Raw genomic sequence first — 115343 nt, 5'->3', positions numbered from 1 at the left:
CCCCCTGTGCAAGGACAAGCGGCATGGAATCAAACCCGCCCGCATTGATACCTGAATTGATGAATACTTGCACAAGTGGTACCGAAACGATCAGTGCCGCCATCGCAGCGATAATGGTTTTTCCTGAAACCTTGAAGGCATTGGCCATGCCTCTACCATCGAGGCCGTGCAAAACACCTGTCAGGAGAGCGACCACAATGAATACAACCCCAGGAATCATAAATGGTGTCAAACTATGGTTGATGCCTGTGCCCAGTATATTCTCAAAAGAGACAACCCAGCTTGAAACCAGCGCACGCACTCCTAAAGCTTCAATCCGAGTAACAACAAGCAGCAGTGCGACAAGCACATACGGCATCCATGCTTTGATCATGGAAATGTTTCTAGCCGGCTTCACTTCGGTAGCAATATCACTGAACCATGATTTCCGCCACGTCTCACGTGGTTCGAAATCGAAGATGTTCTTAGGCATGAGGAATCCTTTCCTTGCCAGTGGAATGACGATTGCCATGCCGATGAGACCGCCGAGGAGTGACGGGAATTCCGGACCAAGGAAGTTGGCCACCAGCGAAAATGGAATGACAAAAGCAAGTCCGGCGAATATCGCGAACGGCCATATCGCGAAACCTTCCCTGAAACTTCTATTCTTCCCGAAGAACTTCGTCAACATGGCCGACATGAGTAATGGTACAAACAGCCCAACGATGGCGTGGAAGATAGACACTTGAGCACCGACATCAAAAACGAAACTAGACATCGCCTGGCCATTGGCACCTATGTAGCTATCGACGACTGGCTGGTTCTCAAGGCTCGTATTGACCCCGACTAAAATTGGGGTCCCGACCGCACCATAAGAAACAGGTGTCGACTGCAGCATCAATGCGATCATCACTGCTGCTAGGGCAGGAAAGCCGAGGGCAATCAGTAGGGGTCCGACAATTGTCGCCGGTGCGCCCCATCCTGCAGCGCCCTCAAGAAAAGTACCGAACAGCCATGCGACAATGATTGCTTGAACTCTTCTGTCTGGCGAAATACTGGTAAATGATGCGCGGATCGTATCTACCGCACCACTCTCTTTCAGTACATTCAGCAAAAGAACCGCGCCGAATACGATGACACCGACCTCAAGCGCAGTCATCACACCTTTCAGTGATGCTGCTGTAATACTGACAACCCCCATCTGCCAGCCAAAGTAAGCAATGAGTACTGTGATGATGAAACTGAAGAACATTCCTTTCCGAGCAGACCATCTTAAAATGACGAGAAAGAAGAAAATTGACAAAATCGGCAAGATGCTCAGTAGAACTAGCATGAATACCCCCCTATATCCCATAGTAGGTTATAGTCAGTCAGTCATCTGATGACTATATCTCTTTGTCTATTCTATGAAAGCGATTTCCTTTTGTCAAACTATTTCAAAAAAAAGAGACCCGTCAGGTCTCTTTCATCCGCCGTGCCGTGTCAGTAGAACCGATGCCACTTCCTCAAGATGGCCAAGCATCGCAGATCTCGCCTCTGCTACATCACGATGCATTATTGCCTCATGAATCGCCTGATGGTCGTCAAATATCTTCTGAATGGACTTCTTTTCTTCATAAAGCCATATCCTTCTCGTTTCCTTCATTGTCTCGATCATTTTCTCTGAGACATTACCGAGCAGATCGATGAGCATCTGATTACCTGTTGATTTTGCAATCGCCATATGAAACTCATAATCTGCCTGCTCCCCAAGTTCATTGTTCATCACAGCTGTGCGCATCTTATCGAGCGCATCCTGCATTTTTTCAAAATCGACCTCTTCTGCCTGACTGCATGCCAGTTCAACACAGCCGACTTCGATGATCCTTCGGAGTTCCAGCAAGTTCTCGATATCTTTTCTCGTAATGATTTCAAATGCATGCTCAAAACCGAGCGGCATGCGTGCTTTTATATAAGACCCCTGACCGTGTTTGACTTCTATGACATCCATCACACTGAGAGTATTCAACGCTTCTCTGATGGAAGCCGAAGACACTTGATATTGGTCTGCCATCTTAGCTATCGACGGCAGCTTGTCTCCTGGATTCAATATACCCTCCTTGACGTCCTTCATGATAAGGTCTGCAATCTCTTCATATATTTTCCTTCTTGATATGCTCATTGAATCGACCTCTTTTGGATTCTTTATGTGCGTTTATGATAGCACACATCGAATATTTACAGTAACTTATCAGTATATTGGTAATTTGTAATGAAAATGAAATCGAAATTATCAGAAAACAGGTTGCTTTATGTCTCTTATCTTGTTAAGATGTATACAATTTTCAAATATAGGGAGGCATTAGATATGTTGACACTCACTTTTTCCATTTTACTACTCATTCTCGGCTATGTGGTATATGGAAAGATGATTGAGAAAATTTTTGTCATCGACGACAAAAATGAGACACCCGCATATAAAAGCGGTGACGGTGTCGACTACATCCCAATGCACCCGATAAAAGGTTGGCTAGTACAACTTCTCAATATCGCAGGGCTTGGCCCCGTATTCGGCGCAGTTGCCGGTGCACTGTATGGACCTGTCGCACTCATCTGGATCGTTGTCGGTTGTATTTTCGCTGGTGCGGTACACGATTACTTCTCGGGAATGCTCAGTATCCGCAACAATGGCGCACAGTTCCCCGCACTGGTAGAGAAATATCTCGGAAAGAGTGTGAAACTCTTCATCTATGTCGTTTCACTGGCACTTATGATTCTTGTTGCCGCCGCTTTCACTGCAGGACCTGCAGAGCTCATATCAATGAAAACAGGTGGTGCCATTCCGTTCTTCGTTGCATTGGTCGTCATTTTTGCATATTTCCTCATCGCAACAGTGCTGCCGATTAATAAGATCATTGGCAGAATATATCCGATATTCGGTGCCATCCTGATCATCATGGCAGTGTCGGTGTTCATCGGTCTCCTCTTTTCAGGCGCAACAGTACCGAATCTAACACTTTCTACTGCACATCCTGAGGGGTTGCCCGTATGGCCGCTCTTGATGGTTACCATCTCGTGTGGTGCCATTTCAGGTTTCCACTCGACACAGAGTCCGATCATCGCCCGCACCATCCGCAAGGAATCTGATGCCCGGCGCGTTTTCTTCGGGGCCATGATCGCAGAAGGCGTCATCGCACTGATCTGGGCTACTGCCGGCATGACGTTTTTCGGCGGAACGAACGGTCTAGGTGCCGCATTGGCCAATGGAGGTCCTGCAGGTGTCATCGACACGATCTCCATCGAATATCTCGGTGCTGCCGGTGCATTTCTAGCATTCATGGGCGCTGTCGTTCTCCCAATAACAACAGGAGATACGGCCCTCCGTTCCTCCCGGATGATCCTGACCGAAGCAGTTGGGAAGTTCGTCAAAGTTGCCAACAGGAAAAAGATGCTTATCATGACTGTATGTGTGGCAGTACCAGCCTTTCTGCTCGCCACAATCGACTATTCCTTCCTCTGGAGGTACCTCGGCTTTACTAACCAGACCGTCTCGGCGACAATGCTCTGGGTGGCCACGGCCTACCTTATCAAAGAAGGTAAGTTACACTTTATTGCAGGCATTCCAGCCTTGTTCATGACGGGCGTTGTCGGCACCTATTTCTTCTACGCACCTGAAACGCTGAATATGAAATATGAAATTTCACTGGCACTTGGAATGATTCCAGTGCTCGCTACAGCCGGACTTTACATTAGAGCAGTCTACAAATATAGAGGCAGAACATCGCAAAACTTACGCACATCGGCTAACAATTAAGGAGGAATTTATATGGCACAAACACTACAGATAGAACGGGCAAATCAATTGAAGAATAAGCCGGACGTTTCGACAATCAAGTTCGGTACAGTATTTACAGACTATATGTTCACCAGCAGGTATACATCGGAATACGGCTGGTCGGAGTCTTCCATCATCCCTTATCAGAACCTGCAAATTTCACCAAGCTGTCAAGCAATCCATTATGGTCAATCCGTGTTTGAAGGGCTTAAAGCTTATAAAAATGGTGACGATGTATTGGTTTTCAGACCTGATCAAAACTTCAAGCGGATGAATCAGTCACTTTCCCGCCTCTCCATGCCCGAAATAGACGAGGAGAACGCGCTCAATGCTCTCCTAGAACTCCTTAGGGTCGAACGAGATTGGGTGCCGAATGGCGATGGCCAGTCGCTCTATATCAGACCTTTCGTCTTTGCAGATGAACCGTTCCTCGGTGTACGGCCTTCTGAGTCCTACCAGTTCAACATCATCCTTTCACCTGTCGCGAGCTACTACGGTGCGCAACTGAATCCATCGAGCCTTTATGTGGAAGATGACTTTGTTCGTTCTGTGCGCGGGGGTGTCGGATTTGCGAAAGCAAGCGGCAACTACGCTGCAAGCTTGCTTGCCCAAAAGAAGGCAAACGAGCTCGGTTATGAACAGGTACTATGGCTCGATGGTGTTGAACAGAAATATGTCGAAGAAGTCGGAAGTATGAACATCTTTTTCGTCCGGGATGGCGAACTTGTCACGCCGAAACTGAACGGCTCCATCCTACCTGGTATTACACGCAAATCGCTCATTGAACTTGCCGAGTATAAAGGCTACACCGTGAAAGAGGAGTCGATCCATATCGACGATCTTGCCAACGATCTGCATAATGGCAGAATTACGGAAGTCTTTGGTGCCGGTACAGCTGCAGTCATCTCTCCGGTCGGCCGACTGAACATTCATGGCGTCGATCACATCGTCAATGACAACCAGATCGGTCCAGTGTCGGAGGATCTCTACAATCATTTCACCGACATCCAGTATGGGCGTCAGGAAGATCCATTTGGCTGGGTTGTAAAACTTTAATACGTGATTAAGAAAGCCCTTCGGAGTGCACTTTAGAAGTGTCCTCCGAAGGGCTTTTCCTATACTTTGACTTCAAACACAACTGTTCCCACATTCTCATAGACGATTTCATAGGTTCCAAGTTCAAGTACAACCGGCAAATTGAAAGTACCCGAGGAAACGAACAGGCCGGATTTCAGCACCTTCCCTTCTTCTGCAAGTGCTCCAGCCAGCCACTTCACCGCTTTTGCAGGATGTCCCAGTACTTCTGTTGAATGTCCCTCTTTTACGACGTTGCCATTATGCAAAAGCGTGCCTTTGATTCCGTTGATCCCATCGTAATCATGATGCGCGGCACTACCATATATGACTGCCCCATTTACTGCACCATCTGCGATGATTTCGTTCAATGTCGTATTCGGAAACCAGTCCTTATAGCGGGCATCGGGTACTTCTGCCCCAGGCGCTACTCGGCACTTTTTCATGATCTCAACTTCCGTATCTTCTGCATTGATATCTTCATCTATCAAAAAGATAAGCTCCATTTCGAGGAGCGGTTGGTTGTAGTCCGTCAGATGAATCTCCTTTTTCACTGTACGGTCTGTCATCCTGCCATAGAGTGGTGACTCACTATTAAATAAGTTCTGTGTCTCTAGACTCGTCAGACTGATTTTATACCCCATCAGCACCTCACTGTTCTCTTTCTTCAAGTCAATTACTGCATTCTGAATACTATATGCCTCCTTGGCAGAAGCAATATCTAATGCACCGAGTGCAAGTGGTTCGTTTGTTGAGTAGGCGGTATACAACTGTTCTGCAACTGACATGGTCATCCTCCTTTACTTTATAACAATATAACATATCTGAAAATAAATATTTATCACCATTTTCGCATCATTATGAATAAAAGATTGTGGCAGCAATCCAATATTGATATCATATCCCTATCTATTCATAATGAATTCTATACTAACATTGCCACAAGGAGGCACAACATGCTCGATATCAACCCAATCGCAAAGACCATCCAAGTTCCTGGAATACGCGTTTTCTCAAACAAGGTCGCAGAATATCAGGACGGCATCAACCTGACCATTGGACAGCCTGACTTCCCGACTCCTGCGAATGTAAAAGAAGCAGCAATCACTGCCATCCGTGAGAGTAGAACGGGCTATTCCCACAACGCCGGTCTCCTTGAACTGAGAGAGAGTGTCGCTGATTTCTTCCAGGATACTTACAATTTCTCGTATGCACCGGAGACAGAAATCATCGTCACAAATGGCGCAAGCGAAGGACTCGATTCGGTTTTACGAACGATTATCGAACCAGGTGACGAAGTCATCCTACCTGCTCCAACGTATTCTGGATACGATTCACTTGTCCGGTTGAACGGTGGGACCCCTGTTCATATGGACATATCCACATCAAGCTTCAAACCTGAAGCAGAAGCAATCAAACGTACTGTTACAAATAAGACGAAAGCAATCATATTCAACCATCCTTCGAACCCGACAGGGGTCTCACTATCGTATGACGAAATGGCTGTATTGGCAGACACATTGAAGTCACTTGACGTGTTTGTTATATCGGATGAAATATACAGCGAGAACACCTTTGCCGGAAAACATACTTCTTTCGGATCGTTCGCTTCACTTCGAGATAAACTAATCATCATCCATGGACTCTCAAAATCCCATGCTATGACGGGGTGGCGTCTCGGCTTTGTATTGGGACCGGCTGATACCATGAAATATGTACTCAGGATACACTTGAACAATTCCATCTGCGCCTCATTACCAAGCCAGTATGCAGCCATCGAGGCACTTAAAAACACACGGAATTTCCCTCTGGAGATGAATGAAAAGTATATAGAACGCAGAGATTTCCTTCATGAGAAACTGACTGGAATGGGACTCGACTGTGAAATTCCAACAGGCGCGTTCTATATCTTCCCAAATATAACAGCGACCGGCTTTGACGACGTCACTTTTGCAGAACGACTACTTGAAGAAGAGCACGTCGCAGTCGTCCCGGGCTCCACTTTCTCTAAAGAAGGCAGAAACCATATCAGGATTTCGTACGCCAGTGCCATGGCCCATCTTGAAGCAGGTATGCACCGGATGGAACGTTTTGTCAGAAAATATCAGAATCAAAATAAAGAGTAAGATTGCATAGGGAGGACGCATAATGTTTTGGGAATCGCAAAAGCAGCTTGAAGAACTGGTCTGCCGGCTTGTTTCTTGGGAAAGTCGGACGGCCACGGAGGGGGAGATTCTGTTTCCTTTCAAACTAAAGGACGAACTGGCGAAACTGGAATACTTCCAGCAGCGACCGGAATACCTTAAGCATCATGATGCAGGAAGGAAAAGAAATAGTTTGTCTGCACTTTACAGGCACGAGACAGCCAGCAAAACGATTATTCTGATGAGTCATTTCGACACAGTGCATACGAAGGAATTTGGTTCAAGCAGCCGTCTTGCATTTTCACCCTACGAACTCGGCCGTCGTTTCAAAGAAATTGCGGACGATTTTCCCGAATCCGTCAGAGCGGATATTCTCTCTGACGAATATCTTTTCGGCAGAGGTACCATGGATATGAAGATGGGCATTGCGCTCCACATGCATCTGCTCGAGAAGGCCATTGCGAATAACTGGCCGATCAATCTGGTCCTCCTCACTGTTCCGGACGAAGAAGTGGACTCTGCCGGAATGCGTACAGCGGTTACTCATCTCAAAGACCTAGCCGATCGGCATACGCTCGACTATGCCCTTTTCATAAACAGTGAGCCGAGCTTTACCCAATACCCTGGCGACCCGAACTACTATTTCTATTCCGGGACGATCGGAAAGATCATGCCTTCTGTACTCTTTCATGGCGTCGAGACCCACGTCGGAGAACCACTCAGCGGCCTCAATGCGCACTTCATGGCATCATTTCTTAACCAGCAGATGGAGTTCAGCAACGTCTTTTCTGAAACAGTCTACGGGGAACGGACACCTCTGCCTGTAACATTGAAATATTATGATATGAAAACGGACTACTCGACTCAGACGTCCAATCATGTTGCGGCATTCTACAACGTCTTTGCGATGGAACAGAATGCAGAAGAGGTTTTCACCAAGTTCAATCAGCTGGTCGAAGAGACGATGACCCAGTGCCAGAACAGCTATGAGACAATATGCCAGAGAGAGGGAGTACATCCTGTCGGCCAGATACGTACCCTGTCCTATCAGGCACTATATGACTATATGCTACGAAAGCATGGTCAGATGAAGATTGACGAGATCGTCACTCAATACATCGCCCGTGATGATTTGGATGACAGGGAAAAATCCATGCATATTGCAAACCGCATGATTACCTACTGCAAAGAACTTGTCCCCCTTGCAGTGACGTTGTTCGTCCCTCCCTACTATCCTGCTGTCAATACCTCTGAAGCTCCACTGGTCAGAGGCGTTTCCCGCGTTGTACAGGAATTTCTCGATACCAATTATGGCATCATACCTAAAGAAATCCACTATTTTAACGGCATCTCCGATGCCAGCTACACAGCCTACGACAGTCACGATGCCAGCTGGCAAACATATAAGATCAATACGCCTGTCTGGGGAGAAACTTACACCATTCCTTTTGAGTCTATGCAGAATCTGCAAGTGCCACACGTAAACATCGGACCATTCGGCAAAGACCCACACAAGTTAACCGAGCGGTTGCACAAGCAGAGCGGATATGAAATCACCCCTAAACTACTCGAGGCAGTAGTGAAGTATTGCATGAATGCACCCTAAATTCCAAGAAGATATAGACAGATCGGTATCGTAATCAAACTGAACAGTGTAGTGACGAGGGTCGAGAAGGAAACAAGATTCGGTTTTACATTGAACTGGACAGCCAGCATGGTGGAATTGGCGGCAACCGGCATCGCATTCAGTATGACGAAGACAGCCTTCATCGTATCGTCGATCGGCATGAAGAGTACAAGTACCATTGCGACGATCGGAGATATGAGCATTCTGACAGCAACAACTGTCGTAATATTATTTAGTTTGAACTTTTCTCTGGTAATCTGTGCCAGCTGCATGCCAAGAATGAGCATAACAACCGGAATAGAGGTATTGCCGGTCATCTCGATAATTTCCATCAGCTTATCATCAATTGTGAGGTTTAAAAGCTGGAGAATAATACCGGCAAGTGCGCCGTAGATGACGGGGATTCGGAAGATGCTGATTACCGCCTCCCTGACAGAGATTGTTGCGCCATTACCGAACGAAGCGATGAAGATGCCGATTGTACTGATAATAAAGCCATGCAGCACCATCAGTACAACTGCATAGTCAAACGCCGTAGCACCAATCGCAAAAAGTACGACAGGGGATCCATAATTTCCACTGTTCGGAAACAAAGTGCCGAGTAGCATAGCTGAAATATCTTCTTTAGTCGATTTCATGAAAAAACCAATACCAACCGTGATTCCTGCAAGAATGGCTGTGATGATCAACGAGTAGAGGAATAGATAGAAATAATCAACCGTAATTTCATTGCGGTAGAAAGTGTTGAAGGTGAGTAGAGGCAATAGTATGTATAGTGCCAGCGCAGAAACAGATTTGATATCCATCTTTAGCAGTTTCTGTGCGGCATACCCTGCTCCGAATATGAGAAAAACAGGAAGTATAATCATTAAAAGTTGCATCTGTTCCCATCCTTTTTACTTATTTTACATGATTCCATCATAGGGCATAGTGAAATAAAAAAGAAGCTGGATTTGATCCAGCTCCTGTGGTTTGATTACCTTCTTCTAAGCAAAACGACTGTAGCGATAGCAGCAAGGACGAAAAGGACGATGCCACCAATAATCAGCAAAGTGTTAGAAGACTCGGCTGTCGCCTGTCCACTCTCTTGTGCCGTATCTATTTCCGCTTCAGTTTCTGCTTCGTCCGCATCTTCTGGACTCTCTTCTGTACTTTCAACAGTCGATGCTTCTTCAGTAGCGGGTTCAACCGTTGTTTCTTCTGAACGTTCTTCGGTCATCTCCGCTTCAGAAGAGGACTCTATCGGCTCTTCTGTCGAGGCTTCGGTACTTTCCTCACCATTCGTTTCCTCGGCAACATCTTCTTCAGCGACTTTTGCCTCGTCGTTATTTGAAAGGGCATCTGATAATGTCGTTACAGATTCATCAACCTGGTCTTGTCCTACGCTGTCGTCTTCAATCAGCGCATATGCATTTTCAAGTGCAGATTGCAGTTCAGGTGCTCTGGATTCTGCCGGCACCGCTTCTACTTCATCGATTATCTGTTCAAGTTCCGTGGTTTCGACTACTGGTGCATCACTGACATCTGTCGTTGTTGCGGTTCTAAAATAGGAAGTCAGCAGCGGATTATTATTTTGATCCATTGCACGCACATGATAATTATAAGTGGTAGATGTCTCAATTCCAGTGTCCTGATAATAGCTTTCCTGTGTCGTATCTACAAGCGTATCATCCCGGTATACTTCGTAATAAGCGGCACCCTCAAGTGGATCCCATGAAAATTCAGCTGTGTTGCCTGTCGTTCCTTTAATAGTGACGAGTCTATTGTGGAAAGAAGCCATGAACTGGTACGTCATCGGTGCGCGTTCAGCCAGACGGGCACTCGCGCTCCCCCCAAGGTAGTACATTGCGAAAGTCTCTGCAAAGTACTCTCCAGGCACATCAAAGTAGCTCGGCACTTCGTGATCGTAAAAAAGGTTATCCTTCTCCTGAGCCATTATATCCATGAATTCCTGCGAGCCACTTACTGTGAAACCTGCAGCATAACTGTCGACAGCATGACCATATTCGTGCAATTCAAGATTTATGGTTGAGTGACCATTACCGGGGTTACTGTAGCCGATTCTGGCAGCAGTCGTGTAGCCACCAGCACCCGGTACGTCATCCCATGTCTGACCGGTGTTCTCCCAGCCTCTAGGGGTAACTCCGGAAAGGTATGCGAATTCCGGCAGTTCAGTCAACGGCTGGTCCATCAATATGATTCGGACACCCGCGCGGTCCGTATGCGCCAGTATCCTTTCATCCACCCAACTGAGGCGGTTGATCATCGCCTGGGCCTCGTTCGCGTCATAATTGCCATCCGGATCTCTGATTTCAATCATGTTCTGGAGGCTCGGACTCGCTGCTGATGCCTGGATTGGAAAGAATGCTGTGATCATCAGCATTAAGCCAAGCACCGTAGCAACGCCCGAGAGGGTCTTCTGTTTCATATATTTCCCTACCTTCATTCAAGTTTCCTTATTATCGTATTCCCCATAATACGCCCTTTAGTCATTTTGGTCATGCAATATGGTAGTGAGTTCACTGAATTCTCACAAAGATAAAAACCAGGAAGCGCTCTTGTTCCTGGTTTTCTCTATTAGATTTGATTCAAATTAATTCAGACTCTCTCTAACGACACGCTTATAATAGAGTAGCGATAGAACTGCAAATATAGAGTAGAGTACCGTGTAGACACCCATTACGATCAACATCGGTGTCCACATTTCTGTTCCAAACAAGAACCACCCGGCATTGACTGCAAAATATGCGTGCAAGAGACCAATCAACAGTGGAATACCAAAAGTGATAACCATCCGAGTTGAAAGACCTTTGATGATTTCGCGTTCGGAAAACCCGAGTTTTCTAAGGACAGTATAACTCCCTTTTTCATCTTCACTCTCACCAACTTGTTTGAAGTAGAGAATACATCCCGAAGTCAAAAGGAAAGAAAATCCAACGAAGGCAATGATGAACATCGCTAGTCCATTCGCTTGCATCTGCGTCGTATATTGCTGAATTTTAGACGCAAATGCCGGACGATCTTCTCTGTCCATCAGGTTGAATATTTCCATGCTGTCTCCTTCAGTAATATCGATGGCGTACATTGTTCTTTCTAGGTCGCCTTGAATTTCCTGTGGGCGGTTTTCCATCAATTCCTTATACACTGTCCCGTCAACAATCGCAACGGGACTGCCGTATGAAACCATATTGGATAAGACAGACTGATCTTCCACATCTATCAGTTCTAGAGTACGCTCGTAGTCGTCCCCAACAAATGTGACACCTTCATTGACGGTGTAGTCGATAAACGAACCGACGAGTGTGGAGGTACCGGTGATGACTGTTTGGTTCGGTTGCAGTGATATCCCATCAAAATCCGCATCACTTACTACCGCCATGTTTAACTCCGGTTCATCGAACCCCAGACTTTCGAGATCTCCTTGTATTGCCCCCTCTTCCTTAACAACTGCATCCGTCGTTTTAACTGTAAAGAACTGGTGATCAACACCTGCTTCATTGAGCAGTGTTGCGTAGTAGTCGAGCCCCTCCTCGTCGTAGAACGTGTAATCGCGTGGCATTGTATTTTCTACCGTCTGCTCGACGGAGTAATAGGTGATATAGGCAAGTGACATCAAACCGATGCTGAGTGCACTGATGATACTGATTATCGTCAAAAGAAATGCATTGGATTTTATATTGAACATAATACGTGTCAGAGACAAGACGTCTGTTACGTTGACATGTCCTCGCTTTGACTTTCTGATGATATTCAGTAGAAATGACACGGAAAACTTGAATGTAATGTACGTGCCGACGATTGTTAAACCCAAGACTGCGAATGTGAGCGGAATGATGATAGCTATAGAGTCGACCAGTTCAGTCGAGAGATAGTAACCAAGTGCAATCATTCCGATACCTAACACACCCATGATTAAGGTACCAGTACCGAGGCGTCTATTATCAGATTCATTGGTCCTATCAAGTGTAATCATATCGATCAGTTTTGTCCGTTTCAAAAAGAGGAAGTTTTGGGCGAGCAGTAAAATGAAAATGGCAATGAACAGTACAGCCGTTTGTATAACTGCTTCCATTGAAAAATTTAGCCCGATGGACAACTCAATCTGCATGATGCTAAGCAAAACCATCAGTAATACTCTCGATAGTAGGAAGCCAAAAAGGATGCCCATAATTAAGCTACCGAAGTAGATGATGGCATTTTCGAGCAGCAGTATTCTAAAGACTTTGCTGATATTTAATCCAATGAGTTGGAAAAGGGCAAGTTCTGTATTCCTGCGTTTTAAAAATATCGAATTCGCAAACATGACAAAGGTGACGATGATGATGATAAGCAATACGGAACCCACTAGAAAGCCAGTGGACATCATTGTTCCGGAAGCCAATTCGTCGGCTGCGCTATCATCTTTAGACATGAGTACAAAAGAAAAGTAAAGCGACACACTAAATACAAGGGCAAATACATATAATCCGTAATTCTTTAAGTTTCTAAAGAAATTTTTAAAGATTAGTCGATTAAGACTCAACGCTGACACCCCCCAGTACACTTTGTGTGTTCATAATTTCTTTAAAGAAATCTTCTTGGGAACGTTCCCCTTTTCTAAGTGTGGAATAGACAATGCCGTCTTTGAGAAATACGACGCGACTGGAATAGCTTGCAGCAGTAGCATCATGTGTCACCATCATGATTGTGGAATGACTATTTGTATTGATCTGCTTTAATTTCATCAAAAGGCTACTTGCAGATTTTGAGTCGAGTGCCCCAGTCGGCTCATCTGCAAAAATTATCTTTGGCTGATGGATGAATGCACGGGCCGCACTTGTTCGCTGCTGCTGGCCCCCTGAAATTTCGTTCGGATACTTATCACTCAAGTCGAAGATACCGAGTTCCGTGGCGACGATTTCAAACTGCCTCTCTACTTCACTCTTCTTCATATCTCTAATAGATAATGGAAGTAAAATATTCTCTTTCACTGTCAATGTATCAAGCAGATTGTACTGTTGGAAGATAAACCCGAGATCGTTTTTCCTGAAATCCGCCAGCCTCTTATCCTTCATTGTAGTGATATCTTCCCCTTCAATGAAAATATGACCGCTACTCACCCGGTCGATTGAACTGAGTACATTAAGGAGTGTTGTTTTACCTGAGCCCGACGCACCCATGATTGATACAAACTCACCCTTCTCGATGTCCAAATCAATACCTTTCAACACCTCAGTGCGATTGAGCCGGTTGCCATAGGACTTTTTGATTTCTTTCGTTTCAAGCATCATAATGACGCCTCCCCTGTTTTAATATACTTATATTCTATATGTATCTGAGCCATCGGTCGTTTGATTTAGGTGACAGAAGTGAAAAGCCATGTGACATTATTGTCACATGGCCTTCAATTTATGATATCTATTCTGTTTTGCGAATGTCAGCGCCATCTCTGTCCCTTTGCCGTACTCCGATGTTGCATTGATTGTAATGTTCATCGCTTCAGCAGCTTGGTGTGCCAAGTATAGACCCATACCTGTCGATTGGATATCATCATGATTGCTGGTGGAGGTAAAACCCGCTTCGAATATTCGCGGCAGGTCCTCAGGACGGATGCCCCTACCGTGATCTTTTACTGTTAGAAGCATCGCATCATCTGCTATACGACTTTCTACCCTTATTTCATCATTGACAGTATATTTTACGCTATTGCTGATGATTTGATCGATGATGAATGCAAGCCATTTTACATCTGTTTCGACTGTCGCTTCCGTTATCTCCACGTCAAACCCGATGTCTTTTTCCATGCAGAGGGGCCTAAGCTTATTGATGCTGCGACTTATAATGGGACCGAGCTCGACTGTCTCGAAGTAGAGGTCGTTCTGGATGTTCGGCAACCGCTTCATATAGAGCATCTCGTTTAACATCCCGTCCAAGCGTTGCCATTCATTCAACAATTTCACTCGTTCAGTTCCCTGCGTATCATCGAGTAGTAGCTTCAGCATCGTCATCGGCATTTTCATATCGTGGATCCAACGGGTCGTTTCATCTATATTTTCTTTCGTCTTGACTGATTCGGCATCCATGCGGGTGTTATGGGACTTTTTCACTTCCATCAGGCGCTCATGAAGGGCACGGTTGAAAACGAGTCGTGGGACAGGCAAACCTTCGATGTCTTCAACATCTTCCATCTTCATCAACTCTTTAACATAGTTTCTGTCTTTGAAGTAATGATAGATAGCAAACAGAAGGAAAATCACCGTATTGATAATGACAATATAGACAATCGACAAGTTGTTAACTGCGATATCCAACAGACCGATTCCAAGTGTGACACAATTAATCAGGATGAATAAGAGCCACCAGCGCAGATGATTCGTAAAGTACATGATGTTCACTCCTTCAGCATATAGCCAAGCCCCGTTTTAGTGACAATGGCTTCATGAAGCCCCATCTCTTCCAATTTTTTGCGTATACGGTTAACGTTGACGGTCAATGTATTATCACTGATGAATTTTGCATCGTCCCATAACTGTGCGATCAGATCATCCCTTGAGACGACCTGATCCTTGTTTGCAGCCAATACGGACAGGATGAAAGATTCATTTTTGGTCAACTCTATCACTTGACCGGATCGCGCTCCAGTCAACCGTTTGAAATCAAAAACAGCATCTCTGAAATGGACGACATCAAGGGCCTGATTCTGATACTGGTAGGTCCGCCTCAGTAGTGCATCGATTTTAGCCACCAAGACATCGAAGTTGAAAGGTTTCTGGATGTAGTCGTCACTGCCCATCTGCATGCTCATCACCATATCAGATGGATGGTCACGTGAGGATAAAAAGATGATCGGCAGGCTCGAGACGTCCCGTATCCTTCTACACCAGTAGAAACCATCGTACTTCGGCAGAGTGATGTCGATTAGGACAAGCTCAGGTTCAAAACCGATGAAATCGTTCAAAACATTCGAAAAGTCCGATACACCAGAAACCGTATGGTCCCATTCCTCGAGCCGCGCTTTCAATTCTTCGTAAAGTGCCAGATCGTCTTCGATAATGAATATTCTAGACACCATGATAGCCCCGCTTTCATTATTAAAAAAATAAATATCCAGTTCCCATTATAAAGGAAACTGGATATTTTGCATCGTTCCAATGATTCGATTATATCTGTTTGGCTTTCATCAATAGCCAAAGGAAGTACGGCCCACCAATCAGGGCAACAACGATACCTGTCGGTACAATGACTGGTGCGAGTACCAGCTTGCCCAGGAGGTCGGCTGATGTCAGTAGGACACTGCCAATCAGTAGTGAAGAAATAAAAAGCACCTTCATATTTTGACCGAAAAGCATTCTTGAAATGTGCGGCGCAATCAAACCGATGAAACTGATGGCACCGCATACGCTTACCGCAAGGCTTGATAGCATCGCTGAAAGGATAATCAAAATGATCTTCTCTTTGTTCACGTTCATTCCAAGACCCGTGAGCATCTCGTCATCGAGGTTCAGCATCCCCATTTCTCTGATTCTAAAAAACACTAAGAGCGATACCAGCAGAATATAAGGCACCGAGATGTAGACAAACGGCCATGTGTCTCCCCAGATGTTGCCCGCAAAGTAGCGATTGAGCGTTTCCATCTGGGACTCGTCGAACATGGATGTAAATACATAGACAAAGCCTGTAACCCCCATCGCAGTCGCAATCCCGATCAGAATGAAGATGTTACTCTTGAAAGTCCCGCCCATGAAAGACAGGAAGAAGATGATGAGGACTGTCAGCAGCCCGCCTATAAAGCTCATCAATGGTAAAGCGTAGAGATGCTGGCTCATCGATCCGCTGATGAAAGTAATGAAAAGGACTACACCGAACCCACTACCTGCATTGACACCGATAATACCGGGATCCGCAAGTGGATTCTTAGAAATGACCTGCAGAATCAAGCCGCTGAGTGCGAGTGCTGCACCGCATACCATGACGACAATGATTCTTGGCATTCTGAACTCAAATAGGACCAGTCTGACATTGTCACTTGCCTGATTGGTTACGACATCCATAAGATCGGTGAAAGTCAGACTGAACGTACCGGTGAACAGATGAATGAGCACAACCGCCATCAGTAGCACCGAAATGATGATAAATTTGATGGAATTACGCATATTTGTCCCCCCTCTTCTTAATGATGTAGATGAAGAAAGGCAGTCCAATTACTGCAATGATGGCGTTCACTGGTGTTTCATTGAATACTCTTGCGAACATATCAGAGAGGACAAAGATCATTGCGCCTGTAAAGCCTGTATAGATGATGGTAAATCGGTGCATGTTGCCAAACAGCATTTTGACTGTGTGCGGCACAAGCAGACCGAGAAAGACAACATTTCCTACCATGGCCACTGCCATGCTCGCAAGCATGATGGCAACTGTCAGTGTCACTCTGCGATAAACGGTCTGGTTTTGGCCGAGCGAGACTGCCATCTCGTCGCCAAATAGGAGTACGTCGAGTTCTTTTGAGAGAAAAAGCAGAACGATGACGAGGACGACAGCCATCGGAAAGACAATTGTGATATTCGATATGGACTGTCCAGCGGCGCCACCTGCTGTGAAGAACGCGATGTATTGCCCGAGGTTAAATGTAATAACCAGGAAGTCTGTTACAGCATAGAGCAGCAGACTAATCCCAGCCCCGGCCAAAATCAGATGCATCGGTGAACGGTAGCGGGTCATCGAAAGGATCACAAGTCCAATCAGCATCCCGCCGATGAACCCGCTCCCTACGACACCGATAAATGGCAGCGTTGGTACAAGAAGTGCTGCCAGGATGATAGCCAGATTGGCACCTGCGTTGATGCCGAGAATACTTGGTTCACTCAAGTCATTATGAGTAACCGATTGAAGCACAAGCCCAGAAATACTGATCATAAAACCAGCAAGGAGCGCAGTGAGCACACGCGGCAGCCTTATTTCACGCAGAATCTGATGGCTCTGGCTCGTCATATCCAGATTGAAGATCACGTCGAATACTTCTCTCACCGAGTATGTATTAGTTCCGTACATCATTGCTAGCACAAAAGACAAAAGAATGCCCATCACAAAGATGGGCAGAAAATACCATTTACGATCCATACTGGACCTCTTTGACTGTTTGGCAGAACAAGTCGTAATCTGCAAGGATCGGTTTTCCGGTAATCGGATCAATCGTAATCTTGCCATTTATGTTGAACACGTTGTTCAGGATATCATTGGTCAGTACGTCCGTTGGATGTCCACTTTCAATGATCTCGCCCTTATTCATGATGACAAGGTGATCGGAATATTTAATGGCATGGTTGATGTCATGCAAAACCATAACGACCGTCTGTTTGGTCTGCTCATTCAGTCGTCTGACAATGTTCAATGTCTCAAGCTGGTGGTGGATATCGAGATACGTCGTCGGTTCGTCAAGCAGCAGTACATCTGCACCTTGTGCCAGTAGCAGGCTAATCCATACACGCTGGGCTTGCCCCCCCGAAAGCTCACTCATCATCCGTTCGCTGAATTCGTCAGCGCCCGTTTCCTTGAGCGCCCAGTCGATGATTTTATAGTCGTCCGGCTTCAGACTCTGGAAACGTTTCAAATGTGGATAACGGCTGAAACCGACCAGGTCGCGTACTTTCACATCGTACTGCAGACGGTTCTTTTGGGAAAGTATACTGATTTTCTTGGCTACGTCTTTAGATTTCATCTGTCGGATGTCCATATCATTGATATAGACACCCCCCTCCTTCGCGGAGATGATTCTTGAGATTGTCTTCAGCATAGTCGACTTGCCACAGCCATTGGGACCGATGATTGTTGTTACTTTCCCTTCCATCAGCTCCATGTTCGTGTGTTTCAATATGGTACGTTCGTTCAGTTCCACTTTGACATCTTTCAACATTACACTCGTCATGCATGACACCTGCCCAATATTATTTCGTCAACGCTTCTACAATGATTCCTTTTTGGTGCTCCAGTGAATATGGATCGTTGTAGTAGAAAGTTTCAGAATCGAATTCGGTGACCCGACCGTTTTTGACTGGTTCAAGATTGTTCCAGACTTCAGTGTCCTTGTATGCATTGTCAGCCCCTGAGTTGCCACTGCCGACAAACATATAGTCACCCGTATACTTCTCTATTTCTTCAGCTGAAATCTTCTTCCAGCCTGTTTCCACGACTTCATCTTGGACAGCTTCTGGTACTTCCACTCCGAGACCTTGGTAGATGATTTCCGTACCGCGTCCCCAGTTTGTTCCGTATACGTAGATATCCTTGGAGAACTCTTCAAGGACGGTTGCCGTAGCATCTTCACCGATGGCGTCCTGTACCGCTTCTCTGTCTGTCTCAAGTTCAGATTCCCAACCAGCAATCCATTCTTCAGCTGCCTCTTCATTGCCTGTAATCTTGCCAAGTTCCCTATGGATATCCAAATAGTTCCACTTGACGTAGTCTATAGGCACTGTTGGTGCGACTGCCTTCAGTTTATCTAAATTCTCGTCAGAATTAAAGGTGATAATCAAATCTGGATCAAGATTCATAACTTGTTCAATGTTTCCGTCTTCTACCAGTTCGAGATCTTCTGTATAAGGCCTTAGAACATCACTCTCTGTTACTCTTGCATGGACACCGACAACATTGGCATCGAGTTGCATCAAATTCCCAAAATAGCTCATTCCCAAAATAACGATACGCTGTGGATCTTCGGGAATCTCTATCTCCTCACCATCGTCCGTCGTATACATCACCATGCCATCTGACGCCTCCGATGATTCTTCGGAAGTTTCAGCGGTATCATCTGATCCTTCGACAGATTCTTCTGCCTCCTCGGAGTTACCGCACGCAGCAAGTAGCAATACCATTACAAAAGCAAATATACCAAACAACCTTCTCATTTCCTCAACCTACCCTCTTACCATTTATAGTTTTGAATACTCAGATATTGATAATCATTCTCATTGACTATATAATATAGTACAATGAAAGAGATTTCAACAGAAAAGAGGAATGATTATGAATATTTCAGATACCCTCATCATCGGTGGCGGACCTGCCGGACTCTATGCGAGTTTTTATGCTGGCCTACGTGGATTGAGCGTCCAGCTGATCGATCATCACTCGGAACTTGGTGGAAAACTGAATATATACCCTGAAAAGATTGTCTGGGATATCGGCGGCATCGCACCGGCGCCGGCAGAAGACATCAAACAGCAGATGATCCAACAGGCACAGACGTTTAATCCTGATGTTCACTTATCGACGACATGCGAATCAATCATCCAGCATGACGACCATTTCGAAACTGTCACGGACAGAGGCTCATTCCACAGTCGGACGATCATCATCGCGTCCGGCCGTGGCATCTTCACGCCCAACCGTTTGAAGATAGAAGGTGCGGATGCGTTCGAAATGACAAATCTCCACTACACAGTCAAGCGCATCAGCCGTTTCAAAGATCAGCATGTCCTCATTTCAGGCGCTGGCAACACAGCCATCGACTGGGCAGATGCACTCAGTGATATTGCCGCATCCGTCACAATGGTCTATCGAAGCGAAGAAATGAAGGGCCACGAAGCAATGATCGCAGCCCTTCATAGAAAAGAGAACATATACATGTGTGGCCAGTGCGAGATTGATGCACTGTTGCCGAACGAAGATGGTGACGAAATCGCATCTGTCAACTTGAGTGATGGTCGCCGGATCAAAGTCGATGATGTCCTGATTAGCCACGGCTATGAATCCAACTGCAAGTTCCTTGATACACTGGAAGGCAATTTCAATTACAACGAATACTATATGATCGAAACGACTGAGACAGCGAAGACGCCGGTTCCAGGCATTTTCGCCTGTGGCGATCAGACGACCCACGAAGGAAAAATTCATCTGATTGCGGGATGTTTCCCAGAAGCTGCCCAGGCTGCGAACCATGTTAAAACTCACCTGCAATCCGATGCACCCGCAGAAGGAATGGTTTCTTCACACAATGATGTCTTTAAGGAGAAGAACAAAGCACTCATGAAGGAGATGCATTAGGGACTACATCTCCTTCATGGTTGCCATGAACTGCATGATGGCGGGACTCAGAAGGATGATGAAGAGTGTCGGAAAAATGAAGAATACCATCGGAAACAGTATTTTGATCGGTGCCTTCATCGCCTTCTCCTCAGCACGTTGCTTTCTCAGTTCACGGATCTCCCCTGTCTGTACACGGAGCACCGTCACCATACCAATGCCGAGCTTCTCAGCCTGTATGATACTGAATACCAGGCTCTTAAGTTCCTCGATAGGCAGGCGCTCGACCATTGCGGTCAGCGCCTCTTTTCGTGTTCTACCGAGACGCACCTCTTCGACCACCGACTTGAATTCGTCCGAGAGTTCACCTGGCTTCTTTGAAATCACCTTGCTGAGAGCGGCATCGAATCCAAGCCCTGCCTCAAGGCTAATAGTCAATAGATCAAGGAAATCTGGCATCTCCTTCAGTGCTTGCGCCTGGCGCTTTTTCACCTTCATATTCATGTACAGTCGAGGCAGAGTGATGCCCGTCCCAAGAGCAGTTATGAAAAGCAGAAGGCCGTGCAGAACGGAAAGATGCATGAAATACAGCGATAGGGTGGCGATTACCATCAGAAACCCCGCTAACATCCACTGGATCATTTTGAATTCGATGGGGCTAAGCGACATGCCTGCCTGCAGGAGGCGGTTCTCAATCTTGTCGACCTTCTCTTTATCCAGTCGACGCTGGGATTTCTTTTTTAGCCGCTTCCAAAACGGCTTAATCATACGCTCCTTAAAAGACCCTGCTTCATCCGTCTCTATCTCGATCGTCTGTTGGCCGTTTGGGAAATAGAGTCCAATCCGCGCCGGTATTGACCGGTTCCTATAAGCAGGAATAGCAAGCGTAGCATAGATGAAAAGCGTCATGGATAAAAAAAAGCTGAATGTAAGAAACAGCATAGCTACACCTCAATTATTGTCATTTTACGGATAAATATAAAGCCGATGACTTGGGAGACTGCTGCTCCAATCAAAAGCATGCGCCCTATTGATTCTGTAAACAGCAAACCCATGTACTCAGGATTGATGACGTAGATCAATGTTCCTACACCGATGGGCAGGAGTCCGATAATCAAACCGGAGAGCTTGCCTTGGGCAGTCAGTGTACGGATCTGGTTTTTCAGCCGTGTCCGCTCCCGTATTGTTTCAAGGATCTTATCCAGAAGATATACCAGATTGCCCCCGACTTCCCGTTGGATCAGTATGGATTCTACAAGCATATCGAGCTCGGGGCTCGGCATACGTTTTTTCCAATCGATCAACGCATCCTCAAGGCGTGTACCATACTGCAGCGCCTTCAGCACATCCTGTACTTCCTCTTTCATAGGGGAATAGGATTCCTCCTCTACCATCTGAAGCGATTGGAGTAGACTGAAGCCCGCACGGAGCGATCCACTGATGGAGGTGATCATTCCCGGCAGTGCCTCGTTAAATGCTTTTATACGCCTACTTTTCTTACGTTTTACTAGAATGGAAGGTAGGATATAGCCAAAAATGGCGCTGAGGAGCGAAAGAACAAAGTTGTTGATCAAAATATGTACTATCCCCCCGGCGATAATAAATGCCATCAAACGAAAAGCGACGAACTCCTCCGCTTTCATCATGAGACCTGCAGCTGCCAGTTCGCTCTCGAGCATCTCACGTTTCCTGCTCTTCTTGCTCCTCCTGACAAGCAGATGCTTAAGGGCAGCGTTGGTGTTCTTCAGACTTCCTTTTATGGAAAAAGATGCTTTTGGATGCTCGGTTTGAGTACTTCGTGCAGACGAAATGAATAGGAGCAGCAGGAAAATCGTAATAAAACTACCGGTAATCACAAGAACCTTCATCTGATCACTCCTTTTCTACAAACAGAGAGGCTGGCAGATCGATGCCTTCCCGCTCCATGATTTCGTAGAATTGCGGACGGATGCCTGTCGGTACCAACTTGCCAATGATTTTGCCATTTTCATCCACGCCGTTCTGTTTGAACACGAAAATGTCCTGAAGGACGATAATATCGCCTTCCATACCCTGGACTTCCGTAATATTGGTGATTCTCCGTGTTCCATCACTGAGTCTTGTCTGTTGGATGATAAGATGTAGTGCACCAGCAACTTGCTCACGGATCGCTTTGATGGGCAGATCCATCCCTGCCATCAGTACCATGGTTTCAAGACGGGATACCATGTCACGCGGGCTGTTCGAGTGGCCGGTAGCAAGCGAACCGTCGTGACCGGTGTTCATCGCCTGAAGCATATCCAGGGCTTCGCCGCTGCGCACCTCACCGATAACAATGCGGTCAGGACGCATGCGCAGTGAGTTCTTTACAAGATCCCTGATGGTTACAGCACCTTTACCTTCGATGTTTGCTGGTCGCGTTTCCAAGGACACGACATGCTCCTGGCCGAGTTGCAGTTCCGCTGCGTCTTCAATGGTGACAATCCGATCCTTGTTTGAAATGAACGAAGACAGCACGTTCAATGTCGTGGTCTTCCCTGAGCCTGTGCCACCACTGACGAAAATGTTCAGTTTCGCCTCAACGCATGCCTTGATGAATGCAGCCATCTCTTCGGTCAATGTCCCAAATCGTATCAGGTCGTGTATCGTGAACGGATCTTTTGAGAACTTACGGATTGTGATTGTTGGACCCGCAAGCGCAAGTGGTGGAATGATGGCGTTGACACGGGAGCCATCCTTGAGACGTGCATCCACCATCGGACTGCTTTCATCCACCCTTCTGCCAAGTGGTGACAGAATTTTTTCGAGTACAGCCATGACGTGGTCATCATCTCTGAAAGTAACATTTGTCAAAGAGAGTTTCCCATTACGCTCTGCATAGACCATTTTCGGACCATTGACCATCACCTCGGACACCTCATCATCGAGGAGCAATGGATTGATCGGCCCATAGCCTGTCAAATCATTCTTCAATTCCACTTTCAACTTCTCTATATTGCCGATATCCTGGATGTGATCATTTTCCTGAAGAATATCCTGGATGATATCGTCCATATCAACGACAATATTTTCGATGTCCTCATTTTTACGTTCCTTAAGGATATGTTTAAGCGTCAGATTCTTCAGTTCAATGTATTCACTATCCGGTGCTTCGATGGGTTTTGGGGGTGATTTTTCCGGTGTACCTTGCTTTAAGGGCGTTCCAATCTTATCCACTATAGACGCTACTTCAGGTACTATGACAGCATCTGCTTTTTCACCTTTCGTCTGCAACCTTGCCAAAAGACTCATGCTTCGATCACCTGCCTATTGCTCTGGTTCAGAATTTGCTGCGCCATTTTCTTCAATTTCTTTGAAAACTTGTGTTTCGGGCTACCGGTGACTACAGGTATACCGCGGTCGAGTGAATAGGAAATGTCCTTCAATGCATATGGCAACAGATAGAGGTTCTCCTGAGCGATATTCAGAAGATCATGCACTTTTTTTGTTTCCATCAGCGTAGGGACTGAATGCTTGTTGACAATCAACTTCGTCTTATTTTCATGTCCAAGCGCTGCGAGCGTCTCTATCATGAGTCGCGTATTTTTCAGCGCAGCCATGCCCGGTGTCGTAACAACGATAATTTGATCTGCCAGATCCATCAGAACCATATTCTGTTCGGTCAGACCATGATGCGTTTCGACAATGATGACCTCAGCCTGCGCCTTCAGGTTAGTGACGGCAGAAGCCAGATCTTCCGCGTCGACCAGATCTGCAAACTCAGGACGCGTTGGCGCAGGGAGCAGGCGGAGGCCGGAGGAATGCCTCGTACAGAATGCGTGGATGTTCGCAAAATCATTGCGTTCAACCACTTCCTTGATGCTGAGACCAGGTGTCAGATCGAGAGCAAGGGCCATATCTCCAAACTGCAAATCACCATCGACCAGTATGGTACGCCTCCCCTCTGTCTGAAATGCCATACCCAAGTTTGTTGCTACGACTGTTTTACCGGCACCACCTACGGCGCTTGTTACCAGTATGATTTCAGCGGCCATTGCCACCACACCTTTCTTCCATCATTCGTTATCCAGTTTAATGATTCGGCTGCTGATCCAACCCTGTTGACCGGATTTCATTTCAACATGCATCCAAATTCGACCATCTTCATCCGCCCGTTCTTCATTCTTCGCGACCAGCTTATCCCCGACTTCAGCGACCGTCAGAACATGTGCTTCAAGAGAGGGACCATTTCTGACAAGCGCACGTTCAGGTAAAACAATGATATCCGAGGATGTGCTATCTTCTGATTCTTCACCGGTTTCTTCTCTTGATTGCTCAGAATCTTCGGCTGCATTTTCGGAAACCGTCTTGTTTCCTGCACCGTCTGTTTTCAACCGACTTGTTACAATCAACTGCAGACTACCACGGTTACTCGCGTCTATTACTTCTACTGCCGACTCCTGATCCATTTCAAGCGTCACAGCCACATACTCGCTTGCCGCTTCTCCCTCTACCTTTTCCTCCATACGTTGACCGACTGCCAGCACTTTAATGTCTTCAAACAATACTTCAGTGGGTTCTGCTTCTTCTCCTTCAGAAACCGGCATTAGTATAATGTCGACCTTGTCTTCTGGTTCAACCATGTTGGAGACGGATTTGACGTAATCTACGCTGATTGATACCGCCCTCTTGCCGTCCGACACTTTCTTAGAAATGATATCCGCTTTTTCACTCTGCTCGATATGGTGACCGAGCAACACTTCCCCTGTAACAAGCTCAGTTGAAGTATACTCTCCGATCACATCATCTTTATCCTTTAATGCTGCCGGATGTACTTCAGACTCGCGCATCTCGATCATTTGTAGATTCTCCTCAGTGAGCTGCACATTTTCTCCAATGTCCACCGCTGCAGACACAACTTGCACCATCACCGGCTGCTCCACTTCCGCTGCAGTATTTTGCTGCATGAATACATAGAATACACCTGTTGTCAGCAGACCTGATAAAATCGCCAGCAACAGTATCTTTTTCGGTCTCATCTATTCCACCTACCGTGTCAGTTTAATCGTATACGCACCGCGATCAAGCGGAGCATCTCCATCGGATTCTCCAGAACCAGCTCTTTTGATGAAAATACCTTTAATTGAATCATCCTTGCTACTCATCGGATCAGCCAAATAGAAGTATGCAAATCCAGTGATCTCTACGCTTTCTAGTTTACTGCCGACGTTATGCGGCTTATAGACGGGAATCAGCATTATTCTTGCACAGTCTCTCGCCTGAGCATTCCCCTCGGGACAAGCAGAAATCCTGTAGTTGATTCCTTCGCGAGTTGCACCTGCAATATTCCCCGTCTGGGTATTAACGATGTCGCCAACTTTCAACTCTTCATCAAATCCATATTTTAAAGATTCTCTGTAAGATCTCGCCCCTGGACCATCTAAGGCCAAGATGCCAAAGTTTCCATTTTCTGAATCGCCAGCATCCACTTTCAATGTGTACGTTTGACCATATACAAGATCCATCGATTCATCCATCCCCAGAGGAACAGTACCTATTCCTGAAGTCATGGAAAACAACGAAACTTTCGCATCGGCACTGAGCATGACACTCTCTATGCCGAATAATGAGGAAAAGAACAAAGGCACTTCTCTGCCAACACCGACATGGAGGAGCTTGTCAGATTCTGCATTAGAGAAAAGTAAGCTGCTCGATTCATTATGATGATTAAGGATCTGCCCAACCACTTCATCCACCTTCTCCTTGGAGTTCGGTAATTCCTGCGCTCCTGATAGCGCTGCTGCATTTGCTGTTTTCTGAAGATGACTTTTAGTCATATAGAGCTGTCCGCCATCAATGACCAATCCAAGAATGCCGATTGCCAAAAACATGGCCACAGCCATAAGCAGGTACATGTTGCCCGACTCGTTATGTAATAATTTGCGCATCGGATCACTCCACCCTCGTTGTCGAGCTCGTCTTCACTGTAAACGGAATTGAATAGTTACCAAACATATTGAATATACTTTCCGGGTAGGTCATTTCCACCGTAACGTATGTGCCGGAATTCTTTTCACCACTTGGGGAAACATTGACACTAAGCTGTGAAGCATCACCAGTGACGAAATTATCGATGGCATAGGACTTCACCATCTCATCAGATTCTCCTAGACCCGCCATACGTGCAGCATCCTGTGTTACAAGCTCAAGTTGGAGTTGGGAGTGAATGACACGCCCGAAGTCTACTATCCCGATCATCAGAGCGAAAATCAGAGGCACAAGTATCGCGAATTCCACAAGTGACTGTCCATCTTCCCTTCTAATCATAGGAATGTCACATCCATCACTAATGCCATAACAGCACCACCGGCGATCGCCACACCATAGGGCATACCGACACCAAGAGATCTTTTGAAGCCACCACGCACAATAATGACCCCCACTGCCAACAGACCTCCAATCAAGGCTGTATATATAAAGGATTCAATCACAAATTCATAGCCTTTCAATGCGCCAATCAAAGCCATGAGCTTCACGTCCCCTGCCCCCATTCCGCCAAAGATATACGGAATAAGTAACAACAAAAAACCAACGAGAAAGCCAACCGTAGAGGCACCAAAACCACTCAATCCATCGGAGATGATACCGACAGCAAATGCTACAGCAAGTGATGGAAAGACTACCTTGTTGTAGATTTTTCGTTTGCGGATATCCGTTATTGTACAGACAAGAAGTATGATTAGTAAAATAACATTGGTTAGCATCAACCTTCTCCTTTCACTACTATTTATATAAAAAAGACCCAAACTTTGAGAATGGGTCTGTGGGTGTATCAATCAAAACTATAATTATTATAACTAAATACGTTCAGCTTTTTACTCTGTACTTCCGCCAACAGCGCTTGAAATCGCATTGCCAAGGCTAGTCATAATACCGTCGAATTGATCTGTCAGCAGACCGAAAGCAATAACTACCGCAGCAACGAGCAATCCCAGAATCAGACCATATTCCGTCATGCCCTGTCCTTCTTCTTCCATTACCAAACCTTTAAAAAATTCCATCATGTGTATTTACCTCCATTTATGTAGTAGTTGGCGCTAAGTTATAGTGCAAGGGGTCATTCAACAAATGCCAGAGTATCACCTGTGGAAATGTCGTAGATTTTGCCTGACGGTAACTCTACGACTGAACGGGCTTCTTTGTATCTCCATCCAATTTTCCCCGGAACCAGATTCGTCTCAATACCGACCACTTTATTTTCTTCATTGAGGTAAATGACATCGATGTCGAAATTCATGAAGAATGTGTGAATCGACCGGCACGGATATATGTGCAAAGCACTGTCACTCGGCATCGAGCGCTGGAACATGAGTCCTTTGAATCTTGACCAGAAGCTATGGGCTTGTCTGAGATCTTGGACCAGTACTTTATCCGTTGTCATATTGATCAGTTTCAATCGAGTGGTTCCTCCCTGTGAACTTTGGATTTGCTGTGTGATTACACCATGAATTATGCACTCGGAAATCATTTCGAGCCATCCCCCACGACTCCCATTGTGTTGAAAAACGCTTTAATGGGACGCTGTTCTTATATGATTGGGAACGGCATCCTACCCTGCTCCTAGTGCCCACAAAAAAATGGAGAATGATTCCCCATTCTCCATCAGTCCCACAAACATATTCCATTATGGACGCATTTCAAATCCCGAAGCGGTTTCAGGTTCGTGGTATCTGTATCTTTTTTCTCCTGATAACTGAACCTGTTCGATGATGCCTTGCTTCATTAGAAGTTCCGTAACGATCCGAAGATCTTCGACTGTCCTATCCAGTCTATTTGAGAGCTCTTCCAACGAATGGGACGATTGCGGGTCGGATTGAAACAGGATGATGCATTCCATCTGCAACGGCAGGCAAGTCCTATTACTCATTCCTTCCTCTCCTTACCTTACTTCGGCAATCCACCTTAAAAATCCAGTCGGCTGCCATCTTTTTTGACGCTAGCAACTTCTACTACCTTTCCATCATAGCGCGGCCGGTAAAATAAATAAATCCGCTTTCATTCCCATTTACGGTATACCGACAGTAGCATAGGGAATGATAATCGGCTGAAATTAGCCGCATCTTCCTATACCCTTTCCGGTACTATTTATGGAGTTGACTATAAACTTTTGAAATAGCACTTACTCTATCTGACACGTCTAGCTTATGGAAGATCTTAGTCACATGGTTCTTTACCGTGTGCGTACTGATATAGAGTGTCTCGGCAATCTCTTGGTTATTCTTGCCTTTTGATAGAAGGGTCAATACTTCCTGCTCTCTTGGCGACAGATGATCGAGTCCACTGACGACGTCCGCAATCGCCACTCCCTCATCTACCTTATTCTTCTTTGGTATGTCGAAGGTAATCTCACTGACATAAACGCTTCGGGTCAGTGATAGGAACACCTGGAGTACCTGTTCATCTACACATTCCAGATGCTCCATATTATCAGTGCTATCTGCGGTACAAAGCGCATATATATAGCCTGCAACACCATGTTGATGTTCTTTGCCGAGAGATTCTCTTTTGGCACACAGGTTTCCAGCTTCCATTATTCCAGCAATATCCTGCTCAGGAAACATTCTGCTGATAAACGCATGGGAATAGTAAGATAGCTGGCAGGCCCAAACAATGGAACGCGCAGTGTTTTGAGGGACTTCAAGTCGGGTCGTAATAATTGCTGCCAATTCTGCTGCCTCTTTGGATTTGTCGTACGAATTCTGATCCAATTCCGCAACCGCCAGATGCAGGGCCTCAGTCTTCTCCTCGACTATCGAAGCCTCCTTGTGTCCGGCAAGCTGCAAGGAGACACCACCGATGATCGAGAGTGTCTGTAAAAAGGCGATGTGTTCCCTGAGTTCGGCTTCCCTTACGTTACTGATGCCGACTGAAAGGATTCCCATCAGCTCGATCCCGTATAACAGCGGGCATTCTATCACTCTTTCACCGCTGGGCAGTACTTCTATGTGAGGCTCATTCCTGCTTTCAGACATACGCGAGAGCCGGTCCGTCCGTTCCATGATGGATCCGACATATGCATCGACATCTCCAACATAGTTGCCGCGAGTGAAAAGCCTTCCTTTACCATCTTTCTCATCCTTGATCAGAACGAGTGAAAATGGTCCTTCTACAAGATTGATGCTGATATCAAGAAGAATGAGCACCATTCTTCTTGAATCCGGCGTCGAGGCCATCAGGCTACTCAGTTCTACAAGTGAGGTCAGACGAGAAAGCTGCTGTTTATTTTCCTGACGCAACCCCTCAACGAGTAGGCTCGATTCGACAAGAGTCGCAACCATCTGCATGAGGATTTTAGTAGCGTGACTGGCTTTCTTTTTCGTCAAACTGCCTCCAAATATGACAGATACAGACCCGTCACCCATCTTCACTACATCTATGAACAGGAATTGGGGCGGTCTTTCCATTGAAGAAAAGAACCTTGCACGTCTGTCTTCACCGATGTCCTCCCAATAGGAGCGCTCCTCCATCAATGCCGCCCTGCCAAGAAACCCTTCACCAATTAGAAAGCACTGGTCCTTAAGCACTTCTGCGCCTTCGCCGATTACTTTCGATACTGTATAGGTATCCTCAGCAGTCTGCTCAGCAATTCCCATAAAGTCAATTTCTCCATCTTTCCCAGTCATCTGAGAAAACATTTCTACACTGGCATCTTTATTTTCGTGTATGTATTTTCTGAATCTCTCTATACAGAAACCGGATAGAGGATCCTCCACTTCATGGCGCAGGCAAAGCGAAGCCAGCTCCGCCATCCTATCGACAAGATCAAGCCACTCCTCGCGATCTGCCTCATGCAGAACAGGCACCGTATCGCTTTCCTCCGGCTGACACTGATGCTCCATGCCCGCTTCCACAAGCACCCCTGCCCACAGATAGTACTGGACGCCGTCTCCTTCAGCAACAGGGGATACCATGATGTGTATACCCGAACCCACCTCACAGATGAGTGGTCTATTTATTCTTTCATCGTTCTTTAATATATTTGAAATCTCTATTAAAAGTTCTTCTCGATCCAGCATCGCTCGGCACAGACTGTTGTCCCCTTCGATAGAGGTAACAATTTCTCCCCTGCCATCAGTGAGGAAGAACGTCAACCCGTACTGGGTCGCAAAAGTCTGCTGGAATTTTTCTATCATTTCAATCGCTGTAGCCATCATCCAACATCTCCTCTGTAGGTTTCTTCTGTATGTACCGGTAGAACGGTAGATTCTTATAGGAATTTACCCGAAGATGCTAGAAATATGTACTCCGTATGTAAATGAATTGAATTTCAGTCAATTGCTTTATCCAACGCTTCTGCGATATCGTGAACTGGAGCCTGGCTCTCAAAGCTGAACTTTTCACCGTTGATGAAAACGGTGGGAACCACTGTGACAGAACGCTCCAATGCTTCCTTTGTGATGTCCAAACTCAGGTTCATTGTGCTGCGCTGCTCACTGCACCCGTACTCCTGCTCCATCATCTTTTCAATTTCACTGCTACTCAATGTACGCCATTCTTGTTGCGTTTTGAAAAGGGTATGCAGAAGCATATATGCCTGTTCCGGCTGGTTGTAGTCGATATAGAGATTTGCGATTGTGCCATGAAGCAGTCTGACTTTAGGCTTATCGTAGTGTTTGATGGTGTATCTGATGTCCCCCGCTTCGACTCGCGGCATAAGTGTTTCATGGGCTGCCAGAAAGAAATTGACACAGTATGGGCATGCTGTGTTTAAAAATACTTCGACATGCTTATGAGCGTCGCTTGGACCCAGATTCAGCTGTGGTGCATATTCCATGATAATGCTCCCTTCCATCGTTCTATTTTGCTTTTCAATTATATAGGAAGATTGCATGTTTTAAAAGATTGAATAATTACACAATTTTAATATTATGAAGGCTCTTTATTTCTCATTGACATAAGCGCATAAAGGCGGTAAAGTTTGTTTTAAATTTAAATTGAATGATTCTTATCCAGAGAGGTGGAGGGACTGGCCCTTCGAAGCCTCGGCAGCAGCTCTATGAGCCCCGTGCCAATTCCAGAAGCCTAGTGCTTGAAAGATAAGAAGAGATGGATTGCTGCCCTCTTCTTTATGAAGTGGGCTTTTTTATTTCTCTGGATACATTCGTTGGAGGCATAACTCATGAAAAACATCAATCGGGGCAGTGCACTTGCTCTATTCCCCCTACTCGTCTTCGTTGCCCTATTTATTGGGACCGGTATCGCCGCTCAAGACTTCAGTGCCATGCCGATCACTGTGGCACTCTTCATCTCCATCATCGTCGCGATGGTGCTGAAACCGAAAGAGCGCTTGAACGAAAAAATTTCCATACTCACTAAAGGCGCAGGACGCGAGAATATTATGCTGATGGTGCTCATCTTCTTGCTCGCCGGAGCATTCTCACAAGTCGCTGAGAATATGGGAGCGGTCGAATCGACTGTCAACCTTGGTTTGTCACTGTTGCCGAGCAACCTGCTACTCGTCGGATTGTTCATCATCTGCTGCTTTATATCCATATCCATGGGAACGTCCACAGGGACAGTCGTCGCTTTGGTGCCCATCGCCATTGGTATAGCCGAGCAAACCGAATTGCCGCTCGCATTGGCCATCGCGACGGTCATCGGCGGTGCGATGTTTGGTGACAACTTGTCAGTCATCTCAGATACCACCATCGTCTCCACACAATCTCAAGAAGTCAGAATGGTCGACAAGTTTAAAACGAACTTCTTCATTGTTTTGCCAGGTGCGCTTGTGACGATTGTCATTCTGTGGTTCATTACTTCAGGGCAATCTACTACACCGCCAACTGACCTAGAATTCAATCTCATCAAAGTACTGCCCTACCTTGCTGTTTTGGCCATCGCATTGATGGGTGTCAACGTTCTCATTGTTCTGATTGGAGGCACCGTTTTCGCCGGGCTCATCGGCCTGTTTGATGGATCGTATACTTTCACTTCTCTCGTCGCAGCTGCTGGCGAAGGCATCGGTAATATGCAGAATATCGCCATCATCGCAGTACTGATTGGTGGATTGATTGCGTTGATAGAACACTACGGTGGCATCGATTACTTGCTGCATTTCATTACGAGTAGAATTCGTTCCAAGAAAGGTGCCGAGTTTGGTATCGCCGCACTCGTCAGTGCAACAGATTTGAGTACAGCCAACAATACGATATCCATCATCATTACCGGACCGCTAGCGAAAGACATCGCCGATGAATACGGTGTCGATCGTAGGAAATCCGCGAGCTTGCTTGATATATTCGCCGCCGCTTTCCAAGGTCTTATTCCCTATGGTGGCCAGATGCTTGCTGCAGCCGGTCTCGCTGCCATATCACCTGTGGCTATCATTCCTTACTCTATCTATCCCGTCACACTGCTCATCTGTGGAATCATCGCGATACTGATTGGTTTCCCGAGAAGACAGACGTCCAAATAGGCCAATCACCAACCGCTACATGATCCAAAAATAGAAGCCTGATTTGCGAATGGTACACATTCGCAAATCAGCCTTCTTCATATACTATTCTTTCGACATTTCAAGTGCAGTATACACCATCATTTTGACACCATCGATGAACCCCGCTTCATCAATGCCGAATTTTGGATGGTGATGCGGGTACTCCATATCTTTCTCCTTATTGCCAGCACCGATCCATGCATAAGTTGCAGGTATGATTCTGGAGAATGCAGAAAAGTCCTCACCACCCATAGCAAGTGGAAATTCAAACACTTTGTCTCCGAATTTTTGTTCAGCAATTTCCTTCACCTTGTCTGTCGTTAGTGAATCATTGACGACTGCCGAATAACCAATATTGAATGAGAAGTCATAGGTCGCACCATACATGGCACAAATACTTTCCACTGCTTTCTCCATCCTTTCAGCAACCACAGCTCTTGTCTCATCACTTAGTGTTCGGACACTGCCTTCGAGCATCGCTGTATCCGGTATGATGTTTTTTGCACTGCCGGCATGGAATTTTGTCGTCGAGATGACAACAGAATCGAGCGGTGACGTGATCCGCGAAACAATCGTCTGGAACTGGTTTAGAATCTGACCACCGATGGTAATCGGATCAATGGCATTCTCCGGTTGGGAGGCATGTCCCCCGCTGCCTTGGATCCTAAGATCGAAGCTATCCGAGTTCGAAGTGATCGATCCACTTTTAATACCGATTTGACCCGTCGCAATGGGTGTAAAGAGGTGCTGTCCATAAATGAAATCGAGGTCGTCGAATAAACCTGTCGCAACCATTTCAGCTGCTCCGCCTGGCGGCACTTCTTCTGCATGTTGGAAAATCAGATACACTTCCCCATGGAGAGCATCGATATTTTCAACGAGCACTTTCGCTGCTCCAAGCAGTATTGCCGCATGACCATCATGACCGCACGCATGCATCGCACCTTCATTTTCTGAGATGAAATCAATATCGTCCCGTTCTTCATTAATCTGGAGCGCATCGATGTCGGCACGTAAACCGACCTTAAGACCGGGGGTGGCGCCTTTCACGATACCGAGCACACTTGTTTCTGTTGGTCTTGAAATTTCAATATTACCGATCTTCCCAAGCTCTTGTGCGATATAGTTGCTCGTCCAGTGCTCCTCAAACGAAATCTCCGGATGACGGTGCATGGTACGGCGCCAGGAAATCACTTCTTCCATTACACCTTCAATTTGCTGATCTACATTCATTTTTCCACTCCTCACATAATTTTAGTTTAAGATTCAGGCAGATAGATCGGACCATCGACACCTAACGGTATCCCGAGCAGGTACCATACAATGAGTAGAAGCGTCCAAGCGAAAAACAGAACGATGGCGTATGGAAGCAAGGCAGCTATAAGCGTCCCAAGCCCTGCATTTTTATCGTATTTCTGGGCAAACGCCAGCAACAGTGGCAAATATGGCAACATCGGAGTCACTGGATTCGAGAAGGAATCACCGATACGATAGAGCAACTGTGTAAGCGCCGGATCATATCCGAGCAACATGAACATCGGTACAAATACTGGTGCCAGAATCGCCCACTTTGCCGAAGCACTGCCGATCATCATATTGATCAGTCCTGCCAGAATGATGAAACCGATGAACAACGGAATGCCAGAAACATTCATCGTTTCGAGCAAGTTAGCCCCTTTGATGGCGATGATCGGGCCGAGATTGCTCCAGTTGAAATAAGCAAGCATCTGTGCCGCGAAGAACACCAATACAATATAACTTCCCATCGTCCCCATGGCATCACTCAGCATACGCCCGAAATCTTTCGATGTACGCAGTGTACCAGCCACAAGTCCATAGACTAAGCCGGGAACAAAGAACAGGATCGTCAGAATAAATACAATCGAGTCCATGAACGGCGATTCCTGCACAATTGAGCCTGTTTCCGGATTACGCAGGATACCATCCTCGGGAATTACGAAGACCATGAAAAAGACGGCTGTCAAAACCACTGAAACGTTGGCCCATCTGAGCGCAGTCACTTCTTTTGGTTTTAACGGTTCATTGTTCGCCATCTCCTGCCCCTCATACGTACCAAGACGCGGAATCGTAATCTTCTTCGTCACATAAAAGATGATGATGAGCAAAAAGAGTGTCGCTACAGCTGTAAAATAGTAGTTCATCAGCAAGTTACCGGTATACTCCGGGTTGAGAATCTGTGCTGCTGGTACAGTGAACGCCATAGCCAGCGCTTCAGACATCCCTGGGATGACATTCGCTGAAAATGCACCTAATGACGCGGCATAGGCCATAACCAGACCGACGAATGGATGATAGCCGAGGCGCATGACCACCATTGCAGCGATCGGCGGCAGGATGATTGGGCCCGCGTCCCCTGCCACGTTGCCGATGATACCGACGAGTATGATGGCCGGCAACATAAGCTTTTGGGGAGATACTTCAATTGCCCGCCTCATGGCAGTCTCGAAATACCCAGACTTTTCAGACAGTCCGATGCCAATCATGACAACGAGCACCATACCAAGCGGTGGAAACGCACTGAAATTGTTAATGGCCTCAGTCAATATTTGTACCATCCCACTGCCAGACAGGAGATTGACAGCCTGGATTGTCTCGCCGTCCGCCGGATTCTCCGCTTCAAGGCCTGCCATTCCTGCAAAAAACGAAGCGACCAGTATCGCAAGCATCAGTATGATGAACAAAACAATCGGGTCCGGCAACTTATTACCGAGACGTTCAATGACATTCAGAAATCGATTGAACATCCCTGTTTTTTCTTTCTCCTGCATAAAAGACCTCCTTTTAAAAATTTTCAAACAATACATGATATTATTTCAAATTCCGTAATAAAGCGCAAGGTCTTTCTCGTGGTTATTTGGGGTGTTTATCACATTCGGCAGTGGGTAGAATGTGTGATATGTGTTTCTCCCATTAAAGATACACTGCATGTGCTGTGTGTCAGATAATCAGAGCAGGTGCAAGTACTTATACAATCGTGGATAACAAAGGAGAGAAAATCATGCAAATTGGATTGAATGGTTCTACCACGGACCCGTGCACGTTAGAGCAAGACGTAAAAGTGGCAGAGCAAGCGGGATTTGATCTATTGGAAATGCGTACATACAAGTTGGAAGCTTTTCTGAAAGATCATTCATTGGAAGACTTGGGGCGTCTATTCAAAAATTCCACCGCCAGACCGGACGCAGTGAATGCTATCGAATTCTTCAACTTGAAGCAGGGAAATGAGCGCCAGGAGGTGCTGGAAGACACGAAAAAATGGTGCGAGATTGCACAGGCTGCTGGCTCTTCATACGTAGTTGCCGTACCGAGCATGCTCGAAGAAAAGACGACCAAACAGGTCATCATTGATGATAGTGTCAGGATGCTTAGGGAAATGTCCGACATAGCCAGTCAATACGGTATAAAATTGGCAGTTGAATTCATCGGCGGTGAAGACAGTTCGGTAAATAACCTCGAACTTGCCAATAACATCATTGAGCAAGTGGACCGCGATAATATTGGGCTTGCCATCGATGTGTTTCATTTTCATAAAAGCGGAAGTCCTGCCTCAGTCATCAGTAAGTTGAATGTAGAAAACTTGTTCATCGTGCAGTTCAACGATGCACCGGATGAAAGTCTCTCAAATCTAGAAGATAACATGCGTCTACTCCCAGATGAGGGTGTCGCATCATTGGATGAGATTGGACGTGAACTAAAAAACATCGGCTACGACCGGATGACAAGTCTGGAACTGTTCCGAGAAGAATACTGGGAGATGGATCAGCAGACTGTTGCAGACTTCTCTTATCGCCGACTGAAATCTACTATCGATCGCGTATATTCCTAGAACTTTTACATGCAAATCCCGTATTTTACCCCACCTAATAAAACGGCTGCCCTGATTGATAGGGCAGCCGTTCTATTGAGTGTTTAATTCTAAGTCTCTGACTTAGAATTCTTCATATGTCGCCGGATTCTGATCGTCGATCCTTCCGTCTTCCTTGGTCAAACTGGAGATACGATTAATATCTTCATCATCCAGTTCAAAGTCGAATATCGAAAGATTCTCCATCTGGCGCTCAGGGGAAGAGGCTTTTGGAATAGTGATTGTTCCCAGTTGATAATGCCAACGCAGGACAATCTGAGCCGTAGATTTCCCATGCTTTTCAGCAACCTTTGCAAGTACAGGGTCATCCTGCAATTCTCGAGCACGCGCCAATGGGCTCCACGCTTCCGTCAGGATTCCATTCTCGTCATGATAACTGCGCTGGGTTTCCTGGATGAAGTAAGGATGCATTTCAATTTGGTTGAGGGTCGGCAGTACCCCGGTTTTCTCCTTCAGATTATCGAGATGCTCGGGCAGAAAATTGCATACGCCAATCGAGCGTACCAATCCCCATCGTCTGGCATCGATCAAAGCTTGCCAGGCTTCTACGTAATTATCCTGCTCGGGGTTCGGCCAATGGATCAGATACAAATCAAAATAATCAAGACCTGTACGTAATAGCGACTCTTGAATTGCCTTAACTGCCTCTTCATATGAATGGTAGCGACCTGGTAGCTTTGAGGTGACCATAATTTCCGACCTTGATACCGGTGAGCGCCTAATCGCCTCTCCCACAGCGCCCTCGTTATCGTAATTGAAAGCCGTGTCTATCAGCCTGTAGCCGGACCTAATGGCGTTTTGCACTACCTCAACAGCTTCGTGTCCATTCAATTTTGCCGTTCCAAATCCTATGGATGGTATATGTAGCCCATCCGACAATATTTTCTCGGGTATATGATGATTCATGGAATGTGCTCCCTTCATTCTAATTTTGATAGTTTTTCTTCTACCACATTTGTAAAAATACAAACGCTTATACCCAAGTCCCTTAATAGCCATCTAATATTTTGCGTATCATTTGATTTTAGATATTTCAGAATCTATACTTGAAAGTGTACAGATTAGAAGAATTATAAACTACAGCCTATCCGACTGATGTGTTTTCGGTGCCATTACGTATTTGGTTAAACGATTAATTCATAGGAGGTTTTGATTTTGGCAGATAAGAACTACCAGAAAGATTCCGAGATTCCACGCGAAAAAGAAGTGAAACGCGATACACTGACAACCCGTCAGGGAAGACCTGTGACAGATAATCAGAATTTACGCACCATCGGGGACCGCGGACCGGCCACAATGGAAAACTACCATTTCCTTGAGAAAATTTCACACTTTGATCGTGAAGAAGTACCAGAGCGTGTCGTGCATGCTCGCGGCACAGGTGCTTTCGGCTATTTCGAAACGTACGGCAAAGTCGGTGACGAGCCAGTCGAAAAATATACACGCGCCAAAGTATTTTCGGGTGAAGGCAAGAAGACGCCGCTTATGGTGCGATTCTCTACTGTGGCCGGATCCAAAGATTCACCGGAAACAGAACGTGATCCGAGAGGATTTGCTGTAAAAATGTATACTCAGGACGGCAACTGGGACCTCGTCGGCAACAACCTTAAAATCTTTTTCATCCGTGATGCCATGAAATTCCCAGACATGATCCACGCCTTCAAAGCCGACCCTGTCTCCAACGTTCCAGATCCGACACGGATGTTCGACTTTGTTTCCCGTTCACCGGAAGCAACCCATATGATTACTTTCCTGTTCTCTCCATGGGGAATCCCTGCGACATACCGGCATATGCAAGGATCCGGCGTCAACACGTACAAATGGGTCAATGACGAGGGCGAAGCTGTACTCGTCAAGTACCACTGGGAACCAAAACAGGGAATCCGCAATCTGACCCAGGAAGATGCATCGTACATCCAAGCGAAAAATGTCGCCCATGCGACGCAAGATCTCTATGCGGCGATTGAACGTGGAGACTATCCCGAATGGGAGCTGTATGTCCAGATCATGGAGGACGGCTATCATGAAGAACTCGATTTCGATCCGCTGGATGATACAAAACTCTGGCCGGAAGACCAGTTCCCTTGGCTGCCTGTCGGCCGCATGGTACTCGATGAGAATCCAACAGACTTCCACGCACAGATCGAGCAGGCATCTTTCGGTACAGGCGTTCTCGTTGATGGTATGGACTTCTCCGATGATAAGATGCTGATCGGACGGACGTTCTCCTACTCCGATACCCAGCGCTATCGTGTCGGTGCCAACTACCTCCAAGTACCTGTTAATGCACCAAGAAATAAAGTGCGTACCAATCAGCACCGTGGTCAGCTGGACCATCGTAAACAAGAAGAAGGTAGCGGTGACCCAAGCATCAACTACGAACCGTCTATGATTGGCGGACTCGAGGAAGCAGAGGAGAAAGCACCTCAGCACCAGCCGACATACAATGCGGCGGCAATGACCAAACCGATCGATCGTCCGAACAACTATGGTCAGGCTGGTGAGACCTATCGCAACCTCGCTGATTGGGAACGAGAAGAGTTAATCAGCAATCTCTCCAATGTACTCTCTCAATGTGACGAACGCATCCAAGAAGCGATGATCCATCATTTCAGTCAGGCTGATGAAGAATACGGCCGACGCGTCAAAGAAGGTATCGAGCAGAAAACACAGGAAGCAAAAGAAATGCAAGAAGCAGAGTTGCCGGGTCGTGAGGCCGGAGAGCAGTCTAGATATGGAAAAGGCACTAAGAGCCAGCAGGAAGCTTCAGCAGAAGCAGTCGATAAAGGTAACGAATCGGAACCGTATTAAAATTGAATATACAACCATGAATGATGTCGGACACCAAGTGTCCGATACCCGCTGAAAAGATGACCCCTTTCATTGTCTGGCATAGGCCAATGAAAGGGGTCATTGTATTATAGTAATTTTTAAATATGTGTTATCAGGTCATCTGCATTTTCTTAAATCTGAGCAAAGCAACGATAAAGAGGACCAACGATAAAATTACCGTGATGACAGAAGACCATAAAATATCTTCCGCCCCGATTCTACCAGCGAGCAGGTCAATGTTATTGCCGATCAGATATTGTGGCAGATAACTTGCCAAATCGGGATGGATGCCAACCATCATCATCACGATGACGACAGTGACGACACTGAGTAGCACTGCAATGAAACTACTCGCGAATAGTGTCGATGCAAGCATGAGCAGACTGATGACGAATACACCATAGATCCACGTCATCACAAAAGATAAGAATAGATGATTGACCGCCTCATCCCAGTAATACACTGTATAGGCATATGTCACCAGCGCACTAACTACGTATCCTAACGTCCAGGTGCACACCATGAACGCCGATTTTACGATAATGACGTTTGTCCGCTTCAAGCCTTTGGTCACCAAATTCAAAAGCGTATTGCGACTGAACTCATGAGTGAGGATATTGCCGAATAAAATGATGAACACAACCAGCCCAAGCTGGTTCATATTGGTGAAGAATTGAGTATAGGAATCCAGAGCTGTCGGTTCGGGAATCTCAGCCATGATGCCTGAATCCTTCATGACCCGCTCAAGGATATCTGGCAGGATGAGCGCCGTAAAAGGGCTAAGTACACCGATGATGATGAATACAACAAGGAAAGCTACAAGTTTGAAATTGCGCCACGATTCGACGAGTTCTTTAAAGAATAGTGCTAAGACCTGATTCATGACGTCACCTCCAAGTACACATCTTCGAGCGACTTATGCTCTTTTGCAATCTTTGAAGGATAAATTCCATGAGCATGCAGTGTATTGTATATTTCTTCGAGGCTATGGTTCGCTATAGTGTATGCCGTGCCTTCTATATGGGTGATATCGAGTAGTGGTTCTAATGTTTGGTATTCATCTTCACTGAGTTCAATAACAATCCCCTTCTCACCGAAGGATGCCTGATTCAGATCAAGGGATTTTACAATTCTTCCTTCATAGAGAATGCCCACCTTGTCGCAAATCCGTTCGACATCGGTCAGTATGTGGGTGGAAAATATGACCGTGGTCTCTTTGGTAATCTCTTTTAAAATTCTAAGTATCTCCGTGCGTCCTTTTGGATCCAGAGCGCTAGTCGGCTCATCGCAAATCAATAGTTTCGGCCGGTGGATAAGTGCCTGGGCAATACCAAGCCGCTGCTTCATCCCCCTTGAATAGTTTTTGATTTTAGTACGCTCACCTTCAAGACCCACGAGCTTAAGTAATTCATTAATCCGTCCCTTCTGCACAGACTTCTCCATCTGCGTAATATCAGCACACAGTTTCAGATATTCGGCCGCATTCATATAAGTGTAGAACTCCGGTACATCTGGCAGATAACCGACGTGGCGGTTCGTCGGCGTGTCTCCAAAGCGCACTTTTTCGTCGCATACGTACATCTCACCTTCATCTGCCGCAAGCAGACCGAGGACCATTTTCATCGTCGTTGTCTTACCTGCACCGTTACTGCCGATGAATCCGTATATTTCGTTGGATTGCACTACAAGGTTCAGATTATCTATGACCGCCTTCTCATTGAATGTCTTCTTTAGTCCCTCTATTCTCAGTATATCCATCTCATTTACGCTCCAGTACAAAGTAAAGGATCGGTCCAAAAATATTGAGTATAATTACAATGATGATCCACGCTATCCGGTTGAGGTATTTGAAGTGCTGTTGGCGGATGATCATGATCAATGCCGTTACAACGAGAATCAACTGTAGTATAAGCAGCGGAACCAAAAATGGCAGGTATTCTTGTACTTCAATATTCATATCATCTCTCCTCCACTATTTTTGTCAGTCTATGTACAATATTCTTAAACGTAATGTCGTCTTTCAAACCGAGAAACATTGGATTGTCCACAAGTGCACTCACCAACTGCTCTTTAGCAATACCGAAATTTACCGGTACATCCTTGCCAATATCAAAATCTGCCACCCAGTCATCGATTTCTGTAAAGAAATCATCACCATGCAGATAGTAGTCATTAATCAGATTTTCGACAGACTCCAAGAATGCATTGAGATGATGGAAGCAGCGCGCCTTATCGGTGACAAGCTGCATAGCTGTGACGAGGTGGAAGTTCAGCATCGAATTCGGATGCAGCGCCCTGAGATTGAATGCTTCATCCATCGCTTCACCTTTTGAAATCAGCACTTCAAGATCATCGTAGAGTCCACTCTTAATCATCATTGTAAAGTCGCCAATAATGAAAACAATGTTCTGGTAGATCTCGACTTGCAGCACAGATTTCGCTTTTTGATTGTCTCCTTGCATCTGATAGGACTGAGCCAAAAGGGTACTTGCCGGCAACTTAGGGAGCGTTGCATCCTCAAGCAGATCGACCGCTTCAGAAGACTGTTGTTCAATCAAATGGATCATCGCTCTAAAAAACGTAACCTGTTCCTTTAGGTGCAGTGAATCAGCGTTCTGGAGCACCCTCAAGATCAACTGCTTAGCCAGTTCGAACGTTGCCTGCTTATCTTCACTCAAATAAGCATGATTGAGCAGCAGTCCCACGAGTACAGTCAGAAAACGATAGCAACTGTAATAGCGACGTGCATTACTCCGTACCGATTCCAGTGCATCATCGTAATTTTCAGTTTCGAAGTTTTCGGCAAGCTTGTGATACGAAATTCTGATCTGCTGTTTTGTAAGCTGAGGAGAATAGTCGACCAATTCATCAAGCGTCGTATCAAACAATACAGCCAGTCGTGCGAGATAATTGATTTCCGGGAACGAATGCCCTTTTTCCCACTTTGATACTGCCGCCTTGCTGATACTCAGAAAATCCGCAATGTCTGACTGCGTATATCCGATACGTTTGCGATGATTCAATATACTCTGTCCTAGGTTTATATCTTTCATGCACCTGCCTCCTTCACTTTCATCATAAAGTGTTTTCTTGCCTGTATGTATTACCAATATATAGATAAATGTTGAATAAGTTAATTATAAGTTTACTTTTAAGATGTAGGTAGGGTTGAACTTAGCTTCGGCATGCATGGTGTATTAACCATCACCTCAGAAATTCTACGATTACCACCGCATATTATTTAAGATACAGGTTAATCCGAAAGTCGAAATGGGTAGTAACAGAAAGATAACGGTTGGGAGGCTAAAGTCATGATTTCTGCGTTAATGTGGGGGGCGATTGCTGGGTCAGCTAATCTACTCGGCGCGCTCATTGTGCTAATCGTATCATTGCCGCAACGACTAATCGCCTACATCATGGCACTTGGAACTGGTGCATTAATTGGTGCAGTCAGTTTTGAACTTTTAGGAGAGGCAACAGAACTGGGCGGGCTATGGGAGATTGCGCTCGGATTCCTGGGCGGAGCTGCTATTTTCACCGCATTTGACATCTTCATCAGCCGAAAAGGCGGGAAACACCGAAAACGTTCCGGACTTAAAGATGAAAAAGCAACAGATTCTAAAGAGAGTTCGGGGCTTGCCATTTTTGTCGGAACCGTCATGGACGCCATACCGGAAACCGCGATGATCGGTCTTGGGATTGCTCAAGGTGGCGGTGTTGGTCTCGCTTTGATCGTGGCGATATTCATCAGCAACCTGCCAGAAGGAATATCGAGTACGACTGGAATGAGAAAAGACGGCTATACGACTCGGAGAATCATGTTCATGTGGATATTTGTTCTCGTTGCTTCTGCCGCAAGCGCCCTTTTGGGATATTCGCTCCTTGAACAGACATCTGATTCGACCCAAGCGATTATTTCCTCATTTGCTGCAGGCGCCATTATTGCGATGATTGCCTCTACAATGATGCCGGAAGCACACGAGAAAGGCGGACCTATCGTAGGGTTGATAACAGCGATTGGTGTTTTTATTACGTTGCTGTTTGGATAAGTTTTAAATATAAATATTGATCAATTGACTTATTGGAATTAAAAATAGACAGCTAAATATAGCTGTCTATTTTTACGTGTACTATTTCTCTCCGCCAAGCCTAACAAGAATCTTCGACTGGCTCTTATCATTAAGCAATGCTTCGAATCCTTTATCTACAATTTCGTTCAGTTCGATATGATCTGTAATGACCGGAAACGGATCAATCTGACCGGTTTCGATCATTTTCACAGTGGCTTCAAAGATATCTGGCTCATAAGCCAATGTGGAAGCAATACGGACACCACTTGCGGTAAGATCCATTGGATTCAGTTCAATCGGCTTCTCGAATATGGAGACGATCGTTACCATCCCACGAGCACGTGTCGCCTTGATGGACTGGTTGACAGTGATGCCGACACCGGCGACTTCGAATGTACGATCAACGCCATCCGGATAGTACTGATGAATGTACTCAACTGGGTCCTGGTTACCTGAATTGACGGCATGGGTGGCACCGACTTCCTTCGCTTTTTTGAGTCGCTCGTCACTGAGATCAAAAGCAAAGATGTCCTTCGCACCTGCTGCACGCGCAGCAATAATTGTAAGCAATCCGATCGGCCCTGCTCCAAACACTGCCACGGAATCACTGAATTGCATCTCTGACTCCCGGATTGCCTGCAAAGCAACGGCCGTCGGTTCAACAAGCGCGCCGAGCTCAAGTGATGTACTCTGATCGAGTTTGACAACATTTTTTCTATCTACCAGCACGTAGTCCGCAAATCCACCATCACTGCCGAGACCGACAAACGTAAATCCGTTGTACATATCAATGAGCGGGTTTTCATGTGTCCCTTGAGTAATCAGTGGATTGATTGTCACTTTATCCCCAACACTGAGTCCCTCTACACCCTCACCAAGCTCTTCGACGGTTCCTGAGAATTCATGTCCCATCGTAAGTGGCGCCTTCTGGTCGGTCAGCGGAGACGCCTCGCCTTCAGGAATGAAAATTGGTCCTGCATTATACTCATGCAGATCACTCCCACAGATTCCTGCCCATGCAACTTTGACCTTCACCTTACCCTTATTGACTTCCGGTGTTTCCACATCCTCGACACGAATATCTTTTGCATTGTAGAAAACTGCTGCACGCATCTAATTACCTCCAATGTGTTATTTATTTCACATTTATTATAACTGAGTAGTCAGAATAATGGAAATGAAAACACCTCGTTACTTGTCCAGCCATGCCTTTGCTTTTTCTGCTGCTTCCTGCGGTAGACTGTGCCCATTGACCCATGTCGTTGTGACATCGGCGCCTCGATCCTCGAAAATGCTGACGACTCTTAAACTCTCTCCCTCAGGCACAATTGGATCTCCTTTGCCAAGTGAAAGGAAAACCTCCGCGTCACTCAGGTCCTTGCTGTCTTGTAGGGTCATTGGATAGAGCGGTGCGAATAGCGCAGCTTTTTTGAATTGTGAGGAGTCTCTGAGTATCAAGTTGATGGCGATATTGGCACCATTGGAGAATCCCACTAATACGACATCTTCTAAGTCGAAATCGTGCTGCTCAGCGGCTTCAATGATGAAATCATGCAGTTCCCCCCCCCGGTATTCGAGGTCTTCTAAATCATACTGTCCTTCACCATGGCGTTTGAAATAGCGGTTCATACCATTTTCCGATACATTGCCGCGGATACTGAGTACGTTATATTCCGGATTCAGCATTCCAGCAAGTGGCAGAAGATCATGCTCCGTGCCGCCAGTACCATGTAGCAGTACAAATACCGGTGCACCTTTTTTTGTTTCGTTGTATATATGCTTCATTATAGATCCTCCTAAGGTAATGGTTATTTAGAACGTGTTGTATCGAACGGACGTACTTGCGCTTCGATGTACTCGCGTCTTTCTTCAAGGAATGGTGGCAATGCCAGGCTTTCCCCCAGTGTTTCATATGGTTCATCATCCATGAAACCAGGCCCATCAGTGGACAGCTCGATCAGAATGTGGCCGATACGGGTATAGAGTGCTTCAAAGTAGAAACGGTCGACATTCCCAGAGTGTCTCATGCCCCGTTCATTGTACTTCGCTTCCCATTTCTTAATTGTCTCATGGTCGGCAACTCTGAATGATACGTGGTGGACTTCACCGTATCCTTGTCTGGCCGAACCGGATTCATCTTTTCTTAAGATGACCTGGCCACCATTGCCGCCTTCTCCAACATCGAGCAGCGCCACATCCGCTTCTTCTGAGACAAGCTTCATGCCGTAGACATCCATCAACACCTGCTTGAAATCTTCATAGTAGCTGATGTGGATTTCAATCGGCCCAAGACCATAGATTGCCTTGTCTTCAGGCACAGGTCCGTTCTTCCATGGCTTACCTGGTGCTACACCTGCATTGTTTTCATCTGAAACTAGCTGGTATTTCTGACCATCCGCTTCTTCAAATGGCAGCACCTTCTTATCAAACAGATTCTGTATGCCATCATGCTTCACTTCGAACTGGTCGAAGCGATCTCTATAGTACTCGAGCGCAGCATCGTTCGGCACTCTGAATGCGGTACGGTAGATCGAGTTCGATCCCGGAGACCCTTTCGGGTTATTCGGGAAATCGAAGAAGGTCATGTCCGTGCCAGGTGAACCGACATCATCCGCAAAAAAAGTGTGATATGTGTGGATATCATCCTGATTGACCGTCTTTTTCACCAAACGCATACCTAGTACGTTCGTAAAGAACTCGTAGTTTCTCACCGCATCATCTGTCATTGCTGTAACGTGATGGATGCCGAGTAGACTTTCATTTTTCATAATAGAATCCCTCCAAGAATTATTACACCCATATTATCTCGAATTCGAGATAATATCAAGATATATGCTTATCATTTAAAAAACAATCAGGACTATCATCCGCTTTTCTTTCTATCTTGAACCCTTACTTGCTCTTTAACCGATAAAATCAGCAGTGGATAAAGAACCGATATATTTCGATTGGAGGTTGACTAATAGAACGCTTTCAATTATTATGAAATCGATACCACATATATAAGAAGGTGATTTGAATCGCAACAATCAAAGATGTCGCTTATAAAGCAGGCTTATCTGTAACAACAGTATCAAGATATTTGAACAATCATCCTTATATCTCAGAAGATAAAAAGGAAAAAATAAAGAATGCCATGGAAGCACTTGATTACGTACCGAGCGCACTGGCTACTCAGCTCCGATCAAATCGTGGCACAACAATTGGCGTCCTCGTTTCGAGACTGACAAATCCCTATTTCGCCTATCTTGTAGATGCGATAGAGAAGAAAGCAAAAGAGCAAGGATACCGTCTGCTCATCATGCAGACATATGGCGATAAACAAGAAGAAATAAATACCTTGGATATGCTGAAAGAAAAAACAATCAGCGGCCTGATCATGTGTGCGGTGGAAAATGATCTTGATATAGTCGAATCCTATACAAAGTACGGATCCATCGTTGTATCGACCCAAACCGACTACAAGAGTGACCTACTGCATTTCATTACAACAAACCAGGAGCAGGCGACGTATGATGCCATCAATTTCCTAATCGATAAAGGCTATACCGGCATCGCCTACTCGACTGGTGGAGACTTTACTGAACAGAGTCACGGACGGCATAGAAACAAGGGGTACTTGAAAGCACTCGAGACATCAGGTATGGACCTGAACGAAAGATGGATCTTTAGGAACAATCATACAATAGAAGATGGTATGCAGATCGCTACCGAACTTTCACGATTGAACGAAACGGACCGCCCTGATGCAATCTTTGCAGGCAGTGATGAAGTGGCAATCGGCATCATCCAGAAGTTTGAGGAGCTTGGTATACACGTGCCATCAGACATTGCTGTAATGGGATTCGATAACCAACCATTTTCATCTTTGGCAAAAATCCCTCTGACAACGGTCGCACAACCAATGGAGACACTCGGACAGCAGGCTGCTTCGCTGATTATCAGTACGATAGAAGAAACGGAATTCACTGTAGACCCATCAAAATTGCAACTGAAAATTATCGAAAGAGAATCTGCCTAGTCAGATTCTTTAAAATCACATATATGGTATCGATACTATAAGGAGTGAAAGTATGAACCAGTGGTGGCAAGAAGAAGTAATCTACCAGATTTACCCGAAAAGTTTCAAAGACAGTAACGGAGACGGCATTGGAGACATCAATGGAATTAGGGAGAAACTTCCCTATCTTAAAGACCTTGGTATAACGATGCTCTGGATCTGTCCGATCTTCAAATCCCCGATGATTGACAATGGATATGATATCTCCGACTATCAAGACATCAACCCGGAATTCGGCACGCTCGATGACTTGGAAAATTTGATTACAGAAGCAAAAGAACTGGATGTTAAGATCATTCTCGATCTGGTGGTCAATCATTCTTCCGACGACCACCCATGGTTCCAGGAAGCCTTGGCCAATCCAAACAGCAAATACCGAGACTACTATATTTTCAAAAAATCCGTCGATGGCAGACCACCCAATAACTGGCGTTCCATATTCGGAGGCAGTGTATGGGAGAAAGTCCGCGACGAAGAGACATATTACCTGCATACGTTTGATAAGCGACAGCCGGATCTGAACTTTGAGAACCCAGAATTACGCAAAGAAATCTATAAAATGATCAACTGGTGGCTTGAGAGAGGCATCGCAGGATTCAGAATCGATTCCATCACCTTCATCAAAAAGGATCAGGACTACAGTTCACTTGAGGCCGATGGCGTTGATGGACTGGTGACTTGTAAACACAAGACGCGGAATCGTCCAGGCATCAGTGCATTCCTGCACGAACTGAAAGCGCAGACGTTTGACAAGTACGATTGTGTCACTGTCGGGGAAGCACCCGGTGTCGGGTATGAGGAATTCGGCGACTATATCGGGGAAGATGGGTATTTTTCTATGATATTTGACTTCAAATATTCCGATATCGACGTGGAGTCGGGCAGTGACTGGTTCAAACGGACCGATTGGACGGTAGAGGAGTTCCGCAATCTGGTATTCAAGTCCCAAGAAGCAATACAGAAAGTAGGATGGGGCGCCAACTTCATTGAAAACCATGATCAACCTAGAGCAATATCCAAGCTGATTAGAGAACCGCAATACCAAAACTATCTCGGGGGCAGCGCCTTGGCTATGATGTATATGTTCCTCCGTGGTACCCCCTTCCTTTACCAGGGACAGGAAATCGGTGCTACCAACTTCACCCGCCAATTCATTGAGCAGTTTGACGATATATCAAGCATCGACAACTACTACCGTTCAATGAGCGAAGGATTCTCAAAAGAAGAAGCACTCCACTTCGTCAATCTCCGCAGCCGAGACAACACCCGTACCCCGATGCATTGGGATTGCAGTAAATACGCAGGGTTTTCAACGCACACGCCTTGGCTTGAGATGAACGAAAACTATAAAACGATCAATGTTGCTTCCCAAGAAGATGATTCCAGCTCACTGCTTAGTTTCTATAAGCTGCTGATTTCAACCAGGAATACATCGCAATATAGAGACACTCTGATCTATGGAAACATCATTCCAATCTACGATACAAAGCCCCACATCATCAGCTACTATAGAACACGCGAAAAAGAGACCCTGCAGGTCATCGTCAACATGTCGGATGATGAAACCGACATGGATGTACAGTCCGCTACACCGATCATCAGCAACTATGAAGCAATGCAGATCAATGACACATGCATTACTTTAAAACCGTATGAAGCGATGCTGATCAAATTGAACTAGACTGGAGAGCAGATCATGTCAAATAACAAATACCAGAAAATAGCTCGAGAAATCGTCGAAACTGTTGGAGAAGATAATATCGAGAGTGTTTCCCACTGTGCCACCCGCCTGCGACTGTCCGTTTATGATCGCAAAAAGATCAACGATGAGGAAATCCAGGAAATAGATGAAGTGAAAGGGGTCTTCTATACAGGTGGACAGTATCAGATCATTCTTGGCACAGGTATCGTCAACAACGTCTATGAAGAAATGAACAATGAGCATACGTTCACTGAACGCACTAAAGATGAGATGAAAGAGAATAAGGAAAAAGGACTCCAGCGCGCCATCAGAATCCTTGCCGATGTCTTCATCCCAATTATTCCGATACTTGGTGCCACTGGTCTATTCCTTGGTCTCCAAGGGGTCATATTCAATGAAGCCGTACTCGGATTCTTCGGGATGTCTCCAGATATGATACCCGAAGAATTCAATACCATCGTCAATATACTGACAAGCACCGCATTCGCCTTCTTGCCTGCATTCATTACATGGAGTGCGTTCAAGACATTTGGCGGAACGCCTGTTGTCGGGTTCCTGATTGGTCTGATGCTCGTTTCTCCCGAACTTCCGAACGCCTATGCCGTTGCTGAAGGAAATGCCAACCCGATTATGGTATTGGGGTATATTCCAATCATAGGCTACCAGGGAAGCATACTGACCGCGCTCTTTGCTGGAATCATCGGTGCAAAAATAGAAAAATTTCTACGCAAGCGTATGCCGAATGCACTAGACCTGATATTCACACCCTTTTTCGTCATCATCATCATGCTGCTGATCTCACTTTTCGTCATGGGACCAGTCGTGAAAGCAATCGAGACAGTGGGAATAGACATTGTCACGATGTTCATAGGTTTGCCCGTCGGACTCGGTGGTTTCCTAATCGGCTTCTTGTACCCGTTGGCAGTCATGACAGGCTTGCACCATATGTTCATCATCGCCGAAACCTCCATGCTCGCAGCCACCGGTTTCAATCCACTGATTACATTAGCGGCGATGTACGGATTTTCAAACGCTGGTGTCACTTTGGCACTATCACTACGGAGCAGGCAGCAATCATTTAAAACAGCAGGAGTCAGCGCAACCATCACACAACTACTCGGTGTTAGTGAACCCGCCCTCTTCGGTGTGGTACTGAGATCCGGCATGCGTGCTTTATTCGTCATGCTGGCCTGCTCATCACTTGGTGGCGGTATACTGGCCCTACTCGGTATTCAGGCAAACTCGTATGGGCTTGCCGTTATCCTTTCGCCACTGATGTACTTGTACGATTTCAGCCAGTTGCTCACATACGTAATCGTCGGTATCGCTACTTTCGTACTCGCATTTATCGTCACTCAGTTCGTAGCAGTGCCTAAAGGTGAAGTCGCCACAGAGAATGTAAGCAAACAGAAAATAGCGGAAGAGGATAAAATGATAGGTGGCGCTCCAACAAATCTACAGTTTGCAGCTACGACCGATGGCGAACTGTTTTCGCTTGGTAATGTAAACGATGCTGTATTCTCACAAAGAATGATGGGTGAAGGATATGCAGTAGAGCCAAAAAGCAATGAGATATATAGTCCTGTTGCAGGTACTGTGACTATGATCACAGATACAAAGCACGCGATAGGTATCGAAACAGACGATGGTATCGAAGTGCTCGTGCATATGGGTATCGACACAGTAAACTTGAAAGAGGACGTGTTCGACATCCACGTCAAAGAAGGACAAAAAATTGATAGAAATGAAAAACTAGCAGATATGGATATTAAAACTGCCCTATCTCTAGGATACGAAAGCACGATCATCACGGTCATTACGAACACCCCGGACAAAGTAGATACCTTCAGACTAAAGCGATCGGGGTCTGTTAAACACGGAGAAATGATTGCAGAAAGTGTTTTAAGTTAAAGTATAAAAATAGAGGCGTAGCCACCCAGGTCATTACTTGGATGGCTGCGCCTCTGTAAATTTATTCACCGTCTTCTATACTGAAGCTGAATATCGTCTCCCACTTCTCTTTGCAGTGTGAGACAATATCAAAACCAAGATCCAGATACTGTGCAGCCGGCGAACGTTGTGCCTCCATGCAGAAGCCCATATATTGCTTCGGTTCCCTATTTGCGAGAGGCAGGCCATCATCCAGATTATTTCCTGTATAGAAAATGAGACCCGGGAAGTCCGATTTCATACTGACCTTACGTCCACTGTTTTCTTCGCGAACTTCGAAGTGGCCGTTCTTATCCAATAAGAAATAGTGATCAAAGCCACCATTTGCGACCTTGATTTGTGCATCGTCACTCGAGAATATGTCCCTAAAACGCTGGCCTTCACTTAAATCGAATACTCCCTCGCACTGTTCAACCGACAGTGGAATCAGGTTCTCATCCATCTTTAGGTATTTGTCTGCATCACTTTCGACTATATGGTTTGAGACCGTCTGGTCTGGATTGTTGTTTAGATTGAAATATACGTGGTTAGTCGGTGCAACAGCAGTTGCCACAGTGCTATCTACCTCATACTCCATCTTCAGCTCATTGTCATCACTCAATGAGTAAAGCAAAGATATTTCTGGATTTCCCGGGAAACTTCCTGCAATCTTCGTATGGAAACGAAGCTTATAAATATCTCCTACCTCAACGATTTCACTTTCCCAGATTTTGTTCTGTGTCCCGAGTTCACCACTGTGTAGTGCATGTGCCCCTTCGTTTTTGTCCAATGGATAAGTGCCACTGTCTACTTTAATTTCAGCATCTTTCACCCTGCCCGCAATTGGTGCAATGGTTGCTCCGAGTAGATGCATGTTGCCGTAGTACTCTTCGAGTGTCTTATTCTGCAGTGCAATATTACCGAACACTCCATCACGATCCGGCACGTGGATGCCGATGATGCTCGCACCCACATTGATGACTTCAACTTTCATCCCACTATTGTTTTCCATTGTGTATAGAATAATATCGGCGTCATGATGCTGCTCGCTCACTTTCATCTATAATCCACCTTTCTAGTTCTGCGCTCATATTTTTGTATACCCCTGCAGGATCAAAGGAATCATTGCTTAACCTGTATTGGCTGAAACTATTCATATATAATAGAGAAACAAAAATGGAAGGGAGTCAGCAGATATGAAATCGCCCTATAATGACGAAGATTTTTTCAACCAGTACAAAGAACTCCGGAACAATCCACTCAGTTATAACCAGGTCGTCGAGATGCCGGAGATGAAACGTGCACTTCCTGACCTCGACAATAAAACGATACTGGACATCGGCTGCGGTCTCGGCCACCTTATTTCATACATGCTCAATGATTCTCCAAAATCGGTCACTGGTACCGATAATTCCATTTTCATGATCGACCACTGCAAGAAAGAATTCAGTCAAGATAATGTTACTTTCCGGCATGGTGACTTCACTAAGATGGAATGGAGGATGCGATTTGATATCATCACCGCCTCACTGGTTTTTCACTACGTGGAAGATTTCAACCAACTATGCATGAAACTCTCACAGATTCTAGAGCCTGGCGGCACGCTACTCTTTACAATGGAGCATCCAATTACAACTGCAGGTAAGACACCGTATATCAAAGTCGATGGTGTCCACCATAAGGTCGACCACTACTTCGAAGAAGGGGCGAGAAGAGCTTATTGGTCAGGGATTGGAGTATTTGTCGAAAAGTATCATCATACGCTTGAAACACTTTTAAATTCACTTATCCAGAATGATCTTTCCATCGACTACGTCAAGGACCTGGGGCAGAGTCCCGAGGTGTTTGAACACTACAGTGAGGAGCGTATCGAAAAACTCAGCCATTTCCCACTGTTCATTATGATTCGTTGTAAGAAATAAATAATTAATATGTAAAAAAAGGAAGACAGAAAATCGGAAGTCGATTTTCTGTCTTCTTGGTTCAACAACTCAATTTTTATGTTTAGAGCTCACGTACTTTAGAGAGTATAACTAAAAAATTATTTTATAAAAATAGTTTTAATGTTTGTAAAGAACTCAATCGCAGCTTTTCCTTGCTCTCTTGAATGAGAGCTAGATTTTTTCATTCCACCAAATGGTGCCTGAAGTTCTACTCCAGCACTTTCAGCATTTATTCTGACAAGACCTGCATCCATGTCATCGATAAAGGAGAGCATTTTTGAAATGTCACTTGTAAATATAGAAGCGCTTAAACCATAATCTGAATCATTAGCAAGATCAATAGCTTCTTCAATAGAATCGACTTTCATCAGAGCTAGTACAGGTCCAAATATTTCTTCTTGAGCGATTGTCATTTCTGAGGTGACCGAGTCGAATACCGCTGGAGTGATGAAGTACCCTTTACTTTCATTAACTTTTTCACCACCGGTTAGCAATTCAGCGCCTTCTTTCTTACCTATATCTATATACGACAGTACTGTATCTAGCTGTGTTTGACTGACAGAAGGTCCCATCCACGTATCTTCTGAACTACCGTCTCCAACCGATATGGCTGATACTTCTTTGACAAGTTTGCTCTTGAATTCTTCATAAACACTACTGTGAACAATAACTCGACTTGTAGCAGTACATTTTTGTCCTGTTGATTTGAGTCCTCCACTTATTGTTGCCGATACTGCCAAATCAAGATTAGCGTCTTCTGTTACAATGACTGGGTTTTTCCCACCCATTTCAAGCTGATACTTGATACCCCGTTCGACTGCTTTCTGAGCAAGTTGTTTTCCGACACTGTTTGAACCAGTGAAAGTAATGGCATTTACTTCCGAATGTCCAGATAAAGCCGGTCCTATAACTGACCCTGCTCCGGATACGAAGTTAACGACACCTTCTGGCATTCCTGCTTCATGGAAACACTCAATTATTTTCGCACAAGTTATAGCAGCTTCACTGGCAGGTTTTATAACAACAGTATTCCCATAAATCAATGCGGGTGCCATTTTCCATATTGGAATAGCTACTGGGAAATTCCACGGTGTAATAACTCCCACGACACCTAAAGGAGTGCGTGTCGTAAACATAAGTGCATCCTTATCCGTTGAAGGGATTACATCCCCAATGGAGCGCATTCCTTCTCCTGCATAATACCTCAAAATTGCTACCCCTCGTGCAGTTTCTCCTCGAGCTTCAGCCAGTGTTTTACCCATTTCTTTAGTCATTGTTAATGCAATGTCGTCTATTCTTCCTTCGATGATAGCTGCTACTTTAAACAACAAATCGCCTCTATCATTTCCTGTACACTTTTTCCATGCTAACTTTGCAGAACTTGCGGCATCAACTGCAGCATTAACGTCATTGACAGTTGAGCTTTGAAACTTGCCAACCAACTCATCTGTATTCGCTGGATTGTGACTTTCTATTGTTTCGTTTTTTTCTGCCGTAGACCATATGCCATTGATATAGTTTTTATATGTTTCAGTCATTATAAACACTCCTCCATCATTCTCTTACTTCGGGTATTTTTCTAATGCATTCAAAATAACTTTTTCAAGTGCTTGGTAATGGACATCTTCCACTGGAACAATAGGTGCACGAACATTTAATGAGATAGGTAAGCCAACTATCTTCATACCTGCTTTGATTAGTGCTACTGCGTATCCCTTTTTCATCTTTCTAATTTTATTAATGGGCAGAATCACATCTCGGTAGATCTCATCTGAAAGTCGGCTGTTACCATCGAGTAATGCCTTGTAATAAAGAGAAGATATATGAGGAATATAGTTTGAAATGGCTGAAGAGTAAGAGTGGAAACCTATTCCTGAGTATGCCGCCATAGTCATCTCTGCCAAAGGCAATCCATTTATGTACTCCAAGCGGTCCCCTAGCCTATGCTTGAGTTCAATGTTAAATTCCATGTTACCCACACCATCTTTAAAACCTACCAATTGTGGATGATCACATAAATTCTCAATTGTATCGATTTCCAAAACACAATTATCTCTTTGATAAACGATTGCTCTCAATTGCGTACTTTTAATAATGGAGCCCAAATATTCACTGATACCATCTTGTGAAGGTTCAATCAAGTAAGGCGGCAAAATAAGATAGCCATCTGCTCCAAGTTCTGCAGAGATTTCTGCTTGCTCCAATGCTGCACTTAAATTCCCACCTACACCTGTATACAATGGAACCTTGCCAGCTGTTGACTCAATTCCAACCGATACCATTTTCCTGTATTCCTCAATATTTATAGACTGTAGTTCTCCAGCACCACACGCTATAAAAATACTTTGCAATCCTTCTTCCAATAAAAACTCAATATTTCTCTTGAGACTTTCGTAATCAATAACGCCCGCTTTATCCATAGGTGCGACAGGAAATCCTAAAATTCCATTAGGAACTTGTTTTTTCGTACCCTTCATTTTATACCCCCTATTTTGTCTATATTTATAATTGTAAGACAATAAAATAATTCTGTCAATTAAAAAATTAGAAAACAAAAACCACCTTTCTCAGGTGGTTTGATTATTCTAATACTAGTATTCAGATGTGTGTTGAAGAATTTTATCCCTTACATCGCTCAAATGATTGTACATCTCTTGAAACGCTTTAACAGGGTTATGTGCTTCTAAAGCACTGAAAATATTTTTGTGATGCTGAAGCGTTTTATTTTTCTCTCGAAAAGGTATTAAGCTATTCGTCTTCTCGTGAGAAATCAACAGTGAATCAATCATTCCTTCAACAACAGGATTGTCAGCACTGTGCGCAATGATTCTATGGAATTCTTTATCAATATGGCCATAGTCATTATCTTTTTTTGCTTCAAGTTTTGTAATTGTGTCTTGTAGTTTATCTAGTTGCTCAGATGAAATTTTCTCAGCCGCGATTGTTACGAGGCCAAGCTCTAACGTCATTCTGGCTTCAATAACAGCTGGGACGTTATTGATTGATAATGACAACATCGCCATAAAAGGGCTACTCCCCACCTTACTGTTGATAAAGGTTCCGCCTCTAGGACGTCTGGACACAATTTCTAATGTTTCAAGCGAGCTCAGTGCCTCTCTTAACACGGGTCGACTCACATCAAACTGGTGCATAAGTGTCATTTCAGAAGGTAATTTATCTCCTGGGTTTAATTGCCCCTCCATCAGAAGGTGGATAATTTTCTCTAAGACTTGCTGAGATAAAGTGTTCCGTTGCACCGCTTCCATTCTATAATTATTCATATACTTCCCATCTTTCGTTCTTTAAAAGTAATCTGACTGATCACGTTGCCAATATCCATATTAAAAGATAAAATGCTAATTTCTTTAGACTAATATTATTGTAAGTCAATAATACCACAGTTATTTATAAATTTTTATTAATATCCTGCGAGCCTCGGCAAAGCATTAGAGAACCACGGCATATAAGTGATGATCAGTAAGACTATAATAATGGCAAGATAAAATTTAAAAAGATGAGGCATCACTTTTTCAATTTTTCGATCTGATATTTTAAGACCAGTGAATAATACATTTCCTACAGGCGGTGTAATTGTTCCAATAGACAACGCAAGTGTCAACATAATACCAAATTGCACAGGATCCATACCAAGTTCCAATGAGACTGGAAGCAGAATAGGTGTAAATATTAGAATTGCCGGTGTTAGGTCCATAAAAGTTCCGACCAATAATATTAGAATATTAAGTACCAAAAAGATGAGGATTGTGTTCTGCGAAATACCAAGTACGCTTTCAGCTAACATCTCAGGGATGCCGGTGAATGACATGACCCATGCCAAAATGTTGGATGCTCCGATAAGAAACATTATGATTGCAGATAGCTTTGCACTACTGACCAGTACTTCGTACAAGTCCTTCAGACTTAATGAACGGTAAAACACTGTAGCGAGTAATAAGCTATACATCACAGCTACAGCTGCTCCTTCAGTTGCTGTAAACACTCCCATCACTATACCAGCAACAACGATCACAATAAGAAAAAGACTAGGAACACTCTTTAGAAAGACATTAATAAATTCTTTAAAAGTGACTTTCTCTGTCTCAACGTATCCCTTCTTTCGGGCGTAAAAATAAGCAACTATCATACAAGCCACTCCCCATAGAATGCCGGGAATGATACCAGCCAGAAATAGAGCTGCAATGGATGTACCACCACTTGCAAGCCCGTAGGTGATGAGCGCGGTACTTGGAGGAATCAGAAACCCTGTGGGGGCAGTCGCTATATTTATTGCACTTGAAAAGTCTTCGTCATAGCCTTTTCTCTTTTGTATAGGACCCATCGTCGAACCCATTGCGGAAACAGCTGCTGTTCCTGATCCAGATACAGAACCAAAAAGCATATTTGCAACTACATTTGTATGAGCTAATGATCCCGGAACTCTTCCGGTTATAGCTGTTGCAAGATTGATCAACCTTAAAGCAATCCCTCCTTTATTCATAATGTTACCTGCCAGAATGAAAAAAGGTATGGCCAACAAAGTAAACACGTTAATCCCTTGAAACATCTTTAAGGAAGAAGAGGGAATGGCTGCAGAGAACCCTAATGATTGAATAATCGCAAAAATGGAAGCAATGATCAACGTAATCCCAATAGGAATACCAATGGCAAGTAAGACTAAAACAACAACCAATATTAAAAGTCCTGAGCTGATTGCAATACTCATTTAAACACTCCTTGCCTATAGTTTTTTACTTCCATGAGGATAAAGTGTATATTGTAAAAGATAATTAATATGCCACTAATTGGTAGCACGATATATATCCAATTCAAGTTTATGCCAAGAGTTGGAGAAAGTTGAAGGGCCCCCACGTCCATTAAGTATTTACCACCAATTACGAAAACTGCCATAGCGACAATCATTATTAGAACTTCGCTGAAAATTTTCAAAATCAGACCACCTATGCCAGTAATTTTATCTGACAGTAGTGTAATTTTGATATGGTCTTTCTGTCCAAAAACAAGCGCAGTCGCCAGTAAAGACACCCATACGAAAGCAAAGCCTAGAAGATCTTCAGAAACGGTACTGGGTTGCTGAATGACATATCGCATAAAAACCTGAAAAATTGTCAATATCGTCATAAAAGCGAGCAATCCTGCGCATAATCCACTCAACACCATATCAAGCCTGGACTTAAAGTCTTCCATAATATACTCCTCCTATTCCTGACTCTCCCTGATAATCTCATACAAAGGTTGCAGCTCTGAATATTCTTGTAACATCTTTTCCCTAACAGGTGCTTGAACCTCTTCAAATAGTGACTTATCAGGAGTGACGAACTCAAGACCCATATCTTCGGCTTCAATTATTGCTTCTTCAATACGCGCATCCCATGCATTATTCGCTACCTGTGTACTGAGTTTAAACCCTTCTTCGAATATTTCTTCCTCTTCACCGGAGAGGTTTTCCATAAAACTTGGTGTCGTTACAAACATGTCGGTGAATATCTGATGCTCCGTCCTTGAATAATAATTGGCCACTTCACCGTGTTTCATATCTACAAGAGCCATTTCTGGATTAGAAGCTACATCAATAACGTTACTTTGCATTGCAGTATAGATTTCTCCATACGCGAGCACAGTTGCTGCAGCATTAAAACCATTTACCATTCTTACGTTGGCTTCACTCGGCTGTACTCTTATTTTCAAGCCTCTCAAATCAGCTGGAGTTTCAATCTTCTTTTTTGAATAGAAGTTATTTACTCCATTCGCAAACCACCCCACACCTTGAATACCTTTATCAACAGTAGAATCGTATATCAATTGGTTAAATTCTTCTTTTTTCATTACTTCTCTAAAATTTTCTTCGTCTTCGAAAACATAGGGAAGACTGAAAATCTTATATTCGTTGGCATAAGCCTCGAGATCACTGCCACTTGTGGCTACCATATCAAGTGAACCTAATTGTAGTAGCTCCAAAGCTTCAGAATTCGATCCGATGACACCATCTGTATATACTCTTACCTCAAATTTATCGGAAAGGTGTTTCTCAATGTATGCTTCAAAAGCTGAAAGTCCTTGATTAATTGGATGATGTACTGGCTGTACCGTTGCTACACTAACAATTTTCTTACTTTCCACTTCTGTATTTGCTCTAATCGAACAGCCTACCGCAATCAGTGCGACAATCATAATCATACCCAGAATAGGTAAAATACTCTTTTTCTTCATAGCACCATACCTTTCGTATTAAACCGTTTTTTATGTAAGCGCTTTTATTTAGTGATAAAAATTTTTATTTATTTAAAAGTGAGAAGGTATACCTTCTCACTTTTAATGACATTAGACTTTCAGTTTGCCTTCTTCCATCAACAGACGACCATCTATTTCGATTGTGACATCACGCATTACGAGGTCAAGGTGCAAAGGCGAATCTACATGACCACCGAAGTTTAAGTTTTTTCCAATTCCAATATGAATATTTCCAAGAGATCCTTCATCGGGTGCCATATGACCACATATGACGTTCTTTTCATTTAAACCCAACCCGAGTTCTGCAATGTTATAGACTGTATCGTCTTCAAAAGTCTCAAGAATCTCTCTTAAAATATTTGCTTCTTCTTCTCCTGTAATTTCTGTAATGTAACCGTTCTCCACCTTGCATGTGACTGGATTTTCTAAAATATTCAATTTTGGATGGGGTATACTGCCATCGAAGACTAAAGTACCATTGGCAGTCCCTTCAACCGGACCAAGAGCAACTTCTGCATTAGGTGGGAACGAAGCAGACCCTGGTACTTTAGATGTTCCATAGTCAAATACAGGTTCACGCCCTTTGATACTGCAAACCATGTCTGTCCCACCTGGGCTCTGTAGTTTAAATGTTTCTCCCTGGTAATGCTCTGATACACGATCGATAACACTAGCCACTTCATCAAAGTTTGCAGTTAACCCACCCTCTTCAAACATATGCAACGCATAATCCTGAAGACCGACCCAACGTAGTCTCCCTTTCGCGCTTGTTTCTAAGCGGGCTTTGGAGTGGTACATGGACATGGTTGTTGCTCCAAAAGCAACATCACAGTTCTCCATAGCACCTCTTACAGCTTCTGGAGGTTCGGCGCCATGACCTTTCCTGGTTGGCATAACTATTAAGGTCGTATCAAAATACTCTTTTGCATAACCGTAGACAAATTCACCAATCTCTTTCTTATTGTCGTCTGTAATGATGAGTACTTTTTCGTGTCTTTTCAGGTTAGTAACACTTGTGAACAATTGCTTAATTCCTAATGGCATTTCATTTGAAAAATTCATATCATATCCCCTTCGTTGTGATGAGTTTGGAATCTAATGCTTAATTTCTACTACGATCTCCACTTCTACAGGTGTGCCTTCTGGCAGTGATGAAGCACCAAAAGAAATTCTGCTGTGCTTCCCAGTTTCGCCAAACACTTCGTTTATCAATTCTGATACTCCATTCATTACCTTGGGATGATCTGTAAAAGCTGGTGTGCTCGCTACGTATCCTTTTACGTTCACAAACTGAGAAATTTTATCTAACTCTCCTATCTTACTTTTTAGAGCAGAGAGGCAATTCAAAAAACATATTGTTGCAGCATCTTGTGCTTCCACTAAAGAAATGCTGTCACCAACAATCCCATTATATACGAGTGATCCATCTACTTTGGCAGCGTGTCCAGATACAAACACAAGATTACCTGTTACTACAGCCGGTTCGAAAACTTTCTTACTCTTATATTCGGGCAATTGCAGCCCTCGATTTGCCAACCGTTCTTCAAATCTCATACTATTCCCCCTTATTCGTTACAATCATCCAGTAATAATTTTTATAATTTTTAGTTAAATTCAATTATAATTGTAAGACATATAAATTTGTATGTCAATAATATTAAGTATATTCAGTGTCTCAATACATTCCTTAAGCCAAACACTACATTGATAAAGTTCAGTTAATAAGGTAACGATGTGATAGCTTCCTCATTTTAGCAGATAACACGGAGGAAGATACATTCTACTCTTTGAATAAATACTTACACCAAAAATTTGTAAAATAAAAAAATTACTGCAATCAACCATTATCTAAAAGGGTTGTTTACAGTACTAAAATTTAAAACTAATCAATTGTCTCTATACTTTTGTATTTATTAACATGTTTAAGAAGCTGGTCATTTATTCCAGTTCGAAAGATGTCAATCATAGTGATGAATCATTTAAATACCACTACCAGCTTGCCTTCTTCACACCTGGTATCTGACCTTTATGGGCCAGTTCCCTAAACTTGATGCGGGACAATTCAAAATCACGCAGTACACCTCTTGGGCGTCCCGTCACTCGGCAACGCCTCGTTAGTCTCGTCGGTGAAGAATCTCTGGGTAGTTTCCTTAAGGCCGCGTAGTCGCCTTTCTCTTTCAATTCGATTCTCAATTCTCGATATTTCTCTACCATTTCTTGACGCTTCTTTTCTTTCGCGATCTTCGATTTCTTAGCCATCTATATCTCTCCTCATTTATTTATACTTATTGCATGACCCATGGATACGGATCTTCGAGTGCCGTCCAATCACTATCTAACTCATCTGCTGTCAGTAGGCAAGCATCCAGTGCTTCAGTAATCTCTTTCTCGTCAATCTCTATCCCTATGAAGACGAGCTCATTCCTACGATCGCCATGCTTGATATCCCATGTGGCAGATATTTCTTGATTCTGCTCCAAAATTTGACGACGATTTTCAACGGACATTGCAGCAACCCAGTAGCTGACAGGTTCTATACCGACACTTTTGCCAGCTTGCGACACCATAATCGCAAAATCATTCCTTGAAGCCAGCCAAGCCAGCCCTTTTGCGCGCACAATATCATCTGGCATTGTGTGTAGGAAGTCATCAAATCGTTTGGGATGGAACGGTAACGTGCGTCTATAGACGAAACTCGAAATACCATATTCGTCCGTTTCTGGTGTGTGATTCTCGTGTCCCTCCTCCAATTCACGTAGCCAACCTGCTGACATACTTGCAGATTCGTAGTCGAATTTATTTGTATTGAGTACTTTCGATAGCGGCACCTCTGTATTGATGCTACGTATAATTTCTGCTTCAGGCTGCAGCACACGCAACACTTTCTCAAGTGTTTCAAGCTCTACTTCGCCGACGAGATCACATTTATTCAAAACCAGCACATCACAAAACTCTATCTGATCAATCAGTAAATCACTCACTTCACGCTCATCCACATCACTCATCCCCTGGCTCCGGTCAAGCAGAGTTTCGCCGGACTTGTAATCTGACCAGAATCTAAAGGCATCGACTACGGTCACCATCGTATCGATACGTGTCTTTTTTGTAAGGTCAATGCCCAGCTCCTCATCGATGTATGAGAAGGTCTGAGCAACCGGCACAGGTTCTGAAATGCCCGTAGATTCGATCAGTATATAATCGATTCCCCCGCGATCAGCAAGCTTTTCCACCTCAGTCAGCAAGTCTTCTCGCAACGTACAGCAGATGCAGCCATTGGATAGCTCGACAAATTTTTCGTCCGTCCGGCTCAGACTACTGCCATCTGCGATTAGGTTTGCGTCAATATTGATTTCACTCATGTCATTGACGATTACTGCCACTTTCCTACTCTCGGTATTGTTAAGTATGTGGTTCATCAATGTTGTCTTACCTGCACCCAGGTAGCCACTAAGTATTGTTACAGGGATCTTCTCCATATCTTCCACCTCTACAAATCGTAATGATTACGTTTTAAATGATATCATCTTTATAAATTACTTTCAACATTCTTTCTACTTCGCAAGTAAGTCAGAGGTCAGAAAACTTCTAGCACTCGAAAGATTGAGAGTTTTTCAACTTTTCTATTGACTCACAATTAAATCATAGTAGAATTGTATGTTATACAACCCATATAATTGAAAGCGAGGATATAAAATGAAGAAGTTTTTGTACTACATAATGCTGACACTAGTCATTGCTGTGCTTGCTGCATGCACTGATGACAGCGAAGTCGAAACGGACACCGGCGCTTCTGATGAATCCGATTCTGCATCCGGCGACATCGTCCTATCCCTTCCGAGTGATGCAGTCTCACTTGACCCTCATGGCAGCAACGACAGTCCGTCTGAGAAAGTAAGGTCCCACGTGTTCGAGGGACTTGTGACCCAAGACGAGAACTTGGATATCGCGCCAGAGCTTGCGACCGACTGGGAACAGGTGGATGATACAACATGGAGATTTACATTACGTGATGACGTGACCTTCCATGACGGCAGCCTCTTCAATGCTGAAGTGGCAAAAGCGAATCTCGACCGTCTGCTGGACCCGAGCCGCTCTTCGACTCGCGCCTTCGTGCTTGAAATGATAGAAGAAGTGAACGTCATCGATGACCAGACGCTGGAAATCGTGACTGAGTATCCATTCGCACCATTGCCTGGACACCTTACCCATGGTGCCGGAAACATCATCAGCAAGGAACTGATCGATGACGATTACCAGTATGCGCTCGATGAAGCTGGCGTGGATATGACACTTGAAGACTATTATGAACTGCGTGGAATGGGTGGCGATGAACATGAAGAAGTCGCTCAGGAAATTTCTGAGTACACGGGTACGTTGGTCGAACAGAACCCTATCGGTACTGGATACCTGAAATATGAGGACCGACGTCCTGGCGAATCCACAACGCTATCCAGAAATGAAGACTACTGGGATGGACCAACCAATTTCGAGACACTCACACTCAAAGTCGTGCCGGAGACGGGCTCTCGTTTTGCTGAACTGGAAACAGGCAGCTCGCAGGCCATTGCGGATGTTCAGTCGAGCGATGCCGAGCGAATCGAAAACAATGATGACTTAACGCTTGTGGATTCACAGTCCGTTGCGCTCGAATATATCGGTATCAATACACAGAGCGAACCACTTAATGATGTGCGTGTCAGACAAGCGATCACTCACGCATTTGATAAAAAAGCCGTAATTGACGGCGTATACAATGGCGCCGGTATCGTTGCTGATTCTCCGCTCGCACCGGACATATTTGGTTACGATGATAGTCTTGAAACGTTGGACTATGATATGGACAGAGCACGCGAACTGCTCGAAGAGGCAGGTTATGGTGATGGCTTCTCCTTAAATATCATGGTCAATGATGACAACCCTGAGCGCATTGATACAGCGATTTGGCTGCAGGAATCACTTGCTGAGCTGAACATCGACCTTGAAATCCAGCAAATCGAGTGGGGTGCTTTCCTTGATGCGACTGGAAATGGTGAACACGACTTATACATCATGAGCTGGGGTAATTCCACTGGTGACCCAGACAACGCACTGACGCCACTCTTCCATTCATCGAGACTCGGTTCTCCAGGAAACCGTGCATTCTTTGAGAATGATGAAATGGACAAATTACTCGATGAAGGACGCAGAGCGACAGATGAATCTGAACGTGAGGCACTGTACAGCGAGGCCCAGGAACTTCTGATTGAAGAGGCACCTGCAATCTTCATCATGCACCCTCAGTATTTGAACGCCTACCGCAGTGACATTGAGGGACTTGAAATCAACAGCTACGATGAGTTCAACTTCAAAAATGCGACTGTGGAAGACTAGCAGTTACTAACCTCAGTAAATAGAAAAAGCGAAACCGTTTAAATCCGGTTTCGCTTTTTTTGCTCATTTATATATTTTTATTGATACTATTTATGTTGTTGATCCCTTTTTCTTTAAGCCATTTTTCTGCAGCTCCAGCACCTTCTTGCTGATACGCTTCTGTCGCCCCGCTCCATGTTGCACGACCACATAATATGCCGTTGAAGTCTGAACCTGACTTTCTAGCAAACTTGAGCGTATCTTGGAATAACTCTGGACTCACACCAGCGCTCAGGAAAATGAATGGAATATCGCTTACAGCTGACTGTTCCTCGAAATATTTGGCTGCTTCCTGCTGGGTGAGAATGGATGTATCAGAAAATCCCTCCACATAGTTCATATTAACTGGAACTTCGACTTTCAAGACATCCACATTGTATTTTGGTTTACTATATTCGCGCATTGCCTCAATTACTTTTCTCGGCTTTACTTCTGCATACTCAAGACTTTTCACATCTTCAATGTTTGAGTCATAAGTCAGAATTTCTAAAAAGAAAGGAATATCTTCCCCTACACATTCTGAACCGACACGTTCGATAAATGCCTTTTTCTGGCGATTGATGTCTGTATTTTCATCCACATCGATGTAGACGAGCAGCTTGATGCCATCTGCACCGCGTTCTTTTAAAGATCTGACTGAGCACTCTGGTATCAGGTCAGGAAGCCTGCCGGGTGTTTTTTTGTCATACCCTGTCTGCTCGTAGGCCATCAGGAGTCCACAATCAGAATGTCTATGGTCTGCGGCCTCCCAACCATATTCAGGGTCCAGCAGTATAGCTGAAGCATGCTCAGTCAAATTTTCGGACACAAGTCGTTTAAATTCACCGAGCGCTTGTGGAGGTGTGTCCTCTCCCATCATTCTTCTTAGAGCACCTCGCTGATCGATTGCCAAAGCGGAAATTTTCCCACTATCATTTCTGAATTTATCTAGATTTTTCATTATTTTTCCTCCAATAGTATCTCTTTGATTTCTTCTTTGGAATTTGAAGCATGAAGCCGCTTAATGACCGACTCATGAACCAGTTTTCTTGAAATATCAGCCAGTATTTTCAAATGTTTATCCCCTGATCCTTCTGGTACGAGTATAGAGATGATAAAGCTTGTATCTTTGCCATCCATGGCCGGCCAGTCGATACCCTGTCTATTTCTGACGACAATCAGGCTCGGCATTTTAACGGACGCATCGGCCACGTGAGGAATCGCAATTCCGTTCTCCATTCCTGTGCTGCTCTGTGCTTCTCGGGCAAGCAATCCATTAAGCACAGCCGACCGATCATTGGATATACCATCTTCAACCGCCGTTGCAGCAATAAATTCAAGTGCTTCTTGTTTATCTTTTAAATCATGGTCGAGATGTATCTGTTTCGCATCGAACTTTAGAGTTTCTTCCGTAGAAACAGCATCGCTACCTGAATCAATTTCTATATTATCTTCAAATTCTGTTACGCCCTCAGCAATCGCGAGGCGATTTGCTGCACGTTTTTGATCGAGACTCATCAGATAACCTGCAACAATTGAACCGAGCAAGATTGCCGCAACCCACAGAAGTGCATGGGTTACAATCGGCAGTACGATAAATCCGCCGTGCGGTGCAGGTACTTCAACCTGGAAAAGATATGTTAATATCGCAGCAATCGAAGACCCAATCATCAGTATTGGTATGATGGTCAGCGGTCTTTTAGCCGCAAAAGGAATTGCTCCCTCGGTAATATGCGTTGACCCTAGGAGGAAGTTGACAAGTCCCGCACTTCTCTCATCGGCAGAATAGTATTTTCTACCGAATATAACTGCGAAACCTGTTGCTAATGGTGGAGCGATACATGCTGCAGATACACCCGCCATGAACAAATAGTTACCTTCAGCCAGTAGAACAGTTCCCGTAACGTATGCTGCTTTATTGACGGGTCCACCCATATCAAATGCACTCATTGATCCAATTAAAAGCCCGAGGATGATGGGACTTGAATATTGAAATCCTGAGATAAAGTCCATCATCGTCTGATTGATCATTTCCATCGGGATGGAGAGATACCAGACAATGAACCCAGCAATGAATATGCCAAGTACCGGATAAAGAAAAATTGATTTCAATCCATCTAGTTGTTTAGGTAATCCTTTTAGTAATTTTACAAGCATTACCATAATCAAACCGGAAAGGAAACCACTAACGATCCCTCCCAAGAATCCAGTTCCGTTATCAGCTGCGATTAGACCGGTGATAAACCCAATAATCATGCCAGGCCGGTTCGCGATAGATTGTGCAATGAATGCACTCAGTATTGGCACCATGAGACCCATAGCCACTCCGCCGATTGTATTCATCTGTTCTGCAATCGGGTTATACTGGTCAGATGTTGGATCCGCTGAATAGATGCCGAACATGAAGGATATGGCAATCATTACCCCACCAGCCACAACAAATGGGATCATATGGGATACCCCATTCATTAAGTGAACATAGATTTGTCGCCACACAGATACTTTCTCTTCTGTAGCACCTGCGGAACCTTCGTATTGCTTGTCGGTATGATATACGGAAACATCTCCAGATAATGCACGTTCTATCAGTGCGTCTGACTGCTTGATTCCTTTGGAAACAGAAACATTGATTAGCTTCTTCCCATTGAATCGCTCGATGTCTACATTCTTATCGGCAGCGACAATAATAACTTCTGCATCTCTAATTTCATCTGCTGTAAATCCATTCTCTATACCTTGCTGACCATGGGTTTCCACTTTTATGCTTACACCTTTTTCAGCTGCCGCCTTTTCAAGTGCTTCCTGGGCCATGAAGGTATGAGCAATCCCTGTCGGGCACCCTGTTACTCCAAGAATTCTATAACTCATCTATAACGCCCCTTCCACTTCAGTTATTTTAATGGTTTGTTTTAAATCGGCTACATCCTTAAAATCGGTTAAACCTGAGGTAAAGGCGGTGGATGATCCTGCAGCCACAGCCTCAGCCAAAGCATCTACTGGATGCTTTCCTTGTGCATAAGCATTGTAGAAGGTCCCTAGCAGAGCATCTCCCGAACACGCAGTATTAACCACTTGTCCTTCTGGTGCATCGCTTTTCAGTACGCCAGAGGTGTTGAAAAGCCAAGCACCTTTGTCACCCATTGAAATGATGAGATTCTCAACACCAGATGCGACTAACATTTTTCCGTATCTGATAAGATCCGCATCCGTCTCAATCATTGCATCGGGAAAGATATTTTTGAATTCATCGATATTAGGTTTGATCAGATATGGATGATAAGTAACAAGCTCTTTCAGTATTGGTTCACTGATATCCCAGATTAGTTTAAAATTTCTTTCAACCGATATGTTAGCAATGTCTAACAGTATTTCTCGATCTACACCTTTTGGAAGACTGCCCGAAACAAAAAGAACATCTTCACTACCGAGCTTCGATATTTGCTCAATCAATACTTTCTGTTTCTCTTTCGACACTTCGGGCCCGCCGTTCACAACCTTATATTCTCCATCTTCAGACTGTATGAAAGTATTAATTCGGGTAATGCCGTCTATATCAACAAAATTATTGGAGATTCCCATGCTATCAAGTTCTTCTTTAATAAAACGTCCTGAGAATCCTCCTATGAATCCAAGAGCTGTAGACTGCATCCCAAGCTTCTGCAGAACAATCGAAACGTTGATGCCTTTTCCATTGGGCTGATATTCTTCGAAGACACTTCTATTTACTGCTTCCGGCACGAATCTTTTCATCTCGCAGAACAAATCTATCGCCGGGTTCATCGTACATGTATAGATCATATTCGCCCTCCTGTATTGCTTTATATTTCTATTATGTCAGGCTAGCTAATGGAAAGGTTTTCAAATATCATTAGATTAAACGGAATCTCATGAAAAATTTTTCAACTTGGAAGGTCGGATCAAATGAATTTTCATCAAAGAGTCCAAAAAAACTACAGCCAATTGAGCGAAAGTGATAAGTACCTCATATCATTTCTCGAAAAGAACTTTAAAGGTATCAGTCAGATTTCCATCTTAAAATTAAGCGAAAATGCAAACGTATCTACATCTACAATCGTGAGATGCATGAAGAAACTTGGCTATAAAGGCTTTACCGATTTCAAATTCAACGTCGCATCTGAAACTCTGCACCATACAGATGAAGAATTGATCAACTTCAAAAATATGGACAAGCAGATACAGACGGCTATTCTCAAAAATAGAGAAGAAGTGGTAAATACGATCAGCTATTTGAGTTCAACCATCATAGAAGATGCTTTAGAGGCGATTAAATACAGTAAGAAGATTACCATCTTCTCAAGGGGTTTCTCCGAATTCATTGCCTCTGAAATGAACACAAAATTGCAGCTCCTAGATAAACATTGTGAGTCTCACGGAGATCCGAACATCATCAGACTTAAATCCGAGCACCTTACAAGAGATGACCTTGTAATATTCATATCGTTAAATGGAGAGACGGAAGAACTCGTCCAAGCAGCACAAATATGTAATAACCACAGTGTAAAAACCATCCTGCTAACTACTAGTAAAGGGAGTTCTCTATACAACCTGACGGACATCAATCTGCTCGGTTACAAATCCAGTAAAAACTTCTATCCAGAATATGAAGTGAGATCCAGACTTCCCCTCCAGGTGTTAGGACGCATCCTGCTCGATGCCTATGTCATTCGTTACTATGAATAGCAGACGTTACAATTATACTTGTAAGTTCCGTGGTGAAACTTAGTACTATAAGCGATACAGAGTGGCTAAGAAAGTGCTATAATCCATATTAATAAGATAGGTTTTAGGAGGCGCATATAGTTGACGACACTACAGTCATTGGACAAGAAGGCACGTTTGTCGCTGACAAGAGAAGTTGCTCGCGGATTCAAGGAGACATCAAAGCAGCATGACCGAGACGGTACCTTCCCTTTTGAAAACTTTGAAGCACTGAGAAGTATTGGCTACCCACAGCTGTCCATCCCTACAGCGTACGGCGGGGGCGGCATCACTTTAGAAGAATTAATGCAGCATCAGCAGATCATTGCCGAATTCGACGGCGCCACTGCGCTTTCCATCGGATGGCATATGGGCATCATCATGGACGTCGGGGAGAAGCAGACGTGGAATGCAGACAAGTACAGAAGTATCGTAAAGGATATCGTGGATAACGGCGCACTGGTGAATAATCTGGCGACCGAACCCGCAACGGGGAGCCCAACCCGAGGGGGGAGACCTGAAACGACGGCGCGTAAAGAAGAGGGATGCTGGGTTCTAAGTGGCAGGAAAACCTTCGCTACGCTTGCACCGATACTTAAATACGCTGTCGTTGCAGCTACGATAGAAGGCAGTGAAGACGTCGGTAATTTTATTGTGGATACTACGCGCCCTGGCGTCTCTGTCGATGAAACTTGGGATTCCATTTCCATGCGGGCTACAGGCAGCCATGATTTTGTCATGGATAGTGTACGGGTAGATGCTGAAGATCTCGTGTCCTATCGAACACGCGAGAGAGCACCTGCTGGATGGCTACTGCATATCCCTTCATGCTACCTAGGTATTGCGCGCGCTGCTCAGAAATCCGCGCTTGAGTTTGCAACTCGGTACTCACCAAACAGTATCGATGGGACCATATCGGAACTCCCAAATGTGCAGGAAAAATTGGGCCAAATCGAACTGCTGCTGCTTGAGTCCGAGCATTTCCTCTACTCAGTTGCCAGACAGTGGGACGAAAGCAGTATTGAAGTCCATAACGAGATGGGGGGTATACTCGGTGCAGTAAAAACTTCAGTAGTCAATAAGGCGGTTGAAGTTGTGGATCTCGCCATGAGGGTTGTGGGAGCAAAAAGTTTATCTGAAAATAGTGATCTGCAACTGTACTATCGCAATGTTCGGGCTGGATTGCACAATCCACCGATGGATGATATGGTCATCATTGGACTCGCTAAAGCATCAATTGATCATATAAATGAATAAAAGTCTAATAAACGGGCATATAAAAGATGAGGAGTGCATATATCCTCATCTTTTATATTTTATGCGGGAGGAGCGTACATGTGACTAAGAAAATTGTAGGATTAATTACACCACCTGGCTACTTGAAAAAGCTAAGCGAAAGTCTAAAACAGAGGTTGCCAGACATGCTTAGTTATAATGTTAGCGATGAATTCGAATGGCAACTTGAATACAACGAGGATATTCTCACTGGAGGAACCAACGAGCCACACAGGGTTATAGAGGAAGCTGTAAGCAAGAAAGAATCACAGGATTGGGATTATGCGATTGCCCTCACCGATCTTCCTCTCTTCAGAGACAATCTTCCCATAGTCGCCGAAGTCGTCTGCGATGACAGTGTTGGACTTGTTAGTCTGCCGGGTCTCGGTCTAGTACCGATGGGAGAACGTGTTTGTGAGGCAACTGTCCAATTGATCAGCGAAATATACTTTGGTACTTCCGATGATTCCAGAGAACAGGCCCAAAACTATGTAGACAGCCAAGGTGAGGAAAACTACAAGGTACTGAAAAATAATAACTCTAAACAACTTTTTAATAAAAGGTTCTTTGAAATTCTTTCCCCTTTAAAACGCCAAGTAGTAGAATATGATGAAAATGAAGATAGTACATCGGAAATAGATTTGCGGTATACTGTCAAATCAAGGCTAAACGGCTTGTTGAGAATCGTTTCTGGCATGGTGTACGCCAACCGACCTTGGGAAATATTCCCTGCCTATTATAAAATTATCGTTGTGGCTTTCACGACGGGTGCCTACGCCCTAATCTTTCCTTCCATTGCTCAACTGAGCGAAATATACAGTACCACACGACTGACCCTTCTTACGTTGATTGCAATTTCTATACTTATTGCTTGGATTATCTTGGCACATGGACTTTGGCAAAGAAAGCCTGATGAAGAAGACGATAAAGAAAGTTATCTCAGGAAACTTTATAATATAACTACCATCTTCACATTGTTGATTACCGTAGTAATGTATTATGTCATTTTATTCTTTATGTTCTTATTTACTACGAGTATTCTGTTACCAGCAGAGAAGCTGCAAGGGGATTTAACAGGCTCAGGAGAAATCAACGCGCTTAATTATATAATTATGGCTTGGACTGTTACTACTTTTGCGACAATCATTGGTGCGATTGGTTCTGTTTTTGAAGATAAAGAAGTTATACTAAACAGCACATACGGCTATCGCCAGAGACAGAGATATGAGAAAGCCGAAGAACAAATGGAAGAAGACAAACAGAAGAAAGAAGAGGAACAAGAAGGTACAGAAAAACGCACAGAAGACTGAATGCTTGTCGTTTTTAGATTATTAGACACTTCGACTTTTGGGCCCTTTAGAAGTTCTTTTCCTCTCATATATAAAAAGACATCTCAAGTGAGATGTCTTTTTATGATCAGTCTACTTTTCATTCTTCACATTCATTGCTTGAATGTATAGCCCGAGCCACACTTCCTCCGGGAACTCTTTTTCATCTTTAATGTGTATATCGTGTTTTTCCCCTCTACGAGAAGTACGCTTATCACTGGAAAGGTCAAAGAAACTACGATTCGCTGTCAGAACTGTATCTTCTTCACTATCTTGAATACTAGAGGTTAGCTCAGCATATTTGTTCGTGAAATCGTAATTCTTATTTTCTGTCTCGAAAAACAAGGGGAGGTATTCTTTGATGCCTTTATCCTTAAACAGCTTTTTCAATTCATATCGACCGATGTAATTACCATCGAGAAAAACTTTAAACTTATGTCTGATTGTAAACATTTTAGAAGGAAGTATTTCGACCTCATGATCATTGGAGGTCAACTTCATTCCATTCAAAGATAGAACATCCCCAATCGACATCCACTTCTGTAAAGAATTGTTGAAACTGAGTTTGTAGTGCATGTCTTCTTTTCCATGGACTTTGATTGGCTGATCATCGACGGTAACAAGTGGTGCTTGATAAAAGTACTCACCGCGCTCTAAATCTAAAATAGTATTTTGTTGTTCATTCATCATTTTCTTGTACTTGTTTTGCATATATCTGCGTTGTACAAAGAGAAAGATGATCCCTACCAACATGGCGGCCCAACCGATGTAGAGCACCGCCATCGACTCTTGTACCGGTCCGATACCAAAAGTATTGAGAATAATAAAAACGGTAAATATCAGCCATATCGCCATCAACCTAAACATTTGTAAAAAACCCCTTTATTTTCCTTTTTGTTACTATACCTTTGGAATATACTTGTAAACATATATCGAAGTGAAAAAGGATATGGTTTTTCACTATTACTGTTCTATCACTGCTTGCCTTTCAGATATCAAAAAATCCCAAGTCGCGTACAAATCGACTTAGGACTAACTGACATCTAAATTTATTTCACAGGTTAAAGATACCAGAGATTCTTCTGCTTTATAACTTCTCTAAGATTCCATAGAGATCGGTGTATGCCTGGTCGGGTTGAACATCCAACGTCTCTGGATGATCTTTGTTTCTATTAATCCAGGCTGTCTGGAAGCCGAAGCTTGCTGCTCCCATAATGTCCCACGTGTTGGAAGACATGAAAAGCACTTCGTCACGCTTCAACTCAAGCTGTTCCAATGCGTAAGCATAGGCTTCAGGGCTCGGCTTGTACTGTTTTATTTCATCAGCACTGATGATTCTATCGATATAGCCGTGAATATCTGAGCTTTCAACGAGTGGAACGATCATATTCTCCGAACCATTCGAGAAGACGACACGCTCTTTATCACTGCATTTTTCAAGCACATCGCCTACTTCATCGAACAGTTCAAGGTTCAGGTAAGCCATCATCAACCGTTCCTCATCTTCCGCCGAAAGATCAACACCTTCTGCTTTACATGCATACCGTAAGGCATCACGTGTCACTTCGTCGAATGGATGATATCGTCCCATCAGTTGGCGCTGGAAGAAGTACTTCACTTGTTTCTCTCGCCATGTTGCGCTGATCTGCTCTCCTTTTTCCGGGAAAACCGATTCACATGCTGCTTTTACTGAGTGTACATCGTAGAGCGTGCCGTATGCATCGAACACGAGTGCTTTGATCATATCCATTCCCCTTTCAGTCCTCATGATACTGAACTGCTACCCTATCTCATGGATTGGAAACAGCGGGAAGCCGTAAATACTACTTCGCAGGTGTAATGGATACACCGTTTTCTTCTGCTTTGAATACCCAGTTTTGTGACAGCATGTTCTTCAAGTCCTGTTGCGCCTCTTCATCCAGCTGCAAACCGGTCACCTGATTATTATCGTATAGATAATCGAGGCCGTCCTCTTTACCGTACTTCATTTTGATAAGGTTCTTCAAACCATTCTCTGTAATGAACTTCACTTGGTATCCATCATTAAGCACCGTTTCTAAGTCACCTGAGGTATGGAGTGCATCCAGCACACTATAATCCATATTCTTATTGACTGACTTGAAGTCGGCCGTACTTCCTTCTTTCACCGTCTCGATGATATCTGCGTTAGTATAATTTTTGCTTCTTAGTGATTCTATTGTGTAGGCATCCGCCAAAGTAATGGACTGCATCTCGATTCCTCCTAGATATATTGAATTACTTTTGACTTATATGATAACAAAAAAAGACCTTCCACCTGGTCCTATATGCACCGCCAGTGAAAAGCCTTTATGGTTATCTTTCAGGATAAAGCATTACCTTGCCAAAGCTTTCATCCCTATTGATGATTCTTTTAAATGTCTCCGGACCGTCACTCAGTGAAATTCTATGCGAGATAATTTTTTCGACATCAATCTGGCCGGTACTCATATAATGAAGTGACGCATGCCATTCTTTACCTGGAAAAGGTGCGGATATTGCGTTCCATGAACCGAGGACTGTTAATTCGTTTCTGACAATCCGCTCAAAGTAGAACCGTTTTATCTCGATGTCTGCATAAGGAATACCGAGGTAGACCACTTCTCCACCCTTCTTCGGTAATGCCAGTACATGGGCCGAAGTAACCGGAGACCCTGCACTCTCCACAGCTAGGTCGACACCTTTGCCGTCGGTATGACGCAGCACTTCCTCGTGAGCCGGGTGCTCCATGGAATTAATTGTGATATCTGCGCCGATTTGTCTTGCTGTTTTAAGCTTGTCATCATCGATATCAATGGCATAGATCTTCTTTGCTCCGAAAATACGCGCCCACTGGATGGCCAACAGACCGATATTCCCGCAACCGATGACCGCCACTTCGGCACCAGGCTGGATACTGGTTCTGTAGAAGCCGTGGGCGACAACAGCTGATGGTTCCACCATTGCAGCGGTATCAAAGTCTACAGTGTCCGGTACAGGAACCACATTCTCTTCAGGAAGCTTTGCATATTCTGCGAACGCACCTGGGTGGTAGGCACCCATGACGTGCAGACGCTCGCATCGCGCAAGTTCCCCTTTTTTACAGCTGTCACACTGCCTACAATAGAACGCAGGACATCCTGCGACTCGGTCACCTACCTTGATGTTTTTAACACCGGTTCCGACTTTGACGACTTCGCCAGCGAATTCATGACCAAAAGTTGTCCCTTCAACGTACGGACCAAGTTTCCCGAATCTGGAAATATCTGATCCGCAGATACCTGCAGCTTTTACTTTGATAATGACATCATCTGAATGCTCCACCATCGGTTCTGGCGTATCTTCGTACCTTAAATCCTGTGTGTCATAGAGATTTAGTGCCTTCACCATCATTCCTCTTTCCTAGCTCACTGCTTTTTCTTCACTCGCGTTTTGGTTCGTATTCTTTTTTCTACCAAAAAACATACTGATCAGTGCTGCACCAATGATGATTGGATTAAAAATTACTTGGTGTTCGAAATAGAAGGTACCAATATTACGCATTGGTCCAAGCATGAATTCAAGCATTACATCTACCATATTCAACCCTCTTTTAAATAGTTTTTGATGTCCCCTCGATCATTCGTATCAGTAATCACCCGATGACTTCTCCCCGGAGATGAGCGCAACCGCTCCACTCGTACCGATGCGATTGGCCCCTGCTCCAACAATATTGACCGCATCTTCGTAAGTTCTGATGCCGCCTGATGCCTTGACGCCAAAATCGGGACCCGTTATTGAACGCAGCAACCTGACGTCTTCCATCGTCGCACCGCCACCATTGAAACCAGTCGCCGTCTTTACAAAGTCAGCTCCTGCTGACTGAATGATCTTACATGCAGCTTTCTTCTCGTCTTCTGTCAATAGAGCCGTCTCGATGATGACTTTGGTCGTCAGCCCGTCGGACGCTTTGACCACTTCTCTAATATCTAATTCCACTGCATCGAAGTCACCGGATTTCAAAGCCCCAAGGTTAATGAGCATATCAATTTCCTCTGCGCCATTTTTAATCGACTCTTCCGTTTCCGCAACTTTCGTTTTTGTTGTCGCCCCACCGAGCGAGAATCCAATCGGCACACCCACTTTGATATTATGTTCTGTTAACATACTGTAGGCATGCGGGACGTAGTACGGGTTTACGAATACTGTCTTGAATCCGTGTTCGATAGTGGTGTTGCAGAAGTCAGTGATATCATCCTTGGTCGCTGTTGGCCTGAGCAGTGTAAAGTCGATCATCTCGATCAGTTGTTCTCTATTCAAGAAATCACCCTATCTTTAAAGATTTTAGTCGATTGGTGTCAGTAGTACTTTGATTGCTTCGCCACTTTTGATTTTGTCGTATGCTTCTTCCCATTGGGAAATATCAAACTCGTGTGTGACCAGCGCTTTCGCATCAACACTGCCATTGTTCATCAGTTCAAGAGAAGGTTCCCAGTCGGCAGATTTCTGACTCCTGCTGCCAACGACCTGAATTTCCTTCTGAATCACTTTCTCCATATCGAAAGTGATCTTAGAATCTGCAAAGATACCCACTTGGCAGTAGTGCCCTTTCTTCCTCAGCAGATCAAGGCCCTGATGTGTTGCAGGAACCGCACCTGAACATTCAAAGACAACATCTGCGCCATAACTGCCGGTCAGCTCATCGACGAATGCCTTCAGATCCTGCTCCTGTATATTGACCACATGATCAATGCCGAGTTCTTCCGCTTTATCAAGGCGTACCTTGTCGTTATTTAATCCGGTAATGACGACTTCAGCACCGCGGCTTTTGGCAACCTGTGCTGTGAATAAACCAATCGGTCCGGGCCCTAGGACAATGACGACATCGCCTTTTTTCACTCGAGTCTTCTCGACTGCGTGATAAGTACATGCCAATGGCTCAGTCATCGCAGCAGACTGGTAGTCTACGTGTTCCGGCAGGCGATGGACGCTTTCCTTTCTCGCAATCAAGTAGTTAGCGAATCCGCCGTCCTGTTGTGTCCCAAGTCCTTTACGGTAGTTGCACAGATTATAGTCCCCACTCTTACAGTACTCGCATTCTCCGCATATATAGAACGTCGTTTCCGAAGTGACACGGTCGCCCGGTTTGAAGTCGGTGACGCCTTCTCCGACTTCAACCACTTCTCCTGAGAACTCATGTCCGAGCGTGACCGGCACCGCGACTTTGTAGTGACCTTCATAAGTATGGATATCGGAACCGCATATGCCTGCATATTTCACTTTGATCTTGACTTGATCGGGACCAGGTGCAACCGTTTCTCGTTCTTGCACTTCAAGGTTACCGAAACCGAGCTCGGTCTTTACCAATGCTTTCATATCATGGTCCTCCTAATGATTGATGTATCAGTTGAACAGATCGAAAATCTTGAATATGATCCAGTTGACGATGTTTCCGCCTTGGTCGATGCTGGATACTTGTACAGATCCCTCTGGAAGATCGAGGTTTGCTGTCTGTGCCATTTCAGTGAATATCGGTGCAACATCTGTTGCGACATACAGGGAAATGGCAATCATGATTGTACCGACAATGACAGAGTGGACGATGTTTCCTCTTGCTGCTCCAACAATGAATGCGACGATGAACGGAATTGTAGCCAAATCGCCAAATGGCAGTACTGCGTTACCTGGAAGTATGACGGCCATTACTACAGTGATTGGAACGAGAATCAGCGCAGTGGAAATGACTGCCGGGTGTCCAAGCGCGACCGCTGCATCCAGTCCAATATAGATATCTCTGTCGCCGAATCGTTTATTCAACCACGTACGTGCAGATTCGGATACAGGCATTAGACCTTCCATAAGTATCTTAACCATGCGTGGCATGAGTACCATGACCGCCGCCATTGCCATACCGATTTCGATGACTTCACCGACACCGTATCCTGCTAGCGCCCCAATTACTGCACCAAGGAAAAGCCCGATGAAGATGGATTCCCCAAACACACCGAATCTCTTCTGGATGGATTCTGGATCTGCATTCCAGTCTTTTACGCCAGGAATCTTCTGCAATCCTCTGACCAGGAAGATTCCTGGTGCGTAGGAGATTGTACTTCCCGTCGCGATGGAAACACCTGGAAGGTCATAGAACTTGCTCATCATCGGTGCTGTCCAGTCAGCGACTTTGAGCGCCACAATCTGGAAGAGCACTGCGCCGATAAGACCTTGGATGATGCTTCCGGAAACTGCATAAATCATTGCTGCCATGAAGGTATAGTGCCAGAAGTTCCAAATATCGACGTTCATCGTCTTTGTCGTCTTCGTCAAAAGCATCACCACGTTGACAATCAAACCGAGTGGAATGATGAATGGTGCTACAACGGACGCCCAGGCGATCGACGATGTTGCCGGCCAACCGACATCAAGTACGTTCAGGCTAACACCAAGACGTTCAACCATGCCTTGGGCAGCTGGACCCAAGTTATTGACGAGCAGATCGATGACCAAGAAGATACCGACAAAAGCAACCCCGATGGTCAGACCTGACCTGAATGCTTTACCAGGTTTCTGGCCAAAGAACAGCCCAAGTAGGAAGATGGCAACCGGTAGAATGACCGTTGCACCCAGAGCGAGAAATCCTTGTATAAAATCAACAAAACCTTGCATATTATGTTTCCCCCAGACGTTTTATAATAATGCTCGATCCCTCATTAAAGAGGAATCGAGTAAGACAATTACTTTTTCAGTTCTTCCAAGATCTGCGCTTTCGTATCTTCCATGCCGATACCTGTCAAAAAGTTTCTCGCATTGATGACTGGGAAGTCATATTCTTTTTGCGTCATTGCTGTTGTGACAAGTAGGTCTGCAGAATCTGCATAAGCACCGACTTCTGAAATTTTAATTTGCTTGATATCTACTTTGATATTGTTCTCTTTCGCCAATTCTTCAATCGCGTTGTTGACCACTGTTGACGTTGCGATACCTGCTCCACATGCTACCAATACTGTTTTCATATTATCTATCTCCTTAGAATTTAAAATTGAGTTTGTTTTTTAGTACATCAACCATTTTTGTCTTATCCGTTTCACTTACGAGGTACTTGAGCATTTCTTCATCTCGGAACAACTGCATCAGTCCCTGAAGCAGGCTGAGCTGTGAATCCGATTTGTCCATGGCCAGCATGAACACGAGCTCGACATCCACTGTTTCATTCGGATCCCCCATCATCCCGAATGGTACTGGGTTCTTAAGAACTGCCACACTAATTGTCTTCTTGATAACGTGTTCGACATCAGTGTGGGGAATCGCAACAGACACGCCACCTGTCGGGAGTCCAGTCGCAAATTCTTCCTCCCTTTCGATAACGGCTTGCAAATAGGAATCTTTAATAAGGCCCCTCTGTTCAAGATTGTTTGCCATCGCTGTTAGTACCGCTTCTTTTGAATCCGCTTCCAAATCAAGCAGGATGATGGACTCATCAAAAACCATATCCTTCATATCTAAACTCCCTTATCACTATTCAACTGAATGTTTTTGTATTACTTTGCAGATTTCCTGATCTGTTTCTGCATCAAATAAAGCTTTGCGTCCCTTTTTGGACTGTGCCAGGTCTTTCAGTTGAAGCAGTGCTTTCAGATGCATTTCTTTATCCACAGCCGCAATAACGACCACGACGTAGATCATTGATCCTGCGAACTCTATGCCTTCATCGATCTTCAGCAGGCTCATTGAAACGCTATTGACGCCATCTTCAGGTGCAGCGTGTGGAATTGCGACACCTTCCCCGAGGATGATGTATGCATTGTCTTCGGTGTTTTGAGCGACCATTTTTTCAACGTATCGCTGTTCGATATCCCCGCTTGCCACCAGTGGAGAAGCACAGTGTCGAACTGCGGCCTCGAATGACGCGACCGATGGTACCCGGTCAATGCGATGCGAAGTAATCAATTCATCCAGGTTGTAAGCATATACACTTTTGTGACGTGAATCATTTCCGATGTCGTCATGGGTGATATACTGCTGCAGATCTTTGGCCAGTTGACTCTCATTTTTGATATCCGAATACTTTCTGACGATGTTCAGAATTTCATGCACGTTGATTTCATGAACTGTATGCCCCTGTACTTCGAGCATGACCTGTCTTCTCAGGCGATTCTTCTCCTCTTGTTTAAGGTAGGAACTTGCAAGGAAAAGCTTTTTCTTCGTCTCAAGGAATACAGGAGAGAAAATAACATCGAAGTCGAGCGTGTAGTCGTAGAATTCACGTACGGACAATGAGTCCAAAAAGACGAATTCAGGAAACAATTCCTTAAGTTCGATGAACATCAGTCTGGAAACAGAGACCCCTTTCGGGCAGACGACAATGGCTTTCGTCTTCTGCCTGAGACTCTCACCCTGACGCCGCATCCATCCACCAATCAACATGGTGAGGTAGGCAACTTCATTGTCGGGAATCTTCGACCCAATCAATTTCTCAAGTGGTGAGGTCGACTGATCGATCAGATGGAAGAGTTCCCTATAATCCTGAACGATAAAACTTTTCACATCCGCCGTTTCGGTCAGGTGATACTTGATCCGATAATAAGCTGGAGTGACATGCATCAAGAGCTTATCGAGTAGCTCTTCTCGTTCCTGCAGGGTGATACACGCTGTGTTCTCAAATATCCGCAGCATATCTTCTAAAGCCTGTTTCAGATGCGGAATACTCTCTTCAGTCAGCTGATCTGTCCAATAGACATTCGTTGATAACAGATGCAGTGTAATGAACAGACGCTCCTGCTCAGAAATATCCGTACCGTGCAGAATTTCTTCCGCTGCCTCGAACTCTTTCGTATGGGAAATCTCTTTGTAACTGATCTTGAATGCTTCGATTGTCTGTCCTTCGCGTATTCTGCGAAGGACGAGCAGTAAATCGAAAGGCATGGTACGCAACTTCTCATCTGTAAACTTTAGGCTCAGTTCACATTCAACATTTTCAATCCGCGATTTGACTTCGGCCAATTCATCTTCCTCGATGCCGATGAGGCTCTTGACGCGCCGCTCACCACCATTCATCTGAATCAACGTATCAATGACATTGAACAGTAGCTGGCGAATGTGGAACTCCTCACCTTCGATAAAATATCCGTTGACTCTTGAATATTTGATCTTGAGGCTATAATCAGAAGCGATTTCCCGCACTTTCTTGAAATCATTCAAAATCGTATTGCGACTAACGTCAAGATCAAAAGAAAAATGATTGAGCGACAATGCTTCATGACTTCCAATCAGCATCAGCAGAATAATGTACTGACGCTGGTGTTCTGAGTAGACGTTGGTTTCAGCAGAAGACACTTCGTGGTCATGTTTCAGGTTGGTGATGACTGCCTGATTGATGATGAAATTGCCTTGGCTACTTCTTTCTATGCTCGGGAGGTTTTTGGATGTGATGAACTCGTTGATCTTATTGAAACTATAACCAAACTGACGACGCGTAAGACCGTACTTCTTTTCCAGCTCCTTACTCGTCACCCCCGGTTGCTTCAATAATTCATCAAGTATGCTTCCACTTCTCTCATCCAGTTGCATATGATCATTGCTCCTTCCCGTTAACTAAAATATATCAGCAGAGAACCAATATTTGTACACCATTACGGCACAATTAAAGTGACATGTATTGTACACCCTTGTGATTGAGTATAGCGCAAGGTATGAGAAGCGCCGACTAGGTAGTGTTCAGAGAAAAGCAAGAATATAAAAAAAGCCAGATTACCGGTTGGTAATCTGGATAGATACTGACATTTGATTAGGTTCCGAACCATATGACATCCCCCCTTCCCATGCACTAGATTAATTGCTAGTACGATAAAGCTGAAGATAAAGACACCATTTTTAATAAGTTCTCACGAAGTACATCTATTGACTATTCTCTGCACATTTTTAATTAAGTTTCTAGGAGTTAAGATGTTTTAGAGCAATGGAACAAACAACAACACCTAATTATTCTCCTTGCTTTTCTTAACGTCTGTATACATGCTTTTGGTTCTTTCGAGGTGATAATCAATTGCGATTCTCACAATCGACTCATCTCTTTTCTGAAGTCCGGATATAATTTCATTATGTTCTGTGATAACTTCTTCCATGCGTCCTTTTTTTCTTATAGCCTGTGAGCCAATAAGAATAGTCAAGTTATGGAATACATCATAGGATTTCAGGAACACGTTATATTCGGCGATTAGGAACATCTGACGGTGAAATTCTTTATCCATCAACATAAAATTGTAGCTGTCCTCATCTTCCGCCAGTTTTGCTTGTCGCTTGACTATATTTTTCAATTTCTCAATACCATCGTTATCTATATTGTTAAACATCGGTTGAATAATCTCTGACTCTATGACTTTCCTTAAAAGAAATATCTGTTGTACCTCTTTATCAGTGTAACTTCGGACTCTGTAGCCTTTTCTAGGTTTAAACTCTATTAATTCTTCATTGACAAGATCATGCATTGCTTCTCTAAGTGGAGTTCTAGAAACGTCGAGCATTTTGGCGAGTTTCTGCTCGGTAATATAATCGTCTGAAGGGAAATTATTGTTGAGAATAATATCCTTCATATTATTGTAAATAATATCTTTTAAAGTTTTTGCTTTTATACCTTCTATTTGAAATTGTTCCATAAATATCCCTCTAATCTAACTACTGAAAAATTCTACTGGCATCATAATCAATGCTGGCCAGTAAGTCACAACAAGTAACACTACCAGTAGTATAGCAATTTGCGGAAACAAATGCTTAAACATAGCTGGCACTTTTTGATCTGCGATCGAAGACACCACAAACAAACATACACCAAGAGGTGGTGTAACCATTCCTATAGTCAAATTGACTGATAGTAGAATTCCGAAATGAACAGGATCCACGCCGGCACTAACTACCATCGGCAAGAACAATGGTGTGAAAATGGTTACGGCGCTGATTGTATCAATAAAAGTTCCCGCGATAAGAAGCACGATGTTGATAATCAATAGCAAGAGGAGTGGATTGTCAGCAGCAAAACCAAGAAGGTTGGTCAACTGCTGTGGAATACTCTCGAAGTTGATGTACCAAATGAAAACGGAAGCAGAACCAATGAGAAAAATGATTCCTGTTGTTGTCATTGCTGAATTTCTTAAGATAAGCCATATATCTTTTATCTTTATTTCTCTATACACGAATAGACCAATCAGAAGTGCATATACTACTGCGATTACTCCGGATTCAGTTGCAGTGAATATACCCGAGATAATACCGCCGATAATAATAACAGGCATGAGTAATGCAAGAATCGCATCTTTGAAGGAGAGAAGAAACGTTTTGATATCCGTCTTGTTGTTCTTGATAACATAGTTGTTTTTCTTTCCTATGTATATGCTGTAGACCATTAATCCCAGAGCCATGAGAACGCCAGGTAAAATCCCTGCGATGAAGAGATCACTAATCGATACACTTGCCATTACCCCATAAAGGATAAGGACAATACTTGGTGGAATGATCGGTCCTATTGTAGAAGCACTGGCTATTAGCGAAGTTGTAAACCCTTTGTCGTACCCTTCCCTCAACATTGTAGGAATAAGCATACCACCAATGGCTGCAGCGGCAGCTATCGCAGTACCCGTAAGCGCTGCAAAAAATACGCTGCTTATAATGACTACAAGAGCCAATCCGCCAGGTATAGGGCCTACAATAATTTTAGAAAAGTTGATGAGTCTCTGAGATATTCCTCCCCGCGCCATGATTTCACCAGCTAATATAAATAAGGGCACGGCGACCAGAGTGAAACTATTTACGCCACTAAAGAGATTCCTCGGAACATTGGAGAGGAGGCTGATGTCGTTCAAAGAAATTCCTATTATCGAAATAATACCTAAAGCAAAAGCAATCGGAACTCTCAAGATAATCAGTGCAAACATCAATATTATGAGTATTAGCCACTCCATATGCTAAAGAACCTCCTTATGTAGAAATAGATCATGACTGTGGCAGATACAGGTATCGCCATATAAAGATAAGCCCTCTGCAGTGGCAACAAGCCTAGAGTCTGTCCAGTTTTAAAATTCTGGTTGACAAGTTCCATACCAAAGTAGACAAAAACCCCGAGTACGGTAATAGCAACAACACATTCTAATACCTTTAAAAGTTTGTCGCTACCTTCCTTGAGGTTGTCGAAAAGGTCGACTGTCAAATGTTCATTCCTATAGACAAGAACAGTAGCCCCTGAGAAAATGCTGTAGACAAAGCACAACATAAGAAATTCCTGCGCCCACGGTAGCGGTGTGCTCAGCACATAGCGGAATAGAACCTGCATAAAAGTGACAGTGACAGTCAGCAGCAAGCTGACTGTCATAATCACTTCCATAATCCTAGCCAAAACGTAATCAAATTTTTTCAACATCCAATCCCTACCTTACTCTTTGGATTCAATGAGACTTTGAACAATTTCATCAGGCACTTCATCAGAAACAGATTCTTTTACGTCAGCAGTTGCTTCAGCAAAAGCGTCACGGTCTGGCTCTGTAATTGTTACTCCCTCTTCTTCTAGTGTCGTTAAGATTTCTTCTTCTCTTTCTTCCAGGCTTTGTCGTTGAAAATCTCTAGCTTCGACTACCGCTTCCTCAACAGCAGTTACTTCTTCTTCAGACAATTCTTCGTAAAAACTATTGCTCATGAGCACTACTGCTGGTGTATAGTTATGGCTCGTTAAAGACACATAATCTTGAACTTCATAAAACTTCATTGAATCAATAGTCGGAAGTGGATTCTCTTGGCCGTCTACCACACCCTGATCAAGTGCAGAATATAACTCGTTGAAGTCAACAGGAGTAGGACTTGCCCCTAGTGCACGCATATGCTCTTCCCATACAGTAGCGGGTTGAACTCTTATGTTCATGCCTGCTACGTCTTCAGGAACCATTACTTCTTTAGAGTTGTTCGTCAGGTGACGGAATCCAACTTCCCAATACCCAATGCCTTTCATTCCAGCATCGTCTGCAAGACTCAATAAATTCTCCCCCGCCTCACCATCAAGCGCGGAGTATACGTGATCTTTATCTTCGAATAGATAAGGGATACCAAAAGCATTCATTTCTGGGATTGTATTAGCCAGACTACTATCTGCTGCAACAGTTGTCATTTCAAGTGAGCCTGAAATCACTTGTTCGATTGCATCCCCTTCAGAACCAAGCGAAGCATTCGGGTGAATCTCTACAGTGAAGTCAGTACCTTCTTTACCTTCAAGCACTTCTTTAAACTTCTCTGCTGCTACGTGGTATTGGTGACTCTCAGAACCAGCATGCGCAAGTTTAATTGTCTTCGCTTGTCCACTAGAAGCATTCTCTCCTTCTGCACCGTTACCATCACTTCCGCATGCAGCAAGAAAAATAGCCATCACAATCATTAATAAAAAGTTAATTTTTTTCAACGTACCCATCTCCCTTTTAAAAATTTATAGAAACTTGTAAAACTCTTTCTTTCGACTATCGAATATTGGAATATCTTTTCTGATTCCCTTTATATATTCCAAGTTAAGATCACCTTCAATGGCTACTTCTTCATCTGATGTCGCTTGTGCAAGTACTTCTCCAAATGGGTTAACAATTAGAGAGTTACCGGCAAAAGTTGTCCCTGTAGGTTGTGTTCCAATTGTATTGGACGCAACAACATAACATTGATTCTCGATAGCTCTGGCTTTTAGAAGAGTCAACCAATGTTCTGTACGCTCAATTGGCCATTCTGCGACGACATATATAACCTTTGCCCCTTCTAATGAAAGGTCTCTAAACAACTCTGGAAATCTAAGGTCGTAACAGATGACTACTCCCATTTTTTCACCATCAATTTCAAAAACATCTGCACTGTTCTCGCCACCAATTAAAAAATTGGGTTCATTGAGCATTGGTACGAGGTGTATTTTAGAATACTCATGTACGAATTTGCCTTGTCTATCCACAACAAACGCTGTGTTGAGAACACCTTTCCCTTTATTATTGGCCACAGATCCTGCCACGATGTTGACATCGTGTCTCTTAGCGAGCTTGGCCATTGCATCAAAGACAGGGTGAAGATTTTCTGTCGCATGCTTGTCGATATTCTCTAAATCGTAACCTGTAGTCCACATTTCCGGGAGCACTACCGTATCAATATTTTCAAGACTCGCGCCATTAAACAACTCTTCTACTTTTTGTATGTTTTCTTCGACGGCACCAAAATGAATTTCAAACTGAAAAACTTTGATTTTCATAGCTACTCCTTTAACTTCTCTATTTTATATTCAATCTCGAGCGCTTCTTTCTTCTTACTGCTATATAGTCCTCCCTTGAAACCTTCACCATAAGTAAAGCCATCCAGTAGCGGTACAGTCCCACAGTAAACAACACTATTTTTTAACTCGACGTTATTCTTCTTAAGGAATTGGTAAATTTCTTCGAGAGGAATAATAGAAGACACTTTGTCTTCTTGGTATTTCTTCCATTCCCCATCTTTAAGTACTTCTGAGTACAAAAGAAGATCATCCCACTCATCTTCTACATCTTCGAACCGCCACTTGTCTTTCGAAATAGGTTTGGCACACAACTGTTTCGACTTATGTATGGATACAGTTTCTAATGCTCGATCCGTATGATCGCTACCTACTGTAACGGATAGATTACCTGAACTATCAGTAATAAGTACGATTTCAATTTCCCCGCTTGTTTCATCTCCAATAATTTTGATGGTGTCATCTGTGCTTATTAATTCATCACTAAGATGGTATAGTTCGGGAACGGTTTTCGGCTCAGGGATACCTATTTTTTTTAACTCTTCTATATGTTCCCACGTTTTATCCTTGTTCCTACCCGCGTAGCCAATGCAGTACAGTTCTTTGTGAGCCATTATTTTTCCTCCTAATTTAAATTATGTATACATTATATTTTATTAATTATATTATGTAAAGGCTTACATTCTGAAAAATCTGCATATATTGACTATTTACCAGCCTAATCGTGTAATCCGGCAGGGTACTTTTTAAGCATTTCGACAAAGTAAACAGCTATTTCTACTTAATAAAACATCCAGCTAAATGGCTCAGATAGAAGTGAGTCTCTTCAAGGACAACTCAAAAGTAACAGACTTTATGTGAGCCTACTAAACGGACTGTTGAAAAGGTTAGATTGACATGGTTAGTACTTTTTCGAAACAGTTTTAAAAACTCTATCCACTGTAGACTATAAAGACTGTTTCTATTAGCAAGGATAAAAAGTAAAGACGCATATTACTAATTTATATCTCAAAAAGAGTATTTTTCATCCATTCCGACAAAACTGTCCAACTTGAATCTGAATACAACCATCTAACCGCCTCTAAATATCAATTGCTGTATTTATTTGGTATGATATCAATACAACAAAGTTTCTATATTATTAAACATTTTCTGCAACAAAGTCCTATTTTATTTAAAACAAAACAGGACTTCACAAACTTCCTTTAAAACTAAAATCAAACTCTCTAATGATCTGAAATACATTCACTCGAATATGAAACAGTTAAACACATCACCACTCTCACTACCACAATCCAAAAATATATATGAAAAGCAACACAACACATCAATTATTTTCTACTATGAGGAGATGTCTCGAATGTCACAAAAAAGCGTATTAGTTATCGGCGGTGGACTTGGCGGCCTGTCTGCTGCGATTTCGCTGGCACAAAAAGGATATGATGTATCACTATATGAAAAGAATGACCACTTGGGTGGGAAGGTTAACCGCCTTGAGCAAGATGGGTTCGGCTTTGATCTCGGCCCTTCCATTTTGACCATGCCGAAGGTATTTGAAAAACTCTTTACGGCAAGCGGAAAAAGGATGGCGGACTATGTAACAACAACGAGACTTGATCACCAGTGGCGCTCTTTCTTCCCCGATGGCAATATAATCGACCTGTACGAAAACGTCGAAGATATGCGGGAGAAAAATGCGTCACTCAGTGAGAAGGACATTAAGGAATATCAGAATCTCCTTACATATTCCAAAAGAATCTACGATACGACTGAGAACAGCTACTTCAAAGGGGTCGACGATGCAAAGGATATTCTTAAATACCAAAGCATGTTCAGTGCCATCCGAGGTTTTGACCTCTTTTCAACAGTCCACCGAGCAATCGATAAGCGTATCAGCAACAAGCAACTGAAGGACATGCTTTCATATTTCGTCAAATACGTCGGCTCCTCCCCTTACGATGCACCCGCCGTACTGAACATGATGATCTACATGCAGCATGACCAGGGCGCATGGTATGTGCCTGGTGGCATGGGCAACCTGGCCAAAGGACTTGTACAGCTTGCTGAAGAAATCGGTGTCACACTTCATACCGGACAGCATATCCAGAAACTCGAACATACTGATGGCAAAATAACCGGTGCTGTTTTAAACGACGGCACACAACTAAGTGCCGACTATTATGTTTCCAATATGGAAGTCCTGCCAACTTATGAAAAACTGATTGGGGAGGATAAAGCCTACACCAAGAAACTGAGAAAGAAATTTGAACCGGCCAGTTCCGGCCTTGTCATGCATCTTGGTGTGAAGAAGAGCTACCCACAGCTTGCCCATCACAACTTCTTCTTTGCAGACGATATGAAACGCCAGATGAATAAAATATTCCACCGTCATGAATTGCCGGATGACCCGGTCATCTACCTAGTCAACGTCAATAAGACGGACCCGGATCAGGCGCCGGAAGGATATGAAAATTTGAAAGTGCTGCCCCATATTCCGCCGATCCAGGATAAACCACATACAGCCGAAGACTATGAGCGTTTCGCCGAGCAGACGCTCATCAAACTTGAGTGCATGGGTCTGACAGATCTGCGTGAGAATATTGTTTTGAAAGACGTATGGACACCAGAAGACATCGAGCGTACGTATGGTTCCGACCGCGGTGCAATCTATGGTACCTTATCCGATCGCAAGAAGAATAAAGGCTTCAAGCACTCCAAACAGAGCGAACACTACGACAACCTCTACTTTGTCGGTGGCACAGTCAACCCAGGGGGCGGCATGCCGATGGTGACATTGAGCGGCCAGCATGTGAGCGATAAAATTGCTGAGCGGGATTCCGCTGAATAGTAACACCTCTATAGTTGAAGTAGATGTACGATTAGAAAAAATGTCATAAAGCACTGCTTGTGAATAAAGAAAGTGTTAAGGAGGTCCAGGCCATGCAATTGATTTCGTTTTCCCTTTTTTGGACAATCGTCATTGATATCGCCGCTTGGATCTTCTTTCACATGGCCATTTCAGCCTTCTGCCTTAGGCTGCCGCTTAAAACTTTTCAGAATAACGCATTCTGGTCCCGTATCTACAGTTGGGAAAAGTCAGGCGCGCTTTGGCACAAGCTGTTTCGTGTAAAAGCATGGAAAGGCAGATTGATCGACGGGGCTACATTATTTAAAAACGGGTATCAGAAAAAAACATTACACGGTAAGGGTAAAGCGGATCTGCAAATGTTTGCGATTGAGACGAAGCGTGCCGAGTTGACACACTGGCTCTGCATACTGCCCGCCCCTTTATTCTTTTTATGGAATCCTGCCTCGGTCGGCTGGTTGATGATCGTATATGCAGTCGTCTTCAATTTGCCCTTTATCGTCACCCAGCGCTATAACCGGGGGCGCATCAGCAAAATGCTGTCTTGAGACAGATCCGCCGCTTCCAAACATATTTAATTAAAAGAAGTACTGGATAAATCCATTATATTTTTAGACACGATCCAATTTGTTTTCAGGGAACGAGGTATATGCATGACAAAAAAAGTAATCGTCGTTGGTGCCGGTGTGGCAGGCTTAGCTAGTGCCATTAGACTACAGCACGCTGGCTACCAAGTCGAAATATATGAAAAGGAACCTGCGCCAGGCGGAAAGATGAACCGGATCGAAAAAGATGGATATACATTCGATCTCGGTCCGAGCATCGTTATGATGCCGGAAGTGTATCGGGAGATATTTGAGCTCTGTGGACGTGATCCGGATGACTATATTTCAATGGAGAAGTTAGATCCGATGTATCGGGTGTACTTCAGCGATACACCAGATACCCCCATCGATATTTCATCTGATCTGACGGAGATGACCAGAACGATCGAATCCATCCATAAGCCAGATGTCGAAGGGTTTCTCAGTTATTTGAATGATATCTACAAAGGATATACTTTCGCCATGGAAAACATACTGAGGCGGCCTTTCTACAAAAGAAGCGACGTCTACAACTTGTCGATGGTCAAGAAAGCACCGAAAGTGAAGCTCGTTGGAACAGCCGATCGCTTCATTGGTAGATATATAGAAAGCGAACGCTTGAAGCAGATCCTCGGTTTTCAGACGTTATACATTGGGGTCTCTCCATTCAGTGGCCCTTCGTTCTATTCGATGATTCCGATGATTCAATTCCTGTATGGCGTATGGTTCATCAAAGGTGGCATGTATACCATGGCATCGGCTATGGAACGCCTCTTCAAGGAGCTTGGCGGGGAAATCTTCTACGATAGCCCGGTGCAGGAGATATCGACTGATAACAGACGGGCGACTGGAGTCATGGTGGATGATAAAAAGATGGATGCAGATTTCGTCGTCTGCAATGCCGATTTTCCCTATGCAATGAAAAACCTGATGAAGCAGCCTGAGACCAGAGGCGCATTCACCGACAAAAGGATTGAAAGCATGAAATATTCCTGTTCTGGGTTCCTGATGTATCTCGGCATGGATCGGAAATACGAAGAGGTCGAACATATCCATAATTTCATTTTCAATGAAGCACTCGAGAAGAACATGCAGGACATCTTTGAAGGAAAAAGATTGGAGTATGCCTCCTTCTATGTCTATATCGCATCGAAACTCGATCCTACGCTTGCGCCCGATGGCAAAGATGGACTCTACATCCTGATGCCCGTATCCGCCCTCGATACAGCCGACTATGAGTGGAATGATGAGACGATCCAGCACTACCGCACCTACATTCTTAAAACCTTGAAGGAAATAAAAGGCTTTGAAAATATCGAGCAGGAGATCGTCACAGAAACGCATATTACGCCGCTTGATTTCGAGTCCAGGTTCAATGCTTACAACGGCGCCGCTTTTGGTCTGCAGCCCACCCTTTCGCAAAGCATCCATAAGCGTCCGCAGAGCAAATCACCAAGCTGCGATAACCTGTACTTCACAGGAAGCAGCACACACCCGGGCGCAGGTGTACCGATTGTTCTACTTTCCGCCGGGATTGCGGCGGACGCACTTATAGAAGACGACAAAGACTGAATCTGATACTGCACCCATTGCGAGAGTTAGGACGGTGCGTATCCAATCGTTAAATTCAATGGAAGGAGGCAATACTTTTGATCGCCAATATATCACTCTGGCTTCTGGCAATCGGTGCTGGGGCACTCATGTTTCGCTCACTCCCCACGCCGCGAAGCCGGACCGAACATACTGAACACCCTTCCCTATCCATCATCATTCCTGCCAGAAATGAATCCGGAAGTCTACCGCATCTGCTAGGAACCTTGCAGGAGCAGAATCTCCAACCCTTTGAAGTATTGGTGGTCGATGACCACTCTACAGATGACACTGTGGCCATCGCAAAGTCATTTGGGACGACAGTGCTCCGTAACGAGTCCAAAGTGGACGGCGCTGGTAAATCCGCCGCGTGCTGGTATGGCGTCGAGCACTCAAGCGGACAGTGGCTCTTATTTCTGGATGCCGATACACGGTTCGAGGGCCCTGATAGTCTCAGCAACCTATTGAATTTATATAAGCAAAGAGGCGCAAGAGGCATCCTTTCCCTGCAGCCGTTCCATCGCATTGAGGATATGTACGAAAATCTTTCCGCCATCTTCAACGTGATCGTTGTTGTGGGAATGAACAAATTCACTGCATGGAAAAACCGGTTTAAACCGGCTGGTTCCTTTGGTCCGTGCATCCTCACTGATCGAGAGGACTACCTCTCGACAGGTGGGCATAAGGCAATCGCAGATGCCGTCATGGATGATCTGGCACTGGGACAGGCATATCTCGAGAAAGATCTGCCTGTGCGTTGTATGGGGGGCAAGGGGGTCATATCTTTTCGCATGTATCCGGAAGGGTTCAAAAGTCTTGTAGAGGGCTGGTGTAAAAGCTTTGCGCTCGGTTCAAAATCCACACATCTTGCCGTCATGCTGATGACGATTGTTTGGATTGCCGGTAGCTTCATTACTACTGGCGCATTGGTTTCTTCTCTTATCGCGATGAACCCAGCGCTCATCACAGTCACTGGTGGATTGTATCTGATCTATGCGTTTCAAACGATGCGGTTCGCTCGAAGGGTCGGTAACTTCAACCGCTTCATCTTCGTCTTCCATCCCGTCCTGTTCTCATTTTTTGCGGGTATATTCGTATACTCCATCTTCCGGGTCCATGTCCTACGTTCTGTCACTTGGAAAGGGCGAAAAATAAATGTTAAGTAGCATGTCTAGGTAAGCGTATTTACGACTTGAGAATAAAGAGTAGAAGAAAGCGAGGTAAGCGGGTATGTACAAAATCATCATCGCAAAAATACTGCGACTACTCCCTAATAAAGCAGCGAAGAACCCAATGGTCAATCAGCCGCCCCTAAAAGTTAGAAAAGATTTCGTCGTTCAAACATCCATTGGTCCGACTCCGGTTTCGCTCTATTATCCATTGGAAGCACAACAAAAAAAACGCCCCGTCTACATCAATTTCCACGGGGGCGCGTTCATCATGAATGACAAGGATATGGATGAACCCTACTGCAACTATCTGGCCAATGAGACAGGATGTGCCATCCTCAATATCGGTTATGTGAAAGCACCGGAATACCCTTTTCCGAATGCGATTGAACAGAGCTATGAAGTGCTCCAATGGCTGAAAAGAGAAACGGATGATTTAGACATCGATTCTGAAAAAATAATGGTTGGCGGCCAGAGCTCAGGTGGAAATTTTGCAGCTGCCCTCTGCCTCTACCTTCAAGACAAACAGGAAAAGCAGCCACTCCTTCAAGTATTGTCCTATCCAATGCTTGATTTCGTCACACCCTTTGCGGAGAAGCCGGAACCAAACAAGTTGCGCGCACGATACCCCCAGGTCGCAAACTTTTTGAACATGAGCTATGTACCTGAAGAAGAAATGGCCAGAAACCCTCTTGCTTCCCCTGTTTATGCGGACATAAATGATGACTTGGCTCCCGCACTTATTCTTATTGCTGATCATGACGCTTTCAGGCCGGAAGCCGAAAAGTATGCTGAGAAATTAAAAACAGCAGGCGTAAGTGTTCAAGATGAATTTTTTACAGGCTGTCATCATGCTTTTACTCATCTGGGTCCAAAAGAAAAAGCCCAGGAGGCTTGGCAACTGATAGCATGGAAAATCAAAGAAACTGTCGGCTCTAAAGAAGAATTCAGGTAAATACTTTTCCTGTATGGTTTTATTGGAATGACACTCTTGATTAATAAACTTCGAGCCTGTTAAAAGAATCGTTAATTTTAACGAAGCAACGTCTGCATTTTAATTGCATTAACATGTATTTTCTTATTACGTAACATGTACTTTACTTTAAAAAGGCCCTGGGTCAGATTCTCTCTGACCCAGGGCCTTTTAATTTTATTTATCTATTTATTGGAATACTACATTGGAGAGCTTACAAACGAATCGGATGTTTGTTCAGCAGTACCGACTCCAGTTCTTTTAATTCATTGTTAAAGAATTTATCCACTTTAAACCGTATATCTTTACGCAGCTTTTCCTGATCCCTCTCATAGCTGTCGTTGTAATCAAGGATGTTTTTCAAATATATTGTCGTATAGGCTGAAGTCAGCTTTTTATTTCTGCCTCTGAACAAACTCGAATTGTTTGATACAATATCATACAGGTTGCTCCTTACATCTGCTTCTCCAGGACCAATTACCAACTTGATTCTCAATCTTTTAATTGTATTCTGAAACACGAAAAGTAGTATCCTTCCACTTGAAGTCCACCCGGATCCTTCATTTGGAAGCTTTTCATCTAAACCTTTCGTCGTAAAACGAATCAATCCTTTGTTACTATCATCCAATATCAATTCTTCATCGGCTTCAATCATTTCACGCAGAGTGCCAGCTATATTCGACTGTATATCCGGTTTGTACTCGAAAATCAGATCAAGCGCACACTTGTGCTTGAAGTAGATCTCTTGGCATATTTTTTCAATCTCGTTATCTCCCACAATGTACCTCCTGAGTGTATCTATGTATTGTTCAATAAAGTACTTTACGCTCGGCTCCATCATGTTCTGTTTGAGCGCTAGAGCAGATTCTATCATTACTATGATCTGACGATAGTTCATACTTACCCATATATCCGTATTGCTGGCGTCATCTCCAAAAGGCGTAAGATAGATGAACAGTTTTTGGTAATCCGGATACTCATTTTCCACAATATCCTGATACTTCTTCAACTGATGTTCGGACTCTTGCTCCATACCTTATTCTCGATAACGAGCATCAGCTTGTTTGCTTCAGAAATGGCGATTAGGTCTATGTTACGCCACTCTCTCCTGACAACCAGATCATGATAATCCCAGAGTAGCATCTGTAAAGGATCATGCCCATACTGCTCAATATTATGATTACGGGCAATCTCTTGTATAATTTTTTCAACAAAAGCCCCACCTATGCCATGTTGCTCATTTGGAGACATCAGCCAACCCAGTACATTGCTGTGACGGATTTCCGTATGGACGATGCCAAGCGTTTCAAATGCATTGAACTTTGAGGTCTTTTTCTCTATTTGGTTAAGATTATTAATACCCATAAAAAAATCTTGAAGTGCTTGTTTGTCTACATTAGTCTGTTCACTTTCCACTCTTTTATCTCCTGTCTATAAAATCAAAAATAAGAGTTATTTGATTGAACATTTTTTCACTTGAAATAAATCAAGATTATATTCCTCAAAGTATATTTTAGTGTAATGTGACTTTAAATTTCTATTGCTTTATAGACATTCATTACTCTTAAAAATATTTTGGACTATAACTTAATTTTTCTATTATATCGTTTATTTCGATCGAGAAATTTGAGAAAATCAATAGTGTAATAATATTGATAAATATGATAAACAGGATTATTAAAGGAAACCAAAAATCTTTCCACCATATTATTTTTGTCTTCTTCTTCCATAATTTTATATTTACATTATATGTATTCTGTATTGTGGATAAGACCTTCTTGTTAGTAATATTTAATAATTTAATTTCATACAATGTTGAAGCAAACATAAATATACAAGCAATCAGAAAGACTATATACACAAAATTATACTGGCTCGATAACCAATTAAAGCTGTCTGTAGTTCGAAATATGGTTAAGTAAACGCCGTACAAAGCAATTAGAAAGGATACAATTAAACTCATAGAGCTTTTATTTTTATCAGAAATTATTGTATTTTTCTGCTGTAATAGTTTGAAGAATTCATCGTTCATCATAGTTTGATACTCGTAGAACTTATTTGATTTTTGAGATAGAATCAGGTCGTATGTCGCGGACAAGTTACTGAATACCTCTGCCTTGTTTTCATTTATATTTTTAATGTCTCCTAAATTAGATATATGTATCTTTGCTACCTTACATCTTAAGTCAAAAACTGATTCATTTTCTAAACTATTAAATAGCCACTCTAATATGTCATAGAAAATTTCATTAACTGCTAAGTCATTCCAATCTACAAGTAAGTCATTATAAAAGTTTCTTAAATTAAATAAATAACTACTGTTCGAATTGTTATATTCATGATAAACATTATATAAATCATTAAGAAACTGAGGATTAATCTTCATAATATCTCTTGGAAGACGCGACACATTGATTTCTTCTATTATTTTTTCTAAATGATTTGGAAATTCGTAATATAATTGTTTACGCTTAAAATTTTTAGTGGCTTCATCGTATGGAAATATATGAACTAAATTATCTTTCTCAAGACTCATATTTAACTTTTTACAGTAATACTTGAAAGTGTTCTCTACAGAAAGATTTTGAGATTTTTTCCCACTATCATCTATAAATATGGGATTACTAGATAAAAGAAGCCTCTTTTCATTAAATAAAGCATTTTTGCCATCTCTTTCATAACTTCTTAAAATTTCCCTGTCTTCCTCTTCGAATACTTCATTTAAATCATTAATTCCTTCTATTACCAACAGCAAAACTTTAAAGTAAAAATTATGAAATAAAAAGTGAAGATAGAAGTTAAAAACGACATGGCTTAGTAAGCTATGTCGTTTTTAATCTACTATTTATTATTCCAATAAATTTTAAAATAACTTGAGTTTCTCAAGAGCACCTGTAATCACTAGGTCAACATTCGATAGTTACTGATCATATCTCTATAATGCCTGTAAAAATAGTGAAAGATAAGTAGGAGAATAAACCTCTTAAAAACATTTGAACAAGAGCAGCTTGCTCACTATAAAATCTTATTTATTTAAAGAAAGGTTTGTAGTAACTTTAATTTCTAAGAGATACTTCCTTTTTATTTACCCAAAATTAATGTTCTAACTTGTCTACCTTTTAATAAAATAGCAATTAGTATTTAAATCTAATAAGTCTACAAATTCGTTGTTATCTAATGATTTATCTAACCCAATTTTGAACGTAGTATTAGATAAATAATTAATATCTAGATGATTTAAAGGATGTAATTCTCCATTAGCATTTTTTTCATCATAATCGTATCTTAAATAACCTACTTCAAACTTTAACAGTTTTTTTATAATGTTCCATACTATGTCTTGATTTTCATCTATTTCCAGTTCTTTCATTAGTATTAATATCTCTGATTCGAAGTCTTGAATACCTATTGCCTGTTGTTTTTCCTCGTCGAATACATTAGATATAATAGTTTTTAAAAGGAGTAAGTCCTTGGCTTCAAGCATCAATCTCGTGTTCTGGTCAAATACTTTGAAACTTCTATCAACCGGATCTTCTATTACTGAAAAAGGAAAGTAAAATGAGAAAATTTTATTATTTAATACGAAGAAAAGCCTTTTCATCTTGTCGATACGAAGAATTAAATAATTTTCTTGTAATGTATTTACTTTCTCGCCATATGTTAATAACAATATAGATTCTAACAATAGGTATAAAATGTCATTTTTAGTTCTAATTGGTTCTTCACAAAGAAGTTTAAATTTATTAGTCATATTCACTTTTATTTCTTTCACAGCATCACCTCTATAAATTAAAGATATCCAACCGTATCACTTATTAAAGAACGTATTTTGTCGATATCAACTCTATCACCAAGCATCGTGTCGACCATTTTATGAACTTTTTCTCTGTCCTTTACGCTACTTATTTCAAACTCATCGTTTAGTAATCTTTCTACAATATCATATTGTGACTCTTTTTCTGACGCTTCTAACCTTAAATCGGAAGTATCCATGATCTCACCTTCCATTGGTTCTTTAACAGTTAAAACTCCAGTTTCTTTAATTTCAGAAGCCGTTCTCTTTATAGCTGAGTTAAGTTCTCCGTTTTTCTCAGATAAAATTAGGTAGCTGGTGAGAAACGATCTAGTTAACATCATATATAGTGAGTTTCTTATGATAGTATTAGACTTTAATGGAGTAGTCGTGACACAAATGACAAAAGGAAATTCTAAACCTTTAACATTATTTCTATTACTAATATACAAACTATCTTTTATTTTGTTTTTCTCTTCATAGCCTTTAATAGCAGACCAACCAAATTCAAAGTCTATCCTAATTATTAATTCCTCAACTAAATTATAATTATAATCATTGTTTTCCAAAAATATAATACCTATATCATCGGGCTCAACAGTTGAATGATTGGCTTTTATTTCTTTAATTGCTTCCATTATTCTTTCGACATAATGTTCTCTATCTGACGTACTTACTTCTATATTAGATACTACCTCCCCTAAGTCGGTGAATCTGTTTAAAGGCTCTCTAGAAAATTCGTATAAATTATCTTTCTTTTCAAATATGTATCCACATGCTTCCCACTCTTCATCAGAAAGCCAACGTATAACCGGTCTTTCTAATAGTCCAAAGCCTATGGCATGGGCAAACATTAAAGTTTTGGGATCAGTTCTATACACTTTGTTTAAAAGAAAATCAGGATTTTCTACAAGACTATTACTATCTTCAAATATATTTTGAAATATATCGCCTGCAATGTACACTTCGTTTTTTGTTACTTCCTCACATAATTTAAAGAAGTATTCATTAAAGTCTTGACTTTCGTCAATCAAAATATAATCAAAAAAAGGTTCAAAATTTCCTTGAGATTTTAAATCTTGTAAATGTCCTAGAGTTTCTTTACAAATAGTTTTAAAAGTAACTCCTCTACTATAACTTCGAAAAGGGATATCATAGTGATTACAAATAAATGCATATAGACCTGAATTTTTATCGTTCCTTGAACCCCATCCCCGCTCTACCCATAGACGTTCTCCCCATTTAATTTGCTCTTCCACTTTCATAAAATCAAAGAACTCAGGTATTCTCGACCTCAGATCTTTGGCTAATACCTTGTTGAAACACGTAAAAAAGATCTTTGTGTCGTCTTCATTTTTGTATATATTTTTAATTTTATGCAACAACAGCTCCGTTTTTCCTGCTCCTGCTAAGCCTTGAATAGTTATCCTTTTATGTTCAGGTTTGTTAAAAATGAATCTAGTTTGTTCGGCATCAAATAAAACTATATTCTTTTTTATCTGTTGGAGTGGATCAGTTGATGATATTTCGCCTACTCTATTAATATCGTTTATACTGCCCGTTAACAAAGAAATAATTAAATCAACTTTCCGAAATTCTGCTTCAGCTGTATAGTTCTCCTCAATAGCATCAATGATATTACTATACTCGTTAGAATTCATAGTTTTGATTAAGCTATTACGCCAATGTCTCGGTCTCCCGATATAGCTCTTATAATCATATTTATCGGATAATATTCCTAGATCTTCTATAAAATCTTCTTCAAAATTATAGAATTCCTCTGTATCATCTCCGTAGTTTATTATAAGTATTCTTACCTTAGGTATTAAAACAATCAGTGCTTTATTGTAGTCGTATTTATATTTTGTTTCGCCAACAGGTTGTTCTATTACGTAGATTTGTTTGTAGTTATCTTCTGAGAAACTTCTCAATAGGCTTAAATCTTTTTGAACTTCAGGTTCTTGTGATAGTTGCGCATTAACATCTGTATAATAAAAGCTACTGTTCATCTCTTTGCTCCTTGTATTTCAAATTGTAAATTAACTTACTTTTTAAATTTCAATATAATAAAACTAGTATAGATGAAAATCAGTTACTATTAGCAATTTTTCTCTTTTTGGATTGATAAGCTCCTTTTTATCTTCGCTAAGCTTGTAGTCACCTCCCATATGATAATGGACGTACTTATGATGAAAAGGGCACAGACAGATTAAATTACGGTAATTATCAAACTCCAAGTCTTCTTCGTTTTCATGTGCTTTAGCATTATGAATAGGATTTATATGGTGTACTTCTATATATTTATGACCATTCTCCATTAAGATACCATCATTGTCTGATTCGCAAATCTGACAATTATAGTTATATAGCTCTTTTAATTTTTTTATAAGTTGATTGGATCTATTAACAATGTCCCTTGAAGAAGACTTAATTTCTATGTCTTTCTGGATACCTTTTATATCATTAATCAATTTTAACTTGATTGGGGAGATATCTGATTCTTCAACATCAAGCATAAATTCTTTGGGTCGTTTGTAAGTTCTTATAAAGCCCCATTCTTCTAATTGCTTATTTATAGTATTATTTTGTGTTAAAGAATAGTAAAATAGCTTGTCGTAAAAATAGTGACGTGATGGAAGATACACTTCCCCATCATATAAATATTTACTATTAATTTCGTTTATGAAGTCATAGGTACTATCAAACTCTTTAATATCTTGAATCCAATCATAAGGCTTATAATCTTTGGGCAACTGCTCAAGACTCAACCTCTCAAATCCTAAACTATACAAAAACTGATCTAGGGTTTGTCCTTGCTTATTTGCTCGAGCAACAATATTACTATAGAAGCGATCGTAGGATGAAATATAAACAGCATTACCCTTAACTATATATTTTTCTTTAATTTCTTCAATAATACTATGTTGTATTTCCCTTACTCCTCGACTATATTGAAAATTATAAGATTTTACAAATTCCTCAGTAGACATGTTTCTCCTACTTGCAAATTGCCGAATGGATTGGGCACTATTATCATAACTAGGTAACGAAACCGTTATTCCATCATCTAATAAAAACTTTCGGAGAGTTTCAATTATTTCAGTTTCATCTTTATTTCTTTTATCTTTAAATTCTACCTTTTTATAGAAACCTAATTTATTTAATAATCCATCAATTGTAAGACCTAATTTTTCAGAGATTAACCTGAAATGCCGATATTCCCCACTTTCTAAAATAACTTTTGAATTTTCTTGTCTATATTTATTCATGATAATTCTAATCTGATTTAGATGATAGTCATCTTTCTTATTTAAAGCACAGTATTTATGTCTTTTGATTTCTCTTTCGATTTTCTCAGATAAATTAAATACATAATGTACTGATTCTTGCTCTTTAACTAAAATTGCAATTTTACTTTCAGTATTGTGTTTATATATTTGAAGGTATAAACCATTGTCATCTGTATAAGTTTCATTATAACTTTTTAACATTTCACAAACTATTTTTTCATGGTCTTTTTTTAATACTTCTACTAGTAGTTTGCTATTACTTGAAGCATTATCAATTTTCTTCTTTTCAAATAATTGTCTACTTACTCCAAAAATTAGTGCATGATTAGCCAGGCTAAAATCATAATTATCCCTTAATTCTTTGATTGCAACAAAGTTATACTTGGGTTTATATACCTTAGTAATTTTGAAACCTAGTAATCTTATGTATTCTTTTTTTGTTATTCCTCTTTCTTTACAATACTTATTTATATAATTATTTAAGCTACTGCTATGTTCTTTTATAGATTCTAATCCATCTATATTGCCTTTAGGAAAATGCTCATATAGGAGTGTTGGAATCTCACTCTCTAGTATGGTTCCTTTTCTATATAATTGAAAACCTAACTTTTTCAACTCTGTTTTGTAGTCTAAATCATAATATCCACAATAAGTTTTGATCCGTCGAAATAATTCTGACTCCGGATTTAAACTTTTGATAATTTTATCAGGATATTCTGTTTCCAATGATTGTTCAAACAAACTTTTAAAAGATTTATAATTTTTCAATATACAAACCCCATTTTCACTGATAATTATAGTGTCTAAACGATTTAAACAATATTTATCCCTATCATAATTTGCAATATTAAAGTATCACAATTTGCTTATCTCTTTAACCCATTAGAATATTATGCAAAAACTATAAATCCTGGCTTATGAAAATGGTATGTCAAGGGCAATTTAAAATATTGATTTTGTAGTACATCCCTAAATTTATTACTGCCATTTACATTACTATTAACTTTCCTTATCAATATAAGATAGCTTAATAAAATTTATAAAACTTTCGAAAAGTATTTGCTCGCTTACTTCTTCATCAATATAGTTAACCAAAAAGTCAGGCACATTTCCTACTAAAAAAAATAAATTCGAAAATTGATTAATAGTCTTTATTCTACTAGTTATGGCGGCATGTAGTATGGCTGTAGATTGTTCCGTTAAGTCTTTAGTATTGTGATTTTCATACAGTCGTAAACTACTAAAACTTGAATAGTTACCATCAGTATACTTAGCTATCTCAATGGGTGCTAGATTTAAATCTTTTGCATATTCAATATCGTTTTCCATAATTATTTTACTTTCCAAGTTCTCTTCACTTCTATTTTTATGTTCTCCATAGCTTCTGCTTACAGAAAACTCAATTATATCTCCATACAGCTCTGCTATTGTCCTATCTAACTTTACAGACTCGTCAACCGAGATAATAAAGTTATGATATAGAAGAGCATCAAAAACTTTTTCACTATAAATAGAAGAAAGTAAATTATTAACATGAAAAAAGTCAATTTTCTTCGAGTATGAATGCCTTCTAAGCATTTCAAAGAAAGCTTCTACTACGATTGATTCTGGGACTACATTTATAAAGGAAGATGGCAGGGTAAATAAATCAATATTAAAATTTTTTATACTAAATTCTTGTATAAAAATTATAAAATCTTCTACACTAAGTTTCTGGATATAACTATTTAAAAGGTGTCTTATACCTTTCTCTGACTTCTGTTGAAACAAATTTATGATTTCAACAGACTCACTTAGAGATATACATTCATATTCTCTAAAAGTAATTAGTGCCCTATCTATATTTATTACACTGTAATCTTTACGCTCATAATAACAGATAAAATACTTATATATTGCATTTATATCTACTTCATTTCTAGTTTTTAGAGCTAGTCTAAGGTAATCCAAAATCAAACTTTGTAGATTATATGATCCAGCTTCACTATTTTCATTAATAAATTCTGGAAATGACATGTTTAGAAATTCGTTGTTACTCTTGGTAATTCCCAAAGACTTAAGCTTATATATAATGTGTTTTACAATTGACCTTGCCCAAAACTCACTCATATTAACGTTAGTAAGTACATTTCCAAAGAAAGTAATAGCAGATTCTTCATCTTGTTTATCCACTAGGTTTTTTACGACACTCTTCCATTGTTGAAATTCTCTAATATCAGTTCCATGAATATAAATACTCATTGAAATATCTTGAATAGTACTCTTGGCAGATAACTCGGTGTTTTCATCGTTAATATAATTTACGCTTTCTTCAAGATCAAGTGGAACTTCGGAAATTTTAAAGTACTCAACTTCTTGATTTATGTCTAATATTAAACTTTCATAAAAGGACTCTGTATCATATAATCCATCACTGGCTACTGTTTCTAAGGGTTTAAAATCCCCCTCCTTAAGAAAGTAGAGCATTGAAAATAGATATCCTGAACTAGTAATATCTTCTTCCGAGTATCCGTTTTCAATCAGAGAATTTGTATATACATATAGAAAACCATGTAGATTTGATATATGATCTCTAGAAAGTATATTCTGAATAAGTGCGAAGTCATAATACTGATAAACATTTAAAGAAGAAGGATTAAGATTTTCTAGAGATTTTCTTAATTGGTAGTAGAAAGTTTGAACTGCTTCAATATCTATGCAACCTTTGATCCATTTACTAAAAAAATTTATATCTGCGTAATGATTTATCACTTCCTTATTTTGTTCTTCACTTAAGTTAAAATAACTAAATCTACTTATGTATCTTTTCTCGCCACTTAATATTGATTTATATACCTTTTCTGTGATCATTCTAGAATGAGAATCATGATATTTAATATCTGATCTTAAAAATGTATTAAGACTATCATGTATTAAAGAAATTCTGTTCAATTTAATTTCAAACAAATAAGGATGATCACTGATAAAATCTTTAATCATAGCTGAAGCAATGCCATCTAGTAAATGGTCAAATTCACTGTACATAAAATAAGAATTTGAACTTAGAAATACGGAAAGCGCACTGCGCACGCTCAAATTTTTTGTAATAGATTTATAAAAATCATTTAAATCACCAAGTTCTTCTATCATCGGTAGCTGCTTATGATTTAAGTAATAATTGCCAATGAAGTTTACTATTATAGGGTATCCTTGAGTTATTTTATAAATCTCTTCAATTATATTGTAACTAGAAATATGGAATTGAATATTTAGATACTTGTATGTTTGTTCAAAATTCCAGTTTTGCAGCTTGATTTTTTCCCATTCCAGTTGAGTTTTTAATGGTCTGCTTAAAATAATCACTTTACTTCTTTCCGCAACTTTATTAAAAAAATTGATAAATAATTCTAATTCACATAGATTATAGTTTTCAACATGATCCAAACCATCTATTACTAAGGTTAAGTTTCTTTCTAGTAGCTTATCTATTATTTCTTCTTCTGTTTTATTTACATAGTTCCTAAAGATACTCTTTATAAGATCGGCTATAAAATTTTTATATTCTAATCTTTCTCTATAATCAGTATCTTGATTGGATATCCAAAATCTATATAATAATTTATTATCTTGATTTTCTAATTGATTAACTAAGTGACTTTTTCCAACACCTGGTTTTCCTTCAATCATAAGTAGAGAAGTTGTTTTCAACTCTAATTTTTGAATGTCTATTGTCTGATCCATTAATTGAGTTGAAAAAATCTTTATTGGAGGTAATTCTTCTAAAAGAATAGACAACACTCTCTCATCAAACTTTCTTTCAAAATAATTCTCCATGATAGACATTCTAATGAAATCTATTTCATACAATGTAGTAATCTGGCTTCTAGCTTCCTCCCTTGATATTGATATTATATGCACTCCATTTATCATGTGAGATTGAAAATTAAGTATTTCATTGTTGGGTTCTAAGTCTATATCTTTTATAAATAAAATGTTAGTACCATCAGAAAGTTTATGCTTTTTATCCTTTATTACAATGTCTGTTCCTATAAACTTGATATCAGATAACTTGATACCTTGAAAATCTTTCATCTGGCAATATATTTTTCCTTGATCAGTATATACTACCAAATCATCAAACTGATGGTTCACATCAGCCTCTATTTCAATCTTACCAATCAATCTTTCTACATCCATTTTTGCTAATAGTAGGAAAGCCATTATTTTTTGATATGAGTAACCAATTATAGAATTTCTAGCTGGTTTCATTTCGCACACTCCCAAATGATTAATGTAGGATCTAAATATCTTTATGTGAACTTTACTTCCTTACAATTTTATAAATTTATGTTGGATACTTCTCTCTATTTTTCTCCAACTTCCTCAATATAGCTTCTTTCATATCAATATTCATATTATCCGCCAACATCAATCCATATATAAATACATCAGCTAACTCTTCTTCGATGTTCTGTCGATTTTTCTCGATGCCTTCTTCAGCAGTGATCCATTGAAAGTTTTCAAGAAGCTCCGATGCTTCCAAAGACAAGGATAAAGAGAGGTCTTTTACGTTATGATATTGTCTCCAATTTCTCTCGTCCCTGAATTCATTTATCTCCCTAATCAATTCGTCCATCTTATTCATTCCCTTCGTACTTATCGGCTAGAACTTTCTTAAGCTTTTCATCGCTGGCATATAAATATAACCCTTTGACGCCCCGCTTCATCAAAACGTTAATGGAGTTCAGTATGATTTGCTCCTTCATTTCCTTTACGTTGTATTTAACTTGAACTTCTGAAGAAGTTCTGAAAGCTTCTTTATCTTTGTACTTTTGCGGCAGAAGTTTCAGCTCCTGCTTTTCTTCGTCATATGAAACAGAAGGGCCAAGAATGACTCCGACGTAATTAAGGTCAAACCCTTGGATTGTATATATGGATCCGACTTCCTTAATGGTTTCAGGATGTTCTGCCCATGTCTCCTTATACTCGGTCCTATTCCAGATGCCTTTAAAACCAGGCTCCTCCACATAGTATTCTGCACCATCTTTTTTATGCTCATAATCGAAAGTTGCGACCACTCGAGACAGTTGGTGCTTTCTATCTTTATCTTTAATCGCTTTGAACATCTCAGCAGCACTGTCGAAAAGCTTCAACTCATAATCCCCGGTCTTCTCTGGGAATCGTTTAACCTTCTTATCTACAAAGGCATCAATCCAGTCGACAACTTCCTGGTCAGCCTGTATTCTGAACTGATTCGTAAGTTCAACTCTTTCCACCTTGGCTCCCTTGGTCATTCCTTCAAGAAGATCGCTGGACCAGTGACTCTTTAGCTTGAGAAATTGTTTTTCATCAAATACGACTACAGTCACTTTACTTCTCAAGCTGATATCTCGGAGCTGATTATCTCCTGTATAGCTATTATACTTGTCGCTTCTGGAGAGAAGCAGATGAGCTTCATCCACAAAAGTAATATCAGCAATTTCTCCCATTTTATCCATACGATTAATAAAGGATGTTGGTTTCATGAAGTCCTTTTTCTTAAGGTTTGGTAAACTCTCCGAGATCGATTCATATGTTTTGATCATCTCGTTATGGTTGACCAGCAGATAATTATTGGTTCCTTTCAATACCGACTCTTCATCTTTGCTCAAGTCTTGTATAGCATTGAATGTAGAACTCAGAACAACACTTTTTCCTGTACCCGCATCGCCTTTGACTAGAAAAATTGAGCGTTCTCCCGTTTGTATATGTGTCGTACAAAACTCCAGTATTTCTTCTTTTAATTCCACTTGGGATTCCGATAATTCTTTGTAAGGAGAAAGTTTGAATACGTCCTTATTTTGGAGGTACTCTAAAGTGTTATCTACTAGATCCTCTGCTCTTAGCTTCTCCCAAAGTTCACTGAATATCTTGTTATCGTATTTGTGCTTTTCATAATAATTATGTGTCATTGACTTTGTCGTCTGACTGACATTTCTTAGAGTGTACTTGTTATCAGCTATGAAATAATTGATCAGGTTTGTTTCAATATTATATGTAGCAGATTGATTGAACATCTCATGTGAAACTAGCAGAACTTTATCCAGTCCTTGCTTCTTCTTATCTTTGAGGTGAGCTTTCATCCTATTTTTCATCTGAACTGTCTGGCCGATATAAGCACTTTGCTTCTTCATATTATTATGCAGTATATAGACAATAGGAAAATTGTTATAGTTCATCCCCGTTAACGTCCCTATACTTCTCTCGTTAAAATCTAGAGTTTCCAACTGCAAGTCGTTCATATTTCCACCTCGCACTCAATTATTACGAATATTCTATTATTATAATACAAATAAAGCCTTGATTTTACCAATCAAGGCTTTAACTTCTTTCTGTTTTTGTATTTTAATTAGTAACGCACCATTCCCTATCTCGCTCTGAAAATAGAATTGAAGAAACTATACAATGCATCTCCCGCTATGAAGCCAGCAGCTGCTGTGTACATTGTATTCTGAGCTTCTTCTCCTTTGATCTTAAGGATGATGACCCTGATTGCCAAGCCTGCAAGTACTGTCCAACCGGCGATTGGATTTACCAGCAGTAATCCAGTGGAGAATAGGATACCCATCTGTCTTTTTGGTCCACCGATCAACTGGAGCAACGCACCTGGAATGGCCCAGAGTACAATGGCCCATGCTACGGAGCCGTCTGCACCTGCTTCTATCGTCGCTGCGAATACATAATCGACAGGCGGTACAAGATCTTGGGCAAAATAACTGCCGTGGAATAGTGCAACCATCACTATGGCGACTCCAAATCCGATCAAGGAGACGAAGAACTGCATTCTTCGTCCTTCCAATTCAAACTCCAGTGATTCCTTCGACCTGAGAATGAACCCTGCTTTGAAGTCGTATCCCATATCCGCAAAGGCGGGGCCTGTCGCAGCAGTGTAACCTACGAGCATGGCAAGGGCTGGTATCGGGAATCCGAACAGGATACCTACTACCAAAGAAATCAAAGAGACGGCAAAAGCCGGAAACCAGCCGGAGTGCATTGCAGCGATACCGACTATTATTTCAGTGATGATTGCAGCAAATGCAGCATAGACTATAAACAAGAGAACCATCGGTAAAGACATATCCGTTATAATACCTGAAATTACTGCGAGCAGTAATGCTCCGATTATGTAGGCAACATATCCAAAACCAAGTGCCTTCCCGACTTCTCTTTCTGTTCTTGTAACACTTCGGTCTGGCTCAACTGCTTCATTGACCTGCATTACTGGGTCGTTCTGATCTTTCTTTCTTCCTCTGTTTCCTTTTATCAATAAGTAAATGAACTGGCCAAATGCAACGAGTCCAGCGCCCACCATGATGCCATGTGGAATATACGCATCGCTCATGCTGATGCCAAATAGGAATTCCGAATACCCGCTCAGTAGCAGTCCAAGTCCAAACATTGTCAAAGCGATGATGTTACCAATGAATGCCACACCAAATGCTGACATGGGTATTCCAGCCATTGCTCCTCCGATACCAGCTAATATACCAAACCCTAGAATACCTGCTTTTTTTCCACCTTCGTCTCCGGCTTTGATTGCTTCTGCAGTTGCGATACCAGGTGGCCATGCGCCAGAAGCAGGAAAGACTTGTGAACCGAATAGTTTATACATTATTATGCCGTCAATGACTAAAGCAATACCTGCCCCGATAAGCATAGGAGTGATTAGCTCCGGCATGCCCAATACAAACGGAACACCAATTGGTATGAACAAAGTGTTTCCTGCACCAAACGTTGCAGCGGAAATTGCAGTCTGTATCAGGTTCTGGTTGTGTGTGGACCTGAACTTATACAGAAACGCAAACGGTATTCTCCCAAGCACCATTGCAAATAATGCACCAATGATGGAGGTGTTTGCTGTTATACCTAATGTAGTAATCAACTGCATTCCGATTATTGCACCCATCACAGTAAGCACAATGATCAGAATGATGAATGTAGGATCAAAAAATATATTTCTCTGTTTTGTGTCTTTCATCTTATCCACCTCTCAATATAAAGAAATATGTTGCCTTCTGCTTCGACCGGGCCGATTACTGGTACCCCAAGCTGATCTTCAGTGATCTCTCCAAGACCAATCGTTACGTAGGCCGATGCTTCAGCTGAAGACATGAATTTCCCTTTTGCTTCTTCCTTCAGTAAGTCAGCTGTATTATTTACATCTTTTTATGCAACAGATATTATAGAATTTCTCAATTTTTATTACTGTGTAGATGCAGTATCTTCTCATCTTCAGTCGTAAAAACTACTATGATTCCTACTGGCAAAACATCCATCCTCTTTACTGATATATAGCTTTCAGACTTCAATCAGATCTTTTTCAAGGTTCATCAAGTTTTTATATCCATCTTTAGTGACTACAATTGTGTCCTCTATCCTTATACCGAATTTGTTCGGAAGATAAATCCCAGGCTCAACTGAGAATACCATTCCAGGTTCCAAGATCATTTCATTATTCTGCATAATGTAGGGTTCTTCATGTGGATTTATTCCCAATCCATGTCCAGTACGATGGTTGAAATACGCGTCATAACCATAGGAGCGAATGATGCTCCTTGCTGCTTCGTCTATTTCACCAGCCGTCATACCCGGTCTCACAAGGCTGACGGCATGCTGCTGGGCTTCTTTTACTATTTCATAAGACTTTCTTGCTTCGTCCGATATGTTGCCTACAGCCACAGTTCTGCATATGTCTCCGACATAACCATCTATTATGCAGCCAAAATCGATGACTACCAGTTCTCCCGTCTCTATCTTCTTTCCACCTGCTCTACCATGCGGACTTGCGCCTCTTGGTCCAGAAGCAACGATGGTTTCGAACGGTGTGCCGGCAGATCCTCTCTTTTTCATTTCGTATTCCAGTTGTGCAGCCACTTCGACCTCGGTAATGCCTGACCTGATATATGGAAGCGTTGCTTTGAAACTATCCTCTAGTACTTTTGCAGCATTCTGCAGCGTAGCAATTTCCTGTTCCTCTTTTATTAACCTGAGAGCGTTGATCAGATGATCTGCATCCGTCAATTCACAGCCAAGCGATTGAAACACTCGATATTCCGTCACTCTGCAATTACTGTATTCCACACTTGCTCTAAAGTCTTCTTGGGGCAGCACTGCCTTCAATTGTTGTAGCGCACCTTCAATGCCTTCTTCATCCTTATAGCTGATTACATTGTTTTCAAACACCGCTTTGAACTTATCCTGTTCCACTTCTGGTACAAGTGAATGAATTTCCCCGTTTTTAAGGATCGCTATGAATGTCACTCTTTCGCTCTGTTTGATTTTCAGACCAGTGAAGTAGAGCATGTTAGGCCCTGGAACTATGAAAGTGGCTTCCACATCATTCCGGCGCATCAATCTCAATAGTTTGTTCATTGCTGTATCATTAATCTGTAACACCTCCTTAAAGAAACTCGGATAGGATCTTCACCATCAGCGTATTTGAGAGTATCACCGGTATGGTCACCTCGGCTGAAACCGACTTTTTCATTTCCTCCGTGTATCCCATGCAATCCATCAGTATGAAGTCAGCATTGCTTTGTTCCAGACTTTTGGCTGACACGACTATTTCATCCAGATCCAAGTAGGGGGAGGCACTTGCTATTAATGGATCCAGACCATATTGCCTCCACTTATCTTCCATCATTGACTTCTGATTCTCGTGTGGTATAAGTAGGCCCATCTTGCGATGCTTGGCAATATTACTGATTACAGGCGAGATGATCTGATCTGGCAGATACAAGTTCGAAGTTTTTAGCACGATATCAGGAAAAGTGCCCGTACATAGCAGGAGTATATGCTTATATCCTCTATTTTCAGCATTCTGGATAATTTTCTGTAAGTGATCTTCGACGACCTTTGCGTTTAATTCAATGGAATGCTCATCATCCACCCTGGAAACAAGCACTCCATCCTGGTCACTACAGCTGGAAATTGCCGACATCTCGTAGTCCGTTAGATCATCCAGTACGCCAACCTGTTCCACGGCAACGTCATCACTTAGATAACGTTCCATTACTGGACGGATATCTTTTCTTGGCGATTTGCCGATTGTAATTGCAAGCAAATTGGTCATCGGTTCTGATCACCTTCTACAAAGACATCTCCGATATATTTGAGTATTTCTTTATCCACAACTTGTTCTACAACTTCGTAGTTCGATTCCAACCTCATTCCACTGCCGAGAATCAGATTATCTCTGGAAGTATATACGACTGTAATTTCCTGTTCGGTCCGCAATTGTGCACTCGTAACCGGATCTCCACTTTTACTCTCAAACGTCATCAGGAGGTCAGGGAAAGTGGCAAATCTTTCGCCGGAATCATTTTCACAAGTGATATATTCATTCCATATCGTGAGCTCGAATGATTCTTTTCCTGAATTGATTACGACCTTGCCCAGATCAAAGCCGTCCACTGTATCAAACACTAATGACTCGACCTTGCCCCTGCACACTATCTTTCCTTTCAGAACTTCCACTACCCTATCTATCTTTTCAATACCGCTATTACCAGACTGGTGGGCGACACCTACATCGTAAGCCTGCGATAGCGCATTGACTGCTCCGTTGGAGGTCAGATAATCTTTTGTTACAGGATTTCTTGCTACCGCAACAAACCCACCTGCTGAAATTGAAGCCTGCCTGACCAACTTTGAAGCAGTATCCAGACTGCCTCGTATTGTCTGGCTCAACCGGAAGTCAGTATGCGGTCTTCCACCTACGGCTGTTTGAAAAGATTCATAACCTTCTACCATGTTCAGTTGCATTGATCCCATGACTCCAGTAGGATGTGCTCGTCCATTACACGACACGTCGAGAACAGGAATACCTGTTACAGCCGATTGAAAGAAACCGTTAACTGTTGCAATGCCACCATTTTCATTTGTGATCAATGCTTTTGGCTTTTTGCCAGTCACCTTTTCAATCAGTTCAACGGTTTCAACATAATCAAGCGGTTGCACAAACTGATTCTTCGCGGCAGGTGCTCCTACTGCGGACACGGTAACAATCATATCGTCATCTTCCAGCTCATCTAGAGCAAGCAAGCTGGGCTTTCCGATCTCAAATGCCAACTTTCCCATTTTCAAGCCTTCTTCGATGGCACCACCACCGCCACCTCCCAGAATACTGCCTCCAACAACCAAGGCTTCCACCATTTCCGGTCGCAATTCGTTAATGCTCATTTTACTCTCCCCTTTGCAGTCTCATCGGTAAAGGATGGGTTTTTATTTTTTCCCTAATGTCTGAAGGTGGGCCATTGAACCATATAAACCGAGTAATTTTGCATATTCTTCTTCATCATGGAAGAAAGCCTTTTGCTTACCAAACTGTTTAGCTACTTCAACAGAGAACCTTGCCGCTTCTTCCACATCATTCAACTGTGAGGCGCCGCTGCCACTCCCTGGCACTGCCACTCCTGAAGTGATAGCAAGACCAACCACAGGCTTATCAGTAGCAGTACATGGTTGTAGAATGCTATTTATGTGATATACATCATTACCATACGGGGTGATATCCTGCATGGTGATTGGCAGTACAGAGGCCGGCTTTCCGGTAACGTTCTGCAAAATGTCGATCAATGTTTCACTTACTCTGAGAATGTATCCTTCCTTGACAGTTGGTGAAATGCATATTCCTCTGAAGTTAGTGACCCGGTTGCCTTTCGTAGCATCGATGGTTATAATCGCATCCATTTCATCATCAATCTCGTGCTCGTTCATTACGGTCATATCCACTGAGGAGCCCATGAATGGCACAGGATCATGCGGTATGGTAGGTGCATTAGGATCGATATGGGTTGCAATAATAACATCGCCTTCAAGGCTCTCTCCGTTATTTTTCATATCGACAATTTTCAGTGCAGAAGTTAATGCAGCTAATGCACCGTCTCCATCTGAAACGAACCCTGTCTGCTCTGGTCTCGCACCTATTCCCCCAAGCCTTCCGATAATACCTAGAGTCGGTGCGTCTCCTCCGACAGTCTTTCCGCTAGTGCCTGGTATTTTGATTTTCAGAAAATCGGTGCCCCCATCATCCTCCCTGATTTCAGTTACTGTAATCTCCTTATGTCCGTAAGAATTGAATAGATTTTCAATTTGCTCACCGTTTGCGTCAGGTCTGTCTAATTCTTTGAATATTTTCAGGACAAGTTCATGCAACATTTGAAGTCCTCCTCAATATGGTATTCAGCACAACATATACTAATTATTCAGAATATATAGTGCGTTATTGGTTCTTTGAGAGAACCATTTGTTCTTAATATGTTTGATTATACAGGTACGTATTATCCATTGCAATAGTTTACTGAAAAATCAAAGTATTCTCATCAATCAAAATTAAAAGACACAAACTACCGTTAATGTAGTTTGTGCCTAATGTATGGAATGATTAAAGGTAATTATCCTTGTCAAAAATACTTATTATTTCTGTTATTTTCTCTGTTGATTCCATCAGCATGTGAAGAATCGTTTGTCTATTATCTTCGTTTATTCTATAGACTGGTCCAGCAATTGTCAGCGAGGCCAGGATCTTTCCTTCAGAATTGAATAACGGAGTACTGATTCCGAATACATCATCGGAATATTCTCCTTCTGTATACGCCCATCTGCGAGATTCTATTATCCTAAGATCTTTGAGCAAATCTTCTTTTTCAGTGGTGGATTTTTCAGTCATCTTCTTCAACCCTTGGGCTATGATTTCATTTTGCTGCTCTTCTGATAGAAATGCCATGATCGATTTGGCTGAGGCTCCCAAGTAAAGAGGGGTCCGTGTCCCTTTTGAAACGGCAAACCGGATATTGCTCGAGCTTTCCGCTATTTCAACAGTGACTCCCTCATACCCTTCTTTCCACGTCAGGAAAACTGATTCCCCAGTTCTTTCACTTAAAGCTTCCATTATCGGCAGTATCAAGTCTGACATTTTATCCTTGCTTCTATAGGCTGCAAGCAAGGGAGCAAGTCCAGGACCAAGCTCATATTTTTTTGAATCTGGATTTTGGGTCAAAACCTGTTTGTCTTCAAAGGTTCTTAATACCCTATAGATGATGGTATGGTTTACCCCCATCTCTTTTGACAGGTCCCTCAATCCCCATGAAGGATTCTCTTTCGTAAACATTGAAAGTACTTCAATTGCAAAACCTAAAGATTTTAATGTCATAGCATTACCTCTGTTTATATCCGAATTGATCCATGGCTTCCTCTTCAGTATAAAAGCCGTTTTTAATATCCTTCTCAACCTTACCATATTCTCTATCGGAAGGGTTGCCATATCCACCACCAGACGGGGTTACAAGTTCGACCACATCCCCTTTGTCCAGAGGGAGTCTTGTAGTCACACCTAAAGGACCTACGATATTTCCATTGGCCTTATGCACTTCAATATAGCTGGAAGCACCTTTTTCTCCCCCTTTCATGCCCCACGGTTTAAACTGATGTCTTCCGTAGGTTGCAGACAGATACTGGTTATCACTCAGGATCTCATAAGATCTCACAACACCGCGTCCGCCTATATATTCTCCTGCACCACTGCTGTCTTTCCTGAAGCCATAATTGCCGACAAGAACACCATACTTTGCCTCAGCAACTTCTATTGGGACATTATACGTTTCCCCATTACCCATACAGAATTGTCCACTTTGTCCATCCGCTTCGTTTGCTGCGCCCCAGCCACCGACAGACGGCTCGACTATCAGAAAATCTTCCCCACTATCCGGATGGGTACCGGCTACTGTAACGGAACACACTGATAGAGAATGACCCGCGGGTAATTTTTCAGGTATCTCAGGCGCTAAAGCTTTCCAGATCAACTCTGCCCCACCTAATCTGGCCTCAAAATTCATGGATACAGGTGCCGGTCGTTCAGCAGATAATATGGATTTTTCATCCGTTATGATTTTCAGTGGTCTGAACAATCCTTCAGTAATATTGAACTGTGGCTGAACAATTGCCAGGTACATCACCCTCACACTGGCCAAGAGCCCGAAATAGGAACAGTTCACTGGATGGGACACTTGAGGATGGGACCCTCTGAAATCACAGATGAACGCATCCTCTGTAATCGTCACTTTGACTTTTATTTTATAAGGTCCACCTTTCTCGGGATCTCCTTCTATATAGTCTTCAGCTTCAAACACACCTTTTGGCAAGGAATCGATGACTTGTTGAGAGTATTCTTCTGAACTTGAAATCAATTCGGTAATCACTTGTTCTATCGTTTCTTTTGAATTAAGGTCACATAATTCCTTGAACCTTTTCTCTCCAGTTCTTAGAGCCGCCACTTGCGCCCACATATCTCCGATTGAAAATTGAGGCAGCCTGATGTTGTCTGTGATGATTGTTTCGACGCTTTTATT

106 protein-coding genes and 1 riboswitch (2 of these 107 running past the window's edge) are annotated in these 115343 nt (G+C 42.7%); of the genes, 22 read left to right on the top strand and 84 right to left on the bottom strand.

The window, feature by feature from the left end:
• Together ACFOJ8_RS01710 and ACFOJ8_RS01705 are read right to left on the bottom strand one after the other, a co-directional pair.
• Positions 1-1312, bottom strand: the 5' portion of a protein-coding gene (locus ACFOJ8_RS01710) for an L-lactate permease (protein ID WP_380651804.1). 431 nt of this gene lie to the left of the window's left edge; the window shows 1312 of its 1743 coding nt (coding positions 1-1312); the start codon lies at positions 1310-1312; its stop codon lies off the left edge, out of view.
• A 132-nt stretch (positions 1313-1444) separates the two neighbouring features.
• Complete coding sequence (locus tag ACFOJ8_RS01705; RefSeq protein WP_380651802.1) at positions 1445-2140, bottom strand: FadR/GntR family transcriptional regulator; 696 nt, start codon at positions 2138-2140, stop codon at positions 1445-1447.
• A 186-nt stretch (positions 2141-2326) separates the two neighbouring features.
• On the opposite strand from ACFOJ8_RS01705, the gene ACFOJ8_RS01700 reads away from it, so the two are divergent.
• Positions 2327-3772: a carbon starvation CstA family protein gene (locus ACFOJ8_RS01700; protein WP_380651799.1), complete on the top strand. Its 1446-nt coding sequence runs from the start codon at positions 2327-2329 to the stop codon at positions 3770-3772.
• Between the two features lie 12 nt (positions 3773-3784).
• Positions 3785-4849 (top strand): branched-chain amino acid aminotransferase, encoded by a 1065-nt coding sequence (locus ACFOJ8_RS01695; protein ID WP_380651796.1) that lies wholly within the window; start codon positions 3785-3787, stop codon positions 4847-4849.
• 59 nt (positions 4850-4908) lie between these two features.
• Here the strand turns inward: ACFOJ8_RS01695 and ACFOJ8_RS01690 are convergent, their stop codons facing one another.
• On the bottom strand, positions 4909-5655 hold the full coding sequence (locus ACFOJ8_RS01690) for a 2-keto-4-pentenoate hydratase (protein ID WP_380651794.1): 747 nt from the start codon (positions 5653-5655) through the stop codon (positions 4909-4911).
• Between the two features lie 168 nt (positions 5656-5823).
• Between ACFOJ8_RS01690 and ACFOJ8_RS01685 the strand changes: the two genes are divergently transcribed.
• Together ACFOJ8_RS01685 and ACFOJ8_RS01680 are read left to right on the top strand one after the other, a co-directional pair.
• Positions 5824-6993, top strand: coding sequence for an aminotransferase class I/II-fold pyridoxal phosphate-dependent enzyme (locus ACFOJ8_RS01685; RefSeq protein WP_380651791.1), 1170 nt, complete (start codon positions 5824-5826; stop codon positions 6991-6993).
• A 22-nt stretch (positions 6994-7015) separates the two neighbouring features.
• Positions 7016-8617: a M20/M25/M40 family metallo-hydrolase gene (locus ACFOJ8_RS01680; RefSeq protein WP_380651789.1), complete on the top strand. Its 1602-nt coding sequence runs from the start codon at positions 7016-7018 to the stop codon at positions 8615-8617.
• On the opposite strand, the gene ACFOJ8_RS01675 is transcribed toward ACFOJ8_RS01680, so the two are convergent.
• The 10 genes from ACFOJ8_RS01675 to ACFOJ8_RS01630 all read right to left on the bottom strand — a co-directional run bounded on the left by ACFOJ8_RS01675 (position 8614) and on the right by ACFOJ8_RS01630 (position 19518).
• Positions 8614-9519, bottom strand: a complete 906-nt coding sequence (locus ACFOJ8_RS01675; RefSeq protein WP_380651787.1) for an AEC family transporter — start codon at positions 9517-9519, stop codon at positions 8614-8616. The two genes, ACFOJ8_RS01680 and ACFOJ8_RS01675, sit on opposite strands and share 4 nt — an antisense overlap.
• A 95-nt stretch (positions 9520-9614) precedes the next feature.
• Positions 9615-11066 (bottom strand): anthrax toxin lethal factor-related metalloendopeptidase, encoded by a 1452-nt coding sequence (locus tag ACFOJ8_RS01670; protein WP_380651784.1) that lies wholly within the window; start codon positions 11064-11066, stop codon positions 9615-9617.
• Between the two features lie 165 nt (positions 11067-11231).
• A complete protein-coding gene (locus ACFOJ8_RS01665; RefSeq protein ID WP_380659873.1) occupies positions 11232-13160 on the bottom strand; it encodes an FtsX-like permease family protein in 1929 nt (642 codons plus the stop codon).
• Complete coding sequence (locus ACFOJ8_RS01660) at positions 13150-13911, bottom strand: ABC transporter ATP-binding protein (protein ID WP_380656974.1); 762 nt, start codon at positions 13909-13911, stop codon at positions 13150-13152. Before ACFOJ8_RS01660 ends, ACFOJ8_RS01665 begins: the two co-directional genes overlap by 11 nt.
• Positions 13912-14010: 99 nt before the next feature.
• A complete protein-coding gene (locus ACFOJ8_RS01655; protein WP_380651780.1) occupies positions 14011-15003 on the bottom strand; it encodes a sensor histidine kinase in 993 nt (330 codons plus the stop codon).
• A 5-nt stretch (positions 15004-15008) separates the two neighbouring features.
• Positions 15009-15686 (bottom strand): response regulator transcription factor, encoded by a 678-nt coding sequence (locus ACFOJ8_RS01650; protein ID WP_380651778.1) that lies wholly within the window; start codon positions 15684-15686, stop codon positions 15009-15011.
• Between the two features lie 91 nt (positions 15687-15777).
• A complete protein-coding gene (locus ACFOJ8_RS01645) occupies positions 15778-16770 on the bottom strand; it encodes a FecCD family ABC transporter permease (RefSeq protein WP_380651775.1) in 993 nt (330 codons plus the stop codon).
• Positions 16763-17734 (bottom strand): FecCD family ABC transporter permease, encoded by a 972-nt coding sequence (locus ACFOJ8_RS01640; protein ID WP_380651772.1) that lies wholly within the window; start codon positions 17732-17734, stop codon positions 16763-16765. The genes ACFOJ8_RS01645 and ACFOJ8_RS01640 overlap by 8 nt, the downstream gene beginning before the upstream one ends.
• Entirely contained in the window at positions 17724-18539 is an 816-nt protein-coding gene (locus ACFOJ8_RS01635; RefSeq protein ID WP_380651770.1) for an ABC transporter ATP-binding protein, read from the bottom strand. Before ACFOJ8_RS01635 ends, ACFOJ8_RS01640 begins: the two co-directional genes overlap by 11 nt.
• A 19-nt stretch (positions 18540-18558) precedes the next feature.
• On the bottom strand, positions 18559-19518 hold the full coding sequence (locus ACFOJ8_RS01630; RefSeq protein WP_380651768.1) for an ABC transporter substrate-binding protein: 960 nt from the start codon (positions 19516-19518) through the stop codon (positions 18559-18561).
• A 118-nt stretch (positions 19519-19636) separates the two neighbouring features.
• Here ACFOJ8_RS01630 and ACFOJ8_RS01625 point away from each other — a divergent pair, with 118 nt between their 5' ends.
• Positions 19637-20656 (top strand): NAD(P)/FAD-dependent oxidoreductase, encoded by a 1020-nt coding sequence (locus ACFOJ8_RS01625; protein ID WP_380651765.1) that lies wholly within the window; start codon positions 19637-19639, stop codon positions 20654-20656.
• 3 nt (positions 20657-20659) lie between these two features.
• Here the strand turns inward: ACFOJ8_RS01625 and ACFOJ8_RS01620 are convergent, their stop codons facing one another.
• The 13 genes from ACFOJ8_RS01620 to ACFOJ8_RS01560 all read right to left on the bottom strand — a co-directional run bounded on the left by ACFOJ8_RS01620 (position 20660) and on the right by ACFOJ8_RS01560 (position 31427).
• Positions 20660-21577 (bottom strand): type II secretion system F family protein, encoded by a 918-nt coding sequence (locus ACFOJ8_RS01620; RefSeq protein ID WP_380651762.1) that lies wholly within the window; start codon positions 21575-21577, stop codon positions 20660-20662.
• A gap of 2 nt (positions 21578-21579) precedes the next feature.
• Entirely contained in the window at positions 21580-22503 is a 924-nt protein-coding gene (locus tag ACFOJ8_RS01615; protein ID WP_380651760.1) for a type II secretion system F family protein, read from the bottom strand.
• Positions 22504-22507: 4 nt separating this feature from the next.
• Positions 22508-23905: a CpaF family protein gene (locus ACFOJ8_RS01610; RefSeq protein ID WP_380651757.1), complete on the bottom strand. Its 1398-nt coding sequence runs from the start codon at positions 23903-23905 to the stop codon at positions 22508-22510.
• A complete protein-coding gene (locus ACFOJ8_RS01605) occupies positions 23902-24648 on the bottom strand; it encodes an AAA family ATPase (RefSeq protein ID WP_380651755.1) in 747 nt (248 codons plus the stop codon). The genes ACFOJ8_RS01610 and ACFOJ8_RS01605 overlap by 4 nt, the downstream gene beginning before the upstream one ends.
• Positions 24649-24669: 21 nt before the next feature.
• Positions 24670-25632, bottom strand: a complete 963-nt coding sequence (gene cpaB, locus ACFOJ8_RS01600) for a Flp pilus assembly protein CpaB (protein ID WP_380651753.1) — start codon at positions 25630-25632, stop codon at positions 24670-24672.
• Between the two features lie 9 nt (positions 25633-25641).
• On the bottom strand, positions 25642-26541 hold the full coding sequence (locus tag ACFOJ8_RS01595) for a pilus assembly protein TadG-related protein (protein ID WP_380651750.1): 900 nt from the start codon (positions 26539-26541) through the stop codon (positions 25642-25644).
• Between the two features lie 4 nt (positions 26542-26545).
• Complete coding sequence (locus ACFOJ8_RS01590; RefSeq protein ID WP_380651747.1) at positions 26546-26920, bottom strand: TadE/TadG family type IV pilus assembly protein; 375 nt, start codon at positions 26918-26920, stop codon at positions 26546-26548.
• Positions 26917-27357: an A24 family peptidase gene (locus ACFOJ8_RS01585; protein WP_380651744.1), complete on the bottom strand. Its 441-nt coding sequence runs from the start codon at positions 27355-27357 to the stop codon at positions 26917-26919. Before ACFOJ8_RS01585 ends, ACFOJ8_RS01590 begins: the two co-directional genes overlap by 4 nt.
• A 111-nt stretch (positions 27358-27468) precedes the next feature.
• Positions 27469-27657 carry a Flp family type IVb pilin gene (locus ACFOJ8_RS01580; RefSeq protein ID WP_380651741.1) on the bottom strand — a complete coding sequence of 63 codons (189 nt, stop codon included), beginning with the start codon at positions 27655-27657 and terminating at the stop codon, positions 27469-27471.
• Between the two features lie 53 nt (positions 27658-27710).
• Positions 27711-28049 (bottom strand): DUF192 domain-containing protein, encoded by a 339-nt coding sequence (locus ACFOJ8_RS01575; RefSeq protein WP_380651738.1) that lies wholly within the window; start codon positions 28047-28049, stop codon positions 27711-27713.
• Between the two features lie 228 nt (positions 28050-28277).
• Positions 28278-28520 (bottom strand): hypothetical protein, encoded by a 243-nt coding sequence (locus ACFOJ8_RS01570; protein WP_380651736.1) that lies wholly within the window; start codon positions 28518-28520, stop codon positions 28278-28280.
• 214 nt (positions 28521-28734) lie between these two features.
• On the bottom strand, positions 28735-30804 hold the full coding sequence (locus tag ACFOJ8_RS01565) for a response regulator transcription factor (RefSeq protein WP_380651733.1): 2070 nt from the start codon (positions 30802-30804) through the stop codon (positions 28735-28737).
• A gap of 116 nt (positions 30805-30920) precedes the next feature.
• Positions 30921-31427 (bottom strand): thioredoxin domain-containing protein, encoded by a 507-nt coding sequence (locus ACFOJ8_RS01560; protein ID WP_380651730.1) that lies wholly within the window; start codon positions 31425-31427, stop codon positions 30921-30923.
• Positions 31428-31595: 168 nt separating this feature from the next.
• Positions 31596-31696, top strand: a riboswitch (SAM riboswitch).
• 76 nt (positions 31697-31772) lie between these two features.
• On the opposite strand from ACFOJ8_RS01560, the gene ACFOJ8_RS01555 reads away from it, so the two are divergent.
• Positions 31773-33068, top strand: a complete 1296-nt coding sequence (locus ACFOJ8_RS01555) for a Na+/H+ antiporter NhaC family protein (protein ID WP_380651727.1) — start codon at positions 31773-31775, stop codon at positions 33066-33068.
• A gap of 84 nt (positions 33069-33152) precedes the next feature.
• Here ACFOJ8_RS01555 and ACFOJ8_RS01550 read toward each other — a convergent pair whose 3' ends face one another.
• Positions 33153-34322, bottom strand: a complete 1170-nt coding sequence (locus ACFOJ8_RS01550) for a M20 metallopeptidase family protein (RefSeq protein WP_380651724.1) — start codon at positions 34320-34322, stop codon at positions 33153-33155.
• 26 nt (positions 34323-34348) lie between these two features.
• Positions 34349-35878, bottom strand: coding sequence for an AbgT family transporter (locus ACFOJ8_RS01545; RefSeq protein ID WP_380651721.1), 1530 nt, complete (start codon positions 35876-35878; stop codon positions 34349-34351).
• 230 nt (positions 35879-36108) lie between these two features.
• Between ACFOJ8_RS01545 and ACFOJ8_RS01540 the strand changes: the two genes are divergently transcribed.
• A complete protein-coding gene (locus ACFOJ8_RS01540; RefSeq protein WP_380651719.1) occupies positions 36109-36936 on the top strand; it encodes a sugar phosphate isomerase/epimerase family protein in 828 nt (275 codons plus the stop codon).
• 102 nt (positions 36937-37038) lie between these two features.
• Here the strand turns inward: ACFOJ8_RS01540 and ACFOJ8_RS01535 are convergent, their stop codons facing one another.
• The gene (locus ACFOJ8_RS01535; RefSeq protein ID WP_380651716.1) at positions 37039-37881 is read right to left on the bottom strand and encodes an aldo/keto reductase; all 843 of its coding nucleotides are present in this window, start codon (positions 37879-37881) and stop codon (positions 37039-37041) included.
• 249 nt (positions 37882-38130) lie between these two features.
• Here ACFOJ8_RS01535 and ACFOJ8_RS01530 point away from each other — a divergent pair, with 249 nt between their 5' ends.
• Positions 38131-39786, top strand: a complete 1656-nt coding sequence (locus ACFOJ8_RS01530) for a catalase (protein WP_380651713.1) — start codon at positions 38131-38133, stop codon at positions 39784-39786.
• 133 nt (positions 39787-39919) lie between these two features.
• Here ACFOJ8_RS01530 and ACFOJ8_RS01525 read toward each other — a convergent pair whose 3' ends face one another.
• From ACFOJ8_RS01525 to ACFOJ8_RS01510, 4 genes are read right to left on the bottom strand one after another with little or no spacing between them, the layout of a single operon-like run.
• On the bottom strand, positions 39920-40690 hold the full coding sequence (locus ACFOJ8_RS01525) for an ABC transporter permease (RefSeq protein WP_380651711.1): 771 nt from the start codon (positions 40688-40690) through the stop codon (positions 39920-39922).
• Positions 40687-41565 carry an ABC transporter ATP-binding protein gene (locus tag ACFOJ8_RS01520; RefSeq protein ID WP_380651708.1) on the bottom strand — a complete coding sequence of 293 codons (879 nt, stop codon included), beginning with the start codon at positions 41563-41565 and terminating at the stop codon, positions 40687-40689. The genes ACFOJ8_RS01525 and ACFOJ8_RS01520 overlap by 4 nt, the downstream gene beginning before the upstream one ends.
• Position 41566: 1 nt before the next feature.
• Complete coding sequence (locus ACFOJ8_RS01515; RefSeq protein WP_380651706.1) at positions 41567-41764, bottom strand: PLDc N-terminal domain-containing protein; 198 nt, start codon at positions 41762-41764, stop codon at positions 41567-41569.
• Between the two features lies 1 nt (position 41765).
• Positions 41766-42860: a helix-turn-helix domain-containing protein gene (locus ACFOJ8_RS01510; RefSeq protein ID WP_380651703.1), complete on the bottom strand. Its 1095-nt coding sequence runs from the start codon at positions 42858-42860 to the stop codon at positions 41766-41768.
• 258 nt (positions 42861-43118) lie between these two features.
• On the opposite strand from ACFOJ8_RS01510, the gene ACFOJ8_RS01505 reads away from it, so the two are divergent.
• The gene (locus ACFOJ8_RS01505; RefSeq protein ID WP_380651700.1) at positions 43119-43856 is read left to right on the top strand and encodes a ZIP family metal transporter; all 738 of its coding nucleotides are present in this window, start codon (positions 43119-43121) and stop codon (positions 43854-43856) included.
• A gap of 81 nt (positions 43857-43937) precedes the next feature.
• On the opposite strand, the gene ACFOJ8_RS01500 is transcribed toward ACFOJ8_RS01505, so the two are convergent.
• The 3 genes from ACFOJ8_RS01500 to ACFOJ8_RS01490 form a co-directional block, all read right to left on the bottom strand.
• A complete protein-coding gene (locus ACFOJ8_RS01500) occupies positions 43938-44990 on the bottom strand; it encodes a 2,3-butanediol dehydrogenase (protein WP_380651699.1) in 1053 nt (350 codons plus the stop codon).
• A 78-nt stretch (positions 44991-45068) separates the two neighbouring features.
• A complete protein-coding gene (locus tag ACFOJ8_RS01495) occupies positions 45069-45662 on the bottom strand; it encodes an alpha/beta hydrolase (protein ID WP_380659872.1) in 594 nt (197 codons plus the stop codon).
• Positions 45663-45685: 23 nt separating this feature from the next.
• Positions 45686-46645: a ring-cleaving dioxygenase gene (locus tag ACFOJ8_RS01490; RefSeq protein WP_380651697.1), complete on the bottom strand. Its 960-nt coding sequence runs from the start codon at positions 46643-46645 to the stop codon at positions 45686-45688.
• Between the two features lie 251 nt (positions 46646-46896).
• Here ACFOJ8_RS01490 and ACFOJ8_RS01485 point away from each other — a divergent pair, with 251 nt between their 5' ends.
• From ACFOJ8_RS01485 to ACFOJ8_RS01475, 3 genes are read left to right on the top strand one after another with little or no spacing between them, the layout of a single operon-like run.
• Positions 46897-47898 carry a LacI family DNA-binding transcriptional regulator gene (locus ACFOJ8_RS01485; protein WP_380656971.1) on the top strand — a complete coding sequence of 334 codons (1002 nt, stop codon included), beginning with the start codon at positions 46897-46899 and terminating at the stop codon, positions 47896-47898.
• Between the two features lie 52 nt (positions 47899-47950).
• Entirely contained in the window at positions 47951-49618 is a 1668-nt protein-coding gene (locus ACFOJ8_RS01480; RefSeq protein ID WP_380651695.1) for an alpha-glucosidase, read from the top strand.
• Positions 49619-49633: 15 nt separating this feature from the next.
• Positions 49634-51550, top strand: a complete 1917-nt coding sequence (locus ACFOJ8_RS01475; protein WP_380651693.1) for a PTS beta-glucoside transporter subunit IIBCA — start codon at positions 49634-49636, stop codon at positions 51548-51550.
• Positions 51551-51611: 61 nt separating this feature from the next.
• On the opposite strand, the gene ACFOJ8_RS01470 is transcribed toward ACFOJ8_RS01475, so the two are convergent.
• Entirely contained in the window at positions 51612-52628 is a 1017-nt protein-coding gene (locus ACFOJ8_RS01470) for an aldose epimerase family protein (RefSeq protein WP_380651690.1), read from the bottom strand.
• A gap of 136 nt (positions 52629-52764) precedes the next feature.
• Between ACFOJ8_RS01470 and ACFOJ8_RS01465 the strand changes: the two genes are divergently transcribed.
• Complete coding sequence (locus tag ACFOJ8_RS01465) at positions 52765-53490, top strand: class I SAM-dependent methyltransferase (protein ID WP_380651687.1); 726 nt, start codon at positions 52765-52767, stop codon at positions 53488-53490.
• Between the two features lie 119 nt (positions 53491-53609).
• Here ACFOJ8_RS01465 and gucD read toward each other — a convergent pair whose 3' ends face one another.
• The 10 genes from gucD to ACFOJ8_RS01415 form a co-directional block, all read right to left on the bottom strand.
• Positions 53610-55049, bottom strand: coding sequence for an alpha-ketoglutaric semialdehyde dehydrogenase GucD (gene gucD, locus ACFOJ8_RS01460; protein ID WP_380651684.1), 1440 nt, complete (start codon positions 55047-55049; stop codon positions 53610-53612).
• Positions 55050-55073: 24 nt separating this feature from the next.
• Positions 55074-55988, bottom strand: coding sequence for a 5-dehydro-4-deoxyglucarate dehydratase (gene kdgD / locus ACFOJ8_RS01455; protein ID WP_380651682.1), 915 nt, complete (start codon positions 55986-55988; stop codon positions 55074-55076).
• A 114-nt stretch (positions 55989-56102) separates the two neighbouring features.
• Positions 56103-56777: a FadR/GntR family transcriptional regulator gene (locus ACFOJ8_RS01450; protein ID WP_380659871.1), complete on the bottom strand. Its 675-nt coding sequence runs from the start codon at positions 56775-56777 to the stop codon at positions 56103-56105.
• A 152-nt stretch (positions 56778-56929) separates the two neighbouring features.
• The gene (locus ACFOJ8_RS01445) at positions 56930-58228 is read right to left on the bottom strand and encodes a TRAP transporter large permease (RefSeq protein ID WP_380656969.1); all 1299 of its coding nucleotides are present in this window, start codon (positions 58226-58228) and stop codon (positions 56930-56932) included.
• Between the two features lie 2 nt (positions 58229-58230).
• Positions 58231-58716 (bottom strand): TRAP transporter small permease, encoded by a 486-nt coding sequence (locus ACFOJ8_RS01440; protein ID WP_380651676.1) that lies wholly within the window; start codon positions 58714-58716, stop codon positions 58231-58233.
• Between the two features lie 12 nt (positions 58717-58728).
• Positions 58729-59739, bottom strand: a complete 1011-nt coding sequence (gene dctP, locus ACFOJ8_RS01435; protein WP_380659870.1) for a TRAP transporter substrate-binding protein DctP — start codon at positions 59737-59739, stop codon at positions 58729-58731.
• 111 nt (positions 59740-59850) lie between these two features.
• On the bottom strand, positions 59851-60822 hold the full coding sequence (locus tag ACFOJ8_RS01430; RefSeq protein ID WP_380651670.1) for an aminopeptidase: 972 nt from the start codon (positions 60820-60822) through the stop codon (positions 59851-59853).
• Positions 60823-60855: 33 nt separating this feature from the next.
• Positions 60856-61314, bottom strand: a complete 459-nt coding sequence (locus ACFOJ8_RS01425) for a RidA family protein (protein ID WP_380651667.1) — start codon at positions 61312-61314, stop codon at positions 60856-60858.
• A gap of 435 nt (positions 61315-61749) precedes the next feature.
• Positions 61750-62019 carry a 30S ribosomal protein S14 gene (gene rpsN / locus ACFOJ8_RS01420; protein WP_380651664.1) on the bottom strand — a complete coding sequence of 90 codons (270 nt, stop codon included), beginning with the start codon at positions 62017-62019 and terminating at the stop codon, positions 61750-61752.
• 26 nt (positions 62020-62045) lie between these two features.
• On the bottom strand, positions 62046-63236 hold the full coding sequence (locus ACFOJ8_RS01415; protein WP_380651661.1) for a GTP-binding protein: 1191 nt from the start codon (positions 63234-63236) through the stop codon (positions 62046-62048).
• A 217-nt stretch (positions 63237-63453) separates the two neighbouring features.
• On the opposite strand from ACFOJ8_RS01415, the gene ACFOJ8_RS01410 reads away from it, so the two are divergent.
• A complete protein-coding gene (locus ACFOJ8_RS01410; RefSeq protein ID WP_380651658.1) occupies positions 63454-65130 on the top strand; it encodes a glutathione ABC transporter substrate-binding protein in 1677 nt (558 codons plus the stop codon).
• A gap of 67 nt (positions 65131-65197) precedes the next feature.
• On the opposite strand, the gene ACFOJ8_RS01405 is transcribed toward ACFOJ8_RS01410, so the two are convergent.
• The 3 genes from ACFOJ8_RS01405 to pfkB are packed head-to-tail and all read right to left on the bottom strand — an operon-like array spanning position 65198 to position 68946.
• Positions 65198-66109 carry a tagatose 1,6-diphosphate aldolase gene (locus ACFOJ8_RS01405; RefSeq protein ID WP_380651657.1) on the bottom strand — a complete coding sequence of 304 codons (912 nt, stop codon included), beginning with the start codon at positions 66107-66109 and terminating at the stop codon, positions 65198-65200.
• Positions 66109-68016, bottom strand: coding sequence for a fructose-specific PTS transporter subunit EIIC (locus tag ACFOJ8_RS01400; RefSeq protein WP_380651655.1), 1908 nt, complete (start codon positions 68014-68016; stop codon positions 66109-66111). The genes ACFOJ8_RS01405 and ACFOJ8_RS01400 overlap by 1 nt, the downstream gene beginning before the upstream one ends.
• Positions 68017-68946 (bottom strand): 1-phosphofructokinase, encoded by a 930-nt coding sequence (gene pfkB, locus ACFOJ8_RS01395; RefSeq protein ID WP_380651652.1) that lies wholly within the window; start codon positions 68944-68946, stop codon positions 68017-68019. It abuts the gene before it with no gap.
• Positions 68947-69069: 123 nt separating this feature from the next.
• Here pfkB and ACFOJ8_RS01390 point away from each other — a divergent pair, with 123 nt between their 5' ends.
• From ACFOJ8_RS01390 to ACFOJ8_RS01380, 3 genes are all read left to right on the top strand, one after another.
• The gene (locus tag ACFOJ8_RS01390; RefSeq protein ID WP_380651649.1) at positions 69070-69849 is read left to right on the top strand and encodes a MurR/RpiR family transcriptional regulator; all 780 of its coding nucleotides are present in this window, start codon (positions 69070-69072) and stop codon (positions 69847-69849) included.
• A 120-nt stretch (positions 69850-69969) separates the two neighbouring features.
• Positions 69970-71124, top strand: a complete 1155-nt coding sequence (locus tag ACFOJ8_RS01385) for an acyl-CoA dehydrogenase family protein (RefSeq protein ID WP_380651646.1) — start codon at positions 69970-69972, stop codon at positions 71122-71124.
• An 80-nt stretch (positions 71125-71204) separates the two neighbouring features.
• Complete coding sequence (locus tag ACFOJ8_RS01380) at positions 71205-72452, top strand: hypothetical protein (protein WP_380651643.1); 1248 nt, start codon at positions 71205-71207, stop codon at positions 72450-72452.
• 111 nt (positions 72453-72563) lie between these two features.
• Here the strand turns inward: ACFOJ8_RS01380 and ACFOJ8_RS01375 are convergent, their stop codons facing one another.
• The 17 genes from ACFOJ8_RS01375 to ACFOJ8_RS01295 form a co-directional block, all read right to left on the bottom strand.
• Positions 72564-73337, bottom strand: a complete 774-nt coding sequence (locus tag ACFOJ8_RS01375) for a hypothetical protein (RefSeq protein WP_380651640.1) — start codon at positions 73335-73337, stop codon at positions 72564-72566.
• A gap of 220 nt (positions 73338-73557) precedes the next feature.
• The gene (locus ACFOJ8_RS01370; protein ID WP_380656966.1) at positions 73558-74214 is read right to left on the bottom strand and encodes a haloacid dehalogenase type II; all 657 of its coding nucleotides are present in this window, start codon (positions 74212-74214) and stop codon (positions 73558-73560) included.
• 79 nt (positions 74215-74293) lie between these two features.
• Complete coding sequence (locus ACFOJ8_RS01365) at positions 74294-74701, bottom strand: hypothetical protein (RefSeq protein WP_380651638.1); 408 nt, start codon at positions 74699-74701, stop codon at positions 74294-74296.
• Between the two features lie 103 nt (positions 74702-74804).
• Positions 74805-75854, bottom strand: coding sequence for a galactitol-1-phosphate 5-dehydrogenase (locus tag ACFOJ8_RS01360; protein WP_380651635.1), 1050 nt, complete (start codon positions 75852-75854; stop codon positions 74805-74807).
• A gap of 15 nt (positions 75855-75869) precedes the next feature.
• A complete protein-coding gene (locus ACFOJ8_RS01355) occupies positions 75870-76046 on the bottom strand; it encodes a hypothetical protein (RefSeq protein ID WP_380651632.1) in 177 nt (58 codons plus the stop codon).
• Positions 76047-76094: 48 nt separating this feature from the next.
• Complete coding sequence (gene deoC, locus ACFOJ8_RS01350; RefSeq protein WP_380651630.1) at positions 76095-76766, bottom strand: deoxyribose-phosphate aldolase; 672 nt, start codon at positions 76764-76766, stop codon at positions 76095-76097.
• 24 nt (positions 76767-76790) lie between these two features.
• The gene (locus tag ACFOJ8_RS01345) at positions 76791-77822 is read right to left on the bottom strand and encodes a zinc-binding dehydrogenase (RefSeq protein ID WP_380651627.1); all 1032 of its coding nucleotides are present in this window, start codon (positions 77820-77822) and stop codon (positions 76791-76793) included.
• A gap of 27 nt (positions 77823-77849) precedes the next feature.
• Positions 77850-79109: a galactitol-specific PTS transporter subunit IIC gene (locus ACFOJ8_RS01340; RefSeq protein ID WP_380651624.1), complete on the bottom strand. Its 1260-nt coding sequence runs from the start codon at positions 79107-79109 to the stop codon at positions 77850-77852.
• 68 nt (positions 79110-79177) lie between these two features.
• Entirely contained in the window at positions 79178-79456 is a 279-nt protein-coding gene (locus tag ACFOJ8_RS01335) for a PTS sugar transporter subunit IIB (RefSeq protein WP_380651621.1), read from the bottom strand.
• Between the two features lie 13 nt (positions 79457-79469).
• On the bottom strand, positions 79470-79940 hold the full coding sequence (locus ACFOJ8_RS01330) for a PTS sugar transporter subunit IIA (protein ID WP_380651618.1): 471 nt from the start codon (positions 79938-79940) through the stop codon (positions 79470-79472).
• 18 nt (positions 79941-79958) lie between these two features.
• Positions 79959-82010, bottom strand: a complete 2052-nt coding sequence (locus ACFOJ8_RS01325; RefSeq protein WP_380651615.1) for a BglG family transcription antiterminator — start codon at positions 82008-82010, stop codon at positions 79959-79961.
• Between the two features lie 407 nt (positions 82011-82417).
• Positions 82418-83095, bottom strand: coding sequence for a GntR family transcriptional regulator (locus ACFOJ8_RS01320; protein ID WP_380651612.1), 678 nt, complete (start codon positions 83093-83095; stop codon positions 82418-82420).
• 15 nt (positions 83096-83110) lie between these two features.
• Complete coding sequence (locus tag ACFOJ8_RS01315; RefSeq protein WP_380651610.1) at positions 83111-84394, bottom strand: TRAP transporter large permease; 1284 nt, start codon at positions 84392-84394, stop codon at positions 83111-83113.
• Positions 84382-84849: a TRAP transporter small permease gene (locus tag ACFOJ8_RS01310; protein WP_380651607.1), complete on the bottom strand. Its 468-nt coding sequence runs from the start codon at positions 84847-84849 to the stop codon at positions 84382-84384. Before ACFOJ8_RS01310 ends, ACFOJ8_RS01315 begins: the two co-directional genes overlap by 13 nt.
• Before the next feature lie 12 nt (positions 84850-84861).
• A complete protein-coding gene (locus ACFOJ8_RS01305; protein WP_380659869.1) occupies positions 84862-85884 on the bottom strand; it encodes a DctP family TRAP transporter solute-binding subunit in 1023 nt (340 codons plus the stop codon).
• 15 nt (positions 85885-85899) lie between these two features.
• Positions 85900-86694, bottom strand: coding sequence for a carbon-nitrogen family hydrolase (locus tag ACFOJ8_RS01300; protein WP_380651602.1), 795 nt, complete (start codon positions 86692-86694; stop codon positions 85900-85902).
• A 2-nt stretch (positions 86695-86696) separates the two neighbouring features.
• Positions 86697-87326, bottom strand: coding sequence for a DUF2848 family protein (locus ACFOJ8_RS01295; protein WP_380651600.1), 630 nt, complete (start codon positions 87324-87326; stop codon positions 86697-86699).
• Positions 87327-88072: 746 nt separating this feature from the next.
• On the opposite strand from ACFOJ8_RS01295, the gene ACFOJ8_RS01290 reads away from it, so the two are divergent.
• The 5 genes from ACFOJ8_RS01290 (at position 88073) to ACFOJ8_RS01270 (ending at position 93876) form a co-directional block, all read left to right on the top strand.
• Positions 88073-89560, top strand: coding sequence for a phytoene desaturase family protein (locus tag ACFOJ8_RS01290; RefSeq protein WP_380651597.1), 1488 nt, complete (start codon positions 88073-88075; stop codon positions 89558-89560).
• Between the two features lie 92 nt (positions 89561-89652).
• Complete coding sequence (locus tag ACFOJ8_RS01285; protein WP_380651595.1) at positions 89653-90126, top strand: glycosyl-4,4'-diaponeurosporenoate acyltransferase CrtO family protein; 474 nt, start codon at positions 89653-89655, stop codon at positions 90124-90126.
• 105 nt (positions 90127-90231) lie between these two features.
• Positions 90232-91734: a phytoene desaturase family protein gene (locus tag ACFOJ8_RS01280; RefSeq protein WP_380651593.1), complete on the top strand. Its 1503-nt coding sequence runs from the start codon at positions 90232-90234 to the stop codon at positions 91732-91734.
• A gap of 77 nt (positions 91735-91811) precedes the next feature.
• On the top strand, positions 91812-92918 hold the full coding sequence (locus ACFOJ8_RS01275; RefSeq protein WP_380651591.1) for a glycosyltransferase: 1107 nt from the start codon (positions 91812-91814) through the stop codon (positions 92916-92918).
• Positions 92919-92982: 64 nt separating this feature from the next.
• The gene (locus ACFOJ8_RS01270; protein WP_380651588.1) at positions 92983-93876 is read left to right on the top strand and encodes an alpha/beta hydrolase; all 894 of its coding nucleotides are present in this window, start codon (positions 92983-92985) and stop codon (positions 93874-93876) included.
• 232 nt (positions 93877-94108) lie between these two features.
• On the opposite strand, the gene ACFOJ8_RS01265 is transcribed toward ACFOJ8_RS01270, so the two are convergent.
• The 17 genes from ACFOJ8_RS01265 to ACFOJ8_RS01185 all read right to left on the bottom strand — a co-directional run.
• On the bottom strand, positions 94109-94927 hold the full coding sequence (locus ACFOJ8_RS01265; protein WP_380651586.1) for a hypothetical protein: 819 nt from the start codon (positions 94925-94927) through the stop codon (positions 94109-94111).
• Positions 94900-95310 carry a PD-(D/E)XK nuclease family protein gene (locus ACFOJ8_RS01260; RefSeq protein ID WP_380651583.1) on the bottom strand — a complete coding sequence of 137 codons (411 nt, stop codon included), beginning with the start codon at positions 95308-95310 and terminating at the stop codon, positions 94900-94902. The genes ACFOJ8_RS01265 and ACFOJ8_RS01260 overlap by 28 nt, the downstream gene beginning before the upstream one ends.
• Positions 95311-95458: 148 nt before the next feature.
• Positions 95459-96643 (bottom strand): hypothetical protein, encoded by a 1185-nt coding sequence (locus ACFOJ8_RS01255; RefSeq protein WP_380651580.1) that lies wholly within the window; start codon positions 96641-96643, stop codon positions 95459-95461.
• 363 nt (positions 96644-97006) lie between these two features.
• Positions 97007-97666 (bottom strand): hypothetical protein, encoded by a 660-nt coding sequence (locus ACFOJ8_RS01250; protein ID WP_380651577.1) that lies wholly within the window; start codon positions 97664-97666, stop codon positions 97007-97009.
• A gap of 17 nt (positions 97667-97683) precedes the next feature.
• Positions 97684-99696: a DEAD/DEAH box helicase gene (locus ACFOJ8_RS01245; protein ID WP_380651575.1), complete on the bottom strand. Its 2013-nt coding sequence runs from the start codon at positions 99694-99696 to the stop codon at positions 97684-97686.
• A gap of 63 nt (positions 99697-99759) precedes the next feature.
• Positions 99760-101745, bottom strand: a complete 1986-nt coding sequence (locus ACFOJ8_RS01240; RefSeq protein WP_380651572.1) for an HNH endonuclease — start codon at positions 101743-101745, stop codon at positions 99760-99762.
• A 231-nt stretch (positions 101746-101976) separates the two neighbouring features.
• The gene (locus tag ACFOJ8_RS01235) at positions 101977-105225 is read right to left on the bottom strand and encodes a hypothetical protein (protein WP_380651570.1); all 3249 of its coding nucleotides are present in this window, start codon (positions 105223-105225) and stop codon (positions 101977-101979) included.
• Between the two features lie 76 nt (positions 105226-105301).
• A complete protein-coding gene (locus ACFOJ8_RS01230) occupies positions 105302-105601 on the bottom strand; it encodes a MazG-like family protein (protein ID WP_380651567.1) in 300 nt (99 codons plus the stop codon).
• Positions 105594-107237, bottom strand: a complete 1644-nt coding sequence (locus tag ACFOJ8_RS01225; protein WP_380651565.1) for a DUF2075 domain-containing protein — start codon at positions 107235-107237, stop codon at positions 105594-105596. Before ACFOJ8_RS01225 ends, ACFOJ8_RS01230 begins: the two co-directional genes overlap by 8 nt.
• A gap of 125 nt (positions 107238-107362) precedes the next feature.
• Positions 107363-108973, bottom strand: a complete 1611-nt coding sequence (locus ACFOJ8_RS01220; protein WP_380651562.1) for an OPT/YSL family transporter — start codon at positions 108971-108973, stop codon at positions 107363-107365.
• Complete coding sequence (locus ACFOJ8_RS01215) at positions 108970-109107, bottom strand: hypothetical protein (protein ID WP_380651559.1); 138 nt, start codon at positions 109105-109107, stop codon at positions 108970-108972. Before ACFOJ8_RS01215 ends, ACFOJ8_RS01220 begins: the two co-directional genes overlap by 4 nt.
• Before the next feature lie 186 nt (positions 109108-109293).
• Positions 109294-110367, bottom strand: coding sequence for a M24 family metallopeptidase (locus ACFOJ8_RS01210; protein ID WP_380651556.1), 1074 nt, complete (start codon positions 110365-110367; stop codon positions 109294-109296).
• 28 nt (positions 110368-110395) lie between these two features.
• Entirely contained in the window at positions 110396-111067 is a 672-nt protein-coding gene (locus tag ACFOJ8_RS01205) for an AroM family protein (protein WP_380651553.1), read from the bottom strand.
• On the bottom strand, positions 111064-112176 hold the full coding sequence (locus ACFOJ8_RS01200) for a DUF917 domain-containing protein (RefSeq protein ID WP_380651550.1): 1113 nt from the start codon (positions 112174-112176) through the stop codon (positions 111064-111066). Before ACFOJ8_RS01200 ends, ACFOJ8_RS01205 begins: the two co-directional genes overlap by 4 nt.
• Before the next feature lie 42 nt (positions 112177-112218).
• Positions 112219-113154, bottom strand: a complete 936-nt coding sequence (locus ACFOJ8_RS01195) for a DUF1177 domain-containing protein (RefSeq protein WP_380651547.1) — start codon at positions 113152-113154, stop codon at positions 112219-112221.
• Positions 113155-113380: 226 nt separating this feature from the next.
• Positions 113381-114148 carry an IclR family transcriptional regulator gene (locus ACFOJ8_RS01190; protein WP_380651544.1) on the bottom strand — a complete coding sequence of 256 codons (768 nt, stop codon included), beginning with the start codon at positions 114146-114148 and terminating at the stop codon, positions 113381-113383.
• Between the two features lie 4 nt (positions 114149-114152).
• A protein-coding gene (locus ACFOJ8_RS01185; RefSeq protein WP_380651541.1) for a hydantoinase B/oxoprolinase family protein crosses the window boundary here: on the bottom strand, positions 114153-115343 show its 3' portion. It continues 486 nt past the right edge of the window; 1191 of the gene's 1677 nt are visible here — the last part of the coding sequence; the start codon falls outside the window, past its right edge — the gene reads right to left on this strand; it ends in the stop codon at positions 114153-114155.

Source organism: Salinicoccus sesuvii (genome assembly GCF_042648145.1).
Taxonomy (GTDB): Bacteria; Bacillota; Bacilli; order Staphylococcales; family Salinicoccaceae; genus Salinicoccus; species Salinicoccus sesuvii.
This window is presented reverse-complemented; position numbering and strand designations above follow the sequence as displayed.

What these genes read in the sequence shown, in the direction of transcription:
- ACFOJ8_RS01210 (WP_380651556.1), bottom strand. Translation starts at nt 110,367, where the DNA reads ATGAACAAACTATTGAGATTGATGCGCCGGAATGATGTGGAAGCCACT.
- ACFOJ8_RS01365 (WP_380651638.1), bottom strand. Translation starts at nt 74,701, where the DNA reads ATGCAGTCCATTACTTTGGCGGATGCCTACACAATAGAATCACTAAGA.
- ACFOJ8_RS01630 (WP_380651768.1), bottom strand. Translation starts at nt 19,518, where the DNA reads ATGAGAAGGTTGTTTGGTATATTTGCTTTTGTAATGGTATTGCTACTT.
- kdgD (WP_380651682.1), bottom strand. Translation starts at nt 55,988, where the DNA reads ATGAAGGGTACGAAAAAACAAGTTCCTAATGGAATTTTAGGATTTCCT.
- ACFOJ8_RS01325 (WP_380651615.1), bottom strand. Translation starts at nt 82,010, where the DNA reads ATGCAACTGGATGAGAGAAGTGGAAGCATACTTGATGAATTATTGAAG.
- ACFOJ8_RS01515 (WP_380651706.1), bottom strand. Translation starts at nt 41,764, where the DNA reads ATGAATATTGAAGTACAAGAATACCTGCCATTTTTGGTTCCGCTGCTT.
- ACFOJ8_RS01595 (WP_380651750.1), bottom strand. Translation starts at nt 26,541, where the DNA reads ATGCGCAAATTATTACATAACGAGTCGGGCAACATGTACCTGCTTATG.
- ACFOJ8_RS01335 (WP_380651621.1), bottom strand. Translation starts at nt 79,456, where the DNA reads ATGAAAACAGTATTGGTAGCATGTGGAGCAGGTATCGCAACGTCAACA.
- ACFOJ8_RS01225 (WP_380651565.1), bottom strand. Translation starts at nt 107,237, where the DNA reads ATGAACGACTTGCAGTTGGAAACTCTAGATTTTAACGAGAGAAGTATA.
- ACFOJ8_RS01410 (WP_380651658.1), top strand. Translation starts at nt 63,454, where the DNA reads ATGAAGAAGTTTTTGTACTACATAATGCTGACACTAGTCATTGCTGTG.
- ACFOJ8_RS01465 (WP_380651687.1), top strand. Translation starts at nt 52,765, where the DNA reads ATGAAATCGCCCTATAATGACGAAGATTTTTTCAACCAGTACAAAGAA.
- ACFOJ8_RS01500 (WP_380651699.1), bottom strand. Translation starts at nt 44,990, where the DNA reads ATGCGTGCAGCAGTTTTCTACAATGCAAAAGATATTCGTGTCGAGGAT.
- ACFOJ8_RS01625 (WP_380651765.1), top strand. Translation starts at nt 19,637, where the DNA reads ATGAATATTTCAGATACCCTCATCATCGGTGGCGGACCTGCCGGACTC.
- ACFOJ8_RS01295 (WP_380651600.1), bottom strand. Translation starts at nt 87,326, where the DNA reads ATGGCTCACAAAGAACTGTACTGCATTGGCTACGCGGGTAGGAACAAG.
- ACFOJ8_RS01590 (WP_380651747.1), bottom strand. Translation starts at nt 26,920, where the DNA reads ATGATTAGAAGGGAAGATGGACAGTCACTTGTGGAATTCGCGATACTT.
- ACFOJ8_RS01370 (WP_380656966.1), bottom strand. Translation starts at nt 74,214, where the DNA reads ATGATCAAAGCACTCGTGTTCGATGCATACGGCACGCTCTACGATGTA.
- ACFOJ8_RS01615 (WP_380651760.1), bottom strand. Translation starts at nt 22,503, where the DNA reads ATGAAGGTTCTTGTGATTACCGGTAGTTTTATTACGATTTTCCTGCTG.
- ACFOJ8_RS01440 (WP_380651676.1), bottom strand. Translation starts at nt 58,716, where the DNA reads ATGGAAGACTTTAAGTCCAGGCTTGATATGGTGTTGAGTGGATTATGC.
- ACFOJ8_RS01270 (WP_380651588.1), top strand. Translation starts at nt 92,983, where the DNA reads ATGTACAAAATCATCATCGCAAAAATACTGCGACTACTCCCTAATAAA.
- ACFOJ8_RS01505 (WP_380651700.1), top strand. Translation starts at nt 43,119, where the DNA reads ATGATTTCTGCGTTAATGTGGGGGGCGATTGCTGGGTCAGCTAATCTA.
- ACFOJ8_RS01220 (WP_380651562.1), bottom strand. Translation starts at nt 108,973, where the DNA reads ATGAAAGACACAAAACAGAGAAATATATTTTTTGATCCTACATTCATC.
- ACFOJ8_RS01285 (WP_380651595.1), top strand. Translation starts at nt 89,653, where the DNA reads ATGCAATTGATTTCGTTTTCCCTTTTTTGGACAATCGTCATTGATATC.
- ACFOJ8_RS01390 (WP_380651649.1), top strand. Translation starts at nt 69,070, where the DNA reads ATGAATTTTCATCAAAGAGTCCAAAAAAACTACAGCCAATTGAGCGAA.
- ACFOJ8_RS01570 (WP_380651736.1), bottom strand. Translation starts at nt 28,520, where the DNA reads ATGAGTAATAGGACTTGCCTGCCGTTGCAGATGGAATGCATCATCCTG.
- ACFOJ8_RS01195 (WP_380651547.1), bottom strand. Translation starts at nt 113,154, where the DNA reads ATGTTGCATGAACTTGTCCTGAAAATATTCAAAGAATTAGACAGACCT.
- ACFOJ8_RS01565 (WP_380651733.1), bottom strand. Translation starts at nt 30,804, where the DNA reads ATGGCTACAGCGATTGAAATGATAGAAAAATTCCAGCAGACTTTTGCG.
- ACFOJ8_RS01470 (WP_380651690.1), bottom strand. Translation starts at nt 52,628, where the DNA reads ATGAAAGTGAGCGAGCAGCATCATGACGCCGATATTATTCTATACACA.
- ACFOJ8_RS01640 (WP_380651772.1), bottom strand. Translation starts at nt 17,734, where the DNA reads ATGGATCGTAAATGGTATTTTCTGCCCATCTTTGTGATGGGCATTCTT.
- ACFOJ8_RS01200 (WP_380651550.1), bottom strand. Translation starts at nt 112,176, where the DNA reads ATGAGCATTAACGAATTGCGACCGGAAATGGTGGAAGCCTTGGTTGTT.
- ACFOJ8_RS01355 (WP_380651632.1), bottom strand. Translation starts at nt 76,046, where the DNA reads ATGGTAGATGTAATGCTTGAATTCATGCTTGGACCAATGCGTAATATT.
- ACFOJ8_RS01655 (WP_380651780.1), bottom strand. Translation starts at nt 15,003, where the DNA reads ATGTACTTTACGAATCATCTGCGCTGGTGGCTCTTATTCATCCTGATT.
- ACFOJ8_RS01535 (WP_380651716.1), bottom strand. Translation starts at nt 37,881, where the DNA reads ATGAATCATCATATACCCGAGAAAATATTGTCGGATGGGCTACATATA.
- ACFOJ8_RS01540 (WP_380651719.1), top strand. Translation starts at nt 36,109, where the DNA reads ATGCAAATTGGATTGAATGGTTCTACCACGGACCCGTGCACGTTAGAG.
- ACFOJ8_RS01675 (WP_380651787.1), bottom strand. Translation starts at nt 9,519, where the DNA reads ATGCAACTTTTAATGATTATACTTCCTGTTTTTCTCATATTCGGAGCA.
- ACFOJ8_RS01480 (WP_380651695.1), top strand. Translation starts at nt 47,951, where the DNA reads ATGAACCAGTGGTGGCAAGAAGAAGTAATCTACCAGATTTACCCGAAA.
- gucD (WP_380651684.1), bottom strand. Translation starts at nt 55,049, where the DNA reads ATGACTGAAACATATAAAAACTATATCAATGGCATATGGTCTACGGCA.
- ACFOJ8_RS01245 (WP_380651575.1), bottom strand. Translation starts at nt 99,696, where the DNA reads ATGAACAGTAGCTTTTATTATACAGATGTTAATGCGCAACTATCACAA.
- ACFOJ8_RS01700 (WP_380651799.1), top strand. Translation starts at nt 2,327, where the DNA reads ATGTTGACACTCACTTTTTCCATTTTACTACTCATTCTCGGCTATGTG.
- ACFOJ8_RS01560 (WP_380651730.1), bottom strand. Translation starts at nt 31,427, where the DNA reads ATGGAATATGCACCACAGCTGAATCTGGGTCCAAGCGACGCTCATAAG.
- ACFOJ8_RS01690 (WP_380651794.1), bottom strand. Translation starts at nt 5,655, where the DNA reads ATGTCAGTTGCAGAACAGTTGTATACCGCCTACTCAACAAACGAACCA.
- ACFOJ8_RS01685 (WP_380651791.1), top strand. Translation starts at nt 5,824, where the DNA reads ATGCTCGATATCAACCCAATCGCAAAGACCATCCAAGTTCCTGGAATA.
- ACFOJ8_RS01340 (WP_380651624.1), bottom strand. Translation starts at nt 79,109, where the DNA reads ATGCAAGGTTTTGTTGATTTTATACAAGGATTTCTCGCTCTGGGTGCA.
- ACFOJ8_RS01430 (WP_380651670.1), bottom strand. Translation starts at nt 60,822, where the DNA reads ATGAATTTTTCAAATGAAATGCCATTAGGAATTAAGCAATTGTTCACA.
- ACFOJ8_RS01680 (WP_380651789.1), top strand. Translation starts at nt 7,016, where the DNA reads ATGTTTTGGGAATCGCAAAAGCAGCTTGAAGAACTGGTCTGCCGGCTT.
- pfkB (WP_380651652.1), bottom strand. Translation starts at nt 68,946, where the DNA reads ATGATCTATACATGTACGATGAACCCGGCGATAGATTTGTTCTGCGAG.
- ACFOJ8_RS01605 (WP_380651755.1), bottom strand. Translation starts at nt 24,648, where the DNA reads ATGGCCGCTGAAATCATACTGGTAACAAGCGCCGTAGGTGGTGCCGGT.
- ACFOJ8_RS01545 (WP_380651721.1), bottom strand. Translation starts at nt 35,878, where the DNA reads ATGCAGGAGAAAGAAAAAACAGGGATGTTCAATCGATTTCTGAATGTC.
- ACFOJ8_RS01490 (WP_380651697.1), bottom strand. Translation starts at nt 46,645, where the DNA reads ATGAAAAATGAAAGTCTACTCGGCATCCATCACGTTACAGCAATGACA.
- rpsN (WP_380651664.1), bottom strand. Translation starts at nt 62,019, where the DNA reads ATGGCTAAGAAATCGAAGATCGCGAAAGAAAAGAAGCGTCAAGAAATG.
- ACFOJ8_RS01305 (WP_380659869.1), bottom strand. Translation starts at nt 85,884, where the DNA reads ATGGGTACGTTGAAAAAAATTAACTTTTTATTAATGATTGTGATGGCT.
- ACFOJ8_RS01345 (WP_380651627.1), bottom strand. Translation starts at nt 77,822, where the DNA reads ATGAAAGCATTGGTAAAGACCGAGCTCGGTTTCGGTAACCTTGAAGTG.
- ACFOJ8_RS01290 (WP_380651597.1), top strand. Translation starts at nt 88,073, where the DNA reads ATGTCACAAAAAAGCGTATTAGTTATCGGCGGTGGACTTGGCGGCCTG.
- ACFOJ8_RS01635 (WP_380651770.1), bottom strand. Translation starts at nt 18,539, where the DNA reads ATGACGAGTGTAATGTTGAAAGATGTCAAAGTGGAACTGAACGAACGT.
- ACFOJ8_RS01415 (WP_380651661.1), bottom strand. Translation starts at nt 63,236, where the DNA reads ATGGAGAAGATCCCTGTAACAATACTTAGTGGCTACCTGGGTGCAGGT.
- ACFOJ8_RS01645 (WP_380651775.1), bottom strand. Translation starts at nt 16,770, where the DNA reads ATGCGTAATTCCATCAAATTTATCATCATTTCGGTGCTACTGATGGCG.
- ACFOJ8_RS01550 (WP_380651724.1), bottom strand. Translation starts at nt 34,322, where the DNA reads ATGAATGTAGATCAGCAAATTGAAGGTGTAATGGAAGAAGTGATTTCC.
- ACFOJ8_RS01280 (WP_380651593.1), top strand. Translation starts at nt 90,232, where the DNA reads ATGACAAAAAAAGTAATCGTCGTTGGTGCCGGTGTGGCAGGCTTAGCT.
- ACFOJ8_RS01400 (WP_380651655.1), bottom strand. Translation starts at nt 68,016, where the DNA reads ATGAGTTATAGAATTCTTGGAGTAACAGGGTGCCCGACAGGGATTGCT.
- ACFOJ8_RS01510 (WP_380651703.1), bottom strand. Translation starts at nt 42,860, where the DNA reads ATGAAAGATATAAACCTAGGACAGAGTATATTGAATCATCGCAAACGT.
- ACFOJ8_RS01670 (WP_380651784.1), bottom strand. Translation starts at nt 11,066, where the DNA reads ATGAAACAGAAGACCCTCTCGGGCGTTGCTACGGTGCTTGGCTTAATG.
- ACFOJ8_RS01450 (WP_380659871.1), bottom strand. Translation starts at nt 56,777, where the DNA reads ATGGAAGCGGTGCAACGGAACACTTTATCTCAGCAAGTCTTAGAGAAA.
- ACFOJ8_RS01610 (WP_380651757.1), bottom strand. Translation starts at nt 23,905, where the DNA reads ATGAGTCTTTTGGCAAGGTTGCAGACGAAAGGTGAAAAAGCAGATGCT.
- ACFOJ8_RS01525 (WP_380651711.1), bottom strand. Translation starts at nt 40,690, where the DNA reads ATGAATCAGGTCTTAGCACTATTCTTTAAAGAACTCGTCGAATCGTGG.
- ACFOJ8_RS01205 (WP_380651553.1), bottom strand. Translation starts at nt 111,067, where the DNA reads ATGACCAATTTGCTTGCAATTACAATCGGCAAATCGCCAAGAAAAGAT.
- cpaB (WP_380651753.1), bottom strand. Translation starts at nt 25,632, where the DNA reads ATGAGACCGAAAAAGATACTGTTGCTGGCGATTTTATCAGGTCTGCTG.
- ACFOJ8_RS01330 (WP_380651618.1), bottom strand. Translation starts at nt 79,940, where the DNA reads ATGAAGGATATGGTTTTTGATGAGTCCATCATCCTGCTTGATTTGGAA.
- ACFOJ8_RS01475 (WP_380651693.1), top strand. Translation starts at nt 49,634, where the DNA reads ATGTCAAATAACAAATACCAGAAAATAGCTCGAGAAATCGTCGAAACT.
- ACFOJ8_RS01495 (WP_380659872.1), bottom strand. Translation starts at nt 45,662, where the DNA reads ATGAAGCATATATACAACGAAACAAAAAAAGGTGCACCGGTATTTGTA.
- ACFOJ8_RS01315 (WP_380651610.1), bottom strand. Translation starts at nt 84,394, where the DNA reads ATGGAGTGGCTAATACTCATAATATTGATGTTTGCACTGATTATCTTG.
- ACFOJ8_RS01215 (WP_380651559.1), bottom strand. Translation starts at nt 109,107, where the DNA reads ATGTCTTCAGCTGAAGCATCGGCCTACGTAACGATTGGTCTTGGAGAG.
- ACFOJ8_RS01520 (WP_380651708.1), bottom strand. Translation starts at nt 41,565, where the DNA reads ATGGATATACTGAGAATAGAGGGACTAAAGAAGACATTCAATGAGAAG.
- ACFOJ8_RS01585 (WP_380651744.1), bottom strand. Translation starts at nt 27,357, where the DNA reads ATGCTAACCAATGTTATTTTACTAATCATACTTCTTGTCTGTACAATA.
- ACFOJ8_RS01265 (WP_380651586.1), bottom strand. Translation starts at nt 94,927, where the DNA reads ATGGAGCAAGAGTCCGAACATCAGTTGAAGAAGTATCAGGATATTGTG.
- ACFOJ8_RS01425 (WP_380651667.1), bottom strand. Translation starts at nt 61,314, where the DNA reads ATGAGATTTGAAGAACGGTTGGCAAATCGAGGGCTGCAATTGCCCGAA.
- ACFOJ8_RS01230 (WP_380651567.1), bottom strand. Translation starts at nt 105,601, where the DNA reads ATGAATAAGATGGACGAATTGATTAGGGAGATAAATGAATTCAGGGAC.
- ACFOJ8_RS01235 (WP_380651570.1), bottom strand. Translation starts at nt 105,225, where the DNA reads ATGAAACCAGCTAGAAATTCTATAATTGGTTACTCATATCAAAAAATA.
- ACFOJ8_RS01620 (WP_380651762.1), bottom strand. Translation starts at nt 21,577, where the DNA reads ATGCTGTTTCTTACATTCAGCTTTTTTTTATCCATGACGCTTTTCATC.
- ACFOJ8_RS01320 (WP_380651612.1), bottom strand. Translation starts at nt 83,095, where the DNA reads ATGGAACAATTTCAAATAGAAGGTATAAAAGCAAAAACTTTAAAAGAT.
- ACFOJ8_RS01190 (WP_380651544.1), bottom strand. Translation starts at nt 114,148, where the DNA reads ATGACATTAAAATCTTTAGGTTTTGCAATTGAAGTACTTTCAATGTTT.
- ACFOJ8_RS01705 (WP_380651802.1), bottom strand. Translation starts at nt 2,140, where the DNA reads ATGAGCATATCAAGAAGGAAAATATATGAAGAGATTGCAGACCTTATC.
- ACFOJ8_RS01695 (WP_380651796.1), top strand. Translation starts at nt 3,785, where the DNA reads ATGGCACAAACACTACAGATAGAACGGGCAAATCAATTGAAGAATAAG.
- ACFOJ8_RS01555 (WP_380651727.1), top strand. Translation starts at nt 31,773, where the DNA reads ATGAAAAACATCAATCGGGGCAGTGCACTTGCTCTATTCCCCCTACTC.
- ACFOJ8_RS01310 (WP_380651607.1), bottom strand. Translation starts at nt 84,849, where the DNA reads ATGTTGAAAAAATTTGATTACGTTTTGGCTAGGATTATGGAAGTGATT.
- ACFOJ8_RS01300 (WP_380651602.1), bottom strand. Translation starts at nt 86,694, where the DNA reads ATGAAAATCAAAGTTTTTCAGTTTGAAATTCATTTTGGTGCCGTCGAA.
- ACFOJ8_RS01405 (WP_380651657.1), bottom strand. Translation starts at nt 66,109, where the DNA reads ATGAAAAATCTAGATAAATTCAGAAATGATAGTGGGAAAATTTCCGCT.
- dctP (WP_380659870.1), bottom strand. Translation starts at nt 59,739, where the DNA reads ATGAAGAAAAAGAGTATTTTACCTATTCTGGGTATGATTATGATTGTC.
- ACFOJ8_RS01580 (WP_380651741.1), bottom strand. Translation starts at nt 27,657, where the DNA reads ATGATGGAATTTTTTAAAGGTTTGGTAATGGAAGAAGAAGGACAGGGC.
- ACFOJ8_RS01375 (WP_380651640.1), bottom strand. Translation starts at nt 73,337, where the DNA reads ATGTTTAGGTTGATGGCGATATGGCTGATATTTACCGTTTTTATTATT.